The following is a 115,343-nucleotide window of genomic DNA, read 5'->3' on the forward strand; positions in this document are numbered from 1 at the left end:
CGTCAGCCTCGACGAGGATGGGCAAGTGATTGCTGATGGCTTATCGGCACTTGCTATAGATGGCAAATCAGGTATCTCAGGATTACGTTCCAATAGCCTCTTTGGGACAGCCAATATTGGCACCAGACCCTCTGTCGATAAACAACATGATTGGCGTTTGGAAGTGCATTTCCCAGAATTAAATGCCGATTTATATGGATTAACTTTACAGGTTCGATTTTTGCATTATTTACATGGTGAACGACATTATGATGGCTTAGAAGCATTAAAAATAGGCATCCATAATGATGTGAAAGCATTGATTGAGTGGCGAGAGCAGCAGCCCAGTTAGGTTACTATTAAGCTTAAATGCGGGCGTCGATATTTATAATTTATAAAAAAACCCACAGCGTTTGTGGGTTTTTATTTAATAATTCGTTTTTTAATAATTCTTTTTTCTAAGCATCTGGATGCATACGTACGTTTAAGTCATCGATGACCTCTACCCATTCCGCATCTTTTTCCCATTCTTCTTGTAGAAAAGCACGCTGATTGTCTGTCCAAATGCTCGCTTCTATCAACTTCTCTTCTTTATCCAACTGATTATTTTCAATAAAACTATCAATCGCTGCATCTGAGCTATCAAGTCCCAACTGTGCAAATAATTCATTCATATTGTATTCTGGTTCACCCAACATGTTTTTCTCCTTAAATGGTACGAGTGTCTTTGTGTTTATTATCTAAATTGACACATTTATTGTAGCAAGCTTTATTTTAATAGCTGTTAATCAACGTGTATCTAACGTTATCAATTGTATTTGGATAGGCAGACAAGACACAAAAAAGCCCTCTAATGTAGAGGGCTTTGTTAGATCAATTTCTATAAAACAGCTTTATGACATGATAATATCGTGACATTGGCGGCTTATGGAAGCAGGTGTGCTACCGCATCACGTTCTTCGCTAAGCTCTTGCTCAGTCGCTGCCATTTTCTCTTTAGAGAAATCTGATGACACATCAACGCCATCTACGATAGACCAGTCGCCGTTAGTGCATGTGCATGGGAATGAGTAGATTAAGCCTTTTGCGATACCGTATTCGCCGTTTGAATAAACGCCCATTGATACCCAATCATTCTCATCAGTACCCAATGCCCACGTACGTACGTGTGCAATGGCCGCGTTGGCAGCAGAAGCGGCAGATGATGCACCGCGTGCTTTAATGATTGCAGCGCCACGTTGTTGTACTTCTGGGATATAAGTCGCTTCGTACCATTCGCGATCAACCAAATCTAATGCAGGCTTACCGTTGATAGTAGCAGCAGTCAGATCAGGATACTGCGTTGATGAATGGTTGCCCCAGATGATCATTTTTTTCACGTCATTTACTGTGCTGTCAGTTTTGCCAGCCAACTGTGCCATGGCACGGTTATGATCTAGACGAGTCATCGCAGTGAAGTTACGTGGATCAAGATCTGGTGCATTACGCTGAGCGATAAGGGCGTTGGTGTTGGCAGGGTTACCGACAACCAATACTTTTACGTCACGGCTTGCAACGTCATTCAATGCTTTACCTTGTGCTGAGAAAATCGCAGCGTTGGCTTCTAGCAAATCTTTACGTTCCATACCTGGACCACGCGGACGTGAACCGACTAGTAGAGCATAGTCAACATCTTTGAATGCAACGGTCGCATCATCAGTCTGCACAATACCTGCTAATAAAGGGAATGCACAATCTTCTAATTCCATGACCACACCCTTTAGGGCGTCAAGTGCTGGAGCGATTTCAAGCAATTGCAAAATAACTGGCTGATCTTTACCTAGCATCTCGCCAGATGCAATACGAAATAACATAGCATAGCTGATATTACCAGCGGCACCAGTGACGGCAACACGTAAAGGCTGTTTCATTGACATTGAATACTCCCTAATTATAGATTAGATAATTCATGATTCTGATTGATGGTTCTAATGGATGACTATCGTTGTAAATAGCGACTTGCCTACTGAATATAGCAGTCATAAACCGAGAGCTAGTGTAGCACTTCGTTCAGCAAATCGTCTAGAGACAATAAGACGCCGACCACCGATTATATTGTTACATTTTATACGGGAGGATTTTTATACCTACTGTAAACCTATACGGATACAGTGCTAGAAAGCAATAAAGGACAGCTGATAACAGCATTGAGAAGCGTTGTATACAGTGGATACAACACTTAAAATAAGCGAATATTGCTAGAAATCGCTGCTTATAAATATCGTAAAGAAGGTCAGCGAATACTGATAAAAGACGTTTGAAAAGGTGGTAAAAAACTATTTTCCACCCGAAATGACGAACTTACTGCCGCAATTATCTACAACATCATGACATGTGCCAAATTCGCTCCCTTCATAACAAATATGGATATCTGTCAATGTTGATTGACGACGACTGCCTGCTTGGCAAATCAAGTCAATACTGTTTGAGGACATGCCACTGTTAAGCTGGGTCATCTGACTGATAAATCGAGATTTAGAAACCGTATAGCTATTACCCGTATTAAGCTCGTTAGGCAGCTTTAATGCACCAGCGTAATTGGTAATCTGGCGGAAATAACTACTGGCACTAAGTGGACTACACGCCCCATAACGCTGCCAAGCTTGGCTACGTACTGTCGTATCGGGCATAATGCGGTTGACGACTTTTAACTGTAACGGTGTCAGACGTGGCTCACTACCGCGTCCACAGCGCTCACCATAGCCCATATCTAGACCTGATACTGTCAACGAATAACCTTCCAAGCATTGACGCATGCGGGCACGCGTCGGCTGTAGGCTACACAATGCTGGCGTCATCTCAATCATCAACACACGCTGTCCGCTCTTAACAGCGCTCGCGGCATGTACCGGCATCATCATAATGCCTTGCAATATCACTAATGCACCGATACTTAGCGTCGTATTTAGTTTATCCATAGATGTATTAGTTATCGAGCTTGCATGACATTGAGCTAAATGCTTGACAGTTTTAGTCGCTGAATATTTTTTTGATTGGTTTAAATCTGGCGTCAGAGTAGATAGCGAGCGCACCTGCATCTGCTGAATAGATGACTGATGCCTAACTTTAGATAACAGGGACAGATTGAAATATTTTTTGATCATAGGGGCTGAAGGCATCTAGCAATGATAAAAACATGGGCTATCGTTTAGCTCATAGTGTTCGACGTATAAACACTGATAAAACTAAGAATAGAGCTAACAAAAATGTGTGCGTTGATTGATAAGCACTTATTATAAGCACGTATAAAAGACACTAATTGATGCAATGGTAGCAAAACGTTTTTTTTAATCTATAGCAGAAACGTAAACATAAGCTAATGCGGGCATCAACAATACAAAAATGTTACAACGTTAGCATGTCATCATCAGCGAGGTTGGGCGTCGAATTAGGCATATCGTCAAGACAAAACTAGTTTTGATTGCACGATCAAAAGTGACATAAAAAAACCATTAATGATTGCTCACGAATGGTTTTTTTGGTTTATACATTAGCATTTTAGAACGCGGCAGGTATCGTGCCCATGCGCTGGCTAATAGGCTGACTACGACCTAATAGACTGCTATAAATGGTGGCATTTTCCATCACGTGCTTAACGTAATTACGGGTTTCAGGAAAGGCAATCGACTCGACGTACTGGTCGGCTGCGAGCGAACCATATACTGGTTGCCAACGCTTGGCATTGTTCGGACCCGCATTATAACCAGCCGTTGCCAACACAGGTTGACGGTTTAGCTTACCGAAAATATCACCCATATACCACGTGCCATAACGAATATTGGTATCGCCACTATTGGCACGGCTGGCGCTATAGGTCTCACCTAAATTTCGAGCAATATATTTTGCTGTGTCAGGCATCACCTGCATCAAACCACTGGCACCAACGTTTGAGCGTGCTGATGCAACAAAGCGACTTTCTTGACGCATGATGCCATAAGCCCAAGCAGGATCGATACCAGCAGACTGACTATAACGTACGACTGCATCTTGATGCGGCATCGGATGTGATAACGCTAAGCTGTCTACTCTATCAGTATTATCGACGGCATAAATTGCTCGGTCGAGCCAGCCCATATCATAGGCTTGACGAGCAGCGGCAATAATCAAGTTATCATCACGCTTGTCGCGCGCCTGCTTTACCGCCCAGTTCCATTCACGATTGGCATAGGCACGGCTGGCGTCAGCATTATATAGAGCAAAAGCACGCGCAAAGTTGGCATCTTGCATAACCCGTGCGCGATCAGCAGTACTGACATTTGGTAAGTTATTACCACCCAAACGACTGGCATCAAAACGCTGACCCACTTTATCCTTTGCCATTAAGCCATAATAGTCATTATTTTTTGCCAAGTTTTGATACATTTTTTTAGCAGTATTACGCTTGTTAGCATCGCTTGATTGCTCGTAAGCGCGAGCCAGCCAATATTGCCACTGATCACTTTTTTGGGTTTCAGCCTCCATTTTTGAGATGGCTTCGACCACATCATCCCAGCGGCTAAAGCGAATCGCTGCCATGGCATAATCTTCGGCTTCTTCAAAATTAAAATCTTCGTCTAGGCTATTGCGGAACCAATCAACCGCCTCAGCATTAAAACCATCATCCGTATTATGATTCATACGTTGCACCCCAAGGATGCGATACGCATAGCGACGAGTCTCCGCATTCAACAATTTAACTGAACGCTGATTGTCTTGCTTAACATCAAAATCTAACTGTAATGCAGCTTCACGGTAAGACTTGTCAGCAACGCGTCCCATGGCATATAGATATAAGTATTGATTGTTTTGACTGGCAGGTTCTCGACTAAAACGGCTAAAAAAAGCAGACGGATTCAGTTGAATCTCACTCAATGCTGAATAAGCAATGGGCGTTCCTAAACGTGATGACAATGCCATAATGTCACCCGTTTTGCCTTTGCGTAACATACGCTTGAGACGCGCCGCGCGATCCTGATTGCTAATCAGCGCGTTATTATTCATCTCCATCGCGAGCTGGTCACACAAGGCGGGCTGCTTTTTGGTCGTCAACCAAACTTCAGATTTGGCTGCCATAGCCCGCATAGTATCGCCGCCATTATTGAACCCAAGCGCAACCGCACAGCGCTCACTGGCATCCGCATTGGTAATCAAATTCGCAACTTGGCGTACTGAGGCGTAATCATTGGAGCCTGCTTTAGTCTCAGCAAAATCCGCCACCAGCTTTTCTGCCATCACCGTATTTGGATATTGACGCACAAACTGTGACACTGCCGCCGAACTTTGCGAATTAAGATCCAAATTCATCCGCCAATAAGTGGGATACATAGCAAACAAACCGCCGCTCATTGCTTGCTCATAATTGTATAAAGCACTGACATCACCGCGTTCTGCCGCAATTGCCGCTGCTGTAAATGAGCTCGCACCATTGTCCGACTGATAGCCACTGTTTTGTTGATAGCTGCCTTCTTGCTGATAACTGTCCTCTTCGCCCCACGTCAGCTCAGCACAAGCCACCTGTGACAATCCTAGCGCACTCATTGCTGTCGCCAAACTTAACGCACTGACTCGTAGCGTCCTTGCTTTCATTCGTTTTGCATCTTCATTTTGCTTAATAGATTCTCTATCCTTGATGCTATGAGCAACCTGCGGCTTTGTCATACTGACTCTCTTTGTAATGTGTCCAAATGATTTGGCTAAATAATATATTTAGCATAACAATGCCAAAACGGCGTAAATCGCGATTTAATCAATCGCGCTAATATGGTCGCATTCATCATACTATACTCGTTGCACTTTCAACCATCACCTTTACCTTTTGTTAATAAATACGATAGCACGGTGTAACATAGAAGTGATAGCAAGCCATAATTTTTGCCAAACGCGTTACTAGTAGCAGTAAATAATTGATACTGTTATAAATAATTTATCATAACGACCAACAATTGACGCTGCTAATTTTTCACATTGTCATAGGGTTGTGATAAAATACGCCACCTGCTAATCACCTATCACGCTATATTTTTAGTCAATCATGGACTTATCCTTATGAGTGTTACTGTATTTAATCCCCGCATCGATGACACTGCTGTCGCTGAAACAACCGCTACTGCGCCTGCTGTCACTGCACTCAAAGAATCAAGTTCAGCCCAAGCACCTGTCAAATCAGCGACTAAGAAAGTCTTTGTCACCACACAGGGCTGTCAGATGAACGTCTATGATTCTGGCAAAATGCTGGATGTGCTCGGTGATTCCCACGGTATGGAAGTCACACACGATATCGATGAAGCTGATGTATTACTCATGAATACCTGCTCTATCCGCGAAAAAGCGCAAGAAAAGGTGTTTTCAGAATTGGGTCGCTGGCGCAAATTAAAAGAAAAGCGCCCTGATCTTGTGATCGGTGTTGGCGGCTGTGTTGCCTCACAAGAAGGCGATAACATTCAAAAGCGCGCGCCTTACGTCGATATGGTATTTGGCCCGCAAACATTGCATCGTCTGCCAGAGCTATATGATCAATCAAATGAACAACGTGAAATCGCGCCTAAAAACCGTATCGGTACGATTGATGTGTCATTCCCGAGTATCGAAAAGTTTGATTTTTTACCTGAGCCAAGAGTAGAAGGATTTAAAGCCTTTGTCTCTATCATGGAAGGTTGCTCAAAATATTGCTCATTTTGCGTGGTTCCTTATACCCGCGGTGAAGAATTGTCTCGCCCACTCGATGACGTATTGGCTGAGATTGATAGCTTAGCAGCGCAAGGTGTGCGTGAAATCAATCTATTGGGGCAAAACGTCAACGGCTATCGCGGTGAAAAAGACGACGGCAGCATTTGCCGTTTCGCTGAGCTGTTACATTATGTCTCGCATGTTGATGGTGTCGAGCGTATTCGCTATACGACCAGCCATCCGCTAGAGTTCACTGATGACATCATTGATGCCTATGCACAATTGCCAGAGCTGGTTTCTCACTTGCATCTGCCTGTTCAAAGTGGCTCAAACGCTATCTTGGCAGCGATGAAGCGCAATCACACAATTGATGTCTATATCAATCAGATTAATAAGCTTAAAGCCGTTCGTCCTGATATTCACTTATCTAGCGACTTTATCATTGGCTTCCCTGGCGAGACGGATCAAGATTTCCAAGATACTTTAAATCTAGCCAAAGAATTGAACTTCGATCACTCTTACAGCTTTATCTACTCTAAACGTCCAGGCACGCCAGCGGCTGAGTTACCAGATGATGTGAGTTTCAAAACTAAAAAAGAGCGCTTGGCAGAATTCCAAAAAGTCATCATTGATTCAACGCTAGCGAAAACGCATGAGATGGTCGGCACCACGACACGTGTGTTGGTGGAACAAGTTGCAAACCGTCATCCTGATTGCTTAATCGGTACGGCAGATAACACCCGTACGGTTATGTTCCCTCATGATGTCGAAAAAATGGATGAGATGTTGGGTAAACTCGTGAGCGTACGTATTACTGATTTCGTCAGTCCGCACATGGTAAAAGGCGAGCTAATCGAAGTGCTTGCTTAACACTTTATAAAATATACTCGTAGTGTGCTTTCTAAGCCCTCTTTACCCAATAGTTTAAAACAAGAAAAGCCGTTCACTATCATAGCGAACGGCTTTTTTTGTTTAAATTTAAAATTAAGATGAACGATTGCTATTCCGATAACCAGTCCGTTTGACGCAATTGCTGCTTGGTCTCACGGCGACGTTTTTTTCGGACGATATCGATATCCTCCTTTTCGTGAATACCACCTTTTCTTAATAGTGGGTCCAATGCCAAATAGTTGCGCGGCTTGATTGTGCCTAGTGAGTGCTGGGCACCTGTCAAATTTTGACGTTCTAACTGCGCTTGCTGTTCTAACTGCCGCTCAATCTGTTTGGCCTTTTTTAAGGTTTGTTTTAAGCTCATATTGTTGCCTATATTTTTAATACTTTTGATATACCAATGCCGAAAATTATCTTAGCGAGGAAAATGAGCGAAAATTGTACATTCAGTACATTAAGCAAATTTGACGACGCTAAGATGATTTTCAGGCTTGGTATTAGCCTTTAATACACATGACTTGCTTAAGCGTATGCACCACTTCTACCAAATCAGCTTGATTCGCCATTACTTCATCAATGTCTTTATAAGCACCGGGTATTTCATCGATGACGCCTTTATCTTTGCGACATTCGACACCATCTGTCTGCGCTTTTAACTCATCAATAGTGAACGCTCGCATGGCTTTACCACGGCTCATCTGTCGTCCTGCCCCGTGCGAGCAAGAGCAAAACGATTCCTCTGCGCCTAGACCGCGCACAATAAAAGACTTTGCGCCCATAGAGCCTGGGATAATGCCGAGCTCACCTGCATAAGCACTGATCGCACCTTTACGAGTGACATAGACTTGCTCACCGAAATGCACCTCTTCATTGACATAATTATGATGGCAATTGATGGCTTCTTTGGTCAACTGAAATTGCGGTAACCCCGCTTGTGGCGACTGCAATGACTTGATGACCAAGCGCATCATCTCACGGCGATTTTCTAGCGCGTAATCCTGCGCCCAGCCCACCGCTTCAACATAATCAGCAAAGCTATCAGACCCTTCAGCAAAGTACGACAAATCATGATCTGGCACATGACCAAAGCGCGATTGACGCTCTTTTTTGGCAAGGTTAATAAAGTACTGGCCAATACAATTACCAATACCGCGACTTCCAGAGTGCAGCATTACCCAGACGTCTTTGTTTTCATCCAAGCAAAGCTCAATGAAATGATCGCCACCACCCAGTGTACCGAGCTGCTTTGCCCAAGTGCGCTCAAAACCTTTGAGCATTTTGAGCAAACCTGGATGCTTATCAGTAATCGGCTTTAAGCGCTTGCCTAGTGGATCAAGCGTTGAGTTCTTGGCTTGGATTTGTTTGTGCATGTTGAAGCCAACAGGTACTTGCTGCTCAATGATCGACCGCAATGACTTTAAACTGTCAGGCAGATGACTCGCTGTCAGTGACAAACGCACCGCATTCATACCGCAGCCGATATCCACACCAACGGCGGCAGGAATGATGGCTGATTTAGTCGGAATCACACTACCGACTGTAGCACCTTTGCCAACATGCACGTCAGGCATAACTGCAATGTGTGAGTGTACAAACTCCAACTGGGCTAAATTGCGTAGTTGCTGTATCGCTCCTTGCTCAACATCCGAGGTATAAATTTTGACTGGTACGCCGTGTTTACGATTTTCGTTTAATACTAATTGAATGCTCATAATTTATATTTTCTATTTTATTATTTTGGAACCATGTAACGTATTTTTCATTTATCTATTTTTACAATTTTTAGACATTACTTATCCATCTCAATTAAACAAAACGTTTAATAAGAATGTTATTTAATAATCTATAAAATTTAGGCAATAAAATACCGTATTTCTATTAAATGAAAAATTAATAGACATGCATGGTTAGTTTATTATGGACGTTTTAAAGGAAGATTTTACCGTACCAAAATTGAAAGCATAAAAATTATGCATACAGAAGGGCATACGTTAAACGATGGCGTAAGTAACCTAATTGGTAATAGCGGTAAAGTAAAATGTTAGATAAACAGACAGCAGTAAGCGCAATATGGCTTAGCACGATCGCAGAGCGATTTTGGCACGGTAGACTTAGAAGAGGAATAGCGCAAGTAGATACAGAAGACTATGCGTTGATATCATTCAATAGGATATCACTCAGTAGCTTATATATAAATTCAGCCAAACCTGTTCGAAGTCGTCATTGCTGTCAGGTAGTTTACACATTCAATCTTTAAAAACGTCTTGATAGTTAAATAGGACACGATGATTCCTCCGTAGGTTGTGGCTAATTATTGTAGACAATAATAGCAGACTTATTGGGATGACTTATCGCTTACATAGAAGCTAATAAATAGATGTAGCAATAATAACGATTTAAAAAATAAAGTCAATAATTAATTTTAATTAAATAAAAAAATATATTTCATTAATCATGTTATTTAAAAAGTGTTACTTTGAGAGTGTTATTTTAAATATAGAACTAAAAAACCTTTAAACCATAAAGCTATTTATGACTTCAGCCAATAAAGCGGCTGCAATGATGATAAATATGACGCCGCAACCACGATTGAGCCACGCTAAACGATTGCCAACATCGAGCCAACTTGCCAGCTTTGTACCACCCAAGGTATAAACGATTTGCCAAATTGTTTCACTTAAGAACAACCCTATCGTTAATAAAAAATATTGCGGCCATAACGGCGCACTAAAATTGATAAATTTGGGGAAGAAAGCGGCAAAAAATAAGATGGCTTTGGGGTTGGATAGCGATACCCATACACCTGTACGAAACAAGGTCACATTGCTTGGCAAGATTCTCACCGCTTCGCTTGAGAGCGAACGTGGCTGCGGTGTACCAGCTGTATCTTCACTGTCAGAAATAGAATATTCAGCCGCGACTTCTTCGCTCATTTCACGAGCATCACTCATCAAGCTGCCATCGCCTACATCGCGCCAAGAGCTAATACCCAGATAGATTAAATAAGCCGCACCCACTGCTTTAATGATTGTCAACAACCAAGGCGACTGGCGACTAATCACATCGAGTCCAAGTAGGGTCGAAAGCAGTAATATAAATAGCCCAAGGCTCAGTCCTGCCAGCGTCCACAATGTGCGCTTTACGCCATAGTTCATGCCATACTGAAACGCGAGCAGCATATTGGGACCTGGGGTCGCTGAAATAAAAAACGTACTTGCAAAGAATACTGCAAACAGATGCCAAGACATCGACCAACCCCTACTTTGTTATTTATAAAAATTTATCGTAATAATGCCAAACTGCTAAAAAATAAACACCGCGATAACGACGGTGTATTTTATGCTAACTCGTCACTTGCTGATAACAGAAAGGAACACTTGCTGATTCAATCCATCAATTGATCGTACAGCTGTCTAATAACTTCTGTAAAAAACTATCACAGCGCTCAATTTCACTCAGCTCGACATATTCATCGGCTTTATGTGCTTGCTCAATACTACCGGGACCGCAGATAATCGTTGGGATACCAGCATTGGTAAATTGCCCGCCCTCAGTTGCATAAGCCACTTTATGACGCTCGTTATCTCCAGTCAGTGCGGCTATTAACGATTGCAATTCAGCACTGTCGTTATCAGTCATTGCCGGTACGCTTTCTTCTTGCATCAGCTCAATGCCAGTATCGGCAGCACGTGCCTGCATCTGGGCATTTAATTCTGCCACTTTCGCTTGAATCGGTGCAAGAATATCCTCTTGCGTCATATGCGGCAGATTACGATAGTCAAAGGTAAACTCGCACAGATTGGGGACAATATTGGTTGCCGTCCCACCTCGAATCGTGCCTACAGACAATGTCGAATAAGGCACATCGAACAGTGCATCATTATCACTGCGATGACTAATCTCTTCTGCTAACTCATCGACATAACCAATCAAACGACTGGCATAGCTGATAGCATTGACACCTTGGGTGGTCAATGACGAATGCGCAGACTTACCATGGACGCGGCAACGATAAACGGCAATGCCTTTATGTGCCACAACCATCGTCATATTGGTTGGCTCACCGACGATACAATAATCAGGGGTGATACCACGCGCTTTCAAATCTGCCAGTATCAATGGCGCACCCAAACAGCCCACTTCTTCATCGAATGATAATGCCAAATGCAGTGGACGACGTAACTGACCGCTATTTGATAATTGCACAGCGCGTGGTAATAACGTCAATGCACAAGCGATAAAGCCTTTCATATCACATGCACCGCGTCCATATAGCTTATCGCCACGTATCGTCGCAGTGAATGGATCTGACGTCCAATCTTGACCATCAACTGGTACTACGTCAGTATGACCAGACAGCACCAGACCGTGATTGACTTCGTCAGCGTTTACCCCTGCTGGCACAGTGACGAACAAATTGGCTTTGTTTTTGGCTTCATTAAAAGTCAAATCTATTATCAAACCTAATTGTTCACAGTATGCTTGCACATCTTCAATCAAGGCTAAATTTGAATGGCGACTGACCGTATCAAAAGCAATCAAGCGTGTGAGCCAATCGATACTATGCGCAGGGTAAGACGTATTTTTGAGCTGATTATTATTGTTCGAAGTCATGAAATATCCTTATCACGATATAATACCGATTTTAGAAATACGGTTGGCGATGTTAAATTTTCCAAGCCTACTAGATGTAGTACTCGCACTCGTTTTTCGCTACTGTAATTTCTGGAATGGTAAAAATAGAAAGCGTTAGCGTCTTTGAAATGCGCGCTGTTGCAGCGCCTTTACTTCTGCATCTAATCCAGCAATCGGACCTTGTACTGATACATTTGGTGCTACTTCTTGAATACTTAATGAATTGATCGGTGATGAGGATTTTACGCCCATCTCCTGCATCCATTCATCCAACTGTTTTGATGAGCTGACATAAACGATACGACCAAGCCCTGCCCACGCATGCGCAGCCGAACACATGGCACAATGCTCGCCCGAGGTATAAACCACAGCGTTAGCGCGCGCCTCCGCTGTCATATTTGCTGCTGCCCATTTGGCAACGGCAATCTCGGGATGATAAGTAGCATCGACCGTATTGGCTCGATTGCGATCTTCATGCAGCACATGACCATCGCCGTCGACCAATACGCTACCAAATGGCTCATCGCCCGCCTCTAAAGCTTCAGTAGCCAGCTCTACGCAGCGGCGCAAATACATCATATCATTGTCGTTGATCATCATAATCTCCCTTCTATTATCTAAGCGCCATTAATGACTCTTAAAATCTCTCATATCTTTTTAGAAAATACTCGGGCGTGTCCTCATTTTGAAAATGGTGATAAAAATGAGATAAATGATAGCCAAATCAGAAAAATAGCGCAGATAATATCGGGACATTAACCAGCTGTTTAACGTAGTTTTGCAAGATTTAACTATTTTTATCCCATTTAGTGGCTTTCTCTTAGATTGAGGACACGCCCTAGCATGGATAATAAGTTGGCTTTTATAACAGATTGCTTCTTACGATAGCGTCTTTATTATGAAGGACGGTTTTGATTCATCGCATCGACGACTGGCGGCATTGGCTTTGGTAACTTGCCTTCTGCTTGTAGCTCTTTGGTGGTTTTTGCATCGATAGCCAGTCCGGCAATTAGGGCAATATCTTTAACAGGTTTACGCGTGCGGGTGGCAAAGCTCACTGGCACCATGCGCGCAAACTCATAAATATGCAGATAAGACTCTTCGCCACCTTCAAATTTTTCATCATCTTCTAAGCGAATACCACCGATTTTAGCCAAATCAGACAGCATCTCATTTTCGTCACCACTGAGACCACAGTCGGTAATCCCAAAACCCGTCATAAAACCATTTGCCCACTGTTTCAATGCCATCACGCGCTCGTACAAATCATGTTCATCATCTGGTACTAATGGCGTGTAAGAATAAGCATCGTCTTTGTCTTTAAGCTGAAAAACAGTGTCTTCCGCTTCTTCTGTTAACAGTGTCAATGCCTCATCAGGTAACGGCGCAAAACTGAGCTCCTCAAATACCTTAGCCCATACTTGCTCATCAGGCGCATTACAGGCAGTCATAAGCCCTGTCATCAAGCCATGCACCTCGCTGATAGACACGTCAGTCCAGTCATCAAAAGCAGTCAGCCATGTATTCCAGCCAGATATATTGTCATTCATAATAGAGGTCCTAGTGATTGATTATTGCTTAAAAAATAAAAACAGACGGATAAAATAGGTGTGAGACATCGCTTGATATTATCAATCAAACCATGGCTAATAAAAATAAACAAACAACGTCTAATATAGGTAATTACTTTGTTGATATAGATATTATGCGGTCACCTATGGCATTATTAAACGCAGAGAACAAAATTCATTCACGCTTACTTGTTAAGGATAAAAACTGACTATGTATGATCAACTTAGAATATTAGAAAAAATGATACTCGACATAAAAAAACAGTATCAGCTTGTCAGTGCTGAACTTAGCAGCCTCAAACAGCATCCTGTTAGCGACCCTCAAGAGCTTGCAGCATTAACGACCAAGCTCAACACTAGTCATAGCGAACGCGACGGTGCCAAAAAACAATTGAACGATCTCGACAAGCGCTACCAAAGCTTGGCTGAAGCGCATCATATGATAGGCGAAGAGCAAGATAAATTGCAAAAACAGGTCAGCCAATTGCAACAACAAAATAGCCAGTTACAGCAACAAAATAATGAATTAAAGCAGCAATATAGCGATATTAAACAGCAAAACAGTGAGCTGCAGAAAAAGAATCAATTGGCAGCGGAGCGTACACAAGTTGTATTAAAACGCTTAACCCACATTGATCAAGTAGAAGGCTGATCAGTGATGGCAATGAGCGATGACCGATAATCACTACTTGCTAATGAAACCGACAAAATCAAAACGGTAATATCTTATATTACTCATTTTACTGACCAAACATTGTAGGATTTATCATGACCGATGACCACAAAAACTCTGTAGAAAAACAGCCGCAAAATGGCCAACAGCAAAATATTTCTTCTAAACCACAACCAGTCGCTGCAACTGGTTCAAGTACGTCGAGTGCTACTGTGAAAACCACTATCCCTGAACCACAAATCAAGAAGGTCGATATTGCAATTGCGGGTGTCACTTATCCTATATATTGCCCAGTACACGAACAAGAAGAGCTGCTCTCAGCTGTCTCGTATATCAATAACCATGCGCTAGATCTCAAACGAGATGCGCCAAGCCTCAGTCAAGAAAGCATCTTGGTACTGTGCTGCTTGAATTTGTATGAAAAAATACACACCAATCAAAGAAGCGATGAAGATCGACTACAGCAAGACAAACAATCTGAAGCGCTATTAAATAAAATTATGAAAGACGCACAGTCTGTTTTATAAGCGCATATTACGCGACGAAACAATAAGCGCTTCGCTCTGATGAGCCAAGCGCTTTTTTATGCCTAAGTCATAATATAATTATTTATACATTAGAGTTATAAACTTTACCTGCATGAAAGTCTGCTTGATGCTCATAATTGCAAAAAAACAATGCTTGGTTTTCGCCAATAGCACTCTCACTATTTGCAGCCAAGTTGGGCTTGGTTTCAAGGACGCCGCGGTATTCAGCTAAGCTGTTGCCACAAAAATTGCACTGACGCGGTGTGATCACATCCCCTTTTTTTGGCATCATGCTTTTGGGCGCACGCGGGTACATAAATTTATAAAACCCCCACATTACTATCCAAATAACGATGATGATAATGATAACAGCAAACACGGCAGTGCTCCTTTAAATATGAGTAAGCGCTATGAATGATAAAAGCCGTTTGGCGGATTATTCAATACGTCTGAACAGTATAACTTAACCATCAATACTGACGATAGTGCTATGCTTTAGCGAGTTAATTGTCCATCCATTTATCATGGTAATTTATCAATAAATGCCATGATACGTTGTAAAAAACTGGCCATAGCGGACCAGTTTTTGTATTAAACAGAAAATAAAGTGAGCGATCTATATTAGTGAAACTATAGCTGCAACTCACTGATATCAGCGACGGTTAAAAACAATGCACGTACTTGCTTAAGCAGCGCTAAGCGGTTGTTTTTAAGGGCGGCGTCTTCACTGTTGACCATCACATTATCAAAGAATTGCGTCAACGGCTCATCTAAGCTGGCAAGCGTTTGCAACACTTGTGTGTAATCCGCTTGTTCTAGCATCGGTTTAACCGCCGTCTGCGCTTGCAGCACACTTGCGTATAAACCTTGCTCGGCAGGCTCAGATAATAACGCTTCATCGACATTATCAGCAACACTCACTTCTGATTTGGCTAATATATTGGCGACACGCTTGTTTGAATCAGCAAGCATCGAGGCTTGTGACAATTCGCTAAAGGCTTGTACCGCGCGAATACGCTGATCAAAATCAAGTGGCATATGCGGGTTAATCGCTTGCACTGCTTGGATAGTATCAACGCTAACGCCCTGCTCGGTATACATCGCCCGATAGCGCGAGTTTAAGAATGCCATGACCTGAGTGAAGGTATCGCTAATACTCAAATCCATAGTCTTTTCATCATTGATAAGCTTTATCGCATTCTGTTTGCCATAGTTTTTAATAGTTTCTTCGACAAGTGCAACCAGATTAATTGGCAATTGCTTTTCGATCAAAATACGCAAGATACCGATGGCTGAACGACGTAAACTGAACGGATCTTTTGACCCTGTCGGCGCTTGGTCAATGGCAAAAATACCGACCAGCGTATCTAAACGGTCGGCTAATGCTAAGCAAATGCCAATTGGCGTCTGTGGTAATACGTCACCGCTGAACTTGGGCAAATATTGCTCTTCTAAACTTGCCGCGACTGCTTCTGGCTCATTATTCAGACGCGCATAATAAGTGCCTGCGATGCCTTGTAATTCAGGATATTCACCGACCAATGAGCTTGCCAAATCAGCTTTTGACAAAATACCCGCACGCACCGTTTCATCGATATCAATCTGCTGACCCTGCTGTTGCATCAAGGCGGCAATAAAGGCGGCAAGCTTGGCAATACGCTCAGATTTTTCCCAAATCGTACCCAGCTTGTCTTGGAAGACACGAGTTTTGAGGCTTTCTGTCAACGCAAATAATGGCTGTTTTTGATCTTGTAAGAAGAAAAACTCGGCATCGGCCAAACGTGGACGTACGACTTTCTCATTACCTTCGATAATTTGATTGGGATCTTTTGACTCAATGTTGGTAATAAAAATAAAGTAAGGCTGCAACTTGCCTGCTTTATCAGTTAAGCAAAAATACTTTTGATCCGCTTGCATGGTCGAGATAAGCGCTTCTTGCGGCACTTGTAAAAAACGCGGCTCAAAGCTTGCTCGCAGTGCAATCGGGAAATCAACCAATGCGGTGACTTCATCCAACAAATCTTGCGGCACGATAGCATCAGCATTGACTTCATCTGCTAGCGCTTTGACTTGGTTTTTGATCAGCATTTGACGCTTATCAAAATCAGCCACGACTTTTAAACTACCTAGTAATTCTTCGTAGTCATTGGCGTGCGCAATCTCATGATAATTAGGACTATGGAAGCGATGACCACGAGTTTGCGCGCCTGTCTGATGGCCTTGGATAGTAGCGTCAATGACAGTACTATCTTGCATCAATACTGCCCATTGTACTGGACGCACGAACTCATTGCGGCTGACACCTGAACGCATACGCTTAGCAATCGGTAGATTGTCTAGTGCAGTCTGAAAAATGGTAGCTAACAGTTCAGTAGTTGCTTGACCATGAATGACTTGCTCATAACCGACATAATCACCTTTGTCGGTGTTAATCGTTATCAACTCGCTGGCCTCAATACCTAAGCCTTTAGCAAAACCCATTGCTGCACGTGTTGGATTACCTTCCGCATCAAACGCGGCTTTAATCGCAGGGCCGCGTTTTTGCTCACTGCGATCCGGCTGCTTATCGCTAATGCCCTGAATCTGAAGCGCCAAACGACGCGGTGCGGCAACGGCTTTAATACTATCGAAGCCAATTTCAGCTTCATTTAATTGTTCAGTGACACTCGCTTGTAGCGCATCACGTAGCGGTTTTAGACTTTTTGGAGGTAGCTCTTCACACCCCAGTTCAAATAAAATGGTACTCATGGGATGCTCCTATTTATTGTTATTAGTAGATTGATTGTTATCAATAGCTGTATTCTCAGCGGCTTCTTCTTTTGGCAAATACTTATCGAGCGCCGCTTGACGATGTGCCTCATCCGCTAATGGAAAGCCTAACTTAGCGCGTGCTTCAACGTAACCAATGGCAACCTTACGGGCAAGCGTACGTACTCGTAGGATAAAACGCTGACGTTCGGTCACTGAAATCGCACCACGAGCATCAAGTAAGTTAAAGGCATGTGAGGCTTTTAGTACCATCTCATAGGCAGGTAATGGCAAACCTTCGGCAACCAATTTATCTGCTTGCTGCTCATAAAAATCAAACATCTGACCCATCATTGGCACATCAGCGTGCTCAAAGTTATAAGTCGACTGCTCAACTTCGTTTTGATGGAAGACATCGCCATAAGTAACACGGCCAAACTCACCATCTGCCCAGACCAAATCATAAACGCTATCGACGCCTTGTACATACATCGCCAAGCGCTCAAGACCGTAGGTAATCTCGCCGGTCACTGGGAAGCACTCAAGACCGCCTACTTGCTGGAAGTACGTAAATTGCGTCACTTCCATACCGTTGAGCCAAATCTCCCAGCCTAGTCCCCACGCACCCAGCGTTGGCGACTCCCAGTTATCTTCAACAAAACGCACATCGTGCACCAATGGATCAATACCAATGGCTCTTAGCGAGTCCAAATACAGCTCTTGGATATTGGGTGGATTTGGCTTTAGCACCACTTGAAACTGATAGTAATGCTGCAAGCGGTTGGGGTTGTCACCGTAGCGACCATCGGTTGGACGACGCGATGGCTGCACATAGGCAGCATTCCAACGCTCAGGACCTAACGAGCGTAAAAATGTCGCGGTGTGAAAAGTACCCGCGCCGACTTCCATATCATAAGGCTGCAAGATAACGCAGCCCTTATCTGCCCAATAATTCTGTAGGGTTAGGATTAAATCCTGAAACGTCATCGGTTGAGGGTCTGTATTTTCTATCATCGGAGTTGTCGCTTGGGATGTCATAGTTTGGGTTTTCATAGTAAAGCCACTGTGGAATGGATATTTATAAATAAAGTTTTGATAGCACTCGTACAGCCTATTCGGCAACGACTCTATTTGCCTGCTCACCTTACTAAAAATTGACTATTTTATCTATATTTACATCAATTAAATTTATGCTGCAGACCTAAATGAGTCGTTATAAGGCTCATTTATAATCAAACTGCTGCAATATAGGAGACACAAAAGTAGCAGATAAAAAAATACCCAAATGCGCGAGCATCTGGGCAGGAGGAAAAGTATGTCTTTGGTATCCTGATGAGTCAGGCTTTTTGTTTTTTAGTTGAACTGCTGTTCTTTTCTTTTGATACTAATCTAATCTAATCTAATCTAATCTAATCTAATCTAAGTGAATTTTGATAGCATTACTATTCAAAATGGTACTGCTTTAAAATATGAAACAATCTTATTGATAGGATGCACTGGTTGCTTTTGGCATGATTATCCATAAGACTATATAAATTAAGATGCCTGGTACTGCTGCACTTAAAGATGAGATAATCACAAATAGTACTCTCACCCAAGTCGGAGACCAACCAACGTATTCAGCGATGCCGCCCATCACACCTGCTATCATGCGATTGTTCTGTGAGCGATGTAGTTTTGCCAGTTTAGCCAAACCAAATACCTCCCTATCGTTTCTATTATTATTTAAGCTTCTATTCTTTGCGCTTATTGTTCTATTTTTTATGCCCATTTTCTAACAGAAGTCATGAAGTTGCTTAACCTTCTTAACTTATGAATCAGTATATCAACTATTAAATATTTATCTGTTGAAGGTATAGTTGTACTTTGTGAGTTTATGCTACCTAAGCTTGCCCCAACCTGTCATAAAGCCTCGTAAACTGCTGATTTTAAATAATTATTTCAAAATGTTTCACGACTGGCTTTGTTACCCTCTTATTACAACTCTTGTTACAAATTCAATATTTAGCCATTATCAGCACATAGATATTGTTATAGATGTAACATTAAAAATGATGCGATATTTAAGACAATCTTATAAAAAAACACCTATTTACAATAACCTACCTGTAAATCTACTTAAACCTTTATACCATGCTGATAAACAAACTCTATTTTAGAAATCTACCTATAAATACTTAGTGCGATGAAGCATGACTAAAAATTAAGGAAAGCTATGTACGAGTCAGGATTGATGATTGGACATTTTGAGCCACTACATTTAGGTCAAATGCGCAGTATATTGGCTGCGGCAGGACAAGCGAAAACCTTGCATATTATCATTATGGCGCATCCAGCACCGCATCCAGATTTTGACATTACTTTGCAAGACAAAGCACGTTGGCTACAGATGGCGTGTGCTGATTTGCCATTTATCCGGATTCATACCACTCATGAGATTGAGCTGCCGCTACATGATAGCTTCGTTGATGTGACAATCGACATTCCAGCTAGCAATGCCAAACTACAACGTTTGACGACAGCGCTCGACTTACCAGCAGATACAGTCTTGTTTGTCGCAGAAAACCATCCATTGGCGCAGAGTGATATCTATGAGCGATTATCGATGCCAGTCATCACGACCCCGCTACAGCCTGAGTTTGATTCTTATGCCATCGCTCGTAATCCAGTCGCACATTGGTCAGCTATTCACCCGCAAGCGCGCGGCGACTATACCAAAACGGTGGCGATTGTTGGCGGTGAAAGCTCAGGTAAGACCACATTGGTGCATAAACTGGCCAATTATTATGGCGCCAGCTTTGCTTTAGAGATGGGACGCTTATATGTCGGTACAGATTTGGGCGGTAGTGAAATCGGTCTACAATACAATGACTATGGTCCGATTGCCCTTCAGCATGCTCAAGCTATAAGAGATGCGGCGGCTAATGCGACCGCTCCTGTCACCATCGTTGATACCGATTTTGTGACCACTCAAGCATTTTGTCAAGAATATGAAGGTCGCAGCCATCCTTTTGTGGCGGCTTGTATCGATGAGTTTCGCTTAGATCATACCATTATGCTGGATAACAATACGCCGTGGATTGATGATGGCATGCGCTCATTGGGCACGCCTGAGGCGCGTGGACGATTTGAGCGACGTCTTGTCGATATTTTTGCTCGTCATGATATCAAACCACACATGGTTGATCAGCCAGATTACGATGCGCGCTATCAGCAAGCGCTGCTGCTTATCGATCAGTATGTTTATGGTAGATAGACGACATAGTAAAAATAGCGATGGCAAGAATAGCGATAATACAAAAATAATAGGATACTAAAAAATAAAATAAGAACTCATTGTAGTTTCAATACTTTAAGGAAAAAGGCTTTATGCGTATTCAGCTATTAGATAACATTACTGGAAAATGGGCGATGCAATGGATTGTCACTTGGTTCATTTGCGGGGTGATAGCATTATCCGCAGGTTTTTGGCTCACGACAAAACACACCACACTTGATATGTTTTATTTGGGCGTGTCTTTCGTTGGTTTGGTCTGTGTGGTTTCGCTATCATTTCGCAAAAACGTCATGGGCAACGGGTTGGGAATGGCAGCGACTGCGGGAGAAGTCGTCGTGCAGGCGACGTCTGGTGCAGTCGGTTTGATGCTCGCGCCGCTCTTTAACTTTTTCACCCATGTCTACGGTATTTTTTATTGGTCAAAACATACCGATCCTGATGGCGACATGATACCAAAGGCGGCGAGCAAAGCGGTTTGGTTGATTACCGCCGCCTTTATTATTATTGGTCTCGCACTTTTTCCCACGGTAAATGATTTACTCGCCAGCTATGGCTATGCAGTGGTTGAAGATGATAATAGTAAATTCCTAGGATTTATTTCCTTCTTTTGGATCAACGTCATTGCCTTTGTTCTATCCATTACAGCACAAGCCGCGATGATTTTGCGCTATTCATTTAACTGGTGGTTATGGATTATCGTTAACTTTGTCTGGCTCGTCGTCAATCTAATGTCGGGCAATTACATTTTTGCCATTCAAACCATGATATATCAAATAAACGCTTTTATTGGTTTGTATGAATGGCAGCGCAGTGAACAAGGTTAACGGTTATCTTGTATGGTCATAAGTGCTGATATCTTAAAAGAATAAAACCGAAGAGCTCGCAGATATTGGCAAACATGTTGATAACGTTATAGGTTTTGACTGTGCCGTCTATCAGATAATGTGGTGGACTGGCTCAATTAGTGCTACAACTGATAGGAGAGATTTTTCAATTCATCTACTAACATGGAGGTTAGTATGTCTCGTACTCAGCAAAAACGCCTATCTAAACGCACACTTGAGCAATGGCTTAGTGAATATTCTGTCAGTCATCAAAACCTAGTCAATAAAAAAATCCATTGGCTATGCGTTCCTACTATATTTGTCAGCCTGTTAGGCATGGGCATGTCACTATCAGTTTGGTTTACCTTGGTACTTAGCGCGTTGGTATTGTTATTTTATATGCGTCTATCCACGCCGTTATTCTTGGCGATGGGAATGTTTATTCTTATTTGTTTGTCAGTAATGGCATTATTACCATGGGGCTTTAAGGTTTGGGCGGCTGTTTTTGTGGTTGCTTGGATTGGACAGTTCATTGGTCATAAAATTGAAGGCAAAAAACCCTCGTTTTTTGAAGACTTACAATTCTTATTAATTGGTCCAGCATGGGTAGCTAATAGCTTGATGGGTCGAAAAAAAAGCCAAGCCTAACTATTTATCCTTGATAGTATATTTAAGCTTAGTATCTTTAAGCTCGGTATCGTTAGAATTAGTACCTAAAAAACCACTATCTAAAACTGATATTTTGACTCAAAAGAGCACCGCTCAACAATCCGTTAAGTGGTGCTTTGTATATTACGCTATCAAAGAACAGGTTATAAAAAATAAGCTATCAAAAAAATTTATTGACTGTAATTAACTCCTCTAAATTTCAGAACAATAACACTGTAAATATAGCGTCAAATAACCACAGCAGAACCTTTTACTTCAAAATCGAACCATTCATTTTAGAATAGAGCCAACAGCATAAATTCAGCCTATTCGCCCGATAGTTAATACGCGACAAGCCTCTAGCCTCTACGCAATGTACTGTAGAAATTCTTCATTACGCGCCATCACCGATAGATACAGCACTGGCTGTCCCGTCCTAAACGCTGAGTTGGATTTTTCTGATCGACACATTAACTTGATCGAAGAAGGGTATGAGCTCGCCGTTCGCATTAAGAGCTGCAAGATTCCAGCGACCGAGCAAAACGGCTAGCGCTGACTCGTTATGCGCTCTGTGCCAGTCCCGATTATCTGAGCAGGATGGGATTACTTGAGACGCTAGCAGATTTGGAGAATCATGAATTTTTACAAGATGGTTTTGGCACAACAAGCAACCTAGAGCTGACCGATGAAGAAGGCAGAAAGCATAAGCACAGGATTCATGCCAAAATTAACGCCACTAATGCTGAGTTTTTAGTAGATATGGCCGTCAAAGGTCAATGCATTACCTTTATACAAGGTCGATATTTGATCACGCGAATAACATCACATGTCTATCATAGTCGAATTATCGCTTATAGCCCTACCGAATCCAGCAATCTTAGTTACTTATGCGCCTTACTCAGTGATAGCAGAAATGACACCAATCAGTTTTTTGGTCTTATATCTTGCTTCTGCTAGTGCCATCTTATTCTGCGCTACCACGGTCAATACACAAGGCTTACCGATATAGTCAGTTTTGACAAATAGCATATTTCCAGCAGTGGCTTCGACAATAGTGATATCGCACTTGCCCTGCTTCATTTGACTCGCGGATGAATCGCTCAGCGCTGATAGCGTGCTACTCATCGCCGCAAACTTGTCCGTTTGATTGCTCAATTCACTGATTGAAAAGCAACTAATGGGAAAGCCATCTGTGGTGCATAAGCTAACCAATATGAATTCTCTATTGGCATCACACAATGCTTTCATGTGGCTTAATAACGCTATTTTTGCTGGTGATTTTTCGTCTAATTTTTCTTTTAACATAGTCATATCTGGCATTAGTCTTGATTATTAAGGGTATTAAATAATGACAACAGAGACACGGCGGACCCTCTGTTTCTAGGATCTGTATGGAGCACAGGTGCCACCACGTTATGCTGCATCAACATCACTCTTATTTCTTGTCCCAGTGCTGAAAGGCTATCTTTGTCAGCATCTTCGCAATGAGTGATACCAATGATACACGTGGTCTGATTTTTTTCTGGCGCAAAAAAGTGTAACAGCTTATCTAAATTGGCATAATCGGGTGTCTCGCCATATCTAATCAAAATGAGCAATCCCCATAGCGACTGATTGACAAACTCCCATAAAAAAGAAAACCGCTCTTGACCTGGCACACCGTAAATACCTAGCGCCATATCGTCAGACAGAGTGATGCGCCCATAATCGATGCCGACCGTCGTGTACTCTTTACCGATATCGATACTAGATTTTGCTTCTGTTTCGATGGGGCTTATCTCGCTTAGGGTTTTGACCAACCGAGTTTTTCCAGCACCTACTTCACCAATGATTGCTAGCTTCTGATAATTCAATTTTTTACCTCATTCCTAAGAATTTTTTGATCGCACCATAAAATTTATTAGGTTTTTTCTCATTTACGGTTTGCTCATGTATCGGTGCTGCCTCTGTGACGCTCAATAAACCTAAACGATCAAACTCTCTGATAATCTGTGTGACTTGATGATGGCTGCCAAAATCACCACTATCCGCTAGTGCATTAAACGAATAAGGCTTTTTAGTCAATTTGATACACAGGTTCATCATCATCTGCGGCTGGCTTTCATTGTTGAGATCAGGCCATGCCAGCAATCTTAAATCCTTACCTTCATAATACTTTTCAGGCACCGTATCAGATTTTTTTATATCAATAAACGGTTGAATACGTCTTTGTTGATACTCATTAAAGCTGTTTAACACAGCGCTATTGTTCTCAATGAACGCATTAAAAAAGTTGCCTTGATCCACAAAATCAAACACGCTCACAGCCCAATTATTAAAGCTGCGTTTGATCACGCGCACATCCAAAAATACCCAAAGATCTTCGTGTCTAGGATCAGAAGCTATCTTACTCATTAACTTGTCTACTTCAAGATAAGGGCCTTCTAGCACTTGCAGATACTGACCTTCACGGTAAGAGATGATACCCGTAATTTGCGATTTTGGATTGTGCTTACGAGAAACGCTAACGATGTCTGATAACCCAGTAGGCATTCGAATAGTGCGATCACTGATAGGCACTCTACTGACGTATGCAATACACTTCATTTTGCCACCACTTGATAAAACGGCTCACGCTCGTTAAGTTATTCCTACTGTCTATAAAATAATAATTCGCTATGTACAGTACGTACATAGCGAATTTAACTTTGTTGCCACTCTTGTCTTATTTAAGGCACGATAAGCAACAAGGAGAGTTTGATAAATCACTCATTTTTTGAACACGACCACCGAATTATATCTCTAGTTTATTTTCTACGGCTTGTACCTTACGGCGGGCTAATGCAAGATTGGCTTTTGATTTATCAAGCACCAAATAAATAAACAAGTCTTCATGCTTGGCTGTAGGACGAATGATATGCAGTTGAGACTCCAAGGTGATTAACATATCTTCGATTTCACCTTTGATATCTAATGATCTCATCGTTGCTACTTTCGCCTTTACCACTTGCGAGTTACCTGCTGCTGCAAGTTCTAAGTCAACGCCGCCGCCAGCCATACCAAGTACCATGCCTGACATATAGTCGACGATACAGCCACCCATTGCACCATCAAGATTCATTAATTCTTGTAACGACTCATCGATATTTGACATACTTTTTCCCATTTATCTGATTGTATTTAAATAAAGTCATTCCATCACAGAAATGCCTTCGTAGTTTCAAGGTATGAAGCTAAATTTAGCTTATTATTTACTCTTTTTATTATTAGTATATCTTAACATACACCCAAAACTTATAAGATAATTATAACAATAAAACATTAATAACTAAGTATGTTTTTTGGTAAAAACGATATAGTCTATTTATAAACAAAGTCTACATACCGTAGCGGTGGTCATTATATTCCATATATTAGACTCGATGACGCTTGCCCCTAACCACTCATGAACAAAAAACGACCGTTGGGTAGGAAAAAATAAAAACATCGAATAGTCATGCGAATTTAAAGTTTAAAACCCCACTCTTGACACTAAAATGCCATTGATCGTTGAGTCATTCCAAGCAAACAACTAAGGAAAAACGATGCCCGATTTACTTATAAAAAATGCCCAATTACCCAATCATAAAAACTTGGTCAATATCAGTATAAACGGCGCTTATATTGAGAGCATTGACGACATTTCGGAAAAACCTGAACATGATGATGCGCCAAAAGCAATTTACGATGCTAAAGGTTACTTTGTCTGTGCAGGATTCTATGAGAGCCACATTCACCTTGATAAAGCCTGCATCCTTGATCGCTGTACTATAGAGCAAGGTGATTTAAACGAGGCTGTTGAAGAAACAGGTAAGGCTAAAAAGGATTTTACGGAAGTAGATGTGTTTAATCGTGCTTCACGAGTGATTGAGATGGCGATTAAAAAAGGCACCGTTGGTCTGCGCACCTTTGTTGAAACAGATTCAAAAACAGAGATGCGCTCCTTTAATGCCATCAAAAGAGCCCGCGATACCTATGCATTTGCCATCGATATAGAGATTTGCACCTTTGCGCAATCAGGATTGACCAATGACCTGCATACTTATGAGCTACTAAAACTGGCATTGTCGCAAGGCGCTGATTTGGTTGGCGGATGTCCATACAAAGACGAGAATCCTCACAAGCATATTGAAATGGTGTTTGATTTGGCTGAGCAGTTTGACGTCGATGTTGATTTTCATTTAGATTTTGATCTGGATCCACAAGGCTCGAGCATTCCAAAATTGGTTGAAGAAACCATCAAGCGCCATTATCAAGGTCGCGTGTCTATTGGTCATGTGACTAAATTATCGGCGATGGACAAAGACAAGCGTATAGAAATGGCTGCGTTACTGAAATTCGCTGACATTACCTTGACGGTGTTACCAGCCACCGACATATTTTTGAATGGGCGTGATTATGATGCGCTCATTCCTAGAGGCATGGTCAACGCCAATGAGCTATTAGCAATGGGCATCAATACGACTATTTCTAGCAATAATATTTTAAATGCTTTCACGCCTTACGGTGATGCTTCACTGATTAGAATGGCAAATATGTATGCCAATATCACTCAATTAGCAAAAGATGAGCAGATAGCGGAGGTATTCGATATGATTAGCAAAAATGCAGCGAAGCTTTTGTCACGGCAAACGGAGATTAAAGTAGGAGCACCGGCTACCTTAGTCATATTAGAAGCGAAAGACGCGGTAGAAGCGATTAGAATCAATTCACAAGCCATAGCAGGCTTTAAAAATGGCAAGCAAACCTTTTGCAATGAGGTTGCTCATATTTGCTTTGAATAACTTGAATATCATTACTTGAGCACATTCGGTCAACTGAAAGATACAGCCTATCAATGCGCCAGCATCTTTATCATAAAACATAGGTCTAAAACGATAAAAGCGTCACCCAACTATACATTGGATGACGCTTTTCATAACGGCTTTTTTACTATTTACTATAGCTTTAACATCATGGTTTAAATACCTTCAGATGCAGATAAACTTAGTCTAAGGTTTGCACACCGCCGCCATTCACAAATATGGTTTGACCACTGACCCACTCAGATAGTGGTGCGGCAAAGTACAGCATAGCACCAGCGATATCATCAGCTTCACCCAAACGTTGAATCGGCGTATGCTCTAGCATTTTCTTTTCGATTTCTGGTGTTAGTACAGTTTTTAATGCATCAGTACGCGTGGCACCAGGGCCAACCGCATTGACGCGTACCTCAGGGCCAAAATCATGTGCTAAGTTCGCCACCATATGATTGACAGCCGCTTTTGATCCCGCATAACCACTCATGTTCGGACTTTTATTGATACTCGACATCGAAGTGGTAAATACAATCGAACCATAACCCGACGCTTTCATATGTGGCACGCATAATTGAGACAAGCGCCAGCCACTAAAAACATTCAACTCAAAGTCACGGCGAATATCATCGACCGATGCGGTGGCTGGGTTTTCACGACCACCGCCGCCGCCACCAGCATTATTGATTAAAATATTGACAGTGCCAAATTCAGCGACTACCTTGTCTACCATAGCGACCAAATCCTCATCTTTCAAGATATTACATTCGACTGCCAAGCCTTTGACACCATACACTTCGATATCCTTGACCGCAGCCTTTGCATCTTCTAGTTTTAAATCAGCGATAGCGATATTTGCCCCAGCTTGTGCTAGACGTAACGCCGTTGCTTTACCAATACCATTTGCACCACCCGTCACAATTGCGGTTTTTCCTGACAGATCAAACAATTCATTAAATGCTCTATGTTTGAATTCTTGCATAATTATTCCTTATTATCATCATGTTTATAGATGGATTATTTGTTGTTATATTCGTTTAAACGATCTATATAATTATGCATGATTGAACTGAGCCTAATGTGTCAAATTGACCACCTTTTGTAACTTAGTTTTGACGCTACAACTTTTAGTAATCTATGTCGTGAATTCCGTCGATAGTAACTTAGAATGTCATCGAAATATTCTCAAGAAACAATGACAACCCTTAAAATTAGGACAAAAAAAAGCCTCACGATAAAGTGAGGCTTTGATGCTTTTTCAAGCCATATTTGGAGCGGGAAAAGAGATTCGAACTCTCGACCCCAACCTTGGCAAGGTTATGCTCTACCACTGAGCTATTCCCGCTGATTATCGAATCATAGTGTTGTTAACAACAACTCCGTCTCGATAGGCTGGCTATTCTATCAAATATTCTGAGCCTGTCAACCACTTTTTTAAAATTTATTTCCAATATTATGGCTTTAATTCGCTATTTATTGATGCAATCATCATAAATAATTGATTTATCAATAATTATTTATTTAAAATAATATGATTTGTTTTCCACAATAATGATAGAAAATTAAGGCTCTACCCTTCTATATGATATCACATTGCTTATGAGTCAATTTTTTGACTGATATTTATGCCACCTATCAAGTTTGCAACAGTGAGTAGCGAAAAATAGATTTGTTGGTGTCAGCGTCCATCTCACTTACAATCCTACGTTGTATTGTTACTTTTCCTGCATTGGTTTTGCCTTGGTAACATTATTATACTTATGCCTAATGACAGTTCGGGTAAAATTTTACTGTTGAGGTCGCGTAGCAAGCACAGGTAGAACATCAATAAAAAATTGCCTTACTTGCTACTTTAACTCTTTATTCCACAAAAAATTTAATACGAGTCATTTGAACGATAATCACTTTAACGACAACCGCTTTATTATTAACAGCCACTTTGTTCTATTTTACTTTTTATCATTTACAGCGAGGATGTTTATTATGAGAAAATTACTGACCACCACCGTGATGGCCGCTTCATTGTCGGCACTAACTCTGACAGGTTGTACCAGCACCACCAGCACCGGTGCCGTTGGCGTTGACCGTCAGCAGCTCTTACTGGTTTCTAGTGAGCAAGTTTTGCAGTTGTCTGCACAGAGTTATGCCAAAACATTGCAAGAAGCAAAAGCGCGCGGCGTGCTAGATACTAATACAGCTCAGCTTAATCGCTTAAAAAATATCGCTAATCGTTTGGTCGGTCAGGTCGGCGTCTACCGTCCAGATGCCGTGAAATGGCAATGGGAAGTGCATACGATCAAATCTAATGAGTTGAATGCCTTTGTGGTGCCAGGCGGTAAAATCATGTTTTACTCGGGTATCATTGACCGCCTGAACCTCACTGATGACGAGATTGCTGCCATTATGGGTCACGAGATGTCACATGCGCTGCGTGAGCACTCACGTGAACGTCTCTCACGCCAATATGCCACGCAAACTGGTATCGGCGTGGCCGCTAGCATCTTTGGACTGTCACAAGGTCAGGCTGAGCTAGCAAACGTCGCTGGTGACTTGGGACTGAGCCGTCCACACAGTCGCACACAAGAAGCTGAAGCCGATCAGATTGGTCTAGAGCTAATGGCACGTGCAGGCTATAACCCGCAAGCAGCAGTTACTTTATGGCAGAAAATGCAAAGCGCAAGCCAAGGTGAGCCACCACAGTTCTTAAGCACTCACCCGACCAGCAGTAATCGTATTGCTCAACTGCAATCATTGATGCCTAAAGTCATGCCGCTTTATCAAAAAGCGCGTCGCTAATGAGGTGGTCCGATTTCATGCTTTGAGTAAGTGGTAATAGCTTAATATTCATCGCTTAGAAAAGCAGAGTACATGTTATAAACTGTACTCTGCTTTTTTTGCTGTTAGCTAATAAGTGATCGCACTTGCCATTAAAGAGAATATCTTTCATTGCTATATTTTTTTAGAAACAGGGTTGCTGAAAAGTTTAATCGCTTACAGACACACGCAACTTAATAGCAGGCTTTACCACTAATAGCGTCTGTTATAATGGGCATGATATGCAATTCACAAATTGCTAAGTATGATACCGCCAAATACTATAAGTACTATTAAGCAAAATATATGGAAGGACTGTTATGAGTAAAACACCGACTGCTGATGCACTCAATGCCGAATTACAATCGTTGCAGCCGCAACATCTAGAATTGACGAATGAATCGATGGATCATGCCGGTTATTTTGACGGTAAAGAAAGTCACTTTAAGCTTACGATTGTCAGTGATGCTTTTGAAGGCAAACGATTGGTCGCACGCCACCAGCTTGTATATGGACTGGCAAACTCGTTATTGACCTCACAAGGCGGTCAAATCCATGCCTTAGCAATTCATGCTTATACCCCCATAGAATGGCAAGGTCAAAGCCCTGAGAGCCCATTATGTGCTGGACAAAATAAGGGCTAGTAGCTGGCTGTTGCGTAAACAGCCTTTTCCATACCATAATTACATGCAATCAATAAGCAGTCAAAATGCTACTTTAAGGGAAACGATATCCAATGAAACATTTACACATGCTCATGGCTGTATTGCTCATTGTGCTGTTTTTATACCAGAGCTATCTGGTTTTGAGCACCAATAAACTAGCACCTCGCGCAGTTAAAATAGCGACCCATATCATCTATGCCCTTATTATTGTGTCAGGGGCAGTCATGCTAATGCAATTAATGAGTGCCAATGCACCGATACAATGGGTATTTGCAAAAGTAATCTTACTCGTTGCAGCTATCAGTGCCAGTATCAAAGCGTTTAATAATAACGCCACATCTAGCCAAGGAAAGACCGGTATTCTTATTGCTGGAGCGGCATATGTGGGCATTGTGGTACTTGCCTTTGCTAAACCCGGCAACTTATTTTAATAAACATATAACATTTTGATTGCACAAATACTTATATTACTAGCATTGAAAATATTTAATAATTGCTATATTTTCAATATCTTAATCCCATTATTTTTGCTATCTTACATAAATACAATCGCCTTAACCTAGCCTAATGGAGCCACTATGAAAACTCTTACTGCAGCGACACTACTGGCGACAGCTGGCATTTTTGGTCTCTCAGGCTGTGCCTCGACGGGTAATGTCACGCCACAATATGTGCCGCCAAGCACGTATCAAAGTTACGATTGCCAAGCCCTTAGTCAAGAATATACCCGCGTCAATCGCTATGTCGACGCGGCGCGCAACGAGCAATCAACTTTATCCGCCTCAGGTGTCGGGGTTGGGGTTTCTGCAGGGCGTTGGGGCATCTCCCCTAATATTAGCTTTGGCGTGGGCAAAAGCAACAATACCAAGGCGCGCGATGCAAAATTATCACGGCTCTATGGCGAGCGTGATGCCATCATCCAATCCGCCCGCATCCAGCGTTGTAGCTTTGCCAATGGCGTTAAGATTTATGGCGAGTAAGGCTCGATAGGTTATGTTTAACAAGTCATGTTTGATGAATGACGTTTAACCGCTTAATTCTCTGATCACTTTAGATAGTATTTGTGATGAAAAAAGCCAGTATGTGATAAGCATACTGGCTTTTTTGTCTAATTATAACGAGTTAAAACTCAAGAATTTAAGCTTTGCACCCACTGAACAATTTGATCGCTAGGTAACGCACCAGATTGTCGCGCCACCTCTCTACCATTTTTAAAAGCCACCATGGTTGGCAAACTGCGAATATTATAAGGTGCCGCCGCTTGCTCATATTTATCGGTTTGTATTTTGGCAAAGACTACTTGTGGCAGTTGCGCCGCTGCGGCTTTAAACTGCGGTGCCATCATTAGACACGGCTGACACCAACTTGCCCAAAAATCAACGATGGTCAATACTTCATTTTTTTGAATGACTTTACCAACCGTTTGGGCATTTAGTTCATGCGGCGTTCCAGTTAATAATGGCTGACCACATTTGCCACAATTTGGCGCAGCACTAAGTTTGGCTGCTGGTATGCGATTGGTTGCCTGACAATGTGGGCAGACCAGATGAGAGTTTTGCTCGCTCATTATAAGACTCCTATACAAGTAGCATGGGTATTGGTCAATCAAAATGTCCATGCTTGATGATGTATTTATGACAAAAAATCTAGCGACTGTTTAACGCTTGCAGGTATTCATCCCAAGCATTTTATACAGAGGACAAAAGCGGAAAAGTCCTGTGAGTAAAGGAACTAAGCCAATCACGCCCCACCAGCTTTGAAAATACAAACCCAAACCGATAATCACAACACCCGCGCTAATACGTAATAAACGCTCAGTACTGCCGATATTAATTTCCATGGTTCAATCCTTAAGAGTGAAGGCTTAGTGGTAAAGGAGTAATATAGCCATGTATTTACAGTACAGACTAGCATTATGATGGCTTGTACTCGTATTGTGCTTACGTAACGTTAGGCATGTTTATAATATTTGCTTATTCTGATGTCTGCTTATCCTGATATCTGTCTTATTGTCCAAGTACATTAATCGGTACTTTGAGATAACGGGTACCATTGTCTTCTGGCTCTGGGAAATGACCTGCATCGATGTTTACTTGTACCGATGGAATAATTAGACGCGGCATGTCAAGAGTGGCATCGCGGCGCTCACGCATTTGCACAAACTCTGCTTCATTGATGCCATCTTTCACATGGATGTTGCCCAGTTTTTGTGCAGCGACAGTCGTGGTTGGGCAGTGTTTGCGACCCTTGCTTGGATAATCATGACACAGATACATCATCGTATCTTCAGGCAGCGCAAGGAGCTTCTTGATTGAGTGATACAGCGTCTTGGCATCCCCACCTGGAAAGTCACAGCGAGCCGTGCCGACATCAGGAGCAAATAAAGTATCACCAACAAAGACCACGGTCTTTTCATCATCAGTGGCAATATAGGCCATATCGGCTGGCGTATGACCTGGCACATACATGACCGTAAGAGTAATATTCCCAAGCGCCAAAGTGTCGCCATCATCCGTTAGAATATCGAACTGGCTGGCATCGGTGCGAAAGCTGGTATCAAAGTTGAATATTTGCTTAAATATTTTTTGCACTTCGGTGATATGTTGACCGATTACCAACTGCCCACCGAGTTTGTCTTTGACGTGTATCGCGGCGGATATATGGTCGGCATGCGCATGAGTCTCTATGATGTAAACCAGCTCCCACCCATGCTCGCGGACGAACCCAATCACCTCATCGACGCTAGTAGTACTAGTGCGCCCTGACTTAGCATCAAAATCCAATACGGGATCGATGATGGCACAGACTTGTTGTTGGACGTCCGCGAGTACGTGAGTATAAGTTTCTGTGTCGCTATGTAAGAATGAATGAACTTGCATGGCTACCTCTTTGCTTTTAGATGAATATTTTATTTTTTGATAAATTGTTCAGTATAATATGTGCTGGCTTATGCTTATCGTATTTACAGCCATATATTTATCAACGATGCATACCAATATAGCAACGATTTAACATTTTATCAATTTATATAATGTAAATAATGATAACTTGCTATCACTAGCAATATCATTGATAATTAACTATCTCTTAGCTATAAATCTTAAATTTTTTATTATGTCTTATATAAGGAGCTTGCTCTGACTACTTCTACTTCAGCATTGAGCACCTCGACTACCAGCATTGATGATGCGTCATCTAGCGTAGCAGACTTTGCACCTAAAGACCTTGCTGAGCAAATGCAGCAAGCGTCCATGCAAGCCAGCCAACTATTAAAGTCGCTTTCACATCCGGATCGCTTATTACTCTTATGTCAGTTGACTCAAGGAGAGTATTGCGTCAGCGAGCTTGAAAGCTTAGTCGGTGTTGGTCAGCCAAGCCTGTCACAGCAGCTCGGTATCCTACGCAAAGATGCGCTGGTGACGACCCGCCGCGAAGGCAAGCAAATCTATTATAGTATTGCCAGTGACGATGCCTTGGCGGTGTTACATTTATTGTATGAACGCTTTTGTGCCAAAACTGACAGCTAGCTTATTGGCTTGAGTTTTGAGCATCACTTGTCAACCTAATTTTTCAGCATTACCTTGTGAATTTAGCGCTTAGCTGTAATTAAATTTTCTTCTATTAAATTTTTTCTACTATAGTCGGTTCACTATAGTTTAGATACAAGGAAGGCAAGCGAAAGTACTACAAATAGTAGACTAAGCGAGCCTGACACCGTATCTGATTTATATAGCATTGACTATATATTGTGATGACATATTGCTATGCCTTCTATCGCCGCTCGTCTGATTCCTGCTTGGTTGCGTCAATACCAGCTGTCTGCCTTGCCAACTGACGTTGTTGCTGGGTTGGTGGTTGGGGTGCTCGTCATTCCACAAAGCTTAGGTTATGCGGTATTGGCAGGATTGCCACCCGTCTATGGACTCTACGCGGCCATCGTTCCCGTGTTGGTCTATGCATGGATAGGCTCGAGTAATGTGCAAGCAGTAGGGCCTGTCGCTATTACTGCGATTATGACAGCCAGCAGCCTGCATCCTTATGCTACAGAGGGCTCTCAGCAGTATATATTGATGGCAAGTTTGCTGTCATTGATGGTTGGTACGATGTTATGGCTAGCAGGGCGGCTCAAGCTTGGCTGGATTATGCAGTTTATCAGTCGCGGCGTTTCAGCAGGCTTTATCAGTGGTGCAGCCGTATTGATTTTTGTCAGTCAGCTTAAATATCTGACTGCGATTCCTATTGCGGGAAATAACTTAATCGGTTATCTATCAAGCATGCAAATGTATGCACGCCAGCTACATCCACTAACCTTAGTTATTGGCGTCATTGCCTTTGCACTGTTGGTGGCCAATCGCTACGGTAGCAAATGGCTATGGAAATCCTGGTTATCAGTGTCTTATGCCAAATGGGCTGAGCGACTATTTCCGCTTATTTTGCTCGGTATTGCGATTGTTTTGAGCATCAGCTTACACTGGACCACGAACGGCGTGGCCACGATTGGTAGTATTCCACAAGGCTTACCAACCTTTACCCTGCCCTATGTACCAGACTTCGGTGAAGCGCTTAATTTATTGCCTAGCGCAGGTTTGATGGCATTGATTATCTTTGTCTCTAGCAGCTCCGTCGCCAGCAACTATGCACGCCTGCGCGGTGAGACTTTTAACGCCAATAGTGAGCTGACTGGACTGGGGCTTGCTAATATGGCGGGCGGTTTCTTTCAAAGCTTTACCGTCGCTGGCGGCTTTTCGCGCACCGCTATCAATGCCGACTCAGGGGCCAAAACACCAGTTGCAAGTTTAGTAACTGTGCTGGTCATGATTGCTGCTTTAATCGCTTTTGGCAATGTACTCGCACCACTGCCCTACGCTTTATTGGGTGCAACCATCATGGCATCGATCATCGGTCTCATTGATATAGCAACCTTGAAATCGGCATGGCAACGCGACCGCCTAGATGCGGCCAGCTTTTTGGCGGCATTCATCGGCGTATTGATATTTGGATTAAATACTGGCTTGGTGATTGGTTTGATGGTGTCGTTTGCTAGCCTCATTTGGCAATCGAGTAAACCGCACGTCGCCGTTGTTGGTCAGCTAGCTGGCACAGGGCATTTTCGCAATATAAACCGTCACGATGTGGTGACCTTTAGCAATTTATTGATGCTGCGTATCGATGAGAGCTTATTTTTTGGCAATAGTGAATCTGTCCATCGCAGGGTCATACAAGCCACTCAGCAATATCCAGAAGCGCATGAGATTATTCTTATTATGTCAGCGGTCAATCACATTGACTTGACCGGACAAGAGATGCTTATCAGTCTTAATCAAGAGCTGTTGAACCAAAATAAACATTTAAACTTTAGCTTTATTAAAGGGCCAGTAATGGACATCATCGAGCATACTCCGGTCATTACCACCCTCTCAGGTCAAGTTTATTTAAGCACGATGGATGCGGTAAATGCGCTAAAAGATATCTAATCGGTCTGTGAGACATATGTTGCTCAATCAAGCATAATTATTATTATGCTGTGACAAAATATAGATATGATAAAAGCTGTGTTATGCTAAATTGGTATAAGCCCTTAAAAAATACAGCCTTTAGAAGAGATACCTAAAGTACAGCCTTTATAAAATGGCGCTTAGCTACAATACGATACCTCCAAACGTCTTTTAATATACGCGACCGAAGCTACTTATGACCGATAATTTAACTATTTATAAGCAAATTTATCCAAGCCAATGCACCAAGATTGCTGAGCTTGGCTACCGCTCCGTGCTCAATATTCGTCCTGATGCCGAGACAGAAACGCAGCCCAATAGCGGCGACTTTACCAGTGCCACGGCAAAAGCCAACCTTACTTATCATCATTTACCGTTTGATGATGAGCGCTTGAGCATGGCGACTGTCGAGCAGTTTGCGGCGTTTTATCGCTCGATGCCTAAACCAATATTGATGTTTTGCGGGACAGGTGCACGTGCTAAATTGTTGTATCAAAGCGCATTGATGCAAGGTTTGTTATAACCGTTACTATAAAAAATCGATAACGCTTACATACGGTCTCTTTAGAAAGTTGCCTATTAAGATTAGTCTAAGATTCTGTATTTTACGCCACACACTTTATTTAATATGAAAAATAAAAAGGAGCTCTTATGAGCCATCAAATTAGTATTACCGGACAAATCACCCCTGATCAAGTACCTATGATTGCTGAAAATGGTTTTAAAACCATTATTAACAACCGTCCAGACGGTGAAGAGCCGAACCAACCGACCAGCGCTGAGATTGAAGCTGCTGCTAAAAAAGCAGGTCTTGCTTATAAAGAAGTGTCTTTCGCTGGTAGTGAGCTTAATCAAAACCATGTCGAAGAATTTGCTGATTTCTTTAATCAAGCTGAACAGCCAATGCTGATCTTTTGCCGTACTGGCAACCGCTCAACAGGTATCTACGAAGCAGCCAAGCGTATGGATTTATTAGACGATTGATAGTGATTTAAATATAATCGCTACTGCTGAAAAAACGCCCGTCCAAATTTTGAATGGGCGTTTTTTATTGGAATTACTAAACTATAGACTGGTTAATTTTTAATATTGAGCACATAATAAAATACTACTTATACAGCTCAATAGGACTTTTTATGCAAAAACCGCTACTCATCATCGGCAATAAAAACTATTCGTCATGGTCATTGCGAGCTTGGCTACTACTCAAAGCTTTTAATATTGACTTCGACGAGCAACTGATTGAGCTGTTTCATCCATCCGCGACAGCCATTCTCAATGAGCATGCGCCAACAGGCAAAGTGCCAGTTCTGGTTTATGGTCAAGGTGATGAAAAAGTCACGGTATGGGATACTTTAGCGATTGCCATTCATGCCAATGACTATCTGACAGAATTAGATCTTTGGACAGGATTGAGTAAGTCTGATACTGATGTTAAGAGTGATACTAGCACCAGAATAAATAGCGCTTATTGCCAAAGCATCATCGCTGAGATGCACTCAGGCTTAACAGGCATTCGTAGTGAGATGCCAATGAATATTCGAGCGACGGCGAAGATACAACCAAGTAATGCATGCTTAAATGATATCTCTCGGATAGAAGAGATTTTTGCGGATTGTTTAAAAAATCGCTCAACAGACAGTTATCTATTTGGTCATTTCACTGCCGCTGATGCTTTTTTCGCACCAGTTATTCTACGTTTGCAAACGTATGCCGATGCCTCTGATATAGTGTTGAAATCAACGACCCAACAGTATTGTGAGACGATGTTAAACAATCCTCATCTACAGGCTTGGCGAGAGGCAGCACTTGAAGAAACTCGCGTAATTAAAGAAGATGAAGCAGGTGAGATACTTTCGGTGGTTGGGGTGTTGGCTGACCAAAAGTGAATCATTGAAAACGAGCTTAATAATTATCTTTTAAAGGATATTCATTAGGCTCTATATAGCCTTTGTTTTTTTGATAATTAATACGATAAGTAGCGTTATGATATTTCTTGCCTTTCACAAATCCATTGAGTGTTATTTCTAAAGGATAAAACCCATTAACGGTTTTATGACTATCGATAGTAAAGGTAGTTTTGGTATTATCGCACTCTGACATATCGTCTTCGCATTTCCCAGCATTTTCGTTATTAAAATTAATACCTATCCAACTCTGTGTAATACCGCTGCCACTAGGTGTCAATATGACAAGACTATCACTGTAATAACCTTGATGGGTGTCACCATGCTCATTCATAAAGCCCCACGTATTTGTCGCAAACTGTTTTAAATCCCAACCTTCTAAACCAAGACCATAACTGCCTGCATTCATAGTAGGATTAGCCGACTCCACTTGCCAGCCTTTACCTTTAGGCTTTAAAACGAACATACCGACTAAACCACTAGCAGCATGACCACGTAAAACTTCTTCACCATTCTCATCAAAGCTAACATCACCTGTAATCAATATATATAAACGTTTACCCTTATCAGTCTCTATGACTTTTTGCCGATCAATATCGATGCAATAGCCCGTCATATATGGCTCATTAGTTAAGCCATTCACGGAACCTGAGGGAGCGATGGCACCATGGCACTTTAATGCTTTATTATAAAGTGGATAATACGGCTTTAGGATATCCATGACGCTAGCAGCAGCAGAGGCATTGGTGGCAAAGCCTAATAGTCCAAAACTAAGAAATAATTTTAAAATGAGTATTGATTCATGTAATTTGGCGTACATCAGACATACCTCAATTGAATAATTAAATAACTATAAACGACATCATTGTAGTGGATACTCCTTAGGCGCTTGATACCCTTTTTTTGGCTCGTATTTTATTTTATAGACCTGATTGTTATAGGTCTTTTTTTCTGAACCGTTATAGTTATACTCATGACCATTGACCATAATCTCTAGCGGGTAAAACCCATTTATTAGCGTCGTTTTATCGATATTAAGTTTGGCTTTCAATAATGTGCAATATTCTACCTTTCTATCTTTACTACAGCCAGATGGTGCTGTTGGTGTGTTAGAAAATGTAGACTTTCCCCCTATATGGCTTTTTATTATCTTACCTGATTTATGGTCTGGTGCTAGTAACAAGTATTCAGAAAACGACATACTACCGTGCGAATCGCTATGAATATTAATAAATCCCCAAATATCAGGGGCGACCTGTATCAGCTTCCAGTCTTTTAGTCCTCCACCAGAAGCACCTGCATTCATCACTGGATTAGCGTATTCCACCTCCCAGCCTGAATCTTGTGGCTTTAGAACAAACATACCGACCAGTCCAGTATCGGCATGAGATCCAGAATCATTTTCGCCTTCTTTATTAAATGACACTTCTCCAATGACGACCACATATAAACGTTTGCCTTGCTTGGTTTTTACCTCTAGTTGTCTATCAATCTTAATACAGTAGCCACTTTTTAGGTAAACGTCCTCATCAATTCTAGAACCGTTATTAGCCATAATACCTTGGCACTGTTGAGCCTTATTATAGATAGGATAATACTCTTTAATAATCTCATTGACGCTTTTTGCTGAGGCAACATTTGATAAACTCATAAGCATAATCGCGCCAACAGCGCTTAAAGTTATTTTTGCTACTTTAGATTTTGCCATGCTTTATCTTTCCCTAAACGCTTAACAGTTATTTTTTGCGACAGCTACAGCGTGATGTACATTACGATATAAACAATAAAGTCGACACTTAAAAACTGACATCTTTCATTGGATAATCATTAGGTACTTGATACCCTAATCGGGGCTGATACTTAATAAGATAGACTTGATTTTTATATACCTTATCATCTTCAAAACCGTTTAGCGTAATCTCTAATGGATAAAAACCATTAATTATCGTCTTCTTATCAACGCCTAGCTTAGCCTTTAAAAGTGTACAAGTACTGGCATCAGGGTTGCTACAGCCTCCTGCTGACCCAGATCCTCCATTAGAATGTTCATACTTGGCTTCTACCCAGCTTCTTCTAATATTACTCTTGTCTGGCGTAAGTAACACAAAAGCCGAGCCTGAATGAACCCAATGCGAGTCACTATGAATATTAATAAATCCCCACTTATCAGGGGCAACTTGTATCAGCTTCCAGTCTTTTAGAGCTTTACCAGAGCTGCCTGCATTCATCGCTGGATTGGCAGATTCTACTTCCCAGCCTGAACCTTGTGGCTTTAGAACAAACATGCCTACTAGACCAGAAAAGACGTGTGCTCCATACGCTTCGCTACCATCTTCATTAAAACCGATGTCGCCAGTTACCGATACATACAATCTTGTACCCTGCTTGGCTTGTACCTTTAATTGTCTATCAACTTTAATACAGTAACCGTTTTGATAAAGTGTGCCTTCGCCATCTGATGAACCGTTATTAGCTATAATACCTCGACACTGCTTTGTCTCATTATAGATAGGATAGTATTCATTCAGAATCTCATTGACCGTTTGACCTGAATAAGCATTGGTTACACTAAATATAAACGATATAAAAACCAGACATTTAACCCAATGATTATTTTTGCGAACTGCATATTTATTTTTCACTATTAAGGTTCTCATAAAATATTAACGAACATAAGTTAATTTATAAATTTTTACAAGTAGTATATCAGCACCCATAAAAAAACCACCTCAAAAGAGGTGGCTTGTTAGACTAAATTTAGCGTGAAATAACTTACTGCATAACCAAGTACTCGAACGCTGACAGTGCAGCTTTACTACCCTCACCCATCGCAATATTAATCTGCTTAAATGGCACAGTCGTGACGTCACCACAAGCAAAGATACCTTTGCGATCAGTACGGCAGCGCTCATCAATCTCAATCTCGCCAAAACGGTTCAAATCGACAAAGCCTTTAACAAACGCAGAGTTCGGTACTAGACCAATCTGTACAAACACCCCTGCCAAGTCACGCTCATGAGTATCACCTGTGCTGCGATCTTGATAAACGATCGAAGTCACTTTGCCATCAGTCGCTTTAATTTCTTGCGTCGCTGCGCCAGTGATAAATTCGATATTGGCTTTCTCTTTGGCTTTGTTAATCAATACCTGATCCGCTTTTAAATCATCCGCGAACTCAAGCACGGTTACATGCTTCACGATACCAGCAAGATCTAATGCCGCTTCGATACCAGAGTTACCACCACCGACGACAGCAATGTCTTTACCCTTAAAGAATGGGCCGTCACAGTGAGCACAGAAAGCCACGCCTTTACCGATGTTTTCTTCTTCACCTGGAACACCAAGCTTACGCCACTGAGCACCCGTCGCTAAGATAATACTGCGTGTCTCAAACGTCTCACCCGTGTTTAGATGAATGCGATAGTTTTCATCTTCTGTCTCACTGATTTCTTTGACGCTGACGTGCTCTTTTAAAGTAATATCGTATTCGCACAAATGCTTTTCAAAGTTCGCTGATAGCTCAGTACCCGTGGTTAAAGGCACAGAAATCAAGTTTTCGATATCCTGCGTGTCTTTCACCTGTCCGCCGATACGATCAGCAACCATCGTCACTTTTAAGCCTTTACGAGCGGTATAAATCGCAGCGGCAACACCAGCTGGACCTGCACCAATAATCGTCACATCTTGCTGCTCTAACTGCTCAGCATCGTCATCAGCTTCTGCTAACAAGTCAGGAAACTGCTCTTGCAACTTTCCAATCAATTTGGCCGTGTCGATGAGACCATTGGCAAACGGTTTACCATTTAAGAATACTGCTGGTACACCTTGGATGTTATTGGCATCAACCTGCTCTTGGAATAGAGCACCATCAATCATCTCGTTGCTAATGCCATCGTTCAATAGTGCAAACTGGTTGAGCGCTTGTACCACTTCTGGGCAACTGTGGCAAGATAGCGACACGTAAGTTTGAAACTGTAGTGGCTTATTAAAACGCTTAATCAGCTTTTGAATACTTTCATCCAATTTTAGCGTATGACCACCCGCTTGCAAAATAGCCAAAATCAGCGAGGTAAACTCATGACCACCGGGGATGCCACTAAAAACAATACCCGTATCAGTCAATTCACCATCGACATGACTGACCACTTTAAAGCTAATTGGACTTGGTAAGCTATCATCAGCTGCTGTTGCATCAAAATTGATTTTATCTGTGGTGCCAGCGATTTTAGTCAAAAAATCAATTAACTCAGCACGCTTACTATGTTCGCCACTACCCAATACGAAGGTAATTGGACGAGTCATTTTTTCACTGTAACTTTTGATGGCATCTAATAAACTTTTATCTATCATGTTTGTTCCTCATCATTACTGGATATGTAACGGCAACTGTCATGTTGCTCGTTCAAATATAGACTATTTGGTATTAATAATTTTATCTAAAATATTATAGGCCATAAGTTTATGCCCTTTGATGTCTCTATTATCATAGGTTCTGAGGGTTTCGGCAAGCTGAGAAACTCAAACCTTATGTTTTATAAAACCAATCATTAATTATAATTAATAATTAAATATTAATCTATATGTGGATTATTCTCATGGTAACAGTGCTGTTTTTTCGCTACAATCAAATGAGGCTAATAGGAAAAACTCTTATTTCCCTCGTTGCAGATTGTCTTTTATGCAAGTTTATCAAAGAAGCTTTCTGCTACTATTAGGTCTTATCCATATTGAGCTAAATAGTGTTTTGGCTTAATAAAATCAAGTCTCAGAATCATAGCAATTCATCAAAACAATCTTACGACCATGCGCGGATGCTTACTGCAAACTTGCGCTTCATAACAAGGATGACAACATGAGAAAGACTGATACATGGCAAGATAACAAAGACATTATTGCTGAGCTTAAGCTAAAAGACAGTCATTTTGCGACGATCTTTGATGAGCATACCCAGCTAGATCAGCAGATTAATCAGTTGGATAAAAACTTGGTGACACACACCAGTCGCGATGAAGAAATTGAACTGATGAAACGACGAAAACTGCATTTAAAAGATGAGATTTATAAGATAATTGATAAAAATAAACTACAATCTCATGCTTAGCGCTTCACTTATTATCACGATGCATGAATAAAAACACTTATTGATAAATAACATAAAAAGACCCCATCAACTTATGCTGATGGGGTCTTTATTTATAATGCTGATTTAACTCAAAGTAGGATATACAGCACTACAAATATCTAAAGTATTGAGCCAGTTCGTTAAATCAAGAGTTAGATTTTACCAACAAGATCAAGACTTGGTTTTAATGTTTCTTGACCAGCTTCCCAAGCGGCAGGGCAAACTTCGCCATCGTTTTCACGAACATATTGAGCTGCTTTCACTTTACGTAGCATGTCTTTTGCACTACGGCCAATACCACCAGCATGAATCTCAGCAACTTGAATCAAGCCGTCTGGATCAACTAGGAATGTACCGCGTTCAGCCAAACCTGCTTCTTCGATCATGACGTTAAAGCCACGAGTGATACGGCCAGTAGGATCGCCGATCATTGGGTATTGTACTTTACCGATAGCTTCTGAAGAATCATGCCATGCTTTATGCGTGAAATGAGTATCAGTAGATACTGAGTATACTTCTACGCCCAAACCTTTAAGCTCGTCGTAATGAGCCGCCATGTCTTCAAGTTCAGTTGGGCAAACGAAGGTAAAGTCAGCTGGGTAGAATAAAAAGATTGCCCAGTTGCCTTTTACATCTTCTGAAGTGATGGTTTTGAATTCACCATTAACGTACGCATCAGCTGAAAATTCTGGGATTTCTTGATTGATAATAGACGCCATGATTGGCTCCTTTATAGTTGATTGATAGTTAAGTTAATTGAAATTTCTTGGTATGATTGTTTCTATTAAGCCTTTACTGCTTTGGGCTACCTGACAAACTATACGCGAATTCTATCGTTAATCCAGTTAAAAGTTTTTAATGTGATGTTTTGTTTTATTAAACTTGTTAAACTATTCTCTCTAATTTTTATCATCAGTGCATTATGCGTAAGCCACTATAAAGCATGCGTCAGTCACTATACAGCCGTTAGGTTACGTTAAGATGACATCGAGTTTGGATATCGAATTGGTACACCAAATGAATCAGCCTAATATATCACGTTAAAAACCCATTAATAGAGAGGTTTTATGATTACTTTACGTCAACTTGAGTTTGCTTTAGCAGTGGCCAAGCACCGTCACTTCAAACGTGCAGCAGAAGACTGTAATATCTCACAATCGGCACTGAGTTTGGGGATTGCCGAGTTAGAAAAGCAACTGGATACGCAGATTTTTGAGCGTAACAATAAGCAAGTATTGATTACCCCTATTGGTGAAGACATTTTAACGCGGGCGCAACGAGTTTTTTCTGAAGTCAATGATTTGACCACACGCGCCCATAGCCATCAATCGCCACTGGCGTATCCGATGACTGTCGGTATCATTCCAACGATTGCGCCTTATCTGCTGCCAAAAGTCTTACCTGCCCTGCGAGCCAATTATCCAGAATTTCGTATGACCATCGTTGAGCAACAAACGGAGCGTTTACTAGAGCAAGTGCGTTACGGTCATATTGATACGGCTATTATTGCGCTGCCTTATGCAGTCGATGGTTTGCACAGCTTTGAGTTTTGGAGCGAGGATTTCTTTGCCGTATTCCCAAAAGATGATGTGCATGCCAAGCTTGAAACCATCAACGCTGATGAGCTGGCTACCGCCAATCTTATGCTGCTCGGCGAAGGGCATTGCTTGACCGATCAAACCCTGTCTGTCTGTCATTTTGATCGTGCACAGATGAAATCAAGCTTTTCAGATGCCAGTCTAAACACCCTTATACAGATGGCACTTGCCAATATGGGGACGACATTGGTGCCAGAAATGGCGCTCGACCAGCTGCATCTGCAGAACCAAAATGCCGTCGCGATACCACTCGCTGAGAAAGGACCGCATCGTCATATTGCCTTTGTCACCCGTTTGAACTACGCCCGCGTTGATGATGTCAATTTATTGGGTAAAGTGTTTAAGCAAGCCTTTGAAGATGCTGCTAATAAAGAATAATCCGTTGATTGTAAATTGCCAACAGTCATCAAGCGAAGGTTAACGATGGACGGTTTGTCAAAAATAGATACGGCGCTTGAAGAGATTTTCACGCGCCATTTATCCGCTATAAGTAGCTATATTACGCCAGAAAACGCAAGCATACTTTGGCAAGATATCGCCATGCGTTATAACGAGCCACAGCGTGCTTATCATAGCTTGCAGCATATCCAGCAGTTGTTTGGACAGTTCGATCAGGTTAAGAATAACTTGCATGAGCCGCATATCATTGCGTTAGCACTGTTGTATCATGATGTGATATATGAACCGACGCGTTCAGATAACGAGCTTAAAAGTGCAGAATATGCAGTAGAGTCATTAACTGGTTATTTAAGTGCGGAGCAATGCCAACATATCTATACGCTGATTATGATGACGGCTAGTCATCAAATTGACAAATGGTCAAACAAAGTTAAAGAGAGAGAAGAATACAGCGATGCCGCTTATTTACTAGATATGGACTTAAGTATTTTAGGGTCATCTTGGTCGGTGTATGAACACTATTCTCACGCTGTACGCCAAGAGTATGCGCATGTCTCAGATGACGATTATCGCGTCGGACGCATGGCAGTGTTAAAAGAATTACTGGCACATCCAACGCTTTATCTGACAGATTATTACTATGAACGTTTAGAGAAGCAGGCTAGAAAAAATATTGAGCACGAAATTACGCTTTTACACGCATCTTAATAAACAGCTCACTGCCCTGCCGTGCAGGATGTGAATTATAGCTTGGCTCCATGATTTCAATATCAAAACGCTGCTCAAAACGCCGCTGATATTCAGCTATTGTACCGCCGAACGGTGGCTCTTCTCGTCCAAAGTCTTTATCAAAGAGCAAACCAATCAGCTTACCATTCGGTTTCAGTAACGCTGCCATCTGCTGCACATACTCATCACGGCGTGATGGATTTATCGCACAAAAAAACGTCTGCTCAAGCACCCAATCAAACTGATACTGCTCAGGCGATAACTCAAAAAAGTCGGCACAGATTAAATGCTCAACTGGAAAGTTAGGATAACGCTCAGCAAATGCTGCAATCGGCGCGGAGGCAAAATCTACCAAGGTGACATTGGTAAACCCTTGCTCATGTAGATAACCTACCTCGTAAGCATTGCCCGCACCCGGCACCAGAATCGCTTGCTCTTTGGCAGATTCGGGCAGTTGGTCAATATAGGCTTTGAGCGGTGGCGATACCTGTCCCATATCCCAACCGATACTGTCTTGCTCATAACGCTGCTGCCAAAATTCCGCTTGATTGACGTTTTCCATATGACATCCCTGTAGACAAACTTATTATTTAAACGACACGATTTATATCGTTATGTCTTATCATATCAGGCTTATTAGAGCGTGTCTCATTTTAAAGATGGTTATGAAAATGAGGACATGCCTTACGATTATGGATATTATTTAAATGAATCGTTTAATCTAATTTTCCCGTCTTTCCTGCCAGCATATCGTGCCAATGCTGATAATCAGGCATTGCAGTTGCCACCATTTGCCAAAAGGCACGGCTATGATTGGCATGGTGCAAATGACACAGCTCATGGACGATGACGTATTCGGTGCACGCAATAGGATAAGCAGGCAGATACACAGACAACCAAATTCGGCGCGCACGCGTGTTACAACTGCCCCAGCGCGTATGCATTTTTTTTAGGCGTATCTCATTGGCTGTCGCACCGACAATCGGTTGCCACTTTGCAAATAATGCAGGTATCGCTTCAGAAAGATGTTGCCGATAATAGGCAAGTTTTTCATCATGGTTTAAAGTGAACGGTTGCTCTTTACCCCACAATAGCAAAGTACTATCAGCAGTTAAAGCTTGCGCTAAAGGAAGTTGTTGTCGTTTATACTGCTCTAATACTTGTGGGTGGTTTGCTATCGCCCATGACACGCGCTTCATCACAGCCTGCGCAGCTTGGGCTGGGCTAATAAATAGTGGTACAGATACTAGTAACTGATGTGGCTTTAAGCGGAAATTGATATTTTTAACCCGCTTTTTGCTGATATGTAGCTCAATACCTGCTTGCGCCAAACAATGTTTAGCGCTGTCTAATAAAAACGAATGATTTGCTGGCGGTACATTCATGCTCAGAGCGCTTGCAAGTGATTATCAAACGACATCATATGATATTTACTGTTGATAAAAATACGCTCACCTTGATCTATAGTAGCAAGTTCAGCAGCTGCCAAGCTATTAACAGTTAAAGCCGCTAACTGACCTTGACCATCACTAACGATAAAACCTGATTGCTCATTATTATCTTCTGCTTTTTCAGTATTATTATTAGACAATACTGCTGCACCTGCACAATCTGGCAGGCTAACATCATCAATCAATGTACGAGTATTTAAATCGTAAATCGCTGCACAACCGCCAATTGGTGTTGTCACGCAGAGTAGGTTACGCGCACTATCGACCGCTACACTGGCGATATACTGATGAAAGCGCTGCCATTGATCATTGGGCATAATAAGCGCTTTAAAATCAGTATCACCGCGCTTATGGGTCAATAATAACGGTACATTAATATGCTTTTCGCCTTGGAATTGAATGCCTATCATCACCGTCCCATCGTCATGCATGGCTAGGTGACGCACGCTCATTTGATTGTGCTCAGGCATAATCTGCTCAAGTAAAGCGCCAGTATGACGATTAACGTAAACCAATGAAGGACGCATGCTGTCTAAATTGAGCTCTTCACGCGACGCTTGCTCGGTTTTGATACCGCCGTTAGCGATGACTAATGTCTCGCTATCAGGATGCATAATCAGCTCATGCGGACCGATACCATGCGAGTCATACTCTGCTATTTTTTTATAATTATCGTAAGCATCGTAGATACCGATTTTACCATCCAAACTTATGGTGTCATTCTCGGTCACATACAGCAATTCACCGTCTAGGCTATAACAAGCGTGTCCGTAAAAATGACGGTTGTTTGCAGCGTTAATGGCGAATTTTACTTGTCCTGTCGCAGTATCAAGCACCCAGAATTTTTCGCTCGGACGGCGCCCCATCACCACGACGTCACGACTGCTATGATTCTTCATCGTACTATCTTGATCACTAAGCACAGGCTGAACGACAATATCATGGACACGTTCAGGCATGGTCGTTTGCCAAACGATTTGTCGATCAGCATCAATACCGACCACACCAAAATCATTGTCAGCACGCTGATCATCATTTGCTAAGGCGCTATTTTTTGGCATAGACGCCACGCCGCTAACCCAACAAATGGGTCGCGTCAATACGGTGGTGGTATGTGCCGCGCTAAAGTCAGCGACACTATGATGGTTGGTATTATTCTTATCATCTAGCGATAAATGATAAGCGTGTTGCCATGCAGTAGCGGCTTGCTGACAAGCGTAACTAAACCGTGCTAGCTGGGGTGTTGGTGTAGAGGTTAACGACTGCAACTGCGAACGTATGCCTACGACATAATCCTGCAAGCGGGCATCAGCCTGACGCTGCTTGCGATAACGATGATGAATACCGACAAGCGCTACGGTACCCATTATAGTAGAAAGCATCGTCAATGCTGATGTTGCCAACAGCTCATTATTAGACTTCTTATCTTCTGGCTGCGGCTGTGATTTTTTTGCTGTCTTAGTATCGATAGAGTGCATTTTTTAATCGCCATCAGTACTGTTAAAGCCCACACGGATACCCAGCGTCGGAATCAATTGGCGCTTAATAATACGTGTAATAGTCGTGAGGTGATCAAACAGCTCTTGTTGAGTGGCTTTATCGGCGGTCCCTAAGTCTTCTGGCATTTGCGCTAATAATGTAGTGGCATCAGCAAGCGCGGTCGATAAGTTATCCGCGACTTCATTTTCATTATTGCTACCTAAGATAGCTGTCAAAACGGGATCTGTCAGTGCTTCATTCAATGCCGCCAATTTAGCATTGATAATGGCACGGCTTTGCTCTGCGGTAGCGGCTGGCAAATGACCTTTTGCCTTTCCTGTTAAGCCTAACGGTTGATCGATGGCATTAGACTTCATGGTCTCAACCAACGAGAGTAAAGAATTAAACCATTGATTCAACCCTTGATCGCTGTCAGCCGTTTTATCAATGGCTAATAGATTAGTGGCATTTCGCTGCCAGTTTTTCTCAATATCTTTTAGGCGTGTGCTCAAAGCACTGCTTGCACTCATCACATAAGCACATTGAGCAGCATCCAGACTGTCATTGGCATATAACGCTTCTTCTAATCCTGGCACCCCTTGCACGATGGCACTCTCGTTAGCCAATTGCTCGGCGGTGAGCTTAGGATTGGCAGCGATTAGATCGGCAACGCCACTGTGTACCAGACCGCGCTCATCAGGATAGTAATTAATATATAAATTACTCATGCTGGCGGTCGCTGGACCAAAGTTAATCATCTCAGCGCCTGCCCATGCTTGTGCAAGCACTAGCCATTGATCGCGCAGTGCTTGCAGCTCATCACCGCTGACTGGTGCTTGCTGACAATGCTTTTGTGCCAAATCATGCAATAAATCACTCTGTTTTGCGGCATCCGCATAGGCTGGAATGACAATGTCATTTGCCACATGGGTCAAATAGGTCTTTTCGGTCTCGGCACTAATATCGACAGCGGTAATTTTATCTCCACTACTATCTTTTTCTGCAGCGCTGGTAGATGCCGCACTGTCTTGCGCAACTTTTTGGCTATCTACTTCTGGCGCTTTATTGTCATCAGCCGGTTTAACACAGCTGATCAGCAAGCCTGCGCTTAAGGCCGATAAGGCCATCGCTAAAGCATGGTTTATTTTCATAAATTTCTCAATATTATTATCAATAATGGTTTAAATTCTACTCTTTACAAGCTCTAGTCTCTAGTGTTTGATTGGGCGGATAACCTTATCAACACTTACTTTCTCAGTTATTACCCAGTCATTTAGCATAGATAAATGACCTTATCTCTATAATGACTGTAAGAACGCATTCAATTCAGAACGACCTTGTTTGTCGAGTTTGAGTACTTTTTGCTGTTGCTTCTGGGCTTCACCGCCGTGCCATAACACCGCTTCCATCAACGTACGGGCGCGACCATCATGCAAAAATGTTGCTTGTGGATCGACCGTTTGCGCCAGACCAATGCCCCATAAAGCAGGCGTACGCCATTCATAAGAATTGGCTAAAAACTCAACTTGGATATTTTTTGCGGGTAATTTTCCAGCAATCGTGCGATCGGCAAGATCATCACCCATGTCATGTAATAGCAAATCCGTATAAGGATAAATCACTTGTCCATGCTGCTCAAGATGGTCATCGTCAGTTTTTGGCAACTGATATCTTGGTGTATGGCAACTTTGGCAACCCATATCATAAAAGCGTTTTTTGCCCGCTAGCACTAGCGTATCGTCAGCATCACGCCGATGCGGTACTGCCAAATTTCGCGTATAAAACTCCACAAACTTAGCCACTTCATCATTGACTTCGACGGGCGACTTACCATTGCCTTGCTCATCAGCCCCAGTCGTCGCATTCATACAAGCCGTCTGTGTCGGCATACAGGATTCATGAGGACGGATATTTGAGGTCAAGCCCATGTCTTCATTAAAAGCACTTTGGTTTTGGGTGATAAGCTTGGTTTGCCCTGCTTTCCAACCAAAGCGTCCAAGGGCATGCTTGCCAGTCTGTGGATCCATCACCCAGTTGAACTTACCACTGATATCGCCATTCGTACTGTTTTTATTATCAACCGCTTGTTTTTTAATCGCTTCATCCGGTATTTGCTCGAGTAACCCAAGCCCAATCATCGGTAAAGCCACTCGCGGCGACACCATCAAATCATCATCAAATGCCCCATAACCCGGTTTGGTTAAATTAAAGGTGGGCGCACGCAATGTTTCGACATGACCATCCGCAAAAGTAACAGGCTTGTCTGTCCACTGCACCGCAATTCTGGCTTCAGCAGGCACACCTTGGATACCTCGATCTTGTAGCTGACCACCATACATAGGATGAACGACTTTTTCGATAAGTGAGTTTTGCAGTTGCTGACGCTGCTCATCGGTGGTCGCTGGCATCGCAAGGCGAACAAGCAAGCTATCGGCATCGTCATCACTGGTCATAGGCGCATGACCACGACCGTCCTTGACATGGCACGACTGACAGGCAGCAACATTGAACAATGCGCCCAGACCATCGCGGCTGTCAGTGCTCGCAGGGGCAATCACCCACGGCTGCCGAAAGAACGCATTACCAATAAAAAAATGCCCTTTTCGTGATGCCGTCAAGTTTGATGAAGGTTTAGAGTAACTCTCAGCGCTGCTAATACTGATTCCTGTATCGCCACCTTGCTTGACCTCTTGCGGATCAAAGCTTGCCAATTGCTGCATTGGTACGCCAGCGAGCGTTTCGATGGTTTGGAGGCGTTCAGGTGTTAGCGTTGGGTTGTCACCATTATTAATGGCAGATTTTTCGTTTTCAGAAATATCATCAGACACACTGTCCGTCGGCTGACAAGCACTAAGGGATAGCACACATAGAATACCAAGCGTTGGCTTTAACAGGGTGGTTTTGCTGACAAAAGACGCATAAAAAGAGGCAGGGGTTTTAGCTTTAAAGATATTTGTGGTGTTCATCGTGGTGTTCATAAAGAGTACCTTAGTTCTAATCTAGAACCATTAAAATCGCATGCTATAAAGTGTTTCACTTCTAGTCGATGAGGTACAGCGATGTACTGACCTATCAGGCTATTTTAATATGGTAAAAAAACACGCTGCCAACGGTAGTCGACAACGTGTGTATTATACCTAAATCATTTTTCCATGAAAATAATTCTCATTAGCTTATAACGACTTGTCAGGCATTATCGATCAATGTTATGTCGATAATGCTATGTCAATCACTGCTATGCTTGCTGTTAAGCCAGTAAATTCGTGATCGGTTAAAACTGCGAACCTGCGTCAGCATCTAAATTGTCAATACCGACCGCTTTTGCCGCATTTTCGATACCAGCAGTCAGCTCTTGTAGGCTAGTGATACTATTTTCAATCCAGCTACGACGAGTATTTTGCTCTTCAGCTGAAATACCTTGTTTACTTACTTGACCAGCGGTGGCAATCATTTGATCAACTTTGATACCTTCTTTTTCACCTTTTTCAACAATCACATTAAAGGCGGCTTCTACCTTAGCAAAGTCAGTCGCCAATTTATCAGCCGCTTCTTTGTTGTTGGTATCGACGAGGTAGTTTTTAACACCATAACCACCAACGCTCTTACCAGCGACTGTCTTATAGTTGCCGTTAAAGACATTTTGGATACCACGGGCATTGTTGGCATAGCTTAGATGGGTCAAATCACTGAAGCATTCGTGCTCATCTTCGGTAGAGCCCGTTACAAACGCAACCTGTATACGCTCAGAAGCAAGCTCACCCAATGCTAGGCTGCCCATCTGATACATGATCTGGCGTAGACCATTATCGTATTTGCGAGCCATCAGGTCGCTACGTAAGGTATTCTCACTCTCAGGCTGCCACTCGGCTTCCATTGCAGTCAAATCATCAACCAGTAATTGAGTCGCTGCTTTTAAGAACGCGCCACGACGCTCACATATACCAGCATCTGCATTGACCGTCTCACCGCTGGTACATTGACCTGCTTCAGTTACATAATCAGTCACTGGACGATTGCCTGCACCCTCGCCAACGCCGTTGGTATCTTGTCCCCACAGCATAAACTCAATCGCATGGTAGCCGGTCGTCACATTGGCTTCACTGCCACCTATCTCATTCATTTCTGCTAATAGCTCAGGAGTGATAGTACTGGTATCTTGTTTGATACTACCGACCGTAATGCTATCGCTATTGATGATATTGTCTTGGCTATTGTATTCACCTTCATAGCCATCACTAACGTAATCAATCAGCGCCTCATCAAGTGGCCAAGCATTTACCTGCCCTTCCCAACCATCGATACTACCGAGTGCTCGTTTGTCATTGGCTGTCACAAAGCCTTCATCAAAACGGAAAATCTCAGTTTGCGAATACGGCTGGCGCGCGGCTTTATACGCCGCTTTTGCCGCATCAAGGTTTGCTTGGGTTGGTGTTGTCACATATGTCTCTACTGCCGTTTGCAGGGCTTTAGCAGTATCTAGCGAATCTTTATACGCCGCATGCGCCATGTTGGCATAGCTGATCATAAGTCTATCGGTATAAGCTTGATCAACCGCTGATAGTTTCGTCGTATCTGCAGCGGTTGTGTCTTGCACTGCTGTTTGCGTATTGGCGGTAGAGTCCGTGTCTTCCTTGGCTTGCTTGGTACAACCCGACACCATTAACAACCCTGCAAGCGCAGCAGCTAAAGTAGTTGGTAAAATCTTACGGCTCGTTACTGTGGTAATCGTCATACATATCCTCAAAAAGTATCGCAAAAGAAAAATGGGCTTTGAATAAAGAGCATTAGGGCATATCCTCATTTTAAATAATGCTGATAAAAATGACAGTCAAATGAGAAAAACAGCGCCCATAATATCAAGATATTGACCAGAAATTTGACAATATTAGACAAAATTTAGCTATTTTTAGTCCATCTATAAGGCCATCAAATGAACTGACAACCTACCCTAGTATCGCCACAATAACAAAGCTTTATAAATTATAGTGTTATTGATAATCATTATCAATATTTAATTAATATTAATATAACCATTTAGCTAACGATTGTTTTACAAATAAAAGCATCAAAAATATTTTAATATTGATTTAAAACTAACGGAATCCTGATACCTAAAATCATTTTGAATTTAAAATCTAAATATCAGGCATAAAAAAAGGCCAGTTTATCACTGACCTTTTTCAACACTATAGTGACAGCTAGACCATCGTATGAATTAACGTACGTTGTTTGGCGCATTGATGGTTAATTCAACACGGCGGTTTTGCTGACGACCATACTCGGTGCTGTTATCAGCAACTGGACGAGACTCACCATAAGCGACGACATTGATACGGCTAGAAGCCACACCGCGTGCGCTTAAATAGTTCGCTACTGCGTAAGCACGATCGCGTGATAGTTTCATGTTATAAGCATCAGAACCTTTGCTATCAGTATGACCAGCAACCGTTATCGTGTTTTGGTTATACTCATTTAGCGTTGATGCAAGCTTATCAAGCGTTGGTCTAAATGATGGGTTTAAAGACGCATCATCAAATGAGAACGTGATGTTGCCTGGCATTACTAGGTCAATATTACCGTTCGCATTTGGCGTAACGGTTACACCTGTACCAGCCATTTGCTGCTCAAGCTGCTTGGCTTGACGCTCCATGTAGTAACCAACACCAGCACCCAAAGCTGCGCCAATCGCGGCATCACGACCTGTGTTATCACCACCTGTTGCTTTTGAAATTGCGCCGCCGCCTAAAGCACCTGCCAATGTACCAATGGCAGTTTTGTTCAAGCGTTGTTGTCCAGTGTTTGGATCAGTAGCACAACCGCTAAGAGCTAGACCTGACGCTACTGCTGCAATCATTAATGTATTACGCATAATATTTCCTCTTAAGTTTAAAAAATTATAGACAAACAAAGTGTGCTTTTTATAAATATTTTCTGTTAATTCCATCTACATGCTTAATATACACTTGTCATTATTATGGCAATTACAATCTAATCATGTGTAATATTTTGTCACACCTGTGTATGAGAAGTGCAGAATGATTTAATGAGACTTTCACAGTGATTGGATACGTTTGTGTTCTCACTGTTAACTACCCATTAGCGCAAGGTGTTATCACAAGTCACGTTTACACTCGTACACTCTGAACCGTTTCTGCTAAAATTGTGCAATAAAGCTGGCAATGAATCATTTATATACTAATAAGACTGACCGAAAAGGATTTAGCATGCGATTGACATCTACTATTCGAAAAATACACGAACGCAACCCTAAATTAGGCAAAGCCGTTTCACTTGCGACAGCGACTGGGGTTATTGCAGCCAACAGCTTCGGTGGTAGTATTCCCTTATGGTTAATGGGTGTCGGCAAAGTCATCACTGGTGCTCCTATCGCAGACAAAGCGGTCATCAAAATCGCGACTTATTGGATCAGTAGCAACAGTGCCTTGATCGATGACATGTTGCCACGTAAAGATTGGCGCATCAGCTTACCCGATGACGTTCACATTAATGGCAAATATTTGCTGGTCAGCAACCATCAGTCTTGGGTCGATACCAGTATCGTGCAGTACATTAGTGAAAAACGCTTGCCATTGACACGGTTTTTCACCAAATTTGAACTGATTTACATTCCGATTGTGGGTCAAGCCTTTTACTTTTTAGACTTCCCAATGATGCGTCGGCATTCTAAAGAAGCCGTCGCTAAAAATCCTGCTCTACAAGGCAAAGACATCGAAGAAGCCAAACGCGCCTGTGCCCTGTTAAAAGACAAACCTTTTACTTTGTTAAATTACTTAGAAGGCACGCGTTTCACCAAAGCCAAACATGCAAAGCAACAGTCTCCTTATATGCATTTATTGAAGCCACGGGCAGGCGGCCTATCTTTAGCCATTAACGCGCTAGGCGAAGACATCGATGGCATGCTAGATATGACCATCGTTTATCCTGATGGTGTGCCAAGTTATAGTGATTTGTGGAAAGGCAACATCAAGCGTTTGGGCGTCGATGTGCGTTATATTGAGATGCCTGATGCATTATTTAACGATATTAAAAATGGTGGTTACGAAAATGATGACGCGGTAAAATCTCAAATGTTTGATTGGGTAGAGCAAATTTGGCAGCAAAAAGATCAGCGTATTACCGATATGTTGGCTGAGTTTGAAACAAACCCTAAAGCTCCGAGCGCTTAGAGACATCGTTAACAGAGCAACGGCATACAACAGTAAATTACTTTAAGTCGTTTTAAAACTACGATTGAGCGCTGTTGTTTAAAATGCCGATTCGTAAATGCTGACTGTAAACCCCAACTCATAAATGATAATGCGTAATTATAATGAAAGATGGGTTGTTTTTTGGCTCTATTCATTGATAATGTGAATAGTCATGAGCCCATGACTTTTTGACCGTTAGTGACTTGATAGCCCTGTACTATTTGAGCCGCTTATTTTTCGTGCTATTTATCATTTATAAGGTTTGACTGTGCCCGCTTCCTCTTCTACTAGCCTGCCTCTAGACTCAGCGCCTGTATCCAATCAGCCGCCTAATAATACGCTGCCACCGCCAAACCGACCAACGCCAAATCGCTTAAAACTCACTTACGATATCGTGATGATTATTGCCATCAGTATCGATCTATTATTGATTAGTATTGATGCTATCTTGATGAGTAGCTTTAGTAGCAATGCCGCAGGATGGCTCAGTATTAGCGATGCTCTCAACTGGTATCAAAATACCTTACATGAGCCTTTACGTACCGCTGGTGGATTTTTTACCCTATTTTTGATCTTTGAGCTACTGCTACGTTGGGCGATTGCGATTAAACAAAACGTCTACTATCGCTGGTTCTTTTTTCCTTTTGTACATTGGTATGAAGTATTGGGGTGCTTTCCGCAGCTGCGTGCCTTACGTTTATTCCGAGCGGTCATCATTGGGCGACGCTTATACCAACTTGGTTACCAAGTGCTGCCGCAGCCATGGATTAATCGGATTAGGTTTTATATCGACTTACTGTTAGAAGAGCTGTCCGACCGCGTCATATTGACGACTATCCAAAACTTTCGGCAGCAACTGACCGATCCTAAAACGCATAAATCCTTTATTGAATCAACGATAGCTCGTAATCGTAACGAGATTGAGGCAGCAGTGCTGTCGATACTGCGCACAGAGCTAGCACCAAAACTACAGGAGTTGACGGCAGCATCAGGTGGCGGCAGTATATTAGCCAGCGAGATGGGCAATGCTATTGAAGAGGGTTTAGCTAATACGCCTGAGCTGCGTCGCTACCTACGCATGATACCGATTGCCGGTAGCTTGATTGAATCACAGTTGCAACACGTCGGGCACAATATAGGCGAAAACGTCGTTTACGCACTCAATAAACGCCTTCTAGACCCTGAACGCCTCGATTCATTGATGGTAGCGATTGCCAACGGCATTGCCAGTATCGATACGGATAATACTGCGTTAGATACCTTGATTTCGAGTATCATCGATGACAGTTTGACAGAATTTGAAGCGCAGGTAAAAGTGCAGCAGTGGAAGCATCAAGAGATGCTTCATCTATAATTCATACTGCTAATAGCACGCCCTGCCTACAAAACATTAGGCTTGGCAAGCAAATGAATGGTATGACTCGATAATAAAAACAACACCGTGGATACAGCGACAGAATTATCTCTTGAGGATTTATATATGACAGTTTCAGATAATGACAGCCAAGGCTCGAGCGCCGCACCAGCATTGGCATTTTATGGCAAGATGCTGACTTTTTCACGTTTGCAATTTAGCACAGATGATTTAAGTGCGATAGACGCCCAGCTTGCCGCAACGCTTAGTAATAAATCTAGCAATATCCCTATCCTTATCGATAGCGAGGTTGAACAAGATCTCTCAGCATTGGTAGAGCTTTTATGGTCGTGGGGCTTACAACCTATTGGCGTCGTGACTGGCACACTAGATGCGCAAGCCCGTGAACAGCGATTGGCCATCTTCCCTGCTGATGGCAAACGTATTGAGCGTATATTACCTAGCAAGAAAGCTGCAGCTCAAGTAAGCAAAGCTCCCGATGATAAGCATACAGAATCAGCCAGCATCAATTCAACCAGTAACAATTCAGACAGCACCAATGATACTGCAGCCATCAGCGAGTCAAACACAGAAACAACGATAGCAACCACCACAGCAGAGACATTGGTGAGCGCTGAGCATATTACCAGCCTAATTTACGATCAAATGCTACGTTCAGGACAAAGCCTGAATCACGTGGGCGGTGATTTGATTTTGACCAATAGTGTCAATAGCGGGGCGGAAGCGATTACCGATAACAGCTTGCACGTTTACGGTCGTGCCCAAGGACGCTTGGTTGCTGGTGCTACCGGTGACAAAGATGCTCGTATTTTTTGTCAAGTTTTTAACCCTTCTTTGGTGTCAGTGGCGGGAACTTATTGCTTACGAGACAACTTACCTGAGCACGTGATTGACAAATCTGTACAAGTAAGATTTGTAGAAGGTGAAGGCTTAGTATTTACAGTAATGGATGACGCTTAAATTCTTTTGCCGTTAAGAACGATAAATTCATTCATGATTTTTATAAATGTAAACAGGCTAAGCCGATTTTCATCATACATGACGCTTATTAAAAAACGTTTATTAGAAAATCTCAACAGTAGACGTTTAGACAGCACATTTAATATTATAGTAAGTTTATTTAACAAAACTGTTCTATGATGAATCGCTAGCTCTGCCACTATCTACACTACTCGTCAGCGTCTATTTTATTATTCACAATAGGCAATATTGACCAGCAAATTCTAGGTAGCACCGCTTTGTGATCCATATATAAGCTGTTTTTCTGCTTTACTATGGACGTGCTATAAATTTTTGTTTATTTATGCTAGGCTACCTTCGCAGGTAGTGTATATATAGCATGTGAATAATGTGCAATTGCGCTATTTTTTTTATATAAAAGATATCCCATTGATTCATAGGAGTGTGCCATTGTGGCGAAGATAGTTGTAATCACTTCAGGTAAAGGCGGTGTGGGCAAAACCACGACAAGTGCCTCTTTTGCCGCAGGTTTAGCATTGCGTGGCTATAAGACAGTCGTTATCGATTTTGATGTGGGTCTACGTAATCTAGACTTAATCATGGGTTGTGAAAACCGAATTGTTTATGATTTTGTTGATGTCATCACCGGTAGCGCACGCTTGTCGCAAGCACTGGTCAAAGACAAACAGCTTGAAAACTTGTATATCCTACCCGCCAGTCAAACGCGTGATAAAGACGCCCTGACAGACGAAGGGGTGGCAGAGGTTATGTCTGAGCTGTCTAAACAGTTCGACTATATTATCTGTGATTCACCAGCTGGTATTGAGCGCGGTGCACAACTCGCCATGTATCATGCTGATGAAGCGATCATCGTCACCAACCCTGAGATTTCCTCAGTGCGTGACTCAGACCGTATTATCGGTATCTTGCAAAGCCAGACCAAAAAGGTTGAAGAAAACCAAGGCTCTGTACGTGAGCATTTGATTATTACTCGTTATAATGCCGAGCGCGCAGCAGCCAACGAGATGATGGACATTGATACCATTTCAAATGATATCCTAAAAGTTCCGTTACTTGGGGTTGTTCCTGAAAGTCACTCAGTGCTTGAAGCATCTAACCATGGTGAGCCTGTCATTCATTATACCGATTCAGTTGCTGGTCAATGTTATGATGACATCGTCGCCCGCTTCTTAGGTGAAGAACGCCCACTACGTCATATTGACGTGAAGAAAAAGAGTCTATTACAGCGCTGGTTTGGAGGTCAATGATGACGAAGAAAAAAGGATTTTGGAGTAGCCTATTTGGTACTGACGACAGTGGTAGCGCAGGTAGCGCTAATATGGCTACTGAGCGTCTTAAGGTTATCGTTGCGAGCGAAAATCGCTTAAACAACCGCTTAACAGCTGATCGTATCGAAAAAATGAAACGTGAGATTTTAGAAGTGGTCAACAAATATGTTAATGGCGTACAGATTGATGATGTGAATATCAATCATCGTTCTGAGGACAGCCTAGACGTATTAGAGATGAATATCAGTCTACCTGAACACAAAAAATAAGCGCTGTCTTAGAAAAACAAAAAAGCCCTAAGTATCATAACTTAGGGCTTTTTTATATGGCATGAAATAGTAGGTTTACCTATAGCAGCCTACGATTATTTTGATACCATTATTTTATACGCGCTATCAAATTGTCTTTTTTGACAAACTGATGATATAGAGCAGCACCGATATGAATAAGTGTAAAGGCAATAATGGTCGGCCAAATAATATCAGTATGCAGGTCATTATAAAAGCGTGCCAACCCTCTATCTGGTGTGACAAATACAGGGATTTGAAACAAGCCAAAAATATCGACGGGGCGTCCACCATAAACGGACATCAGCAAACCAGCTATTGGCATTGCAATTAATAAGGCATATAAGCCAAAATGCGACAGTTTAGAGGCTAATAACTGCCACTTTGGCATCGGTACAGGTGGCGGCGCCTTAATAAATACACGATTAAGCACCCGTGCTATCATCCAACATAACAAACTAATACCAAACGCTTTATGCAACCCAATATAAAGATTGTTATCCAGATTATCGTACAACAAAATCATTATCCACGTAACCAACAGTAAAACTGCACTGATCCAGTGAAATATCCGGCTGCTGACTGGCCACTTTGACACATTTGAATTGATACTATTCATGAGCTGTCCTATTACCCTCATCACTAATTATCTATCATCAATGTTATAGACAAAACAACCACTCATTCAACGATTAGCAATCATCAAAGTAATTGGGTAACCCTATTTCTCTGATAGTGAAAAATAACCCTGATATAAGCGAGAAGCTAACTGTCTAAATCGACCAATTGATGCGCAATTTTGTCTAAGTCGGGCACCAAATAAGCCTTATCATCAATCATAACCGTTTGGAAAAGATAGGATAGCATAACGTTTTCATCAAAAGGTAGGGCTGTTTTGTCGCTGTCTATATTATCGGCATGCTTAGGGCTGTTAAATTGCTCAGGAACGTCAATATCTTTAACCTCAGAAATACGCACTTGTCGGTGGTGCAGCTCGCCTGCCGTTTGTAAAGCTAAGCGATGATCGGTAGTATTGCCCTCTAATACAATCATGGTATCTGGCATTTGATCCTGTGGTAGCAGGTGACATATCATTACCTTTTGCTGCTGCCATTCATAGGTTGCCGTGCGCTCATTATAATCATCTACACTCAAAATCAGGCTGCTTGGAATAAGCCAATCAGGTTGGTCAAATGCTGGCACAATAGTGACATCAAGCATACCGTTATTTGTGATCAGTAAACTCACTGCCTCAAACGAATGTTTCAAAATTTGTTTCATACATCGCTCACAATCAGTTAATGCAAAGGGGCTACTACTAATCTTTCATCAATATAGTCTGTTAGTTTTTGTGCTAAATCGGCTGGACTGCCAATAAAACCACAATACCCTGAATCAATAATCGCCTGAGGTTGACTTGGGCAAGCGCTTAAGCTGGGATCTTGTACCCACAATTGACTGTTATTTTCTTGAATGAGATCCAGATACTGCGAACCATCATTACCCATGCCGGAAAATATAATATTGATAAGCTCGCTACCATAAACGTCGCTGGTGTTTTTAAGAATCTGACCAATCGCGGGCTTATACTCACCCTCCCAAGCTTGCTCTAGTAATATAACTCGACCAGTAGAGTCACAAACAATCTGCTTATCAATAGGAGCTATAAGACACTGGCCTGCTCTTAAACGCTGCGAAGAAGTAATCACCTGACAATGCCAGTCATTATGGCGATTCAGGATGCGTGGCAGTGTGCCAATCATCGTTTTATTAAAATGGTGCGCCAGCAAAATACACACTGGTAGCGTCGCCGACAAGTTATCCAAAAATTCTTTTATAGCACTCGGCCCACCCATAGAAGCACCCAAAAATACTACGTAGCGCCAGTCTGCATCAGCATTATCAGGTTTGTGCACGGGTGCATCCATTAAAACGGGTAATGCCAGCATATGTGCCAGCTTACGCTTTAATTTGCGCTGCCATTTGGCATATTGCGGCGCTTCATTTAGGTAAGGTGCTTGACTAAAACCCACCAACACCGCAGCAGGTTTAGATGCCGTAGTCGCGGATACCACACTGTCGTCGTAATCACTATCTATTAGCCAGATGTCAACCGAGGTATCAGAGCGCCCCTGTTTTTCTTGCAGTTGCGCCCGTGACATACAGCCAACAAGGCTAAAACCACAACTGCGTACAGTATCTGAAAAGGCCATACGCTGATGATGGTCTTCTGCCACTACCATCACCTTAATATCATCCTTGTTTTTTCCTCTTAGCGCCAAGACACGTGCATTATCCTTCATAAGTTAAGCTGACCTTTTGACCCAGTATGTGCTGGATTTTATTAAGTAGCTCTTGTTCTTGGAATGGCTTACCCATGTAATCATTCACACCAATTTCCAGTGCACGCTCACGATGCTTTTCACCTGTACGTGATGTGATCATGATGATTGGGATATGTTGTAAGCGCTTGCTGTGTCTCACTTGAGTAGCCACCTCGAAACCATCCATACGTGGCATCTCAATGTCGAGCAATATCATGTCTGGTATCATGTCTTGTAATATCTCAATTGCATCGATACCATCTTTTGCCACGGCCACAGTAAACCCTTGGCGCTCTAAGAAACGTGACGTCACTTTACGTACGGTAACAGAGTCATCAACCACTAAAATAGTAGACTTAAACTCTAAACGACTCCGTTTAGCATCAGCAGATTGCGAGATATTTTTGACCAACTGCGCATTACGCATCAAAGCAATCAGGTCTAAGATAAGCATTACTGAACCATCGCCCATGATAGTCGCTGCTGAAATACCTGGTAGATTCGATAACTGTTGTCCTAGAGGTTTGACCACGACTTCAATACGTGACCCTGCAATCTGATCAACCTGCAATGCAATATTCTGTCCGCTACGATTCTTGATGATAATAAGTGGCAAACTGGTATTGGTATTAACGACCAGCTCATTCAGTTCATTGCCTGACAAAATCTCATTTAAATAACGCACTCGATAATCAACATCTTCAAAGTTCAACGTTGCATCGCCTGACTGGTAATAGTCATAAAGCTTCTCTGGATTAATCCGTACCACACGCTCAATCTGTACCAAAGGTATCGCATAATAGCGATCCGCGGCACGCACAACCAATGCATCAGATACCGCAACCGTCAGTGGTAAACGCATCGTAAAGCGTGAGCCTTTGCCCAGCTCTGAAACAACTGATACAGCGCCACCTAATTGACGAATCTCGCTGATGACCACGTCCATGCCCACGCCACGTCCAGAAATCTGCGTTACTTGCTTACTGGTACTCAATCCAGCATGGAAAATATACTGCATGATATCAAGATCAGTTAGGCTATTATCATTTGCATCAATCAAGCCTTGCGAAATGGCTTTGTTACGAACGGCTTCTACATCGATGCCGCGACCGTCATCTATTAACTGAATGACAATCTCACTACCTTCTCGATTTACCTCAAGAGTAATGCGACCACTACGCTCTTTACCTGCTTTTAAACGCGTTGAGGTATTTTCGATACCATGATCGACGGCGTTACGGAGCATATGTTCAAGCGGTGAAGTGATGCGCTCTAGAATGGTTCTATCCATCTCATCATCGGCATTGATGATCGTTAATTCGACAGATTTATTCAGCTCATTGGCAGTTTGTCGTACGATACGCTCAAGACGTGGCGTTAAGCGCGTAAACGGCACCATACGTGAATTCATAAGCCCATCTTGTAACTCGGTCTGTGTACGAGACAGCTGTAATAAAAGGCTTTCACTGTCTCGTGTTTTTTCTAATAAAGTATGATTAATATCAATCAAATCTGAGGCTGACTCTGTCAAAGATTTGGACAACTGATTTAAAGAAGAATATTGATCCATCTCTAGAGGATCAAATCCTTCGTGATTAATCAGCTCATCGTCTATCTGCGACAAGATCTGCGCCTCAAGCTCGATTTCCATTCGGCGTAACTGATCAGCCAAGCGCTGTACCGTAATACCCATATCTTCGATACTATTGGTCAAGCTACTCATGCCCATATCGATACGAGCACGGTTGATGGCTGACTCACCAGACAGATTAATCATATGCTCGATCAAACCACCTGAAATACGAATCATCTCGTTATTATTGGCACTCTGATCTTCCTCACCCGTACTGCTGAGCATAGAAGGCATCTCGCTAATATCTTTTGCCAGATACTGTGAGTCTTGCTGCTCTCTAGCAATAAAGAGCGCTTCATGCTGCGATTGTAGGGATTCTTTAGGAATTTGCTTTAGGCTGTCAGGATTTTTACTAAATTGCTGCAATGCCTCAATCAATAGTGCAGGCGTCGGTGGATTGACATGTTGTCTAAGGATAGAGATTGCATCAGCAAGCCAGTCATGACTGGCAACCAGCAACTCCAATACTTTTTTGGTAGCAGGACGACGATTATCTACAAAATCTGTATAAACCGATTCCATTTCATGAGCCAGATCAGCGATACCAGCTGCGGTGACCATTCGTGCGCCGCCTTTGATGGTATGCAAATCACGCTGCAATGCCTGTAATGCTGTCGTATTATTGGTATCTTTTAAGAACAGTTGCAGATACTTATTACGATTGGTGAGCTCTTCAGCTTCTTCTAAAAACACCGACAATATATCAGGATCTGGCAAACCATTCGCCCATGACTGTTTAATCATCATGTCTAGGCTCAAGGTATCAGATACGTCAGCGCTGAGGTGAGCGTTGTTAGCCACCCTATTTTGTGCTTCAGGTTCGAAGTGGGTTTTCGGAATAGGTATGATTAGCTCTACCGTTTCTGGCAAGGCTTGGGCTTTTACAAACTGTTGTAGTTGCTCAATCAGCGCTGAGGCAAAAAATGATTTTTTATGATTTACGATATGCAGTACTTGCAACGACATTGTGTCTTGCACTATTTGCATTATTTCAAGCCATTGTGCTGTCGGTATTCTTCTATTCTCTACAAATGCTTCATAGACACTTTCAGCTTCATGGGTCAGATCACCAATACTACGAATACCTGCCATTCGCGCACCACCTTTGATAGTGTGCAGATGGCGCTGTAAAACTTTTAGTGCATTTATATTGCTGATATCAGCACGCCACTTATTAAAACTCTCATCCAGCGCGGCATCGAGCTCTTGAGCTTCTTCTAAAAATATCTCTAATAGCTCAGCATCAGTATCAATAGATTCAAGCTGTAGCTCAGGTGCTGCAACGGCTCTCACGACAAAGATACCCTCATCACCATTGCTATCATCGTCTTGGTAAATACGTTGTAGATCTGCAATAACTTGTTGGTCAATCTTCAATGACGTGCTACCAGCCAATGCGTCGAACAAACCAACCAGTTGAGCATGACCAGCGTGTAAAACCGCTTGGGTATCGATATTTCTTGCTGTATCAATATTATCATTCAAATAGGCATAAGCGTGACCCAATTCATTGAGAATAGAGGTGAATTTTGGAAACGCTTCTGCTTTATTGGCTAAGTAAGCTATTTGCGATATTTGCTGCGATATATAGCCCTGAACATGTGCTGTCTCAGAGTGATTAAGTGCGTCATCTAATTCCCACTCAGCATCCAATAGTTCATCAATATTATTATCTAACAACTGCTCTATCGTTGGTTTGTTATCAGCCGTGACCTTATCATCGCTAATGACGTATTGATCACCAAGCATGGCTTGCAATGAGGCTATATCTTGCTGACTTTGCGCATCTTCGATCGATATATTTTGCGGCTGAACGTTTTGCTTGTAGTTGTTTAAATAACCGTCCATTAGCGTAGCAGACTTCGCCAATGCTTCTAGATGTTGAGCATTCATCGCAGTATCTTGCTGCTGTAGTAGCTCTAAGCTATGCTCTATCGTTGCGCTAACCTCGCTGATCGCTGCTAAAGCGCTAGAACCTGAAGCCCCTCGCAAGGTATGAAATGCGCGTACAATCTCATCCGTTACTTCAATATAAGACTGATCTTGATGCTCATCAACGAATTGGTCAATATCTTGCAACAGTCCTTCTGCTTCGTCGATAAAAATCTCACAAAACATTTTTTCTTCTTCGCTTTGCGGTGCTAAATAAATAGGCGCTTCTGCTATCATTTCATTGACAGAATTAATCGTCTGCAGCGTGGTATCTATCTCTGTATTAAGATTATCTTGGGTCGGGCTATGCTCATCAATAGCAGGCGACAGTACTGACGCTTGGATGGTCTCATCCTCAGAACTATTTGATGCTTGCTCATACAAGGCAGAATAGCTAAATTCGTCCCCTTGCTGTTTGCTATAAGCATTGGCGCATGCGATCCATAAAGGCACCATCGCTGGATAATTTTGGCTGTCATTTTCAAATACTGTTAGCATCGCAGGATAGGCAGCTAACACATCAGCAATAAGCTGACGCATATCTGCTGAGACAGTCACACTATGATCCAAAATGCGATTAAGCATATTTTCTATAGCCCAAGCCAGCTCAGCCGTATAATTTGCACCGACCATACGACCGGAACCTTTTAAGGTATGGAACCCTCGACGAATATCCACCAATCCGCTTAAGTCGGCTGGCAATAATCGCCAATCTTCATATAAAGGTACAATCTCAGCCAATACTTCATCAGCTTCTTCTAAGAATATCTCTTTAATATCAGGATCGGCATCATGAGCATCTGCCGATAGCTGCTCGGTTTCTTGCATAAAAGGTTTGAGTATCGCTGGAATATCAATAGCAGATAAGGAAGCAACAGCAGTGCTCTTTGTACTATCAGTAGTTGTCTCGTTTGATTCATTGCTCATGTCGAGAGCAGTTAGCAATTCAGCATCATCATCGAATGGAGGCGATAGTTCTAATGCTGAGTCTGAATCAGCAGTGACAGCATCTAATATAGTCAGCCCAGCATTGATAGGTTGCTGTGTCATGAGGTTATGGCTTTGTAGAATAGTAATAGCAGGATCAAAGCTTGGAGATTGTTGCGCTTCAAAATCTATCACTAATGCTGGTAGCCGTTTTGCCGTATCCATCACCAGATTTACGACGTCATCTGTAACAGGCAGCGTTTTATCTAACAGACGATTGAGCAGATTTTCGATCGACCATGCCATCTCGCTGATGCTAAAAGCCCCAACCATACGTCCTGAGCCTTTTAAGGTATGGAACCCTCTACGCACCTCAGTGAGTGGGGTTAAATCCTTTGAATCTTGCTGCCAAATAGGTAAAAAGTCTTCTAAATCAGCAATGACTTCCGTCACCTCTTCGATAAAGATGTCACGAATCTCTGCGTCCATCTCAAAATTATCAGGCTTAACTTGCTCACGAGCACGCGTTAATGCGTCACTCTCCGTACTATCACCATCAGCCGTATCTTGCCCTACCACACGCTCATGATCTACATCAGTCAAAGCTTGGTTAGCAACATCATTTTGACTATTAGCAGGAGCAATCTCGCCACTATCATCGTAACGCAATACGTTGGTCGCTACGGATTTTTGGGTAAGGAAAGTGTCGCTAATCGTCTCTGGCGATGCAATATAATGAGTAAGAAGTTGGGCGGCCGTCGCAGTATACTCATTTGCCCGCATTAATAGCTGCTGGTCAAAAACCTGCTGTGCAAGGTAGTCAAGCAACAATTCAATAGACGTTAGCCCTTCAGCCAATGCCTGAGTCACATCCCAACTGAGTACGTCAATCTCATGAATGGTCAATTGTGTAAATATGCTTGCCATATCATTCATGGTTTGACGAATTGATGGCAATCCCATGTCGGCAAAAGCATCACCAATATCGGTAAAATCAGCAGCAATGGGCAGTAAGTCAATGTCTTGACGCTGTACATATTCATGGAAGCTTTGTTTGACATCTTCTACCGCGATGCGCAGCTCACGTAAACTTCCACCAACAGAAGCTGTCGCAGGACTTGTTTCCGACTGCGTTTCAATACCTTCAAACGTTGCAGACAATGTCGTAAAAGAAGCAGCATCCCCTATCTTGAGAGATATCGTCTGTTCAGTATGATAGATAGCGTTATATAGCTCTTGAAGCTGACGCTCAATCTGCCATTGTTCTTGCGCAAATCCTGTTTCTGATGATAGAGCCTGCTCTATGTCTGTAGCAATTGCATGTATTTGCGACACGTAATAAGTCCAACCTCGACCTTCGAGTTGACTTTGTATTTTCTGTAAAGGAATGAGAAGCGTGTCTGGCTTATCCAAAGTAAAGATAAGTGTCTCAAGCTCACTGAGTATACGTGGTAAAAAACGTGATCCCGTTGACGACGTTTGCGACAAATCATTTAGGAGTGACTGAGTGCGCTTGCTACTTTGAGCAAGGCTATTTAGTTCGACATACACCCTTATGATTAAGCTTCGAATAACGCTTGATGACAACTCAGCTTGCTGAGTGCGAGACTCTATTACTTGATCCAGCTGACTTAGCAATGACGCATAATGCTCAGGTAATGGGGTATCATTATGAGCAAGGTCATTTAGCCACAGTTCCGTTAAGTACCAAAGGCGTTGTAAGTCATCATGTTGAGTGGTCTGCCATAAGTATTGGCTAACTCTTTCTAGTGTAGTCAATAAGGACGGCTGATTGGTATTGGCACTCAATAACGCTTGTACTTGCTGTCGCCAAACCAGTAATAATTGTTGATAGTGATAATCAGCTAAATGCGTCGCCGTTCTATTCGCCGGCATCATCACTTCGATGCTATTAATACCATCGATAATATGATCATCGATAGCATGATTATTTAGATTCTTATGCTGAGTATTCGCCAAGCTGACCGAGATATCTGGCGCTACCCCCAGTTTCGATAGTGCTTGAGTAAGCTCGTCAGCAGCATTATCAATTAAAATGGTGTTTTGATTACCCATACCTGCGTATTGATTCAACTCACGCTGTAGTAAGCGATGAGAAAACTGACCAATGCGGCGGTCGTTAGCAGAAATACTATCGCGACTGCTAACGTCTGCCAGCAAGCTCAGTTTATTGGCAAGATCTGCTAATAAATTAAGGCGAATCATCGTTAGCGCGCCGCCAACCTGATGATAATGTTGCACCATCTGCTCGTAATCAGTGCTATCAGCGTCTAACTGCCAGCCATCAGATATCTGTGATAATTGCTGATTAAACAGTGGTAATAACCACTCAAGCGTCACTATGTCATTGGGCTGGTTTTTCATAGGGTTATCCTAACTTGTCTAGGCACTAATCTAGGCATTAATTTTTTGCCACACATTAACCTGTGGGTGCGCAATACGGCGCATATTTGAAGGACGCCAAAACAACGCCTCACCTGGAGCCAATATAATATATCCACCTAACGCACACTGCTCTGATAGCCTTGCCAAAATATCACGCTGATCAAACTTGCGAAAATATAGCAGCATATTTTGACAGATAATGACATGCTGAAGGTGCGAAGTGGGTGGTTTTTGCTCAATAATATTGTGTAAAGCGAAGCTAACATAGCGTCGTAACATTGGCGCAATCTGCCAGTCTGCCTGAGTGCCAGTCATCGCCTTTTTTGCGGTAGACACCTTATAAAAATGCGATTGACTGATATCACACTTAGCTCGCAATGGCTGAACGAACTGCTGGCACAGGTCTGGAATTAACGACTGCTGCCGCTTATCATACTGCCCTAGTCGTGCTTTCGTAATGGCTTGTTGGCTAACATCCGTACCCAATATCGTATAATTAATCAATTGTTCAGAAGCCAAGCTCATTGCCAATGACCATGTTTCTTGTCCACTGGCACAACCAACACTCCAAATGCGAAATAAATCATTAGCATCATTGTTGTGACCACGATCAGTACTAGTGGCAGTAAGCTGCTGGCGCTGATGCTGTAATGCACACTTTGTGACAAAATCGATAGAAGGCATATGACGAAAAAAACGACTTTCGTGAATCAGTACTTTATCCAATAACTGCTGGCGTACTTCATCGTTTTTTGATAGTTGACACCACAGCTTTTCAACTGTTAATCCATGTGATAATGCCGTGTGTTCAATCGCATTTATCAACCATTGCAGCTGGACATTGGGTAGAACAAAACCTATCTCTTGTTCTATATATCGCTGCCACTGCCGCACATCAAAACTGTCTGCCTGCAGCAAACCCTTAATCAACGAGGGCTTGACTGCTTTGATAGAATTGCTGTCTGGTTGAGTAAAGTTATTCACGTCACCTGCTATAGTCACTGCTGCAAATCATCGTATCTGCACAGTATATTATTAACACATTAATTTAAAAACGGTCAGTGGTCTCACACCTACTTGACGTTAACACTTGTCATTACACACTTGCTGATAACGCTTCTTCGCTATCCAACATCTCGTTTTCTAGTAGCTCATCATCGTTCGATACTTTAAAACCAGTGACTGACTCTTGCAATGCTGCAGCCATTTCGCTCAGCTCACCAATAGAGCGCGCGGTTGCCATTGTGCCAGAAGAGGTCTGTGAGGTAATATCTTGAATAATATTCATCGTATGAGAGATGTGACCAGCAGATTCTGCCTGCTGCAAAGCGGCGTTTGAGATGTTTTGAATCAAGTCAGCCAAGGTATTAGAAACGCTCTGCACTTCTTCTAGGGCTTCACCAGCATCTTTTGCCAAACGTGCACCGCGCACAACTTCAGAGGTCGTCGATTCCATTGACATAACTGCTTCGTTGGTATCTGCCTGAATGGTTTTTACCAAGGTTTCAATCTGTTTGGTAGCGTTAGCTGAACGCTCAGCAAGACGTTGGACTTCATCAGCAACGACCGCAAAGCCTCGACCAGCCTCACCTGCCATCGATGCCTGAATAGCAGCATTCAATGCCAAAACGTTGGTCTGATCAGCAATATCATTAATCAAACCAACGATATCACCAATTTCTTGCGAAGACTCACCAAGACGTTTAATACGTTTTGAGGTCTCTTGAATCTGATCACGAATCACGTTCATACCTTCAATAGAGCGCTGTACAACTTCCGCTCCATTATGAGAGATGGCTACTGAGCGCTGAGCAACAGTCGCTGATTCTGAAGCGTTGTTCGAAACTTGGTCAATCGATACTGTCATCTCATTAATAGCCGCTGATACACCAGCAATTTCTTGTGCTTGGTGCTCAGATGCTTCAGCAAGTTCGACTGCATTCATCTGTGTTTGGTCTGAAGACTGCGAAACGCGGTCAGCCGTGTTGTTAATAACCAAAACCAATTGACGTAATTGGTCAATCGCAAAGTTCACTGAGTCAGCAATTGCCCCAGTAAAATCTTCTGATACGGTGGCATTAACGGTCAAATCACCTTCTGCTAAATCACCCAATTCATCAAGTAGACGTAGAATAGCAATCTGGTTACGTTCATTTTCTTCTTGAATTTGACGCGCTCGCTCAGATTCCGCTTCTGCTTCCTGACGACGACGCAAGGTTTCTTTTTCAATGAGTAGACGCTCTGATCCCCCACGCTGCTTCAGTAACTGATACAGAGCAAAAAGGATGCCTAATACCCCTACGACAAATATAATCGCTGGTAAAGTAACGGATTGATTAAAATCAGCCAAGTACTGACTTACTGACGATAACGAATTGACCAGCCAAATCAGGCAGGCCACACTTATTAGCACAAAAAACCCTAACAATAACTTCCACTTGCTATTAGCGTCCTTGCCATCTGTTGTATTGGTCGTACCAGCTACAGGTTTCTTTATAACATCACTCATCGTACGTATTCCTTTCAAACAATCATCAAAGTCTCATCGTGACTGACTTTGACAATCTTATTGTTATAAAAACAACAGTGATTAGCAAAGCCTGTATGAATACTGACACCCAACCGTATCATGTCATTCGCTATTATTTCGTCATCGTTATAGCAGCCAGATAGCTGTTATCGACTGCTATATTGCAGCATCGGTATACTGCAAGTCTTGTGCGAGCAGGCTTGGCATAAAAACATACCAATCTTGCTCATTTTTAAAGAACTTACCGTGATTATAAGGAGCAAAGGGCGAATTAGGCTCTATAGCTTCTGCACGGTATTGATCATGCGTAAATTGTTCAATCCCAATAACTTGATCCACTAACAGTCCTGAAAAGAGATTGTCATGTTCAATGACAATGACTTTGCGTTGGCTCATTTGCGTTAAACGACTAGGAACCTGTAGAAACTGAGACAAATCGGTGATTGGCAATAGACGTCCGCGAATATTGGCGATGCCTAGCATCCAAGGCTTCACTAGAGGCAAGCTGGTATACTCTGGCATGGCCAATACTTCTGATACTTGACCCATCGGTGCAACTAACCGCTGTCCGCCAATCTCGAATACCACACCTTGCCAGTCATACTCTTGTCCACCGCGGCGACCACTTTTGCGCGCGCGTGCCAAGTCTGCTAAACGCAGAAGCTCAATAAACCCTCTGGAAGCCACAATCTACTCCATTACTTTACGAATGATATTAACCAATCCATTTTCGTCAACGGGCTTAGCCATATACTCTTTAGCGCCTTGGCGTTTTCCCCAAACTCGATCGGTTTCCTGATTTTTGGTACTGATCATAATCACTGGAATATGCGCGGTGGTTTTACCTCGAGTAATTTTACGAGTGGCCTGAAAACCGTTCATCTCAGGCATAACCACGTCCATTAAAATGACATCTGGTAAGTGATCAATCGCCATCTGGCAACCTTGCTCACCATTTATGGCCTCTAATACTTTAAAATTATGTCTGGCAAGCATGTCGCGAAATTTCGCCATCTCAGATGGTGAGTCGTCAATGACTAAAACTGTAGTCATAGGAATTTCCTTTATTTTCGAAAGTATCCATAAGGATATGTTGTTATATTATTGAGACAATCCGACTGAAAGTAGCACGCCAACCATGAATGGCAGGGCCACTCTCTTAACAGTTTCGATTAAATATTAAGCAATTATTAGTAATATTTTATCAATACTAAATCTCTTAACCGTAATGCCTAGCCTAATTTATCTGATTCTATATAAAGCATAGCAATGCATAAATGATACCAACTTGTAAGACGATATTTAACGATATATCTACAAGCGGACTTATTTATATTAGCGGTACTGATTAATTGCCTCGAACAGCTCATCTTTACTAAATGGCTTGGTCAGATACTCATCTGAACCCACGATACGACCACGCGCTTTGTCAAATAAGCCATCTTTAGACGACAACATAATCACAGGTTTGCTGGCATAATCAGGGTTATTTTTTATTAGCGCACAAGTCTGATAGCCATCCAAACGCGGCATCATGATGTCGACAAAAATAATATCTGGATTGTTATCGACAATTTTTGCTAAAGCATCAAAACCATCAATGGCGGTCACAACTTCGCAACCCGCTTTTTGTAATAAAGTCTCTGCGGTACGGCGAATGGTTTTTGAATCATCAATTACCATTACTTTTAAACCATCAAAATTATTTTCCATTATCAGTGTCCTATAAACGACTATTTATTCTTAATACCATCCATCAATGCAAAAATTTAACGGTTATTTCAACTTGTCATATCATCCATTATTGGACTGATATGAGACGCTAAATTTGCATTACCATATGTTATGACAGTCGACATATCATCTGCCAGTATCTGCCTGTCAAACAGAGCGTCAACATGGGCTACTATACGCACTTTCTAATTAATAAGCTTACTAAATTGCGCCAAATCTATGGCTTTTTAGACAACTTATTTTGCTTTTATTATCGTCCACTGCAACCGTATTTGGCTTCAAACAAGGTAAAGTACCTTTTATTACTGATGACCATGACCATGACCATGACGATAAAAGAGGTAAGCCCGAAGCAGAAGAACCATCAACCTTATGATATTTCTGCATTATATAGAAACGCTTGGCACATTGCTGAATAATTTTCTTTTGTGATAAAAATGTATCATTGTATTTTGTTATGTTTGTTTTAGCACAGTTATCGACTAATTTCCAGTTATGAGTGAGCCAATATCCGAACTGGTCAGTAATATAAAAATATGTTCAGACTTACCATCCCTCCTACCTTAGCTAATGACTGGATTTAGTAGCCTTAATGTCAGTGGTTTATTAAGTTTTCCGCACTTATTTCACCCAGTGGCAATTCACTATATAATAAAACGATGACTACTATGGTGACTGCTATGACGGCTTCTAAATTTTTAAAAAATAGCACCTATCTACTGAGTGCTTTTCTTCTTGCTGCCTGTCAGCCATCACCGCCTACCAATGAGCCTGTGACTGCAGAAAATAGTGAGACTGTAGATACCCCTATTGTCATTACCGACGATAGTGTGACCATGACGCCAGATCATATATTGAGCATAAAACCTTCACGTTATCAGCCCAGTCTTGGTTTACAAGGTAAGATCGAACCTATCAAACAGACTAAGCTTGTCGCTGCATACCCCATTAACGTCGAAGAAATACTGGTTACTGAGGGTCAATGGGTAGAAAAAGATATGCCGCTGCTTATTGTTCGACGCGTGCAATCAGAAAGCAAAACAGCAGATGCATCCAACCCAGCCAAGGAAAAATCTTCGGCATCGAACAGCGTTGCCCCAGATTCTGAGATGACGAACGATGCGGTTGATGTAAAGCAAACACACTCACAAAAAACAGACGCTAGCTCAAAACCAAATCAGCCTACAGCAGAAAATAGCGCAACAACCACTAAAAACGACCCAATTGCTAACAAAGAAGAGGCAGCAGCAAACGCCACAGTGGGCGCTCCTAAAAACGCAGTCGGCAATCTTAAAAACAATGACCAAACCAGCGCCAATAGCACGGCGAGCTCAAAACCGCAGCAGAGTCAGTATAACTTGGTCACTGTGCGTGCCAGTTTTTCTGGTCGTGTAAAAAACTTATATGCCAAAGCAGGTCAAAGACTAGAGGCGCGCACGCCTTTATTACAGCTTAGCGATGAAACTAAATTACACTTTATCGCGACCCTACCTATTCAAGCAGAACCGCAACTTTCGGTTGGTCAGACTGTCAATTTTACAGCTGAAGGTATGTCGGAACAGTTCACAGGACAAGTCAGTAAACTGACCGCGACCAGCCAGCCGAAAAAGCTGCTGGTCTATGTTAACGTCATTGACAATGAAGCAAGTCGAGACAAGCTGTTGCCAGATATGAAAGTCACGGGGCGGGTTAATTATGGTCAAATAGATGTGGGCACTATCGTGCCTAAGCGCGCGTTGCACGATGTTGACTTGACAGAATTACAAACGTCACCATATAAGCCTCTGTCACCGTTGACTGCTAACGTGTGGATTATTGGACAGGATCAGCGCCTGACACGCCAGCCTATTGAAGTAGTCGAATATGACCCTATCACAAAGCAGTATTTAATTGCGGGTATTAGCAACGACAGTTTGATTTGTTTGGCTGATTTACCGGCTGATGCTAAAGGTAAAAAAGTCAATGTCTCATAGCTATGCATGCCGACAGTTACATTGTGTAGAAACATTAACAAAGCCTCTCTTGTTTTGTAACTGCGTAATTAGGCAATATGGCCGTACAATATATAGCATTAACCGAGTATTCTGAAGCATTAGTATTAAATGACTCAATATCTTGAAAGTTTGAGAACCTAGAGGCTTAATCGTTTAACTGTTTGAGATCCTAAAATCAGCGATGTATTTATCGTGATACAAAATATCAAAACGGATGAAACGTTTGGCCAACCATAACAACAACTAGAGGATAACCCATGAGCAAGCAGATTTTATTAATCGAAGATGATCCTGATCTAGCTGAGTTAATCAGCGATTACCTGACCATGAATTATTATGACGTCCATCATGCAGGGCTTGGTCAAGAAGGTCTTGATTTATTGGATGCCAAAGAGCGTGACATTGATTTGGTCGTACTTGACTTAATGCTACCTGATATGGATGGTATGCAAGTTTGTCAAAAAATTCGCGGCAATAAAAACAACATGACCAATAAAGTGCCAATTATCATGTTGACCGCGAAAGGCGATACCACCGATCGCGTGCTAGGTCTTGAGATGGGTGCTGACGATTATATATCTAAGCCTTTTGAGCCACGCGAGCTTCTCGCTCGAATCCGTGCTGTTATTCGCCGTCATGAGCAGCCCAATCAAGCAGATAGCCAGTCTGACAGCTTGACCTTTGGTCGTTTGAGTGTCTTTCCTGACAGCCATGAAGTGACCATCGACGATGAGCCTGTCCGTTTAACGACGCATCAGTTTCAATTATTGCATTACTTTGCCACCCATTCTGGTAAAGTATTGAATCGCGAGCAACTGTGGCAAGCCATGCCCAATGATGACAGCTCAGATAATATCGATCGCGCCATTGATGTTCATATCTCGCGTCTGCGTGCTTTAATTGAAGACAACCCACGCCAGCCAAAACGTATTATTACGGTACGCGGTGTTGGTTATCAATTTGCCACTGATCAGGTTTAATCACAAAAGCGGCAAATTAATCGATAAAAACCATACTTTTGATTTGTTTATGCAAATTAGAAGTATGAATCGATATAAACGGCTGATAGTAGAGATGGTTTAATGCAGCAGTTGGGATTTCGTTCGGTATTTGCCAAGTTATTTGCCAGTGTCATGCTGGCACTTATTTTATTTGCAGTGGCGATGGTGCTGTTGACGCAACTTGTGCATGATAAAGATGCAAGTATTCGATCAGAAGTATTGGCCACTCAGATTTTAGGACAAATAGACCCTTTCTTGCATGAGCTGAATATCTCTGTTAGCGAGGACAATCGCTTGCAAGCACGCTTTATGCTAGCAGTGGTCAAAAAGAGCTTTGATATCTTTGATGAGTCATTACAGGCAAAGATGGGCTTGTATGACAGCGAAGGTCGATTGCTAATGCAAACGGATAACAGCGATTTGCCATTGGAGTTGCCCGCACCGCCCTCTTTATTTTCACGCGTTTTTCCCTCTCTCGCAGACACCTCCCCTACCAAGCAAGCTCAGGTTTATAGCAGCACCGGCTATACGCTTTTGTATGAATCACGCTTACCGCCTAAAAAACCAGTACTCTCCTCTGCGCTGAATTTATTTACTGGCACACTACTGCTGTTACTTATTATGGCAGGTGTCCTATGGTGGATTGCTCGTACCATCACTTGGCGCATCAATCAGATGAGCCAGCAGATGGCGCAACTGGGTGATGGTGATTTTACCGTACGGGTGAATGCTCGTGGTAACGATGAGATCGCCTCACTAGCGCGTGGATTTAACCAAGCAGCACAAAAAATCGAACACCTTATCGATGCCAATAACCTGCTCTTAGCACATGCTTCTCATGAGCTACGTACCCCCATTACTCGTATTCGCTTACAGATTGAGATGATGGATATGCTCGCAGGAGCGCTACCATCTGATACCAAAGCAAAGTTTGATAAACGTGCGCAAGCGATTAACCGCGATTTGTCAGGGCTCAATGATTTGGTAGAAAGTATCTTACTGGTGAGTCGTTTAGACGCCGGTCATGCCTTGCAGCAAGTTGAAAGTTTAGATTTATATGATTTAGTGAATCAAGAACGGCAACATTATCCTGAAGCGACGCTCATTGGTGAACATATTGTGATCGATGGTCAATCATCGATGTTGACCCATTTGATTCGCAACTTGTTAACCAATGCTATGCTACACGGCAAGCCGCCCGTGACGGTACTATTGTATGGCGTGCAAACTGTTGATGAAGCAGATACCATACCTGATTACCTGCTACAAACGATACTCTGCAGTAGCTTTGCCGATTATAATAGCTCTGATTTTGACTCCTATCAACAACCAATCGAGGTTAATGAAGACGATACGCATAATCATATTGCGCATAGTAATATTACGCATAGTCATACACACTCAAACGATTCTTCTCATATTACTGGTAAAGTTAAATCTGAAGCAACGGATGCTATTATCGTGTTGCCAGCACCACCGATATATAGAAACGGAGAAAATATTGCGGTTGAGCATGATCTCAATTCTGATACCGATACCGATGTGAATATAGAGACTAAAATCGATAAGGCTGATATTAATACCAACAGCGACATTGACTCTATTGAGACCTGTGCGACTTCAACAGAATCTACTGATGTGGATAGTGTTCAAACTGACTCAAGTACTTCGACAAACTCAGTCAACAGTAACGATACCGTTGGAAGCACCAGTGCATCCTCATTGATTGCTAATTATCATAACTTTACCAATGATTTGACTGACAAAATTAAAAAGATGGTTTGGAAAGCAGTTCCTGACACTGAAGAGCCGTCTGCAGTTATCAATGACGCTAAGAGTACTGCCTTGAATGATGCAATTCCTAAATCCAAAGGTGCCATAATAAATAAAGGTGGCAATACACGCGATAAGGGTGATGCTCAAAACAACACTCAAAATCCTACAGAAGTACTCAGTACACCGCGCAAAGAAGGCTTGTTTGCCAAGCATCTAAAAAAAGCCAAGACCGATCCTGTACGCCCATTACCGAAATATGCAGTATTGGCAGTGATTGATGAAGGCACGGGTATTCCAGAAGACAAACGTGAAGAAGTATTTAGCCCATTTGTGCGGTTGCAACAAAAAAATAAAGGCTCTGGACTAGGCTTATCGCTAGTATCACAAATCGTTACCGCCCATCAAGGGCGCATCATTACTGATACGTTGAATGGACATACCAGGTTTTTAGTTGTCATACCAGTCAAGCACGACCCACATTATCACCAACATGACTAGGGCGTTTCTTCAATTTACTCTATTAACCTTTAAATGGGCTAAAAATGGCTAAATTTTGCCAAACATCGTCAAATAGCGTATCAATATCTCGATATTATTTGCGCTACTTTCCCTGTTTGACGGCAATTTATCTCATTTTTATCACTATTTTTAAAATGAGGACACGACCTAGTCAGCGATGCTATAGTCGATTCAATTTAAAAGTAGTACAAGGCAACCGAGTGTAGATGTATATTTAATACTTCAAGAGAGGTTAACGCCGTAATACTTTTATAGTGGAATGACTATATAAGGTGCTATGAACAGACACTTCATTCTACTCGATCGTCGCGACTCACATTCTATAAAACCCCTCTTACTAATAGCTATTAATCATAAGCCTGTCACGGATGTTCATATCCAAAGTGCTCGATAATATGCTATATTAGCGCCCCTTATTATAGGGTTATTAACGGTTGTTTCTTAATTGGCTTCTTACATTGTTAAAGAGGCCCGACAGCGCGTTTGTGACTATTAAAAAAATTATTGAATTTTGAGCCCTCCATGAATGACATGATTGTCTTAAACAATGTGACCAAGAGTTTTTTAAGCGACCGATCAATCAAAGACAAAGATGGCAAACCACATTGGTTTACTGCCGTTGAACCGACCTCGTTATCTGTCCAGCAAGGCGAAATCTTTGGCCTAATGGGATACTCGGGTGCAGGTAAGTCTACTCTGCTACGCCTAATCAATATGCTTGAGCGTCCAGATGCTGGTCAAGTCATCGTCGATGGCACTGACTTGACCACTTTGTCTGCCAGTGAATTGCGTATCGCTCGGCATAATATTGGTATGATTTTTCAGCAATTTAATCTGATGTCGAATCGTACTGTTTTTGACAACGTGGCCTTTAATTTAACTGTTTCAGGATATCCGAGCCGCGACATTCATAAACGAGTGATGGATTGCCTAGAGATTGTTGATCTCACAGACCGCGCTGGTCACTACCCTGCGCAGCTGTCAGGCGGACAAAAACAGCGTGTCGGTATTGCCCGAGCGATTGCCCCCAGTCCTAAAGTATTATTGGCTGATGAACCAACCAGTGCGCTTGATCCTGCGACGACCCGCAGCTTGTTGACTTGTCTACGTGATATCAACGAACAACTTGGCGTCACCATTGTGATTGTGACTCATGAGATGAGTGTCATCCGTAGGCTGTGTGATCGCGCCGCATTACTGCATCAAGGTCAACTCTTGGAAGTTGCAGATGTGAGAGACGGTCTGATTCAGGCGACCACCCCGATTGGCAAAGGCTTAGTGCACGAAGACTAATGAGGCAGGAGAAATAAATATGTTAACTGGTAGTGAATTGTCCGCCTCGATAGACAAGCTGTTTGCCCTGCGCAAAGAGATTGTGAACGCGTTTATTGATACATTTATTATGCTTGGCATCTCAACGACGGTGGCCATTGTCATAGGTGGGTTGTTTGGCGTATTTTTGTTTTTATCCAGTGATCGACAGTTTTTGCAAAACAAAACATTGTATGGTCTGCTTGGTGGTATCACCAACTTTATGCGCGCTTTCCCATTTGTCATTTTGATGATTGCCATGAGCCCATTTACTAAGGCTATCGTTGGCACGGGTATTGGACCGATTGCGGCCTCATTGGTACTCGCCATTGCAGGTTCGTTTTATTTTGCCCGTTTGGTCGAGCAAAACTTACGTGAAGTGCCACGCGGTATCATTGAGGCGACCGAGTCTATGGGCGCACGTCCTTTGACCATTATTAAAGTCTTACTCAATGAAGCACGCTCAGGACTGGTATTGTCCGTGACGATTCTCTGTATCAGCCTGCTCTCTTATTCAGCAGCGGCAGGTATGATTGGCGGCGGTGGTCTGGGGGATTTAGCCATTCGTTATGGCTACTATCGTTATCAAACGGAGGTGATGATTTTTATCGTTATTGTCCTATCAATAATGGTCGTCTCCATTCAAGCATCGGGTAATTGGTTGGCTAACCGGTTGGATAAACGATAGAAAAAAGACTTAGACAAAGTCAGTTAACGCTAATATGAATAATACTCAGGGTTTAATGCCGATTCATCCTAAGCAAAATGCTTGACTTTGTTACTGAGACCCTTTAATTTTGATACTAACTTAACAGTCGTTAACTTAGCAGCATTACTATCCCTAATGTTGCTTTTTTAATGGCCAGCGTTTGCCCTCCATCCCATCCCTCTTATTAAGGAAGTTCCATGAAATTAACAGATATCAGCCGTCAGTTAGCGACTGCATTTGCTGCCGTTGGCGTATCAAGCCTAGTCTTGGTTGGTTGCAACAACTCATCAGTACCGGAAGCGACTAAAGAGCCTGTTACGGAAGGCTCAACAGCAGAAACTGCCGCTAGCGATATCGATCCTGAGCATACCAAAATCGTCATCGGTACCACCGAAGGTGACTTCGCCGATATGGTGCGCAACCAAGTGAAAAGCTCACTGGAAGCGCAAGGTTACGAAGTTGAGCTGATTGCTTTTACTGACTATGTACGCCCAAACCTTGCCTTGGCTGAAGGTGATTTGGACATCAACATCTTCCAGCATAAGCCTTATCTTGATACCTTCAAAAAAGAAAACAATCTTGATCTGGTAGAAGTTTTCCAAGTACCTACTGCCCCACTTGGCATTTACTCAGGTAAAAAGACCACGCTTGATGATGTCTATAAAGGCATGAGAGTCTCTGCACCAAATGATCCAAGTAACTTTGCTCGTGCGCTGGTAATGATGGATGATCTTGGCTGGATCACGCTAAAAGACAATATTGATCCGCTAACGGCATCAAAAACTGACATCGCTGATAACAGCAAATACGACATTGAAATCATTGAGTTAGAAGCCGCTCAATTGCCACGTGCTCGTGATGAAGTCGACTTTGCCGTCATCAATGGCAACTATGCCACGGATGCTGGTATCAAGCTGACTGAAGCGCTATTTCAAGAGCCTAGCTTTGCTTATGTCAACTGGTCAGCCATTAAATCAGCAGATGCTGGCAAAAAATGGGTCGAAGATGTGACCAATGCATATAACTCAGAAGCCTTTAAAAAGTATGCTCATGAAACTTTCCCTGGTTATAAGTACCCAAAAATCTGGGGCTCTGATCACAGTGCGCACACGGATACCGCAACAAAACCTGCACCTGTAGAAGCTGCTACTCAATAAGCTCTTAAACCAAAAGCACTTAAATCCAAAACACTTAAATATCGTCTTCGTCCCGCTTGTAAACGCCCATTGCTAGATAGTGATGGGCGTTTTTTATGGGCTCGATTTTACGATTTTTATTTTTTAACCGCGCGCTGCTGTCTATCAGTTACTAAAAATGACGTTACAGCCTGTTTGTCCTTTGTAGGAAAGCGTCACGTGCCCTTTTACTTGCCGCCAATTTTTTCTATAGTGTGTAGGTCAAATAGAGAGGGTGATCAGAATATTGATGATTCGATGCTCTATCAATAAATACATAAATAACAAGGATCATAAGATGCGTGCTAAAACTTATAATATTCGTACCGCTGGACAAGCAAATATTCCTGTACTAGGGCTTGGTACATGGCAATCGACCGGTCAAGATTGTGTTGATGTCGTCAGTCAAGCGTTGAAAATGGGTTACGAGCACATTGATACCGCTCAAGCTTATGGTAATGAAAAAGAAGTGGGGCAAGGTATCAAACAATCAGGAGTATCTCGTGATAAGTTCTTTTTGACCACAAAGATTTTTCCTGATGATATGAAGTTTGAGCCTGAGAAATTGATTGCCGCCGCCAAACGCTCTTTAGCAGACTTAGATACTGATTATGTTGATTTGCTACTATTGCACTGGCCGGATGACCGTGTTCCTTTATCCGAAACCATTCCTGCCTTGTGCGAGCTACAGAAACAAGGTTTGACACGCCATATCGGGGTTTCTAACTTTAATATTGCCAATATCATTGAAGCTGAGAAATATGCTGATGTGCCGATTGTGGTCAATCAGGTTGAGTTTCATCCTTTCATCAAGCAAAAAACCTTGCAGACTTTTTTGAACAATCACCACATTCTACTCGAAGCTTATTCACCACTTGCACGCGGTGATGTATTCGATAATGAGATTATTAAAGAAATCGCTGACAAACATAATGTCACGCCAGCACAGATATCATTGGCTTGGATTCTGGCAGACAAGCATCGTATTGCTATCCCAAAGACTGCTAACCCTGATCATTTGCAAGGCAACTTAGACGCTATAAAAGTACAATTAAGTGCGGATGATATTGAGAAAATCAGCAGCTTAGCGCGTGCTGATGGGCGCAAAATTAAGCATCCAGATTACTCGCCTGAATGGGACGACTAAGTTCTCGTAAAAAACCACCAAAACTTATTAGTACTAAAATTCATGTAAAAAAAGAGCCGCTAATAATATATTAGCGGCTCTTTTACTATGGTATGGACTATATAATTACTGCTGTAGAGTATCCGTCTCATGTACCTTTTCAGCAGGATTATATTGCTCAGAAGGAGGCACTACACCGCTACGATTGTTTTCTTTCATCGATTTGGCCACTTCTGGCGGCATGTAGTTTTCATCATGCTTCGCCAATACTTCTCCAGCGACAAAAGTATCACCCTGCATCTTACCTGTCGCGACGACGCCTGAGTTTTCAGCAAATAAATCTGGCAAAATACCTTGATAAGTCACTGGTACTGTCGATTGAAAGTCCGTAATGGCAAACTCAACGTTTAGTGGATTGTCTTCTGCGCGCTGGACACTACCCGCAACGACCATACCGCCTGCTCGAATACGCTTATCTTGTGGTGCTTCACCTTGTGCAATCGCGGTAGCATCAAAGTAGTAATCGGTCTGTTGCCCAATGGCATAAAGAACCAATACCACGGCTATCGCCGCTCCTGCAAGCGTAAACATAACCCACATCAGTTTTTTGCGACGAACTGCGTTCATACCACTACCTCATTGATGAGTCACTGTTTTATAAACTATAGTCAATGCCATACAAATATATAAAACAGAAAAATTTGAAGAAACTACCATTAGAAAAACGTTCTAAAAATGTCTTTCTAATCGTACTCTTCTAATGGCTATATGGTAGCATTTTTCGGACAAATCAATAAGCCCTATAACCTCTGTGGCAGTCACCTCTTTATCAAGTGCTAAGTTACAGATTGAGTGGCTAAAAATTAACGGCTAACGTTAGATAGGACGAACCTACTAGTTAATTAGGCTGCTTGGTGACAGGCATGGTTGTTTTAGCAGTACGCTGTGCTTGCCGCGCTTGCTGAATGGTCAACTGCTTGATTAAAGCCTGTCGTTGTCTCCGACTATAAATAACAAACGCCAGCATCATGCCAACGGTAATTGCCCAGCACGACCAAACAAAAACACCATGCTTACCCATGGCAAGAAACTCAGATACGCTATAAAAGTAAGGCTGCATAATATTTTCCTAGCCGTGATTTTTTTTGGCGACAGTCATGACCATCATTTAGCTTGCCCGCGAATGTATTCTTTGACCCACGCTTTGCCTTGATCACGATACAAGATAAGGGTATTGGTACGATAAATCGCTAATGTTGCCACTAATAAATAACTACCAATAATCATCAGTAATAAGGGCATCCACATATCTGCTGACATCTTAGGCGCGGCGGTCAAAGTAAAGGTCGAGCCTTGATGCAAGGTGTTCCACCACTGTACCGAGTACTTGATAATGGGTAGATTTACTGCGCCAACAATAGACAAAATGGCGGCGGCTTTACCACGATTGGCAGTATGCTCAAACGCGGCAAATAACGCCATCACGCCCGCATACAGAAACGCCAAGATGAGCATAGAGGTCAAACGTGCATCCCAAACCCAGTAAGTACCCCAAGTGGGTTTCGCCCAAATAGAGCCCGTGATTAAGCTAATCACACAGAGCAAGAATCCTAGCGGAGCAAGCGCCTGTGCCACTAAGCTAGCCGTTTTTATTTTCCAAACCAAAAAAATGACCCCGAGCACTGCTAAGGCAAAATAGATGGAAATGGCGATACTGGCAGCGGGTACGTGAATAAAGATAATGCGGTAACTGTTGCCCTGCAGATAATCAGGTGGCGCAAAAGCGAGACCCCAGACACTACCGATCAACAGGCAAATACTGGCTAATATGGCTAACCACTTGACCCAAGGCGAAAAAATGCGAAAAAACTGCTTGGTACCCACAGTGGTCAAAAAGCCTTGCCAGATGCGCTGCCACAAGCTAGGAGATGAGACGTTATTCAAGTTGGGCATGGAAATAAACCTATTGGCACAGCGTATTGGTTGTAACCGATATAGCGCATCATGGGCGCGACTACCTGTTAACCTGCCGGCGTTAAACACTGGATAAAATCTACAAGTGATTGTTTGCTTAGTTAACTGACTATTATAGCAAAATTGCCAGTTTTCAACATGCTGTTAATACAAAGGTTTTTTATAGCGTTTTTTATTACAAACTCTCAATACAGAGAGTTGTACACAACTTATGTCGTTTTTAATTCAGCCACGCTATTTTTAACGTCATGGCAATCACCCATGGCATCACCAAAACCGAGATAATACTACCTGCTAATAATAAAGCCAGTATCGGTAAGCCATTGAGACCAGTGGCAAATAAATCAACCGCTCCTGTGGCAAAAATCAACACTGGTAACTGCATCGGTAAGGCAATTAAAGGCACTAGCACCGCACCATTCTTTAATGACAGCGTCAAACTACTCGCGACCGCTGACAGCATCAAGAGCATCGGACTGCCCGTCACAATAGAAGCCATCAATATCCACGCCTCAAACCAACTAAGCTGAAACAAAGGCACGGCAAGTAAACTAAGCGCTGCCACAATACCACTACTAAAAATCCAATGGATAACCAAACGAATCAACACCCATAAAGGCAATGACGCTTTGGCAACGACCAATTGCGCCAGCGTGCCATTATCAAGGGCAGGCTTAAACAAACCATCGACACCCATCACCAGTGACAACAGAGCGGCAATCCACACCGCCGACACGCCAAGGCGTTGCAATAGCGCAGGCTCGCTACCCACTGCTAGCGGAAATAAGGTGATAATAACCAAGAACAGCACTAGCGGATAAAGCCACTGCACGGCGCCTTGCTGTTTGACTTGCCACTCGCGCCGCCATAACTGCATAAAGCTAATACCGCGCACCGCAGCTAAGTCAGTATTTGAGCTTTTATTCACTGTTTGTACTGAACCGTCTATTTCTATCATTTATTTGCTCTTCTACGGATGCTTGGAACACTTATACTGAGAGTATGCAAACTAGTATTCAAACCATATAATCGGACAAATCGAGTACTTGATTGGCAACACCAACGGCCTGATGACTGGTCATTAATATAGCGCCGCCAGTATTGGCAAAATCGCGCAATCTGTCTTCCATTCGCGCTACCATATCGACATCAAGGGCAGTAAAAGGCTCATCAAGTAGCCATAATGGTGTCACCTCAGGGGTCAATAAATATAACCGTGCAAGGGTAATGCGGCGGGTTTGCCCAGCAGATAAATGGCTTGAGCTAATCGTCTCAAAGCCTTGTAATCCTACCCAAGTGAGGGCATCATCAATATCAGTAACGCTTGGGCTAATCCCATATAAATTTAGCAGAAAGGTCAGGTTTTGCGCGACCGTTAGATTTGGATGTATACCCAACTGGTGCGACACATACAAAGGCTGAATAGGTAAATTCGCTACTCCTTGATAATAAACCTCACCGCTTAACACTGGCAATAACCCAGCCAGCTGCATCAGTAAAGTGGTCTTACCAGTACCGTTAGCACCAATTAAATGGCAAATGCTACCAGCTGCCAGATTGAGTACAACCCCTTCGCATAGAGGGATTTCGCCGCGCTGAACGGTCAGTTCATCAAGCGCAAGTAAGGCGGTATTCAGAGCTGTCATCAAAACCTCTCATTATTTATTAAGCGGCAATCAATATTCATCACAAACACAGATGACGTTCATGGCATAATACTTTATGCTTACCCCAACCACACAGTATAACAAATTGTCGATTATTATGACCTCAAAACCTATGCAGACTTCAAAAGATAACCAAAATTTAGATATGCCAGCGCTAACCATAGATGGCTTAATCGAGGCACAAGTTGCCTTTATGCAGCAATGGTTACGCATGCAAGCTGAACCGCTGTCTATGCAGGCATGGCAATGGTTTGCTGCACAGCCATTGAATAAATATGTCAGCGCCGATGATTTGCAACAGCTGATTAATGACTGGCTACTCAATCAACCGATGACGGATGTGATACGTAAAGATATTCGCGATATCCTGCATACGATTATTTATCATCCAGTCAATGATAACGTGCCGTTGTCTGAGCTGGTGGATGATACTCAAGTTGAAACCCTTGCCAACTATCTCGGTAGCCACGATCAGCAACGCAATATCTTGATTCATACATTGGTCGGCAACGAGACTTTTGCCGATTTGCTAACCCAAACGCTATATCATGCCATTAATGACTTTATGGAAACCACGCTGGATAAAGCAGGTGCTGCTGGTAAACTGATGAAATTTGGGCGCAGCTCTTTTGAAAAGGCAACCAATAGAAACCTTGACGAAAAACTGCAGGCGTATTTGCATCGTAATATTAAAGATTTAGCACGCCGCGCAGAAGCCAATGCGCAAGAGCATTTATCAAATGACGAAGTCGCGCGATTATTAATTACTGGTTGGGCGCGAATCAAAGACCAGCCTGTCAGTCATCTACAGACTTATCTGCGTGATGAACCTGACAACAGCAGCATCGATCATATCGAAGCCAGCATTCAGCAAAGCTATAACCGCCTGCGCCAGTCGCCTTACTTACACAGCCTTGTGGCAGCGAGCATCGATACTTGGTATGGCAATCATCAGTCAGATACTATTGCGACGGTAGTTTCGAGTCTTCATATTGATGAGCAGGCCATGACTCAATTAAGTACAGCGCTATTACCTGTGGTGCACGATGCCATTGAAAGCGAGTGGTTAACGGCACATACTCGTGAAATGTTACAAGCGTTTTATGAGCAACCGAATATCAAAAAAGGCTTAGCATTTAATGCCTAGTCGTTTACTGTCTTGATGTATTTGTCTCAATTTTCCATCTCATTCATTTATTTGACAGCACCATACTTATGAGTCAACGTAACACACTCAGCTTGTGGCAAAAACTCAAACAGTTACTGACTGGTTCAGCAGCGCAGGCTAATGAAGTTGAAATTGATGTGACGCAAACAGAGCCTCATGACGCTCATGATAATACCGAAATCAATTCCGAATCTGATGTCAAAAACACAAGCGAATATTCAGAAACTGACGCCTTTAACTCGAGTGCCAGTCAACACGAAGCTAGCGACACGCCCATTATCGATTTTCTGAAACAGTACTTTAATGATAAGCAGTGGCACTATACTCACTATCGACCCAAAAGCAGTGGCAACAAAAACAATGACCGTCAGCAATCACATCACTTATCGCTTAGAATGCGCAATAAAAGTCTCGATTGCGGCTATTTGTTTCGCGTGCAAGAAAACAACAAGCTGCTGGCAGTCTATGGAATTTTGCCATTTTTAATACCAGAGAGTCATCAAAGTGCGGCGATGCTACTGATTACTCAAATAAATTATGACTTGTTAATCGGCAATCTAGAAATGGATGTCAATGATGGCGAGATACGCTACAAACACGCTATCGATGTCGAAGCGGTAGGCATCGGTAATGATGTTATTGAGCATTTATTACAAAGTGTCATCGCGATGACCACGGTCGCGAATGAGATATTTAGTGATTTGATCGATAATCAAAACCCTGCGGAAGACTTACCGACATTGCTGACCGAGCTACGTCAACAATCAGATTCTAGAACCTTCTTTTTGCCAACGCAATTTGTGCAGTAATGAACTGACTATCATAGCTATCCGTAGCTTTTACAATGTCTCATCAGCACACTGTTAAAGCGCTTAAACCTATTTATTCTTAACATACTTTTCAAAAAAGACATCCTCTAACACTATGCTAAAAATTGCTTACTCTGATATTTTTCGATATTCTGTGCCGGAAAAACACCGCTTTCCCATGCAAAAATACACCATGATTCCTGAGCGGCTATTGGCTGAAGGCACTATCAGTACCGACAACTTTTTTGCTCCTGCACGTTTGAGCGAAGATGAGATTTTGACCACGCATACTGCGGACTACTGGTATCAGCTGAAAACCCAAACGCTACCACGAAAGGAAGCGCGAGCCATTGGTTTTGAAATGACACCTGAGCTGGTAAAGCGTGGGCGTTATATTGCTCATGCCACTTATGAATGTGCATTATATGCGCAGCAATATGGCGCGGCGATGAATGTCGCAGGTGGCACGCATCATGCGTTTGCTGATCATGGCGAAGGGTTTTGCGTGTTTAATGATGTTTGTATCGCGAGTAATTTACTATTAAATCGTGGACAGGCGCAAAAGATTTTGGTGGTCGATTTAGACGTCCATCAGGGCAATGGCAATGCCAGTATTATGGCAGGTGAGCCGCGCGTTTTTGTGTTTAGCATGCATGGCGCAAAGAACTATCCATTTCGAAAGCAAGTATCAGATTTGGATATTGAGCTAGACAATGATACTGGCGATGTGGAATATTTGCAGTTACTAGAGGCGACATTACCACGTTTGATTAGCGACGTTGCGCCCGATATGATATTTTATCAATCCGCTGTCGATGTGCTGGCAACTGATAAATTAGGAAAGTTAGGGCTGACGATAGAGGGTTGTAAAGCGCGTGATGAATATGTGTTACGCCAATCAAAAGCCGCTAAAATTCCTATCGCTATCGTGATGGGTGGTGGCTATTCAGAAGATATCGACGATGTGGTTGAGGCGCACTGTAATACCTTTCGTTTGGCGCAACAGATATTTTTTAATGAAATAACAAAATAACGCGCGCATAAAATAGCATCTAAACAGCCAAATGCCTCGCGAGCTATCTTATAAAAATGCCATAACTCCCTGCCAGCCGACACGAATACCAAGCACGGTAAGTATCAATAAAATAAGCTGACGAAAGCGTGCTTGTGGTAAATAACGACGTAAGCGGATACCAACTAAAAGCGCAGCAATCGATAGTACACTAAGCAGAATAATCAGCTGCCACTCAACACTGCTGAGCGCCATAATAGGCTCGCGTAATACAATTATTTGAGCAATTTTACCCAGAAAATAGCACATATTTCCGACTTTAGCGATGGTATTTTTATCATCGCTGGCAGACAGTAGATACATCATCAATATGGTCGACATGGCATTGGTCGAGCCACCAATCACCCCCGCACTAAAACCAACGATGATTAACACAGGCTTGGTAGCAGGTAGACGGAGTTGCTTACCAAGCAAGCTGCTTATGACGTAAAAACCAATAACCGCTGCCAATAGTAATAAAATATATGCGCTATCGACCCATAGTAAGAGCTTCGCGCCTAGAATACTACCGAGTAAGCTGGTCAATGCCAGTAACCAATAGCGCCTGCCGTAATAGATGAAATTTTGCCAGATTGTGCGCCCGCCACCCGCGAGCCAAGTCATGGCATTAAGCAATAATGACGGAAAAATAACCAACACAATAGCATGTGGTAACGGGTAGATACTAGCAAGCGCAGTGGTCGTCACCAACGTCACACCCAGCCCACTGATACCGTGTAGCAACGATGCCAGTGCAAAGATTACCATCAATAACAACGTCTGGGTGCTATCACCATCCATCATATTAGCCATAAACATTAAGACCTAATGTCTGGATTAATGGTGACATAACTAGGCATTGTGACCATTGTGGCGTTGCCATATTGTCTCACCAATGATGCCAGCCAACTGCTCGGCAATTTTATTTTTGCTCGCCTTCTCAAGTGTGACGCTATCGTGCTCATAACGCTCTGAGAAAAATACCTGCATGGCATTGTCATCGCTGGCAAAACCAATGTCTGCTCGTGAAACATCATTACACGCGATCAAATCTAAATCTTTAGACACCAGTTTGCCACGAGCATAGCGCTCGATATCTTGCGTTTCTGCTGCAAAACCAACGACAAACAGCACTGGATGCGCAAGCGAAATCGTCGCTAGAATATCAGGGTTTTTGACTAAACTCAGCGTCATCGCATCTTGGGTTTTTTTAATTTTTTGCGGGGCAGCTTCTTCAGTACGATAATCAGCGACAGCAGCCGTGGCGATAAAGATATCCGCCATTACATTTTGATTCTCGCTATGAGCATGCTCCTTATCATCAATCTCATGGCTGTGGTTATGACTGTGGCTATGATCATCGCCGCAATCACACTCGCCATGATGTTCATGTTGATGGCTATGGTCGTGTTCGTGATCGTGAGAATGGTCGTGCTCATCTTCAGGCCCATACTGTAGCGCACTGTGCGTACCATCCACGCACTGCTGCGCCGCCATCAGCATCTCTTTAGCCGACAACACATCAATGCGCGTGACATTCAGCGGTGTCGGCAGTGCCACTTTGCCACCCGCAATCAAAATAACGTCTGCACCAGCAGCCACGCAAGCACGTGCTAATGCAAATCCCATCTTGCCAGTAGAGTGATTGGACAAGTAGCGCACCGGATCGATAGCTTCTACCGTCGGTCCTGCAGTAATCACCACTCGTTTACCTGCCAATAATTGCGGCGTGGTTTGCATGGCGTTAAATAATAACACTTCTGCCAATAGCTGCTCAGGTTCAGGCAAACGCCCTGCTCCTACATCACCGCAGGCTTGCTCACCGCTAGCAGGTTGAATAATCTGATAATTCATATCGCGCAGGGTTTGGACATTGAGATTGACCGCAGGATGCGCCCACATCTGCTGATTCATGGCTGGTGCAATGATGACTGGTGCCGCCGTTGCAAGGCATACAGTTGTCAATAAATCATCAGCCATGCCCATCGCGAGACGCGCAAGCGTATTGGCAGAGGCTGGCGCAATGATGATTAAATCTGCCCATTTCGCCAATTCGATATGCCCCATCCCCGCTTCTGCTTTTTCATCGAGTAATGAGATATGTACCTCATTACCAGTCAAAGCTTGCAGGGTCAGTGGCGTAATAAAAGCTTGTGCCCCTGTGGTCATAATGACACGCACATCAAAGCCTGCCTTGATTAATAGGCGGGCAAAGATAGCAGATTTATAAGCGGCGATACCGCCAGTGATAGCAAGCACAATATTGGACATAAGCATGGCATCAATAAAAAGTTGAAAGATAAAATTGCGCTTATAGTAACAATTATGAGATAAGTTGGGTAAGAATTTCCGTATTTACTCAATATATCTGGCAGCAATCCATTCTCAAGGAGTGACAATGGCGATTAAAGACTGGCATGAAGATGATAGACCACGTGAAAAACTACTAAAATTTGGGGCAGCGCATTTATCTGATGCCGAGATATTAGCGATATTTCTGCGCACAGGTACGCAGTCACAGTCAGCTATCGAGCTGGCGCGTCATTTGATCGAACAATTTGGTAGCTTGGCAGAATTATTGGCAGCGCCGCAAGAGACTGTACTGGCTTGTCATGGTATTGGTCCTGCCAAATACGCGCAGATATTGGCCTCACTTGAGATGGGCACGCGTTATTTGGACAGTCAGCTTAAAACTGGTCACGCACTTGGGCGCTCGCAAATGGTCAAAGACTATATCAGCACTCAGCTGCGCGGGGAGCATCGCGAAGTCTTTGCGGTACTTTGCTTAGACAATGCGTTAAATCTCATTAATTTTGAGATACTGTTTACTGGCGGCATCTCCTCTTGCTCCGTCTGTATCAAACACGTTCTGCGTCATGCCTTGAGTCACGCCGCCAGCCAACTCATCGTCGCGCACAATCATCCACATACCGATGCGACCCCTTCAACGTCAGACAACTTATTAACTTACGAGCTAAAGAAAGCCTGCGATTTAATCGATTTATCCTTGGTAGACCACATCATTGTTGGACGCAATGAGACACTATCTTATGCCGAAAGCGGCTTAGCGCCTTTTGGATAATTAATTGCGACTGTTATTTTTGCCTATATGAGAAAATCTTGATACATATAATCGACACAGCGTAGCATTTTAGCTATTGATAGTTATCGGCAACTGTTTCATATTGATGGCTAAATTTGTCTTTTATTTGTCTGTCACTGGTTAGACAGTTATCAAAGCCACTTTTGTAAAATGCTCGACAAATTAAAATTTATCATAAAACATGCTACAAAATCCATAACGGCTCATTGGTTTAATTTGATCACCAGACCCTTAAACATCAGAAAAAATAACAACAAGATTTATTCAAATACTTTAATACACACACATTTTTTGCGCTTTTGGTTTAGCGTTATAAAAGGAGACAGTCATGGCAATTGGCTTATTTATTTTGGCAATCATTATTCAATTAGCCATGGTTTTGGCCATCTTTTTATTGTCCCTATCACGAGTCACAGGCAGTATCGTTGCCCTAGTTGCCGTCCTTGTCACCGCCTTTATCAGTCCTTGGTCGCTCATTTTGGGCATACCAATCGCTTTACTTTGCATCGTTTTGCTCGTCGCCCCTATTCGTCAGTCACTGATTACCAGACCTGTTTACAAGACTTTGGGCGGGGCAATGCCGAGCATGAGCGATACCGAGCGAGAAGCGCTTGATGCGGGTACCAGCTGGTGGGAAAAAGAGCTGTTTATGGGCAATCCCGACTGGGACACTTTTGCTCAATATCCCTATCCAGAGCTGTCGGCAGAAGAGCAAAGCTTTATTGATAATGAAGTAGAAGTACTATGCGCCATGCTTGATGAATGGAAAATTCAGCATGAAGACAAAGAGCTGTCGCCTGAAGCGTGGCAATTTATCAAAGCCAATGGATTTTTAGGCTTAATCATTCCAAAAGAGTTTGGCGGTTTAGATTTTAGCTCTTATGCACAAAGCCGTATCATGAGTAAAATCGCTTCACGCTCGCCGACCGCTGCGGTTACCTGTATGGTGCCAAACTCGCTCGGCCCTGGTGAGCTGTTGATGCATTATGGTACGGACGAACAAAAACAGCGTTGGCTACCCGGTCTTGCCAAAGGTGACGAGGTGCCTTGCTTTGGTTTGACGGGCCCAGAAGCGGGTTCCGATGCTGGTGCGATTCCAGATACAGGGGTGGTTTGTTATGGTACGCATGAGGGCGAGCAAGTGCTCGGTTTGCGTATGAACTTTTCTAAGCGCTGGATTACCCTTGCACCTATCGCCACGGTCGTGGGTTTAGCATTCAAGATGCACGATCCTGAAGGTTTGCTTGGCAATCCTGATAAGACCGATTACGGTATCACTTGTGCGCTCGTTCCTGCCAGCCATGAAGGCGTTATCATAGGACCACGCCATAATCCAATTGGCTCGCCATTTATGAATGGTACAGTCGATGGTAAAGACGTCTTTATTCCACTAGATTACATCATTGGCGGCGTCGAAAATGCGGGTCGCGGTTGGCGTATGCTGATGGAGTGCTTGGGCGTTGGTCGCGGCATCTCTTTACCAGCTTTATCAACCTCAGCCAGTGAAATGACGTATCTGTCTGTCGGTGCTTTTGCCAAAGTACGCGAACAGTTTAAAATCTCTGTGGGTAAATTTGAAGGGGTGCAGGACGCGACCAGCCGTATGGCCAGCAACACTTATATGTTAGAGGCGTTCCGTCATCTGGTTACTTGTGGCCTAAATCAAGGCGGCACACCCTCGGTTATGACGGCAATGGCAAAATACTATGCGACTGAAACCATGCGCAGTGTGGTCAATGACGGTATGGATGTGGTTGGTGGTCGCGCGGTACAGATGGGTCCACGTAACTTTTTGGCCACACCTTATCAGGCAATTCCAGTATCTATCACGGTTGAAGGCGCAAATATCTTGACGCGCTCACTCATGATATTTGGTCAAGGCGCGATGCGTTGCCATCCTTATCTATTTGATGAGCTGCAATTGCTGCAAAGCGAAAATAAAGAAAGCGCACTCAAACAGTTCGACACACTGTTTTTTAAACATTTGGGTTATACCTTTAATCGCGGCGCAAAGGCATTTGTCGCAGGTTATGTCGGTGGCAGTAATCATGCACCAAGCTTTGCGGACAGCTTTACTCGTCCCTACTACAAACACATCAACCGCCTGAGCGCAAGCTTTGCCTTAACGGCTGACATGGCATTAGGGTTGCTCGCTGGTGACTTAAAACGTAAAGAGATGCTGTCTGGACGCTTAGCTGATATTCATAGCCATTTATTCATCAGCACTGCTATTTTGCAGTTTTATGAGCATGGTACTAAATCAGCGTCCGAACGCTTGCATGCTGAGGTTGCCTTACAAAATAGCTTATATACCATTCAAGAAGCTTTTGAAGCCTTTTTTGCAAACTTCCCTAATCGCATGGCGGCCAGTTTGGTCAGTTTTGTGACTTTTCCCAGCGGCTCTATCTTTACACCGCCAAGCGATGAGCTCAAACGCAAGCTGGGCGATGCTTTTATGGATGACTTTGAAGCCAATCCGTTCCGTGATTATCTTAAAACCATGGTCTATTATAATACTGAAGCCGATGATGTCACTGGACGTATGGAACACGCTTATCAAACGTTACTTAGCATCGAGCCATTATGGCAGAGGTTTAAAAAGGCTGAACACAAGGACAGTTTTGAAGGGCTTACTTTTGAGGATCATGTGGTATATGCCAGCCAAAACGGCGATATTACCGAAGAAGAAGCTGAAGTTCTTATTCAGTATAACGCCATACGCTTTGACTCATTATTGACCGATGTGTTCGATAAACATTTATTGCATGCCCAAGAGCGCACCAATCCACACAGCCTTGATAATGCCGTACAGCAATTAACGGACTATGCACAATTGAAAAATGACGCGCAAGCCAGAAATGGCATTGCGACAAACATGACAGCTGAAAATGATGTCGACTCTAATGATTTGGGTACGCCCGTCAGTACAGACAAACCAACTGGCGATGCCAACCCCAATCATGGTTATGAGAATAACGGTGATGTAGAAATGGTCAAAGAGCAAGATACCATTGAGGAGGTACGTGCACAGACCGACTTTGATGAGTCTGAGCCTGAGGTAGAAGCACTAGATCATCGCCACCGTGATGCAGAGTCACACTTAAGTGAACGCATGAGTAACAACCATCGTCTAAATCAACATAATGCTGACGACCTAGAGCGTTCTGAAATATCTGAAGATGCAGAAAATGTGAAGGATAATATAGACAAACCTGCCGCTACTGATCCTAAATGGCAGGATGGTCTACGCCGTGATGAAAGTGACAAAGTCTAAAATCAAAAGCTTTGATAATTCTTGAAATGACAAGCTTTGAAACAATAGGCTTTGAAATAGCAAGCTTTGAAATAGCAAGGCACAAAAGAATCAGGCTTAAAATATTTAAAAAACAATAGGTGTTAAGGCTGCTAGAAGCCTTGCACGATACATTCTGATCATTCACTTAGAAAAGACTGCCCCATTTGAGCAGTCTTTTTTTAGTTATAAATCGCCATTTTTAACCATTAAGGCGTGTTTGATGATTCAACCATGGCAATGACAGAGACTGCTTTTTAGGCAGCTCAACATTAAAAATAGTCAGTTTAGTCATTCTAAGCGTCTACTGTTAACAATGAAATGGTAAAAAAACAGCCCTGTCTCCCTCTATTAATATTGGAAATAATACTAAATTCTCCCAGCTCCATATAAAAAATATGTTATAAAACTAATTAAGGCATGAGCATTACCGTCATTTTATGCTTTGTCTGAAACAGTTTTGGCGATCAGCAGTATCTATTTTTGAATGTTCAACACGCGCTAATATTGGTCAATATGCCTTGTCATTTACCTACTTTACTCGCGAAAAATTCGGCGCAGACAACTTAACTATTGATTTATATTACCTTAGTCATAAAAAAACGTTGCAGTATCCTTAACAATTATTTTATATTGTGCCCCGAAAACGTGACACTAAGTGGAAGTTGAAAGAATTTAATAGACGTAGCAAGAGCGGTGATAATAATGGCAACAATCACATTGATGTGAGCAGCCTATCTATTCGCTACTGGGGCACGTACACAAAGGATATAAGTTATGTGGAAAAATATGGGACTGACCGGCAAGATTATTGTCGCTATGGTACTCGGTATCATACTGGGATTGTTTATAAACTATTCAGGACTGAACGCTGAAGGCGGTTTCATTCATACGTACATTACCAATGGCTTCCTCGCCATTGTCGGCAAGCTATTTGTCAACTCGTTAAAAATGCTAGTCGTGCCTTTGGTGTTGATCTCACTGATTTGCGGTGTTTGCGGTATTGGGGATATTCGTTTGCTTGGTCGCATCGGCACCAAGACATTTCTTATTTATATGATGACAACAGCTCTGGCTATCGCAACAGCGATTGGGCTTGGCGTGCTATTTGGTATCGGTAAAGGCATGAATATCGAAACCGAAGCGGCATTTGAAGCAGCTTCAGCACCACCACTGCTAGATGTGTTCTCTAATATTATCCCATCAAACCCCATCAGCGCGATGGCAAATGGTGATATGTTATCGATTATTTTCTTTGCTATTTTGATCGGTGTTAGTATCTTGATGGTGGGTAAACCTGCCAAAGGCTTAGTGCAGAGCTTAGAATTAATCAATGAAGTCATCTTAAAAATGGTGACCATCATTATGAATCTTGCACCTTATGGTGTATTTGCGCTATTGACCAAAGCAATGGCAGAGCTGGGTTTAGACTTGATTTGGTCACTGCTCGGTTATGTGGCGGTATTGGTCGGCTCATTGGCATTCCATTTCTTTGTCACTATGATGATTGTACTCAAAGTCTCTTCGGGCTTATCCATCAAAACCTTTTTGGCAAAAATGCGTGAAGTTCAGATTTTTGCTTTTAGTACGTCAAGCTCGAACGCGACGATTCCTATTACCTTGCGTACGGTCACCAAGCGCATGGGTGTCAATAACTCAGTTGCTTCGTTTACGGTGCCTTTTGGTGCGACCATCAACATGGATGGTACCGCCATCATGCAGGGTACGGCGACCATTTTCATTGCCAATATTTATGGTATTGACTTGGGCGTGACTGAGTATCTGACTGTCATTCTAATGTCTGTTTTGGCTTCCGTCGGTACTGCTGGTGTACCGGGTGTTGGTCTGATTATGCTATCAATGGTATTTGCCCAAGTCGGTCTACCTATCGAAGGCATCGGTCTTATCTTAGGTGTGGATCGTATCCTTGATATGTTACGTACCGCAGTGAACGTCGGTGGCGATGCCGCTGTGACGGCTATTGTGGCAAAATCAGAAGGCAAAATGGATTTGGCTATTTATAACGATCCTAACGCTGGTGCAAAAGACGTGTTCGATGGTCACATTGATGAAGACAATGAGCGTGAATTCTCTGAAGTCTTTAGTGATGGGATCATGGGCAGTGAGTACGATGATATCGATCGTCGCCGCTAGGCATTGAATAGATTTTGATAATTTATTCACGATCCATAAAAAACCTCAGTCATATTGGCTGAGGTTTTTTTGGCCTTACTAAATACATTTACTTGATGAACAACAATCAACCAAAAACGTATTTGGTTACCATCGCCAAGCATACCACTACAATCATCGGACGAATCAGCTTACTACCGCCCTTGACCACCATATGAGAGCCAAAATATGCACCTATCGTTTGTCCCACCATCATGGCAAGCCCTACTTTCCACAACACATTACCGCCCAAAATAAAGAATATTAACGAGCCAATATTGGTCGATAAATTCAATACCTTTGCTGCGCCTGTTGCTTCGATAATTTGCCGACCGCGCAACGCCACGTTGCCGAGCGCAAAAAACATCCCTGTGCCTGGTCCAATATAACCATCATAAAAACCAATTAATGGTGCAACCACTTTTTGCCATTTGCCTTCTGAGATACGCGGCGCAGCTTCTACTTCGCCAAGTCGAGGCGCAAACAAGGTATAAATCCCGATAGCCGCAATCAAAAACGGAATCAGTGTCTCAAGCAGATCCGGCGGCGACATCTGTACAGCGATAGTGCCGAGAACAGAACCGATAAAAGCGCCAACAATAGCTACTTTGATACGTTGCGGTTTGACCACCCCTTTTCTAATCATCGTAATAGAGGCTGCTAGCGCACCTGAAGCGGCTTGTAGCTTATTGGTACCGAGCGTTAGCACTGGTGGGATATTGGCAAGTAACATGGCGGGGATGGTCAATAAACCGCCACCACCAGCGATAGCATCAATAAAGCCTGCCAACGCTGCCACAGCGGTAAGCATTAATATAACCTCTAACGAAAGCGATAATTCCATGACGCTGACCTGTAAATTTTATGATGGAAAATGAGGAAGTTCTAAAACTGGCTTTAAGAACGGGAAATAAAATATTAGTAGCAATGTTGCTATCAACTTTGCTATTCATTAGCTGATAGTACTGCTGATATGTATTAAAGCTGTGACAGAACATCACAAAATGCCAATCATTATAAAGATAAAACGCTAAAAAAAGCCAAAAACGTAAAAAAGTCTGCTAGATTTGTCTAACGGCCTAATAAGTATCTAAAATAAGCAGCGATTGATTAAAACTATGTAACGACTGAGCACGCTTTTGTCTGCTCTATCGACTTTATAATATCGCTATTATTAATGTGGCAAGCGGCACTTATAACTTTTGGTTGACGTATTTTGTTGTCTATATCAATAAGAGTATGAGAAACTGTTGCTGTCTATCATGTCTTTATGAGTCGTGTCATAGATATTTGAGGTTATTGGATTAATTTGTAATTCGTGTTTAGCAAATGAGGATGATATGGCAATACGCAGGATTAAAGCATTTTTTGAATTTGAGGCAGCGGGCGGTATCGTCCTAGCATTGGCTGCCATTGCTGCAATGATTATTGCCAACTCCCCTCTCAATGTGTGGTATGAGGGCTTTATTCACGCACCCGTTGCCATTCAAATCGGTGAGTTCGCTATCGCTAAAGACGCTCATCACTGGATTAATGACGGTTTGATGGCGATTTTCTTTTTCTTAGTGGGACTTGAGCTCAAGCGTGAAGTGCTGATCGGTGAGCTGTCTAACGTTAAGCAAATCATCCTGCCAGCTGGTGCGGCGCTCGGTGGCATGATTATGCCAGCGATTGTCTATCTGCTCTTTAACTATAACGAGCCTGAGTTTTGGAAAGGATGGGCGATTCCAGCCGCGACCGATATTGCTTTTGCCCTAGGTATTTTGAGCTTATTAGGCAACCGCGTTCCCAACTCTTTAAAAGTATTTTTAGTATCAATTGCTATTTTTGATGATATTGGCGCCATTTTAATCATCGCTTTATTTTATACCAGTGATTTGTCATTAGAGTCATTGGCAGTGGCAGGTCTATGTCTACCCTTCTTATACCTTCTCAATCGTCGCAACGTCACTAGCATCACGCCTTATCTGCTGATCGGTGTGATCATGTGGATTGCGGTACTCAAATCTGGCATCCATGCCACCTTGGCTGGCGTGGTCTTAGCACTATTTATTCCTATGTTTGACCGTACTGATCCTGAGCACTCACCGCTAGAAGAGCTAGAGCACGATTTACATAACACCGTTGCCTTCGGTATCTTGCCATTATTCGCATTTGCCAACTCAGGCATATCGCTCAAAGGTGCAGGCTTCGCTGAGCTGTTCCATTCAGTACCGCTTGGTATTGCGGCCGGTCTATTCATCGGTAAGCAAATGGGCGTGATGATCATGTGCTGGTTAATCTTTAAGCTTGGTATCTCAACCATGCCAAGAGGCATGAATTATAAGCAGATTTACGGTGCAGCCTTACTCTGTGGTGTTGGTTTTACCATGAGTCTGTTCATTGGCGGTCTGGCATTTGCTGGTGAAACAGCCTTATTTGATGAGCGCTTAGGTATTATTATGGGCTCAATCGTCTCTGGTATCGCAGGTTACCTCATGCTCAAAGTCAGCTTGAAAGACAATGTAAGCGGCACCTCAGTCGATCTGACTCGCCCTCATTAATAAGAAAATAAGCCACTTAAAGGCGATTTAGCTTATCGGTGGCTTATGATTTTATAGTTCACGTATTTTGGCAGCCGAGCATGGTTCATTAAAAGTATTTTTCATTCGCCATATCAGCACTTGCATCAATAGCCATAGAAGAGATAATCATGCGACAGTTTGTACTGCGGCCTTTGTTAAGCTTAGCGCTCCTTGGTAGCATTGTTTTACTATCAAGCTGTGCCACGCTCTCTAAGCAGGAGTGCCTCGTTGGTGACTGGCAGGCTATTGGCTACAACGATGGCGTGGCAGGTTACCAATCAGATCGCCTTGCATCACATGCCAAAGCCTGTGCCAAGGCCAGTGTTGCCCCCAACTATCTGGCATGGGAGCGCGGTCGCCAGCTGGGGCTTAAGCAATACTGCACGACCAGTAATGCTTACAATGTCGGTCGGCGCGGACGTCAGCTCAATAATGTCTGCCCCTTAACCTTGGCGAATGCACTGCAAACTGCCAATCAAAAAGGCTTAGACTATTACGCCTTAGACAGTCAGTTAGACAAAGACAAGCGCCTCATAGAAACCTACCAAGAAGAATTTGATAAGCTAGAAAGTGGGGCGATGCTAAACTTTGCTAATGAAAAAGAAGCACGCGCGCGCCTACTGTCATTAGCCGACGAACTGCGTAAAGCCAAGCGCCATATGAACACCACGCAAAGACAATTAGAAGCCCTAAACCAGTCAAATAGCTATTAATATGATTGACCTTGTGAAATGATCTAATAGGAAAATATTTGGTAAAGAGGCATTTAATAAATATGGATTCAATCAACATAACTGATAAACAGACGGCTGCTACTTTGAATCACCAACAACCCTCAATAAAACCTTATCAGCGTCACGGACGGACGACCGCGATTGATGACCATAGCGACTTGCAAGTATTAAAGCGCATCAAGCGTTATTTATTGCCAAAAGACTTCGTTATCTCGCAAGATTTATTAAATGAAATAGTCGCAGGCTACGATATTGGTGATCCAGTGGCAGATGCGTTAGCCACTGACGGCATTCGTTTTGCAAAGCCCTTACAGCAATTTATTATCAGCGACAGTAGCAATAGCAATAAATTCGATGCTAATCTCACAAACAACTCTGCATTTAACGCCTTGACTGAACAATTTAGCCACCATCCCGATTGGTTCGATCCTAAGCTTGCCCAAATTGGTGCGGTTGCCTATCGACGCTATCCGCTGATGCTGATTTGGCTACTACGTAATGTCGCCTTGATGGCAGGCTACAGCATTCCTGCCCTCTCCCTGCCGCTCATTCAGACAGGCGCATTGATGCACGATGCCTTGCCCCGCCTGATGCGTACGTATGCCTATATCTTAGCCGTCTCTGAACATCCCCCATTACATAAGCCAAATACAAGCGCCCATAATCAACGTCAGTCTATCGAGCAAGTATTGGCGATTGGCTCAGAAGGTTGGCGGCAATCAATCAAGGTGCGGCAAATTCATACCCTAGTACGGCAAAACTTGCTCAAAGGTAAAGGCAATGCTGCTAAAGGCGTCATACCAAATGCCGACCAACATCACAACCCAGATGGCAGCTGGAATACTGATTATTGGGGTCTTCCTATCAATCAAACCGATATGATTGCTACTCATTTGCAATTTTCATTGTTGATTATGCGCGGGTTACGGCTGCTTGGCGCACGCATCAGCACTGAAGAAGCGGCAGGTATTCTGCATCTATGGAATCTTGCCAGTTATTGGATGGGGGTTGACTTAGATCGCCTACCAAAAGATGAAACCGCCTGCTGGGAATGGCTTTATACCTATTTATCAATTCAGCAACTTGATTTTAAAATGGGGCAACCATTAGCCAAGGCTCTGCATGATTTGCCGCGTCAGCTGATGGGCGAAGACAATCGGCGGGGGCGTTTCGTTGAGATGGTCAATGCTAGCGTGACCCGTACTTTGGTCGGCGATGATATCGGCGATGGGCTGGATTTGCCAAAATCAAAAATCCGCTTTGGCGTCTTATCGTCAGTGCCGATTCTCTTTGCCCTTGATACGGCACGCCAACACAATCAAAGTGTGGCTGAAAAATTAGAAGCTTTCCGCGCCAAACGCCAAGATAATATGAACTGGTGGCTGAAGAAAAATGACGATTATTATAAGTAAGCAATTATAAATAAAGCATAGTAGCTAAAAGAAAATGAATAATGTTTAGACGTCAGCCGTCAGTCGCCTTACGGATTAATTGCGCGTATTTTGGATGCGATAATACCACTCAAGCTGGCGATCAAAGCCTGTTTCTAACAGACTGGCAATCACTCGCCCTGTCAGACCCCAAACCGTTTCACCATCCACTTGCCAGCTAGGCGTGAGAATGGTCGCGATCTTATCTTGCATTGCATATTCTACCGCATACTCGACAGTAGGCTGAGTCAGCAAGGTTTCAAAATCTGCCCAAAAAATGCGCGAGATTTCTCCAAGCTCAGGGACCAATAATAAATCTGGCGCAATCAGCGCAACAATAGGACGCACACTCATACCGCTTTTAGAGGTTTGAATGGGCAATTGACCAATTAGCTGGACTTTATTAGGTGGTAGTGCCGTCTCTTCGCAGGCTTCACGCAAAGCGGTGACGACATTATTACCGTCGCCTGCGTCATGTTTACCACCAACGCAAGAGACCTCGCCAGCATGGCTGTTCATGTGCGCAGCGCGGCGTGTCAGTAGCAGTTTTGGATGGCGTTCATGAGTAATGGCAACCAATACCGAGGCATCGGCAATGGGTGTTTGATACAAGCTATCTAGAATGCGAGTGCTACGAGAAGTGCTAGCCTCATACAGCGCAGGACTGGTAACGGCATTCAAGGTCTCATGCTGCACCCGTTCCGCCAGCATTCTAATAGTGGGATAACGAATAAAGTCCGGCACAGCGACTGAAAATTCATCAAAACGTAGCGACTGCGGGGGAAGTAACATGATTATTGCCCTATATTTTTATTAGAATTAAGCATCGGATGGTGGAGCTTATCTCTCGCAATGTGTACAACGCTTGCGCCAGTGTTATTGCTACGCATATCGTATCTACATGCTGGCCTCCATTCATTCATCGTCATGCTTGGCGACGTAAAGTGGCATTTTTTAATACCCCCTACTCTGACAAATGCGCGCGCTTTGCTGATTGCCCTTATTTACAACAACACCAGTCGCGGCAGCCATTACTCTCGTTATAGGTAAAGCTATCATTCAATAGTTAGCGTGAGTCTAGCCTAGCGCAATCTTATCGTGACTGCATATACTTTATGTGACTGTCCTGCTCTGCCTGCTGATACATTCATTAATAGCAACCGTAGCCGTAAGCAGTTGCGCAAACCTGTGTGCTTGTTATTATCACTGCCAGTGTGATGAGAATTTGTGTTATCTTAGGATTAACAGCTATGATCACCTAACATCTGATAAGCTAAAGTCATACTATTTTATAAAATAAGAACCATAATTCTTCAAAGAATGACAATCCTTTTTCTCATTTCTATTTATCATGTAGATTTATCATTAAATAAGGCAGTTAATATGCGCTATTGTTTACAATGCGGTCATGAAGCGGAACGCAAAATACCAGCCACGGATAATATCCCACGCTTGGTATGCCCCAATTGCCACTATATTCACTATGAAAATCCAAAAGTGATTTGTGGCTCACTCGTTGTGCATAAGCATCGGGTACTGCTATGTCGCCGCGCGATCGAGCCACAGTATGGCTTATGGACATTGCCAGCTGGCTTTATGGAAAATGGCGAAACCATGGCAGAAGGGGCCGCTCGTGAAAGTTTTGAAGAAGCAGAAGCGGTCGTCATCAATCCGCATTTATATTGCTTATATGATATTCCTGATATCGGGCAAATTTATAGTATCTATATCACTGAGCTAAAAGACGGTGCTTATGGCATTGGCTCTGAAAGTCTCGATTGTGCATTATTTACCGAAGAAGACATTCCATGGGACAAACTTGCCTTTGAAGCGGTACGTCGTACCCTAAAAAGCTACTTTGCTGACCGCAAGCAATACGATAACCATGAAAACTTCCCTATTCATCAAGATATCATCGGTAAAGACCAAGCGATCAAGCGCTACTAGCCATAAGCATATAAAAAATAACCTTATAAAAAAATCAATTGCTTTACAAAAGTGGTTGGTAAAAACCATTGATAAGTCTTATGCTAAGTTTTGAATATAGCCACTTATCAATGGTTTTTTATTGTCTGAAGTTAATCGTTTAAGCCGACTTGCGAGAATATTATGCTGACTTTATTGCAACGCTCTTTACCGCTACTACCGCTGACCATCGCCATGACCCTAACCAGTATAAGTATCACCAGCCATGCGGAAGATGCACGGTTAACCGCCAAACAATCCGACCCACAAACCCTTGGCTGGATGCAAGGTTTTCCGCCGCCTGCCGATAAACTGATTACTCAACCTTCCTCTAATTTTTTTAGTTTTCCCAAGCTGCGTTGGACGGTCTGTCATATCCGTGAATTGATGCCCACCACTGACGTCAGTCGCGGTATCGGCGCACCTTCCAAGCTCAGCTATGAGTTAGATAAAAATATCGATGCCATCACCTTTATGCCTACTAACAGTAAGCGCCCGATGACTTGGAAGCAATCACTGGATGCCAATTATACTGACGGCATTATGGTCATGCATCATGGCAAGGTGGTATACGAGCGCCAAAACGGCTGCCTCAATGAGCTGGGCAATCATGCGGCGATGTCGATGACCAAATCAATGACTGGGCTGTTAGCAGAGATCCTCGTGACCGAAGGTAAGCTTGACGATAAAGCTTTGGTGGCGTCTATCATTCCAGAGCTCAAAAACAGTGGTTTTGGTGATGCAACCGTACGCCAAGTCATGGACATGACCACAGCGCTCGATTATAGCGAAGACTATGCCGATCCTAATGCCGATATCTGGAAGTATTCAGAAGCGGCAAGCCCATTACCAAAACCGAAAGATTATAACGGACCCAATGGTTACTTTGAGTACCTGCAAACAGTTAAGAAGAACGGCGAACATGGGGAAGCTTTCAACTATCGAACCATTAATAGCGATGCCCTAGGCTGGATTATTTCGCGTACGACTGGTAAAGCGGTGAATGAATTACTCTCGGAACGCATATGGCAAAAAATCGGTGCTGAACAAAGCGCCTATATGACGGTCGATGCTAAAGGTACGCCGTTTGCTGGCGGCGGTCTTAGTGCAGGCTTGCATGATATGGCACGCATTGGTAGCTTGATGCTCAATAAAGGCGAAATTAATGGTGAGCGCTTATTCCCAGCTGCGGTCGTTGATAATATCGAAGCGGGTGGCGATAAAGAGGCTTTTGCGAAAGCCGATTATAAGCAGCTGACTAACGGCAGCTACACAAGCATGTGGTGGTTATTTAATAACCCCACGCCCATCTATGCAGCACGCGGCGTCCACGGTCAAACTGTCTATGTGGATCCAGCAGCTGATATGGTCATCGTTCGTTTTGCGTCATATCCGGATGCCAGTAACGGCAAAATAGACCCGACTTCTTTACCTGCCTATAAAGCAGTCGCCAATTACTTAATCAAAAAGTAAGCCTGTAAAAAACACTATCAAGCAATAAAAACCGCCGCTTCCATTTTTAGTGAAAGCGGCGGTTTTTTATATAACGATTAAATCAGCAGACTTGAAGAAGATTAGCTTTTAATTTTATAAATGCTAAAGCCTAACTCTTGCACTGCCGCTTCTTTATCATAAGGCGCGAGTACTGCACGTACGTGCTTTTGTCCTTGTAGGTATTGCTTAGCAACGCGCTGTAAGTCAGCCACGGTCACAGCCAATATTGACGCGCGCATTTTACGCTGCCACTCTACACCGCGATGATGTAAGTCAGCAAAGCAGGCTTTAACCGCCTCCCCTGCTGGAGAGCCTGGCTTATCCATTCCTGAGATAATACCTAAGATGGCCTCTTCTAACTGCTCGTCTGTTTGCGGCTCATTCAATAGCCATTCGATACTGGCATCAAAATGGGCAAAAGTTTCAGCACACTGCGGGTCACGGTAGCTAAAGAACTTAAAGGCACAGGCATTGGCATCGTAGCCCGCACCGCCGCCATAAGCACCGCCGCGCTCACGAATAGCGCTATGCAGATAACCATTGCGTAGATAAGGCGCGAGTACCATGAGAGCTGCTGTATCAGGATGATCAGCCGCTGGTACGGTATAAGCGCTGGCATTATGATAGACGTTGGTTGGGACTAGCCACGCTAAGTCTTCAACATCGAGCGCCACATCACTTTCTAGCGCTTCGACCGCGTCTTTATCACCATTTAACGCCGTATCAAGTTGCAATTCAGCAAACTCGCTTGGGATATTGTCTTCAATACTCGCATCAGTATTTTTTAACTGCGCTGCAATCTTTGGCGCTTGACTGTCTTTCCAGCTATCAACAATTAAATTGCTTAAGCGTTCAGTTTGCTCGGCTTCGCAAATAATAACCGCGTGCTTAGGCAAACTAATTAGACGTTGATGTAAGTCCATCAAGCTGTTTGCTAATTTATCCCACTGTGCGTCGTCGGTACTGGCATGAGTTAAGAAGTCTTTTAGCGCGTTCAATGCTGGCAGACCACTGCGCACGTACTCTAACTGCGCTTGACGACTCATACCACGGCTGGCGGTTTGCATGGCATAGGAATGCCCTGAACCAGCAAGGTTTGATTGCCAGCCTGCTTGACGCTGCTGCAAGATTTCTTTGATACGATCATGCTCACTAAAGATACTGTGTTCCATCACTTCTTTGAGCAAATCAATCGCTTCAGGTTTACGATTCAGCGCGCGCGTTGCCACCACAAAGTAGCTGCTAATCGCTTGGCTGTCATCGACATTGGTACGCTGACTAATACGCGCCGTCACCCCTGATGAATGCGCCGCTTGCTTGGCCTGCATTTCATGAGCGCTGAGCGAATCTGTACCTAGCTCTGATAATAAGCTTAAATAGATAGGCAACAGCGGATGATTAATGACTTCATTAACGGGTAGCTCGCTTGTATCCTCATTACCAATCGCATCAGTCAACGGTACAATTATTTGATAATAATATAAGCCGTTAGTGCCCGCTTCATATTCAAATAAGGTGCTGTCTTTGCCACTTAAATTAATCTGCTTTTGCGTGCCTTGTTTAAAGCTGATATCGGTCGGTACGTCTTCTAAACCCACTTTTGGCAATAAGCTTAAATCATCAGGCGCGGCTTGGCGCGCTGCCAAATCTAACGCTTGTTGTTTTAAGATAGCTTTATCATCAGCGGTCAAATCCATTTCGATGGTATCAAGACGAGTCTGCTCAGCTGCCGCCAAACGGGCGGATTTTTCACTATCAGGCGTCATGGTCACACGCACACGATGCTGATTATCAAGCAAATGCTGCTTGATTAAATTCGGTAACCATTGCGCATCTTTTACTTGCTCACGTAGCCACTGCAAATGCTCATCAACTTCCCAGACATCAATAGGATTACCATCATGAATGGCAGTGCTAAAACCTTCTAGCATGAGATTTAGACCATAAGGCATGCTATCGCCGCCGATATGGCGCTGATCAATCTCGATTTGGTGCAGAATCGTCTCAATGGTTTCATCATCAATTGGTTGGCTCGCGACCTCTTTAAGCAAATCAATAATGCCCTGCTCTACCGCTTCGGCGTGTTCAGGGTTAGAACCACGTAGTCCCGTATAAAAGACCATTTCATAATGACTGTCATCCAAACCTAGTAGCGGACTTGGCGCTTTACCAAGTGGATGGCTGTCCAAATAAGCACGTAGCGGCGAACCAGCATGCTCAACCAGCACGCCTTCTAATAAACGCAATGCCAAACGCTGCTTTGGATCAGTAATCGATGGTAATAACCATGCAATCACGTGATGAGTTTGGTCAGGACCTGCTTCGTCAGCGGTATAAGTATCAACGGCGCTAATCGGTGCAGACAGGCGTTTTTCAGGACGCGAGACATGTTTTTTGCCCGCTTCAAACTGAATCAAGGCATCTTCATGGATTTTAGCTTGGGTTTCAGCGACTGGAATATTACCAAAGCTCATAATCACACTGTTTGACGGATGATAATGGCTCTGATGAAATTCAACTAGCTCAGTATGCGTCAAGTCTGGGATATCGGCTGGATCGCCACCCGAATTATAGTGATACGTCGTCGTTGGGAATAAATGATGGGCGACCGTATGATACAACTGGTCAATCTCGCCACTCATTGCGCCTTTCATTTCATTAAAGACGATGCCTTTAAATTGCGGCTTATCATTTTCGTCTAATTCTACACGAATACCTTCTTGAGCAAAATCCAGCGGATGAATATTGGGGAAAAATGAGGCATCCAGATAAACGGCTAGCAAATTAAAGTAGTCGTTTTTATTTTGCGTCGCATACGGATACGCCGTCCAATCGGCAGCGGTCATCGCATTCATAAAGGTATTAAGCGAACGCTTAATCATTGAGAAAAATGGGTCACGAACGGGGAACTTTTCAGAGCCACATAAAGCCACGTGCTCTAAAATATGCGCCTCACCTTTTGAATCCATTGGCTGAGTTCGAAAGCCAACCAAAAAGGCATTTTCGTCACTCGGATGTGCCAAGTGGTAATGCATCGCGCCTGTTTTAACGTGTTGGCTTATCAATACGTCCATCGACAATGCATCGATATGGCGGTGCTCAATCAGCTCAAAGGCAGGATGCAAAGTTAGATCAGTAGTAGATAATGTGTCGGTCATAATTTTCCTTATGGATTGCTCTAATTTTATTTAGAATAATATGCGATTAATGACTAAATATAGCCAGTGGCGATAAAATAAAATCGGAGTAAACAATAGATAAATAGTGTATTTAGTACTTATCGTAGGGTGTTTTTTATATGATATTTATATAAAAATATTGTGCGTATTATTGTGATTAACCTATGAGTAATATTCAAATTTAATGGCATGTACCCGTGCATCATTTTAAATGACAGCAATGCGCCGGTATAAATTAAAAAGAATTTGCCTAACGGAATTAGATGGGGTTCGCACCTCCATAAGTCAAGATACCGTAGTAATAAAGATGACCAATATGGCAGAATGTCGGATTTTCACAAAGCGAACTCAAAGCGTACTTAACAGCAGCCATCAGTAGTGCTATAGTTAAAATCATCTGTCACAAGGAGCCGCTCATGAGTTACGAACATATTTTATTGGTCACCGACTTAATGTCCGATGCTGATGTGGTCGCCCAAAAGGCCAAACGTATCGTCGAGAATCGTCCTAATGCTAAGTTATCGGTATTACATATCGTCAAAGATACTATGGTTGGCTTTGGCTATGAGCTGGTGCCAGCCTCCAGCTTATACGATGAAATTGACGATGAACGCTGTCAAGAAGCGCGCGCTAAATTGGCACAGTTTTTAGACCGTAATGACCTACATGCGGTGAATTCTGAAGTGACCACTGCCATCTCTAACAGTGAAGGTATCGTCAACTATTGTCACAAGCATGATGTTGATTTGTTGGTCATCGGTCGTCATGAACGCCATGGTATCGCCGCTTGGCTCAGTGGCGCGACGGCAGATAATATCTTGCCTAACGTCCCATGCGATAGCTTGGTCGTAAGACTGGATAAACCCGTTAATAAGTAGTTTAAGAAAAGACTTAACGTCGTTTCCAAGTTAGTTAAAACTATTAAAAAAGCTCATTAAAAAAAGCGCATTGTATAACTTTGCGCTTTTTTATTATTTATTAAAATATTAGATATTCTCGCTAATACCTCTATATTTATCACTAAAATTAATCTGCTGTCAAAATATCAATAAAACTTTGCCAAATCGGGCTTTGATGGCGGGCTTTATGCCACACTAGCCACCAAGTCCGCGACAAATCGATGCCTGCGACTTTCACCTGTACCAGCGCTCCTGCTGTCAGCTCTGCCTGAATGACATGCTGTGATAAACAGCCAAGACCAATATCTGCACTCACCATATGCTTAATAGCTTCCGACTGCTGAATCGCCATCACAATTTCCGCATCAGGCAAATGCTTGAGTAGCTGCTCATCGATAATTTGCCGTGTACCTGACCCTGCCTCTCGTACCAATAGCGGCAGTTTTGCCAGTTGTGCAATGCTAAGCTCGTAGCAATTATCCGCATCGTTATACGCGGCCATGCCTGTCAACCATTTGCTATCGCGCTTGGTAAAGATCATCAAGGTATCTGTCCGCCACGCACGCTGCTCGATCGCCTTCATATCTGTGGGGCGCGGCATACCCTCTACGAGCGCAATATCAATATTTAACTGCTCAACTTCGCTGACCACTTCTTGAGTATTGGCGATATACATATCGATATGGGCATCGGGTAGCGTCGCATATAGCTTGGCAAGCAGCGGCGGCAGCACATAATTGCCGATCGTGGTACTGGCACCGATATGAATCTGCCCTGCTTGATGCTTATGATAATGCTCTAGAGTTAAGGCCTGCCCCAAAATGGCTTGTGCCTGTATATAAATAGGATGGGCGTTGGGGTGCTGATTGAGCCTACGTCCGACGCGCTCAAACAGTGGCATTTGCAGCCTTGCTTCTAATTCTGTCAGCGCACTACTGACCGCCGACTGCGATAAATGCAGCGCTTCACTGGCACGGCTAGTACTACCCGTTTGATAAATACTGACAAACACCGATAATTGCTTGAGGGTAATCTTTGGTAATACCTGCATGGCTTTTTTCATAATTTCTCTGATACCCCATCTTATTGATACAATCTAAAAAGCACCTGTTACTTTAAAAGCCCTTTATTATCTAAAAAACCATCTTTTTAGCCCAAAGACTTTTATTAACCTAAAAAATCGATAGTTTTTATCTAATTAATCTGTTTTTATTATAGATTGGTCTGCCTTATAATGTCTATTCATAAGCTTATGCTTATTTCGATTATAGATAATACATAATAGGACAGTCAGTCATGTACGCCTTGACCCAATCAGTAAATAACTATTTCCCGCGCAGCCGCCATTTAGCAGGGCTTATCGTCGTGCTGATTGGCAGCTTATTTTGTTTATGGCTCAATACTAGTGTCAACACATGGACCAATGGACGTATCGTTGGCTTGTCTTCTCTCACTTTAGCCATTCTCATTGGTATGGTATTGGGCAATACGGTCTATCCTAACCTTGCTGAGCGCTTAAGTGTCGGCGTGGCATTTGCCAAAGGTCAAATATTGCGCCTCGCCATCATGTTTTATGGCTTTAAGCTGACCTTAACGCAAGTATCAAGTGTCGGACTGTCTGCGGTGATGAGCGATGCGTTGGTATTGACATCGACCTTTTTACTCACCTATTGGATAGGTACCCGATGGTTAAAAGTCGATAAACAAACGACGCTATTAATTGGGTCAGGCGCAAGTATTTGCGGTGCCGCCGCAGTGATTGCCGCAGAGCCAGTGGTCAAAGCGGAAGCACACAAAGTCACTATCGCCGTGGCGACAGTGGTGGTCTTTGGTACGGTTGCGATGCTGCTCTATCCATTTTTATACCATCTTGGTTGGTTGCAACCTTGGCTAAATGCTCAGCAGTACGGGATTTATACGGGTTCCACCATTCATGAAGTGGCGCAAGTCGTCGTCGCTGGTAACGCAGTCAGTCCTGAAGTGGGTGACACAGCGGTTGTCACCAAGATGATACGCGTCATGATGCTTGCCCCTTTTTTACTTATTTTATCGTTTGCCTTAACCAAAGGTAGCAGCGACAATGGCAAAAAACCATCGTTTATAAATCGTGTCCAACAAGTCAAAGTCCCTTGGTTTGCCTTTATATTTATTGCCATCGTTTTACTACATACTTGGGTGCCGATGACCGCAAGCTTTGAGCGTCGTATGGTGATGCTAGACGATGTGCTGCTCACCATGGCGATGTTTGCGCTTGGTCTAACCACGCATTTGGGCGCTATTAAACAAGCTGGCGTTAAACCCCTTATTTTGGGGGCGATTATGTTCGCTTGGCTGATCGTTGGTGGTGGTCTAATAAATATAGGTATCAGTTTTTTATAAGACGCTCATTCCTATGATAGCTTGCCCACTATAAATTTATGCAGAATCAACAAAGCCTACGACTATTAACATAGTAAGTAGGCTTTTTTATAAGTAATCTACACCAAATTTTAGACGAAAAAAAACGAACCCGAAGGTTCGCTTTTTTTTCATCTTGCTCTAAGTGTCTATAAAGACAAATTAGATAGCAACGATGTTATGGGCTTGTGGGCCTTTTTGACCTTGAGTTACAGTGAACTCAACTTCTTGGCCTTCAGCTAAAGTTTTGAAGCCTGAACCAGTGATTTCGCTGTAATGAGCAAAAACGTCTGCGCCAGTTTCTGGAGCGATAAAACCAAAGCCTTTAGCTTCGTTGAACCACTTAACTGTACCTTTTTGAACGTCTGACATAATATAATCCTACTTTTAAATTTATTAATGGCCTAGTGACCGATAACGCTTGCAAATAGCTACTGAACGATAAATATTAAAACGAAGGATTATAACTAATACTACGAGGTAATGATTTGGTGCAGAACTGCTCTTAAGCTTGGACGTATTATAGGGGGAACATCCTGATTTCGCAAGTCTTATCTTAGCTTTCATGTAACTAAAGCCCATTTCTTACGATTTTTGACCTGAAAATCAACGCATTTTAGGCATTTGGCAGACGGAACAAATAGACCGCTACCCCAGTACAGACCACGGCTACCAGCCATGCCATCCATATCATATCGGCGGGAATATTAAAAAATAACATCGTTGTTGAAATAGTCATCATTATTGTCGCTAACCACTTAGCATAGAGTGGCACCGCATGATTATTTTCCCAATCGCGGACAAATTTCCCAAAGTATTTATGATTGATCAGCCAAAAATGAAAACGCCGCGAACTACGTGCCCAGCAACCTGCTGCTAGTAATATAAAAGGCGCAGTCGGCATGACTGGCAGTAATACACCGATAATCCCTAATATAAAAAATAGCCAGCCCAGTATGACAAACGTCCAACGCACCGTTGGGCTGTTATGCTGATTGGTTTTGGGTCGATAATAAAAGGCTTTTTTTTGTTGGCTCATAAAAATACTGTCATTGAATGATATGGAAGGGCTAATATTTAATGAAGGTTAGACAGCTATATTCTTAAACCAGATAATCATTTATAGAACTGCCTACCTATATAGGTAGCTAAGCATGCAATATCACTCAAAATGGTACAAGGCTATTTTTACGAGGTTTTTGCTATCAATAGGTACGTTTGGTTAGTGGTTGGGTAAGTGAACTCACCACCTTTGACTAAATTTTCAGCAATGAAAAACCGCTCATAGCTAGACTATGAACGGTTTTATCGTTAAAGATACTATCCTGATTTAGTTATTTCGCTATCAAGCCTATCTCGCGTGCCTCTTTTAGCCAGCTTGGAAACTCTTCTAGCATGTTTTCATATAAGGCTTCTTCACTGATATCATCCAAGTCATCTAATTCAAAAAAGTCGCAATTATCAATCACGCGCCCTTCCATATCGTCCAGTTTTTTTAGGATGCCATAACCACGACCACCCAAGCCCACGAACTGCCAAAATATCGGTAGTTTCGCGGCTTCCGTAATGACTTTGGTGATACCGCGATTGTCATTCACCCCGCCATCACTGATAAATAGCACGTAGACAGGCACATCTAAGCCGTCCTTTTGATAAAACTCCGTCACGGCTTTCATGACTTCTGCTTCGTTATTCACGCGCGGGCCAAGTGCCCATTTGCGCCAGCCGCCATGAGCGTTGTCAATAAAACCGTCATAGTTGCTTAACCCAATCTCGCCTAAATACTGCGGATCTCGGGCAAACGCCCAGCAGTCTAGCGCCTGGTCGTCATCGAAGCTCACTGCTAATGGCAATAGACGATTGACCACTTCTTGCACGCGGCCTTTTTTGTACTGTCTATTCATTGAGCCTGAGGCATCTAGCACCAATGCGACTTTTGCTGTTAATTGCTGCAATTGGCGTTTCTCAAGCGATATCGTGGCTTTTTTGGCCAAATTGACCAATTTTGGTGCTTTGTCTAGCATAACCTTCTCTAACGATGGTTTTGCTTGAACTGGCGTTGCAGTTGCCTCTGCTGCTGTCGAATTGCCCTCTTCTACATCACCACCGAAATGCTGCACGATCGCAGCTAAACCACCATTAAATCCTTGCGCGACGTTGGATACTCGCCAAACGCCACTTTTACGATAAAGTTGCATCAGCATACTGGCTTGCTGCTGGGCAAAGTCTGCTGATTGATATTCTGCCTGTACCTTTTGCGATTGCTGCCAAATGCCAATCTCTAACGATTGGATTTGATT

At 42.9% G+C, this 115,343-nt stretch carries 103 protein-coding genes, 1 tRNA gene and 1 pseudogene (2 of these 105 running past the window's edge); 47 read left to right on the plus strand and 58 right to left on the minus strand.

Going from position 1 to position 115,343, the window contains the following annotated elements; all coding sequences use genetic code 11:
- Positions 1–331, plus strand: the 3' end of a protein-coding gene (ribF, locus tag ACT3S4_RS03080) for a riboflavin biosynthesis protein RibF (RefSeq protein WP_444760426.1). It extends 710 nt beyond the left edge of the window; the window shows 331 of its 1,041 coding nt (coding positions 711–1,041); the start codon falls outside the window, past its left edge; it ends in the stop codon at positions 329–331.
- A gap of 106 nt (positions 332–437) precedes the next feature.
- Here the strand turns inward: ribF and ACT3S4_RS03085 are convergent, their stop codons facing one another.
- The 4 genes from ACT3S4_RS03085 to ACT3S4_RS03100 all read right to left on the minus strand — a co-directional run bounded on the left by ACT3S4_RS03085 (position 438) and on the right by ACT3S4_RS03100 (position 5,654).
- A complete protein-coding gene (locus ACT3S4_RS03085) occupies positions 438–677 on the minus strand; it encodes a DUF2789 domain-containing protein (RefSeq protein WP_045444148.1) in 240 nt (79 codons plus the stop codon).
- A gap of 227 nt (positions 678–904) precedes the next feature.
- Positions 905–1,894 carry a malate dehydrogenase gene (locus tag ACT3S4_RS03090; protein ID WP_444760427.1) on the minus strand — a complete coding sequence of 330 codons (990 nt, stop codon included), beginning with the start codon at positions 1,892–1,894 and terminating at the stop codon, positions 905–907.
- A gap of 399 nt (positions 1,895–2,293) precedes the next feature.
- Positions 2,294–2,935 (minus strand): ribonuclease T2, encoded by a 642-nt coding sequence (locus ACT3S4_RS03095; protein ID WP_444760428.1) that lies wholly within the window; start codon positions 2,933–2,935, stop codon positions 2,294–2,296.
- 580 nt (positions 2,936–3,515) lie between these two features.
- Entirely contained in the window at positions 3,516–5,654 is a 2,139-nt protein-coding gene (locus tag ACT3S4_RS03100) for a lytic transglycosylase domain-containing protein (protein WP_201560636.1), read from the minus strand.
- Positions 5,655–6,041: 387 nt separating this feature from the next.
- On the opposite strand from ACT3S4_RS03100, the gene miaB reads away from it, so the two are divergent.
- A complete protein-coding gene (gene miaB, locus ACT3S4_RS03105; RefSeq protein WP_201560635.1) occupies positions 6,042–7,532 on the plus strand; it encodes a tRNA (N6-isopentenyl adenosine(37)-C2)-methylthiotransferase MiaB in 1,491 nt (496 codons plus the stop codon).
- A 130-nt stretch (positions 7,533–7,662) separates the two neighbouring features.
- Here the strand turns inward: miaB and ACT3S4_RS03110 are convergent, their stop codons facing one another.
- The 6 genes from ACT3S4_RS03110 to ACT3S4_RS03135 form a co-directional block, all read right to left on the minus strand.
- On the minus strand, positions 7,663–7,917 hold the full coding sequence (locus ACT3S4_RS03110) for a hypothetical protein (RefSeq protein ID WP_250164039.1): 255 nt from the start codon (positions 7,915–7,917) through the stop codon (positions 7,663–7,665).
- A 133-nt stretch (positions 7,918–8,050) separates the two neighbouring features.
- A complete protein-coding gene (locus tag ACT3S4_RS03115) occupies positions 8,051–9,265 on the minus strand; it encodes an RtcB family protein (RefSeq protein ID WP_444760429.1) in 1,215 nt (404 codons plus the stop codon).
- Between the two features lie 801 nt (positions 9,266–10,066).
- A complete protein-coding gene (locus ACT3S4_RS03120) occupies positions 10,067–10,801 on the minus strand; it encodes a LysE family translocator (RefSeq protein ID WP_198329490.1) in 735 nt (244 codons plus the stop codon).
- A 145-nt stretch (positions 10,802–10,946) separates the two neighbouring features.
- Positions 10,947–12,167, minus strand: a complete 1,221-nt coding sequence (argE, locus tag ACT3S4_RS03125) for an acetylornithine deacetylase (protein ID WP_201560633.1) — start codon at positions 12,165–12,167, stop codon at positions 10,947–10,949.
- 135 nt (positions 12,168–12,302) lie between these two features.
- A complete protein-coding gene (locus ACT3S4_RS03130) occupies positions 12,303–12,785 on the minus strand; it encodes a nucleoside deaminase (protein WP_201560678.1) in 483 nt (160 codons plus the stop codon).
- Between the two features lie 299 nt (positions 12,786–13,084).
- The gene (locus tag ACT3S4_RS03135; protein ID WP_201560632.1) at positions 13,085–13,738 is read right to left on the minus strand and encodes a UPF0149 family protein; all 654 of its coding nucleotides are present in this window, start codon (positions 13,736–13,738) and stop codon (positions 13,085–13,087) included.
- A 232-nt stretch (positions 13,739–13,970) separates the two neighbouring features.
- Between ACT3S4_RS03135 and ACT3S4_RS03140 the strand changes: the two genes are divergently transcribed.
- Positions 13,971–14,411 (plus strand): hypothetical protein, encoded by a 441-nt coding sequence (locus tag ACT3S4_RS03140; protein ID WP_055124734.1) that lies wholly within the window; start codon positions 13,971–13,973, stop codon positions 14,409–14,411.
- 116 nt (positions 14,412–14,527) lie between these two features.
- A complete protein-coding gene (locus ACT3S4_RS03145; protein WP_201560631.1) occupies positions 14,528–14,959 on the plus strand; it encodes a cell division protein ZapA in 432 nt (143 codons plus the stop codon).
- Between the two features lie 82 nt (positions 14,960–15,041).
- On the opposite strand, the gene ACT3S4_RS03150 is transcribed toward ACT3S4_RS03145, so the two are convergent.
- The 4 genes from ACT3S4_RS03150 to ACT3S4_RS03165 all read right to left on the minus strand — a co-directional run bounded on the left by ACT3S4_RS03150 (position 15,042) and on the right by ACT3S4_RS03165 (position 19,400).
- Positions 15,042–15,338, minus strand: a complete 297-nt coding sequence (locus ACT3S4_RS03150; RefSeq protein ID WP_227676006.1) for a hypothetical protein — start codon at positions 15,336–15,338, stop codon at positions 15,042–15,044.
- A gap of 251 nt (positions 15,339–15,589) precedes the next feature.
- Positions 15,590–17,707 carry a glycine--tRNA ligase subunit beta gene (glyS, locus tag ACT3S4_RS03155; protein WP_444760430.1) on the minus strand — a complete coding sequence of 706 codons (2,118 nt, stop codon included), beginning with the start codon at positions 17,705–17,707 and terminating at the stop codon, positions 15,590–15,592.
- 9 nt (positions 17,708–17,716) lie between these two features.
- On the minus strand, positions 17,717–18,694 hold the full coding sequence (glyQ, locus tag ACT3S4_RS03160) for a glycine--tRNA ligase subunit alpha (protein WP_201615386.1): 978 nt from the start codon (positions 18,692–18,694) through the stop codon (positions 17,717–17,719).
- 493 nt (positions 18,695–19,187) lie between these two features.
- Positions 19,188–19,400 (minus strand): PspC domain-containing protein, encoded by a 213-nt coding sequence (locus ACT3S4_RS03165; protein ID WP_198332146.1) that lies wholly within the window; start codon positions 19,398–19,400, stop codon positions 19,188–19,190.
- 522 nt (positions 19,401–19,922) lie between these two features.
- On the opposite strand from ACT3S4_RS03165, the gene nadR reads away from it, so the two are divergent.
- From nadR to ACT3S4_RS03190, 5 genes are all read left to right on the plus strand, one after another.
- Positions 19,923–20,963 (plus strand): multifunctional transcriptional regulator/nicotinamide-nucleotide adenylyltransferase/ribosylnicotinamide kinase NadR, encoded by a 1,041-nt coding sequence (nadR, locus tag ACT3S4_RS03170; RefSeq protein ID WP_444760431.1) that lies wholly within the window; start codon positions 19,923–19,925, stop codon positions 20,961–20,963.
- Positions 20,964–21,076: 113 nt separating this feature from the next.
- On the plus strand, positions 21,077–21,808 hold the full coding sequence (gene pnuC, locus ACT3S4_RS03175; protein ID WP_444760432.1) for a nicotinamide riboside transporter PnuC: 732 nt from the start codon (positions 21,077–21,079) through the stop codon (positions 21,806–21,808).
- Between the two features lie 195 nt (positions 21,809–22,003).
- Positions 22,004–22,456 (plus strand): Mpo1 family 2-hydroxy fatty acid dioxygenase, encoded by a 453-nt coding sequence (locus tag ACT3S4_RS03180; RefSeq protein ID WP_198329499.1) that lies wholly within the window; start codon positions 22,004–22,006, stop codon positions 22,454–22,456.
- A gap of 373 nt (positions 22,457–22,829) precedes the next feature.
- Entirely contained in the window at positions 22,830–23,006 is a 177-nt protein-coding gene (locus tag ACT3S4_RS03185; protein ID WP_444760433.1) for a hypothetical protein, read from the plus strand.
- Between the two features lie 38 nt (positions 23,007–23,044).
- A complete protein-coding gene (locus ACT3S4_RS03190) occupies positions 23,045–23,413 on the plus strand; it encodes a hypothetical protein (protein ID WP_444760471.1) in 369 nt (122 codons plus the stop codon).
- On the opposite strand, the gene ACT3S4_RS03195 is transcribed toward ACT3S4_RS03190, so the two are convergent.
- From ACT3S4_RS03195 to ACT3S4_RS03210, 4 genes are all read right to left on the minus strand, one after another.
- Positions 23,351–23,767, minus strand: a complete 417-nt coding sequence (locus tag ACT3S4_RS03195; RefSeq protein WP_444760434.1) for a roadblock/LC7 domain-containing protein — start codon at positions 23,765–23,767, stop codon at positions 23,351–23,353. The genes ACT3S4_RS03190 and ACT3S4_RS03195 overlap by 63 nt on opposite strands.
- A gap of 8 nt (positions 23,768–23,775) precedes the next feature.
- The gene (locus ACT3S4_RS03200) at positions 23,776–24,309 is read right to left on the minus strand and encodes a GTP-binding protein (protein ID WP_444760435.1); all 534 of its coding nucleotides are present in this window, start codon (positions 24,307–24,309) and stop codon (positions 23,776–23,778) included.
- Positions 24,310–24,313: 4 nt separating this feature from the next.
- Entirely contained in the window at positions 24,314–25,042 is a 729-nt protein-coding gene (locus ACT3S4_RS03205) for a BLUF domain-containing protein (RefSeq protein WP_444760436.1), read from the minus strand.
- A 187-nt stretch (positions 25,043–25,229) separates the two neighbouring features.
- Positions 25,230–25,589, minus strand: coding sequence for a roadblock/LC7 domain-containing protein (locus tag ACT3S4_RS03210; RefSeq protein WP_444760437.1), 360 nt, complete (start codon positions 25,587–25,589; stop codon positions 25,230–25,232).
- Positions 25,590–26,019: 430 nt separating this feature from the next.
- Here ACT3S4_RS03210 and ACT3S4_RS03215 point away from each other — a divergent pair, with 430 nt between their 5' ends.
- On the plus strand, positions 26,020–27,258 hold the full coding sequence (locus ACT3S4_RS03215; protein WP_444760438.1) for an amidohydrolase family protein: 1,239 nt from the start codon (positions 26,020–26,022) through the stop codon (positions 27,256–27,258).
- Positions 27,259–27,460: 202 nt separating this feature from the next.
- Here ACT3S4_RS03215 and ACT3S4_RS03220 read toward each other — a convergent pair whose 3' ends face one another.
- Positions 27,461–28,252 carry a glucose 1-dehydrogenase gene (locus ACT3S4_RS03220; RefSeq protein ID WP_193007180.1) on the minus strand — a complete coding sequence of 264 codons (792 nt, stop codon included), beginning with the start codon at positions 28,250–28,252 and terminating at the stop codon, positions 27,461–27,463.
- Positions 28,253–28,540: 288 nt separating this feature from the next.
- Positions 28,541–28,615, minus strand: a tRNA-Gly gene (locus ACT3S4_RS03225).
- Between the two features lie 638 nt (positions 28,616–29,253).
- Here ACT3S4_RS03225 and ACT3S4_RS03230 point away from each other — a divergent pair.
- The 4 genes from ACT3S4_RS03230 to ACT3S4_RS03245 all read left to right on the plus strand — a co-directional run bounded on the left by ACT3S4_RS03230 (position 29,254) and on the right by ACT3S4_RS03245 (position 31,729).
- Positions 29,254–30,066 carry a M48 family metallopeptidase gene (locus ACT3S4_RS03230; RefSeq protein WP_444760439.1) on the plus strand — a complete coding sequence of 271 codons (813 nt, stop codon included), beginning with the start codon at positions 29,254–29,256 and terminating at the stop codon, positions 30,064–30,066.
- A 338-nt stretch (positions 30,067–30,404) separates the two neighbouring features.
- Positions 30,405–30,728 carry a BolA family protein gene (locus tag ACT3S4_RS03235; protein WP_198332132.1) on the plus strand — a complete coding sequence of 108 codons (324 nt, stop codon included), beginning with the start codon at positions 30,405–30,407 and terminating at the stop codon, positions 30,726–30,728.
- A 92-nt stretch (positions 30,729–30,820) separates the two neighbouring features.
- Positions 30,821–31,180, plus strand: a complete 360-nt coding sequence (locus ACT3S4_RS03240; RefSeq protein WP_444760440.1) for a SirB2 family protein — start codon at positions 30,821–30,823, stop codon at positions 31,178–31,180.
- A 147-nt stretch (positions 31,181–31,327) separates the two neighbouring features.
- A complete protein-coding gene (locus ACT3S4_RS03245) occupies positions 31,328–31,729 on the plus strand; it encodes a hypothetical protein (RefSeq protein WP_045444098.1) in 402 nt (133 codons plus the stop codon).
- 149 nt (positions 31,730–31,878) lie between these two features.
- On the opposite strand, the gene trxC is transcribed toward ACT3S4_RS03245, so the two are convergent.
- The 3 genes from trxC to ACT3S4_RS03260 all read right to left on the minus strand — a co-directional run bounded on the left by trxC (position 31,879) and on the right by ACT3S4_RS03260 (position 33,628).
- Positions 31,879–32,316 (minus strand): thioredoxin TrxC, encoded by a 438-nt coding sequence (trxC, locus tag ACT3S4_RS03250; protein ID WP_443518119.1) that lies wholly within the window; start codon positions 32,314–32,316, stop codon positions 31,879–31,881.
- Positions 32,317–32,406: 90 nt separating this feature from the next.
- On the minus strand, positions 32,407–32,589 hold the full coding sequence (locus tag ACT3S4_RS03255) for a YgaP family membrane protein (RefSeq protein WP_193013351.1): 183 nt from the start codon (positions 32,587–32,589) through the stop codon (positions 32,407–32,409).
- A gap of 166 nt (positions 32,590–32,755) precedes the next feature.
- Positions 32,756–33,628: an MBL fold metallo-hydrolase gene (locus ACT3S4_RS03260; RefSeq protein WP_444760441.1), complete on the minus strand. Its 873-nt coding sequence runs from the start codon at positions 33,626–33,628 to the stop codon at positions 32,756–32,758.
- 279 nt (positions 33,629–33,907) lie between these two features.
- Between ACT3S4_RS03260 and ACT3S4_RS03265 the strand changes: the two genes are divergently transcribed.
- The 5 genes from ACT3S4_RS03265 to ACT3S4_RS03285 all read left to right on the plus strand — a co-directional run bounded on the left by ACT3S4_RS03265 (position 33,908) and on the right by ACT3S4_RS03285 (position 38,133).
- Entirely contained in the window at positions 33,908–34,276 is a 369-nt protein-coding gene (locus ACT3S4_RS03265; RefSeq protein WP_319020723.1) for an ArsR/SmtB family transcription factor, read from the plus strand.
- Between the two features lie 237 nt (positions 34,277–34,513).
- Positions 34,514–36,223, plus strand: a complete 1,710-nt coding sequence (locus ACT3S4_RS03270; RefSeq protein ID WP_444760442.1) for a SulP family inorganic anion transporter — start codon at positions 34,514–34,516, stop codon at positions 36,221–36,223.
- Positions 36,224–36,440: 217 nt separating this feature from the next.
- Positions 36,441–36,767, plus strand: coding sequence for a beta-lactamase hydrolase domain-containing protein (locus tag ACT3S4_RS03275; RefSeq protein ID WP_060491797.1), 327 nt, complete (start codon positions 36,441–36,443; stop codon positions 36,765–36,767).
- A 128-nt stretch (positions 36,768–36,895) separates the two neighbouring features.
- A complete protein-coding gene (locus ACT3S4_RS03280; protein WP_021813753.1) occupies positions 36,896–37,228 on the plus strand; it encodes a TIGR01244 family sulfur transferase in 333 nt (110 codons plus the stop codon).
- Between the two features lie 152 nt (positions 37,229–37,380).
- Positions 37,381–38,133 carry a glutathione S-transferase family protein gene (locus tag ACT3S4_RS03285; RefSeq protein ID WP_250163130.1) on the plus strand — a complete coding sequence of 251 codons (753 nt, stop codon included), beginning with the start codon at positions 37,381–37,383 and terminating at the stop codon, positions 38,131–38,133.
- Positions 38,134–38,149: 16 nt separating this feature from the next.
- On the opposite strand, the gene ACT3S4_RS03290 is transcribed toward ACT3S4_RS03285, so the two are convergent.
- The 4 genes from ACT3S4_RS03290 to ahpF all read right to left on the minus strand — a co-directional run bounded on the left by ACT3S4_RS03290 (position 38,150) and on the right by ahpF (position 42,501).
- Complete coding sequence (locus tag ACT3S4_RS03290) at positions 38,150–38,971, minus strand: hypothetical protein (protein WP_444760443.1); 822 nt, start codon at positions 38,969–38,971, stop codon at positions 38,150–38,152.
- Between the two features lie 42 nt (positions 38,972–39,013).
- Positions 39,014–39,859, minus strand: coding sequence for a hypothetical protein (locus ACT3S4_RS03295; RefSeq protein ID WP_444760444.1), 846 nt, complete (start codon positions 39,857–39,859; stop codon positions 39,014–39,016).
- An 88-nt stretch (positions 39,860–39,947) separates the two neighbouring features.
- Positions 39,948–40,793 carry a hypothetical protein gene (locus tag ACT3S4_RS03300; protein ID WP_444760445.1) on the minus strand — a complete coding sequence of 282 codons (846 nt, stop codon included), beginning with the start codon at positions 40,791–40,793 and terminating at the stop codon, positions 39,948–39,950.
- A 130-nt stretch (positions 40,794–40,923) separates the two neighbouring features.
- On the minus strand, positions 40,924–42,501 hold the full coding sequence (gene ahpF / locus ACT3S4_RS03305; RefSeq protein ID WP_250163133.1) for an alkyl hydroperoxide reductase subunit F: 1,578 nt from the start codon (positions 42,499–42,501) through the stop codon (positions 40,924–40,926).
- A gap of 502 nt (positions 42,502–43,003) precedes the next feature.
- Here ahpF and ACT3S4_RS03310 point away from each other — a divergent pair.
- A complete protein-coding gene (locus ACT3S4_RS03310; protein ID WP_045444089.1) occupies positions 43,004–43,252 on the plus strand; it encodes a YdcH family protein in 249 nt (82 codons plus the stop codon).
- Positions 43,253–43,425: 173 nt separating this feature from the next.
- Here the strand turns inward: ACT3S4_RS03310 and ahpC are convergent, their stop codons facing one another.
- A complete protein-coding gene (gene ahpC / locus ACT3S4_RS03315; protein ID WP_045453533.1) occupies positions 43,426–43,992 on the minus strand; it encodes an alkyl hydroperoxide reductase subunit C in 567 nt (188 codons plus the stop codon).
- A gap of 348 nt (positions 43,993–44,340) precedes the next feature.
- Here ahpC and ACT3S4_RS03320 point away from each other — a divergent pair, with 348 nt between their 5' ends.
- Both ACT3S4_RS03320 and ACT3S4_RS03325 read left to right on the plus strand, forming a co-directional pair.
- Positions 44,341–45,249 (plus strand): hydrogen peroxide-inducible genes activator, encoded by a 909-nt coding sequence (locus tag ACT3S4_RS03320; protein WP_201582013.1) that lies wholly within the window; start codon positions 44,341–44,343, stop codon positions 45,247–45,249.
- Positions 45,250–45,294: 45 nt separating this feature from the next.
- Positions 45,295–45,978 (plus strand): HD domain-containing protein, encoded by a 684-nt coding sequence (locus ACT3S4_RS03325; protein WP_201560507.1) that lies wholly within the window; start codon positions 45,295–45,297, stop codon positions 45,976–45,978.
- Here ACT3S4_RS03325 and ACT3S4_RS03330 read toward each other — a convergent pair.
- The 7 genes from ACT3S4_RS03330 to ACT3S4_RS03360 all read right to left on the minus strand — a co-directional run bounded on the left by ACT3S4_RS03330 (position 45,956) and on the right by ACT3S4_RS03360 (position 54,798).
- Complete coding sequence (locus ACT3S4_RS03330) at positions 45,956–46,561, minus strand: methyltransferase domain-containing protein (protein WP_201560509.1); 606 nt, start codon at positions 46,559–46,561, stop codon at positions 45,956–45,958. The two genes, ACT3S4_RS03325 and ACT3S4_RS03330, sit on opposite strands and share 23 nt — an antisense overlap.
- A 154-nt stretch (positions 46,562–46,715) precedes the next feature.
- Entirely contained in the window at positions 46,716–47,384 is a 669-nt protein-coding gene (locus ACT3S4_RS03335) for a M48 family metallopeptidase (RefSeq protein ID WP_201560511.1), read from the minus strand.
- Between the two features lie 2 nt (positions 47,385–47,386).
- Positions 47,387–48,928, minus strand: coding sequence for a DUF1513 domain-containing protein (locus ACT3S4_RS03340; protein WP_201560513.1), 1,542 nt, complete (start codon positions 48,926–48,928; stop codon positions 47,387–47,389).
- Positions 48,929–48,931: 3 nt separating this feature from the next.
- A complete protein-coding gene (locus ACT3S4_RS03345; RefSeq protein WP_444760446.1) occupies positions 48,932–50,080 on the minus strand; it encodes an imelysin family protein in 1,149 nt (382 codons plus the stop codon).
- Positions 50,081–50,227: 147 nt separating this feature from the next.
- Positions 50,228–51,907, minus strand: coding sequence for a di-heme oxidoreductase family protein (locus tag ACT3S4_RS03350; RefSeq protein ID WP_228244530.1), 1,680 nt, complete (start codon positions 51,905–51,907; stop codon positions 50,228–50,230).
- 293 nt (positions 51,908–52,200) lie between these two features.
- Positions 52,201–53,661, minus strand: coding sequence for an imelysin family protein (locus tag ACT3S4_RS03355; protein ID WP_444760447.1), 1,461 nt, complete (start codon positions 53,659–53,661; stop codon positions 52,201–52,203).
- A 483-nt stretch (positions 53,662–54,144) separates the two neighbouring features.
- A complete protein-coding gene (locus ACT3S4_RS03360; protein ID WP_055124860.1) occupies positions 54,145–54,798 on the minus strand; it encodes an OmpA family protein in 654 nt (217 codons plus the stop codon).
- Between the two features lie 355 nt (positions 54,799–55,153).
- On the opposite strand from ACT3S4_RS03360, the gene ACT3S4_RS03365 reads away from it, so the two are divergent.
- The 5 genes from ACT3S4_RS03365 (at position 55,154) to minE (ending at position 60,030) form a co-directional block, all read left to right on the plus strand.
- A complete protein-coding gene (locus ACT3S4_RS03365) occupies positions 55,154–56,116 on the plus strand; it encodes an acyltransferase (RefSeq protein WP_444760448.1) in 963 nt (320 codons plus the stop codon).
- A 313-nt stretch (positions 56,117–56,429) separates the two neighbouring features.
- Positions 56,430–57,491: a hypothetical protein gene (locus tag ACT3S4_RS03370; RefSeq protein WP_413786832.1), complete on the plus strand. Its 1,062-nt coding sequence runs from the start codon at positions 56,430–56,432 to the stop codon at positions 57,489–57,491.
- Between the two features lie 126 nt (positions 57,492–57,617).
- Positions 57,618–58,472 (plus strand): septum site-determining protein MinC, encoded by an 855-nt coding sequence (gene minC, locus ACT3S4_RS03375; protein ID WP_201560522.1) that lies wholly within the window; start codon positions 57,618–57,620, stop codon positions 58,470–58,472.
- Between the two features lie 452 nt (positions 58,473–58,924).
- Entirely contained in the window at positions 58,925–59,740 is an 816-nt protein-coding gene (minD, locus tag ACT3S4_RS03380; protein WP_045444058.1) for a septum site-determining protein MinD, read from the plus strand.
- A complete protein-coding gene (gene minE, locus ACT3S4_RS03385) occupies positions 59,740–60,030 on the plus strand; it encodes a cell division topological specificity factor MinE (protein WP_055124765.1) in 291 nt (96 codons plus the stop codon). Before minD ends, minE begins: the two co-directional genes overlap by 1 nt.
- A gap of 109 nt (positions 60,031–60,139) precedes the next feature.
- Here minE and ACT3S4_RS03390 read toward each other — a convergent pair whose 3' ends face one another.
- The 9 genes and pseudogenes from ACT3S4_RS03390 to pilG all read right to left on the minus strand — a co-directional run bounded on the left by ACT3S4_RS03390 (position 60,140) and on the right by pilG (position 73,513).
- Complete coding sequence (locus ACT3S4_RS03390) at positions 60,140–60,667, minus strand: cytochrome b (RefSeq protein WP_198330171.1); 528 nt, start codon at positions 60,665–60,667, stop codon at positions 60,140–60,142.
- A 146-nt stretch (positions 60,668–60,813) separates the two neighbouring features.
- A complete protein-coding gene (locus ACT3S4_RS03395; protein WP_198330170.1) occupies positions 60,814–61,329 on the minus strand; it encodes a hypothetical protein in 516 nt (171 codons plus the stop codon).
- A 17-nt stretch (positions 61,330–61,346) separates the two neighbouring features.
- The gene (locus tag ACT3S4_RS03400; protein WP_198330169.1) at positions 61,347–62,351 is read right to left on the minus strand and encodes a chemotaxis protein CheB; all 1,005 of its coding nucleotides are present in this window, start codon (positions 62,349–62,351) and stop codon (positions 61,347–61,349) included.
- Positions 62,341–69,249 carry an Hpt domain-containing protein gene (locus ACT3S4_RS03405; protein WP_444760449.1) on the minus strand — a complete coding sequence of 2,303 codons (6,909 nt, stop codon included), beginning with the start codon at positions 69,247–69,249 and terminating at the stop codon, positions 62,341–62,343. Before ACT3S4_RS03405 ends, ACT3S4_RS03400 begins: the two co-directional genes overlap by 11 nt.
- A 30-nt stretch (positions 69,250–69,279) precedes the next feature.
- Positions 69,280–70,254 carry a CheR family methyltransferase gene (locus ACT3S4_RS03410; RefSeq protein WP_444760450.1) on the minus strand — a complete coding sequence of 325 codons (975 nt, stop codon included), beginning with the start codon at positions 70,252–70,254 and terminating at the stop codon, positions 69,280–69,282.
- Between the two features lie 112 nt (positions 70,255–70,366).
- A pseudogene (locus ACT3S4_RS03415) lies at positions 70,367–71,440 on the minus strand (methyl-accepting chemotaxis protein); the annotation flags it as partial.
- A gap of 516 nt (positions 71,441–71,956) precedes the next feature.
- Positions 71,957–72,487: a chemotaxis protein CheW gene (locus tag ACT3S4_RS03420; protein WP_055124771.1), complete on the minus strand. Its 531-nt coding sequence runs from the start codon at positions 72,485–72,487 to the stop codon at positions 71,957–71,959.
- Between the two features lie 3 nt (positions 72,488–72,490).
- Positions 72,491–72,853, minus strand: coding sequence for a response regulator (locus ACT3S4_RS03425; protein ID WP_045444033.1), 363 nt, complete (start codon positions 72,851–72,853; stop codon positions 72,491–72,493).
- Positions 72,854–73,135: 282 nt separating this feature from the next.
- Complete coding sequence (gene pilG / locus ACT3S4_RS03430; RefSeq protein ID WP_045453505.1) at positions 73,136–73,513, minus strand: twitching motility response regulator PilG; 378 nt, start codon at positions 73,511–73,513, stop codon at positions 73,136–73,138.
- Between the two features lie 701 nt (positions 73,514–74,214).
- On the opposite strand from pilG, the gene ACT3S4_RS03435 reads away from it, so the two are divergent.
- The 7 genes from ACT3S4_RS03435 to ACT3S4_RS03465 all read left to right on the plus strand — a co-directional run bounded on the left by ACT3S4_RS03435 (position 74,215) and on the right by ACT3S4_RS03465 (position 83,166).
- Positions 74,215–75,507: an efflux RND transporter periplasmic adaptor subunit gene (locus ACT3S4_RS03435; RefSeq protein ID WP_444760451.1), complete on the plus strand. Its 1,293-nt coding sequence runs from the start codon at positions 74,215–74,217 to the stop codon at positions 75,505–75,507.
- A gap of 278 nt (positions 75,508–75,785) precedes the next feature.
- Complete coding sequence (locus ACT3S4_RS03440; protein ID WP_045444030.1) at positions 75,786–76,508, plus strand: response regulator transcription factor; 723 nt, start codon at positions 75,786–75,788, stop codon at positions 76,506–76,508.
- 102 nt (positions 76,509–76,610) lie between these two features.
- Positions 76,611–78,803 (plus strand): ATP-binding protein, encoded by a 2,193-nt coding sequence (locus ACT3S4_RS03445; RefSeq protein ID WP_444760452.1) that lies wholly within the window; start codon positions 76,611–76,613, stop codon positions 78,801–78,803.
- Positions 78,804–79,346: 543 nt separating this feature from the next.
- On the plus strand, positions 79,347–80,117 hold the full coding sequence (locus ACT3S4_RS03450) for a methionine ABC transporter ATP-binding protein (protein WP_055124775.1): 771 nt from the start codon (positions 79,347–79,349) through the stop codon (positions 80,115–80,117).
- Between the two features lie 19 nt (positions 80,118–80,136).
- Entirely contained in the window at positions 80,137–80,823 is a 687-nt protein-coding gene (locus ACT3S4_RS03455) for a methionine ABC transporter permease (protein WP_060491817.1), read from the plus strand.
- Between the two features lie 218 nt (positions 80,824–81,041).
- Positions 81,042–82,001, plus strand: coding sequence for a MetQ/NlpA family ABC transporter substrate-binding protein (locus ACT3S4_RS03460; RefSeq protein ID WP_444760453.1), 960 nt, complete (start codon positions 81,042–81,044; stop codon positions 81,999–82,001).
- 316 nt (positions 82,002–82,317) lie between these two features.
- Positions 82,318–83,166: an aldo/keto reductase gene (locus ACT3S4_RS03465; RefSeq protein WP_055124778.1), complete on the plus strand. Its 849-nt coding sequence runs from the start codon at positions 82,318–82,320 to the stop codon at positions 83,164–83,166.
- 105 nt (positions 83,167–83,271) lie between these two features.
- Here the strand turns inward: ACT3S4_RS03465 and ccmE are convergent, their stop codons facing one another.
- The 5 genes from ccmE to ccmA form a co-directional block, all read right to left on the minus strand.
- Entirely contained in the window at positions 83,272–83,772 is a 501-nt protein-coding gene (ccmE, locus tag ACT3S4_RS03470) for a cytochrome c maturation protein CcmE (RefSeq protein WP_045453493.1), read from the minus strand.
- A 271-nt stretch (positions 83,773–84,043) separates the two neighbouring features.
- Entirely contained in the window at positions 84,044–84,265 is a 222-nt protein-coding gene (gene ccmD, locus ACT3S4_RS03475) for a heme exporter protein CcmD (protein ID WP_045444018.1), read from the minus strand.
- Between the two features lie 44 nt (positions 84,266–84,309).
- On the minus strand, positions 84,310–85,098 hold the full coding sequence (ccmC, locus tag ACT3S4_RS03480; protein ID WP_060491821.1) for a heme ABC transporter permease CcmC: 789 nt from the start codon (positions 85,096–85,098) through the stop codon (positions 84,310–84,312).
- 241 nt (positions 85,099–85,339) lie between these two features.
- Complete coding sequence (locus ACT3S4_RS03485; RefSeq protein ID WP_201560581.1) at positions 85,340–85,996, minus strand: heme exporter protein CcmB; 657 nt, start codon at positions 85,994–85,996, stop codon at positions 85,340–85,342.
- 139 nt (positions 85,997–86,135) lie between these two features.
- The gene (gene ccmA / locus ACT3S4_RS03490; RefSeq protein WP_250163157.1) at positions 86,136–86,765 is read right to left on the minus strand and encodes a heme ABC exporter ATP-binding protein CcmA; all 630 of its coding nucleotides are present in this window, start codon (positions 86,763–86,765) and stop codon (positions 86,136–86,138) included.
- Between the two features lie 76 nt (positions 86,766–86,841).
- Between ccmA and ACT3S4_RS03495 the strand changes: the two genes are divergently transcribed.
- From ACT3S4_RS03495 to ACT3S4_RS03505, 3 genes are all read left to right on the plus strand, one after another.
- Positions 86,842–87,933, plus strand: a complete 1,092-nt coding sequence (locus tag ACT3S4_RS03495) for a hypothetical protein (protein WP_444760454.1) — start codon at positions 86,842–86,844, stop codon at positions 87,931–87,933.
- Positions 87,934–88,001: 68 nt separating this feature from the next.
- Positions 88,002–88,763 (plus strand): YbjN domain-containing protein, encoded by a 762-nt coding sequence (locus tag ACT3S4_RS03500; protein WP_250163159.1) that lies wholly within the window; start codon positions 88,002–88,004, stop codon positions 88,761–88,763.
- A 115-nt stretch (positions 88,764–88,878) separates the two neighbouring features.
- Positions 88,879–89,796, plus strand: a complete 918-nt coding sequence (locus ACT3S4_RS03505; RefSeq protein WP_201605183.1) for a histone deacetylase family protein — start codon at positions 88,879–88,881, stop codon at positions 89,794–89,796.
- A 48-nt stretch (positions 89,797–89,844) separates the two neighbouring features.
- Here the strand turns inward: ACT3S4_RS03505 and ACT3S4_RS03510 are convergent, their stop codons facing one another.
- Together ACT3S4_RS03510 and coaBC are read right to left on the minus strand one after the other, a co-directional pair.
- The gene (locus ACT3S4_RS03510) at positions 89,845–90,627 is read right to left on the minus strand and encodes a sulfite exporter TauE/SafE family protein (RefSeq protein WP_250163160.1); all 783 of its coding nucleotides are present in this window, start codon (positions 90,625–90,627) and stop codon (positions 89,845–89,847) included.
- 39 nt (positions 90,628–90,666) lie between these two features.
- Positions 90,667–92,091 (minus strand): bifunctional phosphopantothenoylcysteine decarboxylase/phosphopantothenate--cysteine ligase CoaBC, encoded by a 1,425-nt coding sequence (gene coaBC, locus ACT3S4_RS03515; RefSeq protein WP_444760455.1) that lies wholly within the window; start codon positions 92,089–92,091, stop codon positions 90,667–90,669.
- Between the two features lie 121 nt (positions 92,092–92,212).
- Between coaBC and radC the strand changes: the two genes are divergently transcribed.
- From radC to ACT3S4_RS03530, 3 genes are all read left to right on the plus strand, one after another.
- Entirely contained in the window at positions 92,213–92,896 is a 684-nt protein-coding gene (gene radC, locus ACT3S4_RS03520; RefSeq protein WP_250163162.1) for a RadC family protein, read from the plus strand.
- A 349-nt stretch (positions 92,897–93,245) separates the two neighbouring features.
- Positions 93,246–96,191, plus strand: a complete 2,946-nt coding sequence (locus ACT3S4_RS03525) for an acyl-CoA dehydrogenase (RefSeq protein WP_444760456.1) — start codon at positions 93,246–93,248, stop codon at positions 96,189–96,191.
- Between the two features lie 795 nt (positions 96,192–96,986).
- Entirely contained in the window at positions 96,987–98,363 is a 1,377-nt protein-coding gene (locus tag ACT3S4_RS03530; protein WP_045444003.1) for a dicarboxylate/amino acid:cation symporter, read from the plus strand.
- Between the two features lie 106 nt (positions 98,364–98,469).
- Here the strand turns inward: ACT3S4_RS03530 and ACT3S4_RS03535 are convergent, their stop codons facing one another.
- The gene (locus ACT3S4_RS03535; protein ID WP_201560545.1) at positions 98,470–99,225 is read right to left on the minus strand and encodes a TSUP family transporter; all 756 of its coding nucleotides are present in this window, start codon (positions 99,223–99,225) and stop codon (positions 98,470–98,472) included.
- A 496-nt stretch (positions 99,226–99,721) separates the two neighbouring features.
- On the opposite strand from ACT3S4_RS03535, the gene nhaA reads away from it, so the two are divergent.
- The 3 genes from nhaA (at position 99,722) to ACT3S4_RS03550 (ending at position 103,091) form a co-directional block, all read left to right on the plus strand.
- On the plus strand, positions 99,722–100,924 hold the full coding sequence (gene nhaA, locus ACT3S4_RS03540; RefSeq protein ID WP_201560547.1) for a Na+/H+ antiporter NhaA: 1,203 nt from the start codon (positions 99,722–99,724) through the stop codon (positions 100,922–100,924).
- Between the two features lie 149 nt (positions 100,925–101,073).
- Positions 101,074–101,658, plus strand: a complete 585-nt coding sequence (locus ACT3S4_RS03545) for a DUF2799 domain-containing protein (protein WP_201560549.1) — start codon at positions 101,074–101,076, stop codon at positions 101,656–101,658.
- Between the two features lie 62 nt (positions 101,659–101,720).
- Complete coding sequence (locus ACT3S4_RS03550; RefSeq protein ID WP_444760457.1) at positions 101,721–103,091, plus strand: oxygenase MpaB family protein; 1,371 nt, start codon at positions 101,721–101,723, stop codon at positions 103,089–103,091.
- A gap of 75 nt (positions 103,092–103,166) precedes the next feature.
- Here the strand turns inward: ACT3S4_RS03550 and ACT3S4_RS03555 are convergent, their stop codons facing one another.
- Entirely contained in the window at positions 103,167–103,901 is a 735-nt protein-coding gene (locus tag ACT3S4_RS03555) for an NUDIX hydrolase (protein WP_444760458.1), read from the minus strand.
- 591 nt (positions 103,902–104,492) lie between these two features.
- On the opposite strand from ACT3S4_RS03555, the gene ACT3S4_RS03560 reads away from it, so the two are divergent.
- Positions 104,493–105,056: an NUDIX hydrolase gene (locus ACT3S4_RS03560; RefSeq protein ID WP_045453478.1), complete on the plus strand. Its 564-nt coding sequence runs from the start codon at positions 104,493–104,495 to the stop codon at positions 105,054–105,056.
- A gap of 162 nt (positions 105,057–105,218) precedes the next feature.
- Positions 105,219–106,547, plus strand: a complete 1,329-nt coding sequence (locus ACT3S4_RS03565) for a serine hydrolase domain-containing protein (protein ID WP_201560554.1) — start codon at positions 105,219–105,221, stop codon at positions 106,545–106,547.
- A gap of 101 nt (positions 106,548–106,648) precedes the next feature.
- Here ACT3S4_RS03565 and ACT3S4_RS03570 read toward each other — a convergent pair whose 3' ends face one another.
- Positions 106,649–109,726 carry an insulinase family protein gene (locus ACT3S4_RS03570; protein WP_201560556.1) on the minus strand — a complete coding sequence of 1,026 codons (3,078 nt, stop codon included), beginning with the start codon at positions 109,724–109,726 and terminating at the stop codon, positions 106,649–106,651.
- A gap of 437 nt (positions 109,727–110,163) precedes the next feature.
- Between ACT3S4_RS03570 and ACT3S4_RS03575 the strand changes: the two genes are divergently transcribed.
- Positions 110,164–110,625 carry a universal stress protein gene (locus ACT3S4_RS03575; RefSeq protein ID WP_087813544.1) on the plus strand — a complete coding sequence of 154 codons (462 nt, stop codon included), beginning with the start codon at positions 110,164–110,166 and terminating at the stop codon, positions 110,623–110,625.
- A 148-nt stretch (positions 110,626–110,773) separates the two neighbouring features.
- Here ACT3S4_RS03575 and ACT3S4_RS03580 read toward each other — a convergent pair whose 3' ends face one another.
- Positions 110,774–111,709 (minus strand): LysR substrate-binding domain-containing protein, encoded by a 936-nt coding sequence (locus ACT3S4_RS03580; protein ID WP_250163164.1) that lies wholly within the window; start codon positions 111,707–111,709, stop codon positions 110,774–110,776.
- A gap of 233 nt (positions 111,710–111,942) precedes the next feature.
- Between ACT3S4_RS03580 and ACT3S4_RS03585 the strand changes: the two genes are divergently transcribed.
- The gene (locus tag ACT3S4_RS03585) at positions 111,943–113,025 is read left to right on the plus strand and encodes a YeiH family protein (protein ID WP_444760459.1); all 1,083 of its coding nucleotides are present in this window, start codon (positions 111,943–111,945) and stop codon (positions 113,023–113,025) included.
- Positions 113,026–113,205: 180 nt separating this feature from the next.
- On the opposite strand, the gene ACT3S4_RS03590 is transcribed toward ACT3S4_RS03585, so the two are convergent.
- The 3 genes from ACT3S4_RS03590 to ACT3S4_RS03600 form a co-directional block, all read right to left on the minus strand.
- Complete coding sequence (locus ACT3S4_RS03590; protein WP_045453470.1) at positions 113,206–113,415, minus strand: cold-shock protein; 210 nt, start codon at positions 113,413–113,415, stop codon at positions 113,206–113,208.
- Between the two features lie 244 nt (positions 113,416–113,659).
- On the minus strand, positions 113,660–114,082 hold the full coding sequence (locus tag ACT3S4_RS03595) for a YbaN family protein (protein WP_444760460.1): 423 nt from the start codon (positions 114,080–114,082) through the stop codon (positions 113,660–113,662).
- A 295-nt stretch (positions 114,083–114,377) separates the two neighbouring features.
- Positions 114,378–115,343 carry the 3' portion of a VWA domain-containing protein gene (locus tag ACT3S4_RS03600; RefSeq protein WP_443545595.1) on the minus strand. 330 nt of this gene lie beyond the right edge of the window, so the window shows 966 of its 1,296 coding nt (coding positions 331–1,296); its start codon lies off the right edge, out of view; it ends in the stop codon at positions 114,378–114,380.

The organism is Psychrobacter sp. AOP30-A2-5 (assembly GCF_052378115.1).
Lineage (GTDB): Bacteria > Pseudomonadota > Gammaproteobacteria > Pseudomonadales > Moraxellaceae > Psychrobacter.

Bases quoted from the DNA above. Each gene is read 5' to 3' on its own strand.
- ACT3S4_RS03085 (WP_045444148.1), bottom strand. From the start codon at position 677: ATGTTGGGTGAACCAGAATACAATATGAATGAATTATTTGCACAGTTG.
- ACT3S4_RS03090 (WP_444760427.1), bottom strand. From the start codon at position 1,894: ATGTCAATGAAACAGCCTTTACGTGTTGCCGTCACTGGTGCCGCTGGT.
- ACT3S4_RS03095 (WP_444760428.1), bottom strand. From the start codon at position 2,935: ATGGATAAACTAAATACGACGCTAAGTATCGGTGCATTAGTGATATTG.
- ACT3S4_RS03100 (WP_201560636.1), bottom strand. From the start codon at position 5,654: ATGACAAAGCCGCAGGTTGCTCATAGCATCAAGGATAGAGAATCTATT.
- miaB (WP_201560635.1), top strand. From the start codon at position 6,042: ATGAGTGTTACTGTATTTAATCCCCGCATCGATGACACTGCTGTCGCT.
- ACT3S4_RS03110 (WP_250164039.1), bottom strand. From the start codon at position 7,917: ATGAGCTTAAAACAAACCTTAAAAAAGGCCAAACAGATTGAGCGGCAG.
- ACT3S4_RS03115 (WP_444760429.1), bottom strand. From the start codon at position 9,265: ATGAGCATTCAATTAGTATTAAACGAAAATCGTAAACACGGCGTACCA.
- ACT3S4_RS03120 (WP_198329490.1), bottom strand. From the start codon at position 10,801: ATGTCTTGGCATCTGTTTGCAGTATTCTTTGCAAGTACGTTTTTTATT.
- argE (WP_201560633.1), bottom strand. From the start codon at position 12,167: ATGACTTCGAACAATAATAATCAGCTCAAAAATACGTCTTACCCTGCG.
- ACT3S4_RS03130 (WP_201560678.1), bottom strand. From the start codon at position 12,785: ATGATCAACGACAATGATATGATGTATTTGCGCCGCTGCGTAGAGCTG.
- ACT3S4_RS03135 (WP_201560632.1), bottom strand. From the start codon at position 13,738: ATGAATGACAATATATCTGGCTGGAATACATGGCTGACTGCTTTTGAT.
- ACT3S4_RS03140 (WP_055124734.1), top strand. From the start codon at position 13,971: ATGTATGATCAACTTAGAATATTAGAAAAAATGATACTCGACATAAAA.
- ACT3S4_RS03145 (WP_201560631.1), top strand. From the start codon at position 14,528: ATGACCGATGACCACAAAAACTCTGTAGAAAAACAGCCGCAAAATGGC.
- glyS (WP_444760430.1), bottom strand. From the start codon at position 17,707: ATGAGTACCATTTTATTTGAACTGGGGTGTGAAGAGCTACCTCCAAAA.
- glyQ (WP_201615386.1), bottom strand. From the start codon at position 18,694: ATGACGTTTCAGGATTTAATCCTAACCCTACAGAATTATTGGGCAGAT.
- nadR (WP_444760431.1), top strand. From the start codon at position 19,923: ATGTACGAGTCAGGATTGATGATTGGACATTTTGAGCCACTACATTTA.
- pnuC (WP_444760432.1), top strand. From the start codon at position 21,077: ATGCGTATTCAGCTATTAGATAACATTACTGGAAAATGGGCGATGCAA.
- ACT3S4_RS03180 (WP_198329499.1), top strand. From the start codon at position 22,004: ATGTCTCGTACTCAGCAAAAACGCCTATCTAAACGCACACTTGAGCAA.
- ACT3S4_RS03185 (WP_444760433.1), top strand. From the start codon at position 22,830: ATGTACTGTAGAAATTCTTCATTACGCGCCATCACCGATAGATACAGC.
- ACT3S4_RS03195 (WP_444760434.1), bottom strand. From the start codon at position 23,767: ATGACTATGTTAAAAGAAAAATTAGACGAAAAATCACCAGCAAAAATA.
- ACT3S4_RS03205 (WP_444760436.1), bottom strand. From the start codon at position 25,042: ATGAAGTGTATTGCATACGTCAGTAGAGTGCCTATCAGTGATCGCACT.
- ACT3S4_RS03210 (WP_444760437.1), bottom strand. From the start codon at position 25,589: ATGTCAAATATCGATGAGTCGTTACAAGAATTAATGAATCTTGATGGT.
- ACT3S4_RS03215 (WP_444760438.1), top strand. From the start codon at position 26,020: ATGCCCGATTTACTTATAAAAAATGCCCAATTACCCAATCATAAAAAC.
- ACT3S4_RS03220 (WP_193007180.1), bottom strand. From the start codon at position 28,252: ATGCAAGAATTCAAACATAGAGCATTTAATGAATTGTTTGATCTGTCA.
- ACT3S4_RS03230 (WP_444760439.1), top strand. From the start codon at position 29,254: ATGAGAAAATTACTGACCACCACCGTGATGGCCGCTTCATTGTCGGCA.
- ACT3S4_RS03235 (WP_198332132.1), top strand. From the start codon at position 30,405: ATGAGTAAAACACCGACTGCTGATGCACTCAATGCCGAATTACAATCG.
- ACT3S4_RS03240 (WP_444760440.1), top strand. From the start codon at position 30,821: ATGAAACATTTACACATGCTCATGGCTGTATTGCTCATTGTGCTGTTT.
- ACT3S4_RS03245 (WP_045444098.1), top strand. From the start codon at position 31,328: ATGAAAACTCTTACTGCAGCGACACTACTGGCGACAGCTGGCATTTTT.
- trxC (WP_443518119.1), bottom strand. From the start codon at position 32,316: ATGAGCGAGCAAAACTCTCATCTGGTCTGCCCACATTGTCAGGCAACC.
- ACT3S4_RS03255 (WP_193013351.1), bottom strand. From the start codon at position 32,589: ATGGAAATTAATATCGGCAGTACTGAGCGTTTATTACGTATTAGCGCG.
- ACT3S4_RS03260 (WP_444760441.1), bottom strand. From the start codon at position 33,628: ATGCAAGTTCATTCATTCTTACATAGCGACACAGAAACTTATACTCAC.
- ACT3S4_RS03270 (WP_444760442.1), top strand. From the start codon at position 34,514: ATGCCTTCTATCGCCGCTCGTCTGATTCCTGCTTGGTTGCGTCAATAC.
- ACT3S4_RS03275 (WP_060491797.1), top strand. From the start codon at position 36,441: ATGACCGATAATTTAACTATTTATAAGCAAATTTATCCAAGCCAATGC.
- ACT3S4_RS03280 (WP_021813753.1), top strand. From the start codon at position 36,896: ATGAGCCATCAAATTAGTATTACCGGACAAATCACCCCTGATCAAGTA.
- ACT3S4_RS03285 (WP_250163130.1), top strand. From the start codon at position 37,381: ATGCAAAAACCGCTACTCATCATCGGCAATAAAAACTATTCGTCATGG.
- ACT3S4_RS03290 (WP_444760443.1), bottom strand. From the start codon at position 38,971: ATGTACGCCAAATTACATGAATCAATACTCATTTTAAAATTATTTCTT.
- ACT3S4_RS03295 (WP_444760444.1), bottom strand. From the start codon at position 39,859: ATGGCAAAATCTAAAGTAGCAAAAATAACTTTAAGCGCTGTTGGCGCG.
- ahpF (WP_250163133.1), bottom strand. From the start codon at position 42,501: ATGATAGATAAAAGTTTATTAGATGCCATCAAAAGTTACAGTGAAAAA.
- ACT3S4_RS03310 (WP_045444089.1), top strand. From the start codon at position 43,004: ATGAGAAAGACTGATACATGGCAAGATAACAAAGACATTATTGCTGAG.
- ahpC (WP_045453533.1), bottom strand. From the start codon at position 43,992: ATGGCGTCTATTATCAATCAAGAAATCCCAGAATTTTCAGCTGATGCG.
- ACT3S4_RS03320 (WP_201582013.1), top strand. From the start codon at position 44,341: ATGATTACTTTACGTCAACTTGAGTTTGCTTTAGCAGTGGCCAAGCAC.
- ACT3S4_RS03325 (WP_201560507.1), top strand. From the start codon at position 45,295: ATGGACGGTTTGTCAAAAATAGATACGGCGCTTGAAGAGATTTTCACG.
- ACT3S4_RS03330 (WP_201560509.1), bottom strand. From the start codon at position 46,561: ATGGAAAACGTCAATCAAGCGGAATTTTGGCAGCAGCGTTATGAGCAA.
- ACT3S4_RS03335 (WP_201560511.1), bottom strand. From the start codon at position 47,384: ATGAATGTACCGCCAGCAAATCATTCGTTTTTATTAGACAGCGCTAAA.
- ACT3S4_RS03340 (WP_201560513.1), bottom strand. From the start codon at position 48,928: ATGCACTCTATCGATACTAAGACAGCAAAAAAATCACAGCCGCAGCCA.
- ACT3S4_RS03345 (WP_444760446.1), bottom strand. From the start codon at position 50,080: ATGAAAATAAACCATGCTTTAGCGATGGCCTTATCGGCCTTAAGCGCA.
- ACT3S4_RS03350 (WP_228244530.1), bottom strand. From the start codon at position 51,907: ATGAACACCACGATGAACACCACAAATATCTTTAAAGCTAAAACCCCT.
- ACT3S4_RS03355 (WP_444760447.1), bottom strand. From the start codon at position 53,661: ATGACGATTACCACAGTAACGAGCCGTAAGATTTTACCAACTACTTTA.
- ACT3S4_RS03360 (WP_055124860.1), bottom strand. From the start codon at position 54,798: ATGCGTAATACATTAATGATTGCAGCAGTAGCGTCAGGTCTAGCTCTT.
- ACT3S4_RS03365 (WP_444760448.1), top strand. From the start codon at position 55,154: ATGCGATTGACATCTACTATTCGAAAAATACACGAACGCAACCCTAAA.
- minC (WP_201560522.1), top strand. From the start codon at position 57,618: ATGACAGTTTCAGATAATGACAGCCAAGGCTCGAGCGCCGCACCAGCA.
- minE (WP_055124765.1), top strand. From the start codon at position 59,740: ATGACGAAGAAAAAAGGATTTTGGAGTAGCCTATTTGGTACTGACGAC.
- ACT3S4_RS03390 (WP_198330171.1), bottom strand. From the start codon at position 60,667: ATGAATAGTATCAATTCAAATGTGTCAAAGTGGCCAGTCAGCAGCCGG.
- ACT3S4_RS03395 (WP_198330170.1), bottom strand. From the start codon at position 61,329: ATGAAACAAATTTTGAAACATTCGTTTGAGGCAGTGAGTTTACTGATC.
- ACT3S4_RS03400 (WP_198330169.1), bottom strand. From the start codon at position 62,351: ATGAAGGATAATGCACGTGTCTTGGCGCTAAGAGGAAAAAACAAGGAT.
- ACT3S4_RS03405 (WP_444760449.1), bottom strand. From the start codon at position 69,249: ATGAAAAACCAGCCCAATGACATAGTGACGCTTGAGTGGTTATTACCA.
- ACT3S4_RS03425 (WP_045444033.1), bottom strand. From the start codon at position 72,853: ATGACTACAGTTTTAGTCATTGACGACTCACCATCTGAGATGGCGAAA.
- pilG (WP_045453505.1), bottom strand. From the start codon at position 73,513: ATGGAAAATAATTTTGATGGTTTAAAAGTAATGGTAATTGATGATTCA.
- ACT3S4_RS03435 (WP_444760451.1), top strand. From the start codon at position 74,215: ATGACGGCTTCTAAATTTTTAAAAAATAGCACCTATCTACTGAGTGCT.
- ACT3S4_RS03440 (WP_045444030.1), top strand. From the start codon at position 75,786: ATGAGCAAGCAGATTTTATTAATCGAAGATGATCCTGATCTAGCTGAG.
- ACT3S4_RS03445 (WP_444760452.1), top strand. From the start codon at position 76,611: ATGCAGCAGTTGGGATTTCGTTCGGTATTTGCCAAGTTATTTGCCAGT.
- ACT3S4_RS03450 (WP_055124775.1), top strand. From the start codon at position 79,347: ATGAATGACATGATTGTCTTAAACAATGTGACCAAGAGTTTTTTAAGC.
- ACT3S4_RS03455 (WP_060491817.1), top strand. From the start codon at position 80,137: ATGTTAACTGGTAGTGAATTGTCCGCCTCGATAGACAAGCTGTTTGCC.
- ACT3S4_RS03460 (WP_444760453.1), top strand. From the start codon at position 81,042: ATGAAATTAACAGATATCAGCCGTCAGTTAGCGACTGCATTTGCTGCC.
- ACT3S4_RS03465 (WP_055124778.1), top strand. From the start codon at position 82,318: ATGCGTGCTAAAACTTATAATATTCGTACCGCTGGACAAGCAAATATT.
- ccmE (WP_045453493.1), bottom strand. From the start codon at position 83,772: ATGAACGCAGTTCGTCGCAAAAAACTGATGTGGGTTATGTTTACGCTT.
- ccmD (WP_045444018.1), bottom strand. From the start codon at position 84,265: ATGCAGCCTTACTTTTATAGCGTATCTGAGTTTCTTGCCATGGGTAAG.
- ccmC (WP_060491821.1), bottom strand. From the start codon at position 85,098: ATGCCCAACTTGAATAACGTCTCATCTCCTAGCTTGTGGCAGCGCATC.
- ACT3S4_RS03485 (WP_201560581.1), bottom strand. From the start codon at position 85,996: ATGCAGTTATGGCGGCGCGAGTGGCAAGTCAAACAGCAAGGCGCCGTG.
- ccmA (WP_250163157.1), bottom strand. From the start codon at position 86,765: ATGACAGCTCTGAATACCGCCTTACTTGCGCTTGATGAACTGACCGTT.
- ACT3S4_RS03495 (WP_444760454.1), top strand. From the start codon at position 86,842: ATGCTTACCCCAACCACACAGTATAACAAATTGTCGATTATTATGACC.
- ACT3S4_RS03500 (WP_250163159.1), top strand. From the start codon at position 88,002: ATGAGTCAACGTAACACACTCAGCTTGTGGCAAAAACTCAAACAGTTA.
- ACT3S4_RS03505 (WP_201605183.1), top strand. From the start codon at position 88,879: ATGCTAAAAATTGCTTACTCTGATATTTTTCGATATTCTGTGCCGGAA.
- ACT3S4_RS03510 (WP_250163160.1), bottom strand. From the start codon at position 90,627: ATGGCTAATATGATGGATGGTGATAGCACCCAGACGTTGTTATTGATG.
- coaBC (WP_444760455.1), bottom strand. From the start codon at position 92,091: ATGCTTATGTCCAATATTGTGCTTGCTATCACTGGCGGTATCGCCGCT.
- radC (WP_250163162.1), top strand. From the start codon at position 92,213: ATGGCGATTAAAGACTGGCATGAAGATGATAGACCACGTGAAAAACTA.
- ACT3S4_RS03525 (WP_444760456.1), top strand. From the start codon at position 93,246: ATGGCAATTGGCTTATTTATTTTGGCAATCATTATTCAATTAGCCATG.
- ACT3S4_RS03530 (WP_045444003.1), top strand. From the start codon at position 96,987: ATGTGGAAAAATATGGGACTGACCGGCAAGATTATTGTCGCTATGGTA.
- ACT3S4_RS03535 (WP_201560545.1), bottom strand. From the start codon at position 99,225: ATGGAATTATCGCTTTCGTTAGAGGTTATATTAATGCTTACCGCTGTG.
- nhaA (WP_201560547.1), top strand. From the start codon at position 99,722: ATGGCAATACGCAGGATTAAAGCATTTTTTGAATTTGAGGCAGCGGGC.
- ACT3S4_RS03545 (WP_201560549.1), top strand. From the start codon at position 101,074: ATGCGACAGTTTGTACTGCGGCCTTTGTTAAGCTTAGCGCTCCTTGGT.
- ACT3S4_RS03550 (WP_444760457.1), top strand. From the start codon at position 101,721: ATGGATTCAATCAACATAACTGATAAACAGACGGCTGCTACTTTGAAT.
- ACT3S4_RS03555 (WP_444760458.1), bottom strand. From the start codon at position 103,901: ATGTTACTTCCCCCGCAGTCGCTACGTTTTGATGAATTTTCAGTCGCT.
- ACT3S4_RS03560 (WP_045453478.1), top strand. From the start codon at position 104,493: ATGCGCTATTGTTTACAATGCGGTCATGAAGCGGAACGCAAAATACCA.
- ACT3S4_RS03565 (WP_201560554.1), top strand. From the start codon at position 105,219: ATGCTGACTTTATTGCAACGCTCTTTACCGCTACTACCGCTGACCATC.
- ACT3S4_RS03570 (WP_201560556.1), bottom strand. From the start codon at position 109,726: ATGACCGACACATTATCTACTACTGATCTAACTTTGCATCCTGCCTTT.
- ACT3S4_RS03575 (WP_087813544.1), top strand. From the start codon at position 110,164: ATGAGTTACGAACATATTTTATTGGTCACCGACTTAATGTCCGATGCT.
- ACT3S4_RS03580 (WP_250163164.1), bottom strand. From the start codon at position 111,709: ATGAAAAAAGCCATGCAGGTATTACCAAAGATTACCCTCAAGCAATTA.
- ACT3S4_RS03585 (WP_444760459.1), top strand. From the start codon at position 111,943: ATGTACGCCTTGACCCAATCAGTAAATAACTATTTCCCGCGCAGCCGC.
- ACT3S4_RS03590 (WP_045453470.1), bottom strand. From the start codon at position 113,415: ATGTCAGACGTTCAAAAAGGTACAGTTAAGTGGTTCAACGAAGCTAAA.
- ACT3S4_RS03595 (WP_444760460.1), bottom strand. From the start codon at position 114,082: ATGAGCCAACAAAAAAAAGCCTTTTATTATCGACCCAAAACCAATCAG.